Raw genomic sequence first — 97,933 nt, forward strand, 5'->3', positions numbered from 1 at the left:
GTTGGGTTAGATACAACAATTATACCAGAAAGAGGGGGGTCATTGCTTTTTTTGTTAAAAGTAGCTACAATCCTTGCAATAGCAGGGTTTTAAATAAATAAAACAAAGATAGTGTTTACACTATCATATCGAAAGGGGAGATTCTTATATGAAAAATTGTATTGTCGCGCAATCAGGAGGTCCAACTGCCGTAATAAATGCTAGTGCTATAGGAGTACTAGATGCAAATATTAGTTCTAAATATTATGATAATGTTTATGCTGGCATAAACGGAATACAAGGTATTTTAAACAAACATATTGTAAACCTATCCAAACTTACCCATGATGAGGTTAAAGGTTTAAAATATACACCTTCATCTGGTCTTGGTTCTTGCAGATATAAATTAAAACCATCTGAAGAAAATGCTCAGGAGTATATAAAACTATTTGAAATATTAGAAGAATATGAAATTAAGACTTTCTTCTATATCGGAGGTAATGATTCTCAAGATACTGTTCATAAATTTAGTGTTTACGCAAAACAACATAATAAAGATGTAAAATTCATTGGTATTCCTAAAACTATAGATAATGATTTACCAATTATGGATCATACACCCGGCTTTGGTAGTGCAGCAAAATTAATTGCTACATCTGTTCTTGAAAACTTCCTAGACGCAAGCGTGTATCCTGCTAAAGGAGTCTTCATCCTTGAAACAATGGGTCGTGATACTGGATGGCTCGCAGCTAGTGCTTGCGTTGCAACAATAAACGGCAAACCTGCTGCTGATTTTATATATCTTCCAGAAGTAGCTTTTGACACTGAGAAATTTTTAAAAGATGTAAAGAAAAAACTTACAGAGAAAAACCATGTTTTCGTAGTAGTATCTGAAGGTATCAGAACTAAAGAAGGTAAATTCCTAGGGGAACTAGAAGGTACAGGTCTTGATAAATTTGGACACGCTCAACTTGGTGGTGTTTGTTCCAACCTTAAAAATTTAATTTTATCTACTGACACTGCTCAGAAAGTAAGAGTTTTAGAACTTTCTACCATTCAACGTTGCTCTATGCACTGTGCATCCCAAACAGATATTGATGAGGCATATGAAGTAGGTAAAGCTGCTGCCGATTACTCAATTGATGGAATAAGCGGATACATGATAGGTATAAAAAGACTATCGAATTTGCCTTATAAATCTGAGCCTTTTGCACTTGAAGCTGTAAAGGTTGCAAATAACATTAAATACTTCCCTAAAGAATGGATTAATGCGCAAGGTAATAATGTTACTAAACAGGCATACGAATACACTCTACCATTAATAATTGGTGAGCCAAAAATAGAAATAGAAAATGGTCTTCCAAAATATACATTTTTAGAGGAATCATTTGAGTTATAGGTCAGAAATTTAAATATAGCCAAATAATGCACAGTGTTCTACGAATTTTTTTCGTAGAGCACTGTGCATTCAATATTAAGACAATGGATTTTCATTACCATATTTAAAATAAATTAATGAATTCAAAAATCTTTGGTATTTACTAATTTCAGAGCTAACTTCACGTCCTCTAAATACTACAATTGATATAACTTCCCATAAAAATACCCAACCACCTATATTAAATCCTTGTTGAATAGTCCCTAAAACTATATTATCACCAATAACTGTACTTAAAAAAACAGAAACTGCTAGCAAACTAAATGAAGATAATAGATATTTGAATAACCTACGATAATTTTCCTTTAAGGTTTTAATTTCTTGATGCAAGTAGAAGGAGTAATAGGTTTTAATACCCCCAATTAAAACTTCTTCACGACTAACATCTTTCTCTTCTTTAGGCAAATAAAAACATATATCTACTCCGTGTTTGGCTGGAATCTCCTCAAAACAATTTTCAAGAAAAATTGCTAAATCCGGATCCATGTCTCTTTTTTTAAAAGGAGCACGATCCCATTCATTAAATATATCAGTATATTTATCTATAGCTACTTGTATAACGTAATTTCCAGTAATACTGTTTTTCTCGTAAATTTTTTGAAGATAATCACTTTTTTTCGGTTTCATGGTTTTTCCCTTCCACTTAGTACTCATGCTCTGCAATACATTTTGCATTTTATCAACCCTTCATAACCAATTCAGTTATGTTTTATTATACAACTCTTAGCCAAAATAGCCAAGTAGCACCATTCTAGATAGTTTACCAATTATTGAATCTATTCATGCTATACTCTAGTTATCGCATACGTCCTCATGTTTAGACTAACATTTTACAAATATTAGAAATAGAATCCTTTTTATTCCTAATATTAAATCATCTCCTTGGTCGCTGAAATGTCGTTAAAAGCTGTAGAAGGTACCTAAATACCAATTTAAAATTTTTTCTCCCCAAATCATCATAATAAATGTCGCCGTTATAATAGATGGACCAAAAGGCATTTCTGATCTACCATTTTTCTTTTTAAATTTTAATAAATAAATGCCAATAATTCCACCAATCATAAAAGAAAAGAACACCATAGCAAATGTTAATTTAAATCCTAAAAACAGGCCGCAAAGCCCACAAATTTCTACATCTCCCCAACCCATACCTTCTGTTTTAAGAATAAGTTTTGACATTAAAATAATAAAAGTTATAATACCTGCGCCTAATAATCCACCATACAAGTAGGTTACCACTGGTTCTCCTATGTAAAAATTAGCTCCTAAGAGCACAAAACCCATAGCAATTGCAACCCATGTCGTAGTTGTGTATACCTCCATAGTATCATAATCTATCATAGCTATAACTATTAAAAATGGTATAAGAACCAAAAATCGTAGAAGGTAAATACCTATTCCATATTGAAAATAAGTTAATAAAAAAAGTATACCTGTCATTAGTTCCACCAGTGTATATCTACTAGATATTTTTTCACCACAGTTTCTACATTTCCCTCTTAAAATAACCCAGCTAAGCACTGGAATAAGATCATAATGTTTAATATCGTTACCACAAGAAGTGCAATGAGACGAAGGATATACTATATTCTCCCCTCTTGGAATTCTATATATGCATACATTTAAAAAGCTACCTATTAATAGTCCAAAAATAAAAATATATATAACAAAGATAAATTGCACGGTTAAATCCCCCCTTAAACTTTCTTTCTACTTAGATATAATAGAGCATTGTTTATATATATTAAAGTTGTTTTATATAAACTGTAACTCTATTGTATTTATTTCCATTATTACTTTAACATATTTAGGGGAATTATAATATCAAAAATATTTATAAACTTTGGATAAACGAATAAATAAGATTACTAAATTACATATTATTCGGGTGGATAGGTCCCACTCTGTGTAGGGTACAAAACATAATCTACTCCTACGGCATCCGCACCAGTGTGAACATAAACCTCAACATTGTCACTACTATCAATTTTAACATAAAACTCACCGCTACTAACCGCCTTAACGGAAGGAGTCACCTGAATATACGATTTTATTTCGTCTCCCACAGAATGTCCATTGGCATAAGTTGATTTGGTTATACCCTCTTTATAAATAAGTGTATTTGTTGTATCTCCAATAACTCTTGCACTGGCAATATCAGCCTTTATTTTAGCATCCTTTTGTATTCCGCTAAACTTAGGCACCGCAATTGCTGTTAAAATCCCAATAATCGAAATAACAATTATAAGCTCGATCAGAGTAAACCCCTTTTTTTTCATACTTTTTAACATGTTTTGTTTTAAAATTTTTTTTGAAATAGTCGCCATAAAAATACTCCTCCTTAAGCTATTTAAAATTTATATATCTCAATTATTGCCAAGAAAGAGTGTTTCTTATTCAATATATTTCTATTATTGCTTTACAAAGAGTTTTATAAAATCAAATTTCTTATAATCAAATAACCCTCTAGATGTAATTTTAACTTCAGGTATTACAGGAAGCGACATAAACGATAAACTAATAAAAGGATCATATTCTTCACGTACGCCAAACCCCCTAGCAATTCGACTCAGCCTATTTAGATGCTCTGCAACTAAATACGGCGATTCAAATGTCATTATTCCTGCAATAGGTAAACTGAGCTGCGCTATAACCTTTCCGCCAGACACCATAGCTATTCCTCCACCAATAGAAACAAGCGTATTAACCGCTACCTCCATATCATTATCATTGTCCCCAACTACTATGACATTATGAGAATCATGGGCAATTGTTTGTGCTATTGAGCAATGCTTTAATCCTAATCCTTCTATAAATCCGACAAAATATTTACCTGTATTATGATGTCTTTCAATTACCGCTATTTTTAATATATCTTTTTCTACCATCCTCTTTATATATCCAAGCTTGCTTTCTATTTTCCTATGCACTAATTTAGTTTCAAGGGAACTCGGAATTAATTTTATTACATTTACAATTGAGGCTTTACTTTCAATCTTAAAAATTTTACTATCAATAAAATCCATATGCATAGAAGATTTAACATTTATTCTAACTTGTTTTTTATCAGGTACTTCTTTATATTCTTTACCATCTTTAATAACTTTTATTATATTTAGTGCCTTTAAGCTTTCAAATAATACTAAATCTGCTTTATATCCTGGGGCTATAGCTCCTCTATCCTTTAAATCATAACATTTAGCTGCATTATGTGACGCCATTATATATGCTTTTATAGGATTAAGTCCTTGTTTTATAGAAATCCTGATACAGTTATCTATAGATCCAATATCGAGTAAATCATCTATATGCTTATCATCAGTGCAAAATAAAAATCTTGTGAAATTACGATTATTAACAGCTGGAAGTAGGGCCTTTAGATTTCTTGCAGCAGATCCCTCTCTGAGCATTACGTACATTCCTCTGCTAACTTTTAGTAATGCCTCCTTTACAGTGGTACTTTCATGATCAGTTTTTATCCCACAGCTTAAGCATGCGTTAAGCTCCTTCGGTGATATATTAGAGCAGTGACCATCAATATGCATATTTCTTGCCACATCTATTTTTTTTAATATACTCTCATCATTATTTACAACTGCAGGCACATCCATTACTTCGCCAAGACCTAAAACTTTACCATTATTAATTAATTCTTCTAAATCCTCAGCTTTAAGCACATATCCACTGTCCTCAAATTTTGTAGCTGGAACACAAGATGGTAACATGAAATATATATCTATTGGCGCTTCCTTACTATTATCTATCATTAAATTAACGCCATTCATTCCGCAAACGTTCGCGATTTCATGTGGATCAGCTATTACTGTAGTTACACCTTTTTTAATTACTATTTCTCCAAATCGTTCGGGCATAATCATGGATGATTCTATGTGTACATGTGCATCAATGAAGCCCGGGGTCACATATAGATTCGAGCAATCTATTTGAACCACCCCCGTGTACTGTCCAATTCCTATAATAGTATCTCCAGTTATTGCAATATCCCCTTTATCTATACTCTCTGTAAACACATTTATAAAATTTGCATTCTTTAGAACCAAATCCGCCTTAATTCTACCCATAGCCGAATCAATGTTTTTTTTAGCCTGCTCCATATACTTCCCACCTCATTTTTAAATAATATCATTATATTAAATTATTATGTCTACACTAAATTGTTATCCTTATATTAAATTATTACATAATGCGCTTTAGTATTCCTTTTTGATAAGTTAATTATAAATTTTTTAACGACATTTCAGCTCCGAAGGAGATGATTTAACAAATAAAAAAAACACAGCTATTGCTGTGTTATATTTTCCTCTGTTTTTAAACCTATTCTATTGTACCAATCAACATAAATATAGAATAAACTAACAACATCCTGTTGATTATATAGAAGTATTTTTTCTTTTTTCTCTGGAGGCATTCTATTTATATAATCATTATCTTTTACTATTTTACCAAAGGTTTTAGCTAGATTAGATCCACTTATTACTTCACTTTCGCGGTCAATTTCAAATATCTTTTCTAAAGCTTTAAGACCAATACATTTACCCTCAGATTTTTCATAACATTTTTGTAAATCTATTTCTTCAAAATACCCCTCTAATATGAAATCAATTTTATGGGCTTTTAATAAATAGTTTATAACTGTAAAATCATTATTCCCTGAAAATGTAATAATATATTTCTTATTATATTTCATTTTCATTTCTTCAAAATAATCTTTAGCTAAAGATAATATTTGTATTGCATCTTTTTTATTTTCTGCCATATATTGAGTAACCTTTATTTCATTAGTTATTTCGTCATAATAGCAACACCCAAAAACTCCAATACATATGGGCTTCTTATAAATATAATGCTCTAAATCAAAAAATAATGCATCTTTAAATATTTGTTTATTTCCATTTATGTCATATGAACCGTCCGTTGAAATTTCCCCTACTTTAACACTACTAAATTTTGTAATCACAATATCACTCTTTCCTACTAAGTTTTCTAAAAATAAAACACATTAATTTGAAAATTTATACTTATCTAATTTAAAACACTGATATACATATGTTATCACATTTCTACTATTATTTGAAAGCATTTTGATAAATTTAATAAATTATCCGTTTGTTTTATATTGACACTAATAAATAACCATGTTAAAATGATATTGAGAATTATTTTCATTGAGGAGTGATTGTTATAAGCATTTATGATTTAAAGCCAGGAGACAAAGCATTTATTCATTCAGTTTGCGGCGATGATAAGTTTGCAAAAAGATTACTCGCATTAGGTTTCATTGAAGGCACTGAAGTTAAATTAGTAGCTGCAGCCCCTCTAGGCGACCCTCTAATTGTAAATTTACGTGGTTTTAATTTAGCTATTAGAAAAAATGACGCTAAAAACATATATATTAAAAAATCATACTTATAGTCTGAGAACATAACAAGGAGGTCTTAAATGATTACTGCTGCTTTACTAGGTAATCCTAATGTTGGTAAAACAACTCTATTTAACGCACTAACGGGTTCTAACCAATACGTAGGTAATTGGGCTGGAGTAACAGTAGAAAAAAAAGAAGGTTTTATTGATAATGAAATTAAAATTGTTGATTTACCTGGCATTTATGCTATGGACACTTATTCAAACGAAGAAAAAGTTTCCAAAGAATTCCTAGAAACCGGAAAAGTTGATGTAATTATAAACATTGTTGATGCGTCAAGCCTTGATAGGAATTTATACCTTACAACTCAATTAAAACAATTTAATAAACCTATAATTTTGGTACTCAACATGGTGGACGTAGCAATATTTAAAGGAATAGATATTAATTTCAACCTTTTAGCCGAAAAATTAGGCGTAACCATAATACCTATAATAGCTTCAAAAGGTAAAGGTATTTCTGATGTTCACAATTGCCTCCTAAAAAAAGATTACATAACTTCTTCTTTAAATACTTTAAAGTTTAAAGATGAAAAAGAAACTTATGCATACATTGAAGACTTATTAAAATCTTGCATTAATAAAAAAGTAACTAATAAAACCACTGTTTCCGAGAAAATAGATAAAATCGTTCTTAATAAAATAATTGCATACCCGCTATTTTTTATAAGTTTATTTATAATATTTATGTTTACATTTAATTGGGTTGGACAACCTTTAGCTGATATACTAGATAGTTTACTTAATGATTATTTTGTTCCATTTTTAACTGATTTACTTGCAAGCAACAGCGTTTGGTTTTCTTCACTACTAATCGATGGTATCATAGGCGGAGTTGGTTCCGTAATAGTTTTTTTACCAGTTATCCTTGCACTATTTTTAGGTATTTCATTTTTAGAAGACAGTGGATACATGGCAAGAGCTGCTTTTATAATGGATAAACTAATGAGAAAAATGGGTTTATCAGGTAAAGCTTTTATACCCCTAATTGTTGGTTTCGGTTGCTCTGTTCCTGCAATAATGTCTGCTAGAACTCTAGAGAGTGATAAAGACAGGAAATTAACAGCACTTTTAGTGCCACTTATGTCTTGTAATGCTAGGCTTCCAGTTTATGCATTATTTGCATCAGTATTTTTCCCAGGCAACGAAACGGTCATGGTATTTTCATTATATTTAATGGGAATTGGTTTAGCTTTTGGAATTGGTCTTTTATTTAAAAATACCTTGTTTAAAAAGAATGAAGAACCTTTTATTATAGAATTACCTGAATATAAATTACCACAACCAATAGTTTTATTAAAACATACTTGGGATAAAGGAAAAGGATTTTTGAAGAAAGCTGGTACTATAATATTCTCAATTTCCGTAATAGTATGGTTTTTATCAAATTTTAATACTTCAGGTATGGTTGATATAAATATTAGTTTTTTAGCTAGTATTGGTAGATTTATAAACCCAATATTTATTCCACTTGGATTTGCTACATGGCAGAATTCAGTAGCCCTATTAACTGGCCTTATGGCTAAGGAAGTTGTTGTTGGTACAATGGGCGTTATATATAGTGGAAATTTGCAACATGCTTTATCTAACTATTTCTCTCCATTATCTGCTTACAGTTTTTTAGTTTTTGTATTATTATACACTCCTTGTGTATCAGTAATCGCTACTATGAAAAAAGAATATGGAAATAAAATGGCGATTTTTTCTGTATCCTATCAGTTAATATTAGCCTGGGTAGTTTCTTTTATAATATTTAATGTAGGTAGTCTTTTCATAGGGTAAAAAAATATAATTAGTATAAACTATAAAGAGGTGATGCTAGCATGGAATTTATTATAGTTGGTGTGATTGTTATTGCTGCAGGATATATTTTGTACACCAATATAAAAAAGCGAGCAAAAGGTGATTGCGGTTGTGGAACTGGCTGTAAAGGCTGTACTCATGAATGTGATACAACGCACCAAGATAAAATTAAATAAAAAGTAGCATCAAGATATATAAATATACCTTGATGCTACTTTTTTATATGTTAACTATACGCTAGTTTACTTTTATAAAACAACTTTATAATAGTTGACTATTAATTCTTTTTAATGGTTCATTTGTGTTCCTATTATTTTTCATAAGAGCTTTTTGTTTTTTAGCTAATTTTTCTTTTCTCTTAAGATCTAAATCATTTTGAATAATATTCATCACATTAAATATTTTAGGTAAATTAACAACATCTTCATAATTATGAAGCATAAGAATTTCCTTTAATTTTTCATCATGTTTTTCAAGATATTCATTATAAAGTTCAACCCATATAGCTCCGTTTATCTCATCTTTTCTATTGATGCCAATAAACTGCTCTACACTTTTTAGACTACAATTTTTAATTCCCATTTTTTTATGAAAAGGTCTTATAAACTTATACAAATCTATATGTTCCCTAGGCATTCTAAACCCAAGATCATATCTATACATCTTTCTAATTATGAAAGGTTCATCAAAGGCAGTGCCATTATATGAACACCATGTTTTAAACCTAGCCATAGTTTTTTTTAGTTCTTTCAAAATACTCTCTTCTTCGCTTGGCGATTCTGCAAAATATTGAACAATTTTGAATTCATCTTTGTTTATGTAATACCCTAAAGATATTAATACTATTTTATCATATTCCAAATCAAAACCTGTAGCTTCAATGTCTAAATATGCAATAGCGTCCATCTTAAATTTACTAAAAATCTCTCTGGGCATGACAACCTTAATTTGATATTCTTTGATATACATAGTTCCCCCTAATCTATAAAAAAAGAAAAGCATACATTACGTAGCAAATGTGTTTCTTTTTGCAACGTAATCTTAAACAAGTTTTACATTTTTCTATAATACAATAATACATTAAAACCCGCGTTATTGCAAATCGAACAATAACACGGCTCTATGTAAATATTGGGTGTACTCTACATTCTATCTACAACTTCTATTCCTATAAGGTTTAATGCGTTCTTAATTACTTGACATGTTGCTTCTACCATTTTAATTTTAGCTTGTTTATTAGATTCATCTTCCAAATTAGCTATATTGTGTTGATTATAGAATTTATTAAAAGCCTTAGCTACTTCAATAACATACCTTGTAACCATAGATGGCTCTAATTTATCAATGGCGTACAATATTGAGTTTTGGAAACCTTCTAACTGCTTTACAAGCTCAAATTCTTCTTTAGAACTTAATTTATTATAATCTAGTACTACATGATTTGTAGATTTATCACTATTTTCTGCAACTTTTCTTAATATACTTTTTGCTCTTGCATAAGTATATTGAACATAAGGACCTGTTTCTCCATCAAAACTAAGCATTTCTTCCCAATTGAAAACAATATCTCTTTCTCTATGATTTTTCAAATAAGTGAATATAATAGCACCTATTCCTACTTTTTTAGCTACATCTTCCTTATTTTCTAAATCAGGATTTTTCTCGTTTATTATTTCAAGAGTTTTAGCAACTGCTTGATTTAATAACTCATCAAGGAATATAACATCGCCTTTTCTTGTAGATAATTTTTTATCTGCAAATCTTACTGTTCCAAAAGCTACATGTTTACAATCATCTGCCCACTCGTTACCCATAAGTTTTAAAGTAGTAAATACTTGATTAAAATGAAGAGATTGATCTTTTCCAACTACATAAATGTTTTTATAAAAATCATAAGTTTTCTTTCTGTAAGTAGCTGCTGCTAAATCACGAGTTGCATAAATTGTAGCTCCATCTGATTTTTTGATTATGCAAGGTGGCATATTGTATTCATCAAGCATTACAACCTTAGCTCCATTACTCTCAACAAGTAATCCCTTTTTCTCTATATCTTGAATTACATCATCCATCTTGTCACAGTAAAAACTTTCTCCAGCATAAGAATCAAATTTAACATTTAATGTATCATAAAGTTTTTTAAATTCTACAAGACTTAAATCTCTAAATTTAGTCCAAAGTCTAACTTCCTCAGCTGACCCATCTTCTAAATTTTTAAAGTAGATTTTCGCTTGTTCGTTAAGTGTTGGGTCAATATCAGCCTCATCATGAAATTTAACATAAATTCTTAATAATTCTTTTATAGGTTCTTTAGCTAGTGCTTCCTCATCTACCCAGTTTTTATAAGCATATATAAGCTTGCCAAATTGCGTTCCCCAGTCTCCAAGATGATTAATACCAGTACAATTATACCCTTCAAAAGAAAGTATCTTATATAGTGAGCTACCTATAACTGTAGTAAATAAATGACCTACATGAAATGGTTTTGCTATATTAGGTGATGAATATTCTACTACAATATTCTTACCTTCACCGATTTTTGATGAACCATAAGAATCTCCTTCTTCTAATATTTTTTCTACTGTATCTTTAATAAAAACTCCCTTATCTAAGAAAAAATTTAAGTAAGGTCCGAAACACTCTATTTTTTCAAAGCCATCTTTTTCAATCTTTTCTTTTAAATCGCTCGCTATCATATTAGGTGCTTTTTTCATAATTTTTGATAACTGGAAACACGGAAAAGCAAACTCTCCCATCTCAGGTTTTGGTGGTATTTCAATTAGGCTCTCTATAGTTTCTATGTCTAAATCCACCAATTGTTTAATCCTCTGTGCAACTATTTTTTTATAATCCATAAAAATTCCCTCCTGTGTCCGTTTGGGGTAGTTAACAATTATTAATTGTTAGCCCTCCTGTGGGCGTTTGGGGTAAAACAATCATTAATTGTTCCCCACTACTTTGCATTATTTTATAATATAACAAAAACCCGTCTCTAATTAAAGAGACGGGTTATATTTCCGCGGTACCACTCTAGTTGACTATAAAGTCCACTCATTATTTTAACGCTAGTTAGCGGCGTGCCCTATAAGAGTCAGAAATTTTCTTCTAACCAGTTGAGGCAGCTTCTCCAAGGTTCTTTTCCTAAAATTAATATAACATTAATTTTGTTAAATGATCCGTCATTTAACTTCCTATATCCTATAAGGCTTACACTCTATCCTTACTCGCTTTAAGATTAATAAGAAAGTACTGTCCTTTTCACAGAATTTATTCATTATACATTCACTCTATAATACACTAAATTATATCATCACTTACAGATATTTGTCAAATTTATTAATTTTTAAAATTCACAATTGAAAAATGTTATTTATCTTTAATAACTTCCTTGAATTTTCCCAAATCACTTATAGGCTGTTTACAATTATAATTTTCACAAATATAAGCAGTTGCTATTCCATTCAATGCTTTCTGTGCTTTTAACTCGGGATTAATAGAATTTAATGTCTCTTCACCAGTATTTATTACAACTGTGGCAAAAGGGAGATAATTACTATTAATTTCTTTAATCATAGCTTTGGTATCATTATTCTCCTTTTCCCCTACAATAATAATATCCTTTCCTGTGACATTGCTATATAATAAAGCCGTCATAAAATAAGCATGGGCACTTTCTATAGTTTTAACCTTTGAAGCAAAAGCTTTAAATTGACTATATGCCTCTTTATCAAGTTCACTATTAGCACTGAGCCTTGCAAGCCTAAGCATATTTAAAGTAGCTACTGAATTACCTGAAGGCATTGCACCATCATATATATCTTTTGGCCTAACAATTAGCTGTTCACCGTCAATTCCATATAAAAATAATCCACCTTTCTTTTCATCTTTAAACACGTTAATCATATTAATATTAAGCTCTAAAGCTTTACTTAAATACTTCACGTTAAATGTAGCTTCATATAATTCAATTAAAGCATGAATCGTGAATGCATAATCATCCAAATACCCTAGATGGGCTACATTACCATCTCTGTATCTAGCCATTAGTCTTCCTTTATCATTAATCATATTTGTTAAGATAAAGTCCATAGCTTTTTGTGCTTCATCTATATAATGGCTGTCACTAAAAACTCTTCCACCATATGCTAGTGCTGCAATCATAAGCCCATTCCAGGAGGTTAATATCTTATCATCCTTATATGGATGAATTCTCTTTTCTCTGTAATCAAATAATTTTTGTCTCATTTTTTCTAACTCGCGCTCTAAATCTTTGTCTACCATAGATCTACTATTTTTACCGATGAGATTTGGAATGTTTCTCCCTTCGAAATTACCAATATTCGTTATATCATAATGTTCACAATAAATCTTATAAGACTTTTCACCTAATACTGAGGCAACCTCTTCTGTCGTTAATAAATAAAACTTACCCTCGATGCCTTCACTATCTGCATCCTCTGCGGAGTAAAAAGCCCCCTCACTGGATGTCATATCCCTTAATATATAAGTGAAGATCTTTTGTGCAACTTCCTTGTAGAATGTTTTACCTGTAGCTTCAAAAGCCTCAATATATACAGATGCTAATAACGAATTATCATACAACATTTTCTCGAAGTGAGGTACTAGCCATTTTTGATCTGTGGAATACCTTGAGAATCCAAATCCAATATGATCAAAAATCCCACCCGCGTACATTGCCTCTAAAGTTTTTTCAACCATCTCTAATGCGTAAGGTTCATTATAATTTTTCCAATATCTTAATAAAAATTGCAAGTTATGAGGTGATGGAAACTTAGGAGATTTTCCGAAACCGCCATAATCCTCATCGAACACATTCTTAAAGCTATTATAGGCATTATGTATCTCATCCACGCCAAGTTCTTCGCCTAACTCTACAGAATTACTTTTGGTATCCATGCTCTTTATATGTGCTACTATTTTTTCACTTGATTGTAAAATATTTTCTCTTTCTTCAATCCATTGCTGACCTAACGAACTAAGTACATCCATTATCCCTGGCGTGCCACGTCTGCTTTCTTTAGGAAAATAAGTACCTGCATAAAACGGCTTCTTATCTGGAGTCATAAAAATAGTTAAAGGCCATCCACCACTCCCCGTTAAAGCTTGACATACAGTCATATAAATACTATCTACATCAGGGCGTTCTTCCCTATCTACCTTTATCGCAACAAAATATTTATTTAGAATAGCTGCTACCTCTTCATCTTCAAATGATTCTTTTTCCATTACATGACACCAATGACACGTAGAATAGCCGATTGAAAGAAAGATTGGTTTATCTTCTGATTTTGCCTTTGCAAAGGCTTCTTCTCCCCATGGATTCCAATTAACTGGATTATATGCATGTTGCAGAAGGTATGGAGACTTTTCATTAATTAGTTTGTTAGGTTTTCTGTTTTCTTTAATAGTATCGGGATTAGTCATAGCTACAACAACTCCTTATAAATATGTATTAACAATATTATACCCAAGGTAACTACTTTAAGTCTCTAAATATAAACAGTAAGTATATAAGATTTATAAAAGAATATTACATATAAATTTTCTTATCAAGTAACTTTTGTACTCTAAAATAGTTTTTGTTGCACCGCAGTTACCAATTTGGAATTAGCTGTTTTATCCTCAATAGTATCCATTAGTTCATTTGCAATATTTAAGCTTGTAAGTCTCATGATATTTTCATCTTCATTTTTGTAACTTAAAAAGTTGATATTTCCATACCAAACTGTTTTTTGCTAACAAAATATCGTTACTAAATACGGTTAAAAAATTATCATTATTATATATTGAATTTATTGTCTCCAAAGGTGTGCTATCGCTTTTAGCAGAATAACCTATTTGAGCATAACCACTTAAACTATAAGATTTCCAAGTCCGCCTTTTGGCATAGTATCCTGATTAGGAAATAATCTATCATATGATTTGAATTTACTTTCATTTTTATTTCAATAAGAAATTAAGATTTTATTATTTGCATAACAAAGTGTCCATGCTCAGGCCTTAACTAATAAAATTGAACTATACAATTATGAAATTATGAGAATTTAAAGCAGCTAATCAGAGTGAATATTTCACCTTAATTAGCCGTTAAAACTTTTTCCATTTTATTCTCAATCTCTATGTCTTTATTTAGGCAATCAACCAATAAAATTTTAACATCTAAGCTGCTATTTTCTTTACATATTCAAAATCAGAAAAAGAACTACAGTCTCCTGTTCCGAAAATAAAAGGATAGTCAACGGACTGAAGATAGCTGTTAACCCGCATATAACCAGCATTGTCTACTGTAATCCCTGAATCCTTATACATTGGATTTGCCGCTGGACCTGAAGCCCATACTAAAAAATCATAATTTAACTGTTTTCCAGACTCCATAGCGATATTATTTTCTAGGCCTTTGATATTTTATGCTCAGATAAAACATTAATTTTATCTTTCTTAAGTTTTTTTATAATTTTTTTCCTGACATTTTCATGATAACCTTTTAATATTAAATTTCCTCTATGCACTAAAGTTATTTTTATATTTCTCTTCAATTTGCTTGACAATGCTTTTAACGCAAATGTAATTTCAATTCCTGCAGCTCCTGCACCTACTATTACAACATTTCTACCATCAAATGTCTGATTCACAAAATCTGTTCTCATTTTAAATAGGTTTTCTAATGGCTTGACTCTCAATGCGTATTCCGTAACCCCCTCAATACTTTTCCCTACCATTTCAGATCCTGCATCCAAAGAAAGCATATCAAAAGATACTATTTCATGATTTTCAAGTTTAACACATTTATTTTGTGCGTCAATTTCAGTTATCCTTCCCTCGATATATTTCAATTATGTAAGTACTTAATGCTTAAAATTGAATAGATCACATGATTGGCATAGAAAGGACTTATAATGATTGTAGCATCATTTCCTTCAATTTTATAAATAAGTTGTTGAGCTTGAAAATTATGCCTATATTCTAATTTTTTTAAATTAGAATTGTTAAAATATACTAAATTATGTTACTTCTTATTAACAAAGCAAAAATTCAACTTAATATGTTGTATAGTAAAACAAGAGTAATTTTTTATTTTAAAGAAAAAAATTATAGGAGGAAGTTTAATGGTTACATTTAAAAAAATGTGGAATGATGTACTATTACTTTTATCTAATGATGAATATGTAGATATAGATATTTTGGAAAAATTCAATTTTGGATTTACAGTTAAAGATAACGATAATATAATTTTCAATACAAAAAATGACTTTTCAATTTTTTGGTGTAACTTATTATATTATAATGAATTATCTTTAAATCAGGTTTTAGGTAATAATAAATTATCCTTAAATAAGATTTTAGGTGATGATAAATTAAAACCAAAATATATTTACACTATTATAAAACACTTACCATATATATCAGATAGTTCTGGAGTAATTAAGTTAATACAGTAGTTTTTCTGAATGTTGTTATATAATTTATTATCTCAAAGGTACATTTTGTAATAAGTAATATTGTATGAAGTAATCTAATGGGAAGAGATTCAATTTTTAATAAACTTTACACACATTTTACAGTAAGGTATGGAAAATTATGTTGAAATTAAATAAATAATTGTTGAGGTGTAACCCAATCAGCATTTTTTGGTATTAAATTTAAAAAATGTGATATTAATGTATTAAAGAATTTTATACATTAGAATAATGGAGGTAAATAATTGTGCGCAAACTTGATAAAACAGAAAAGAGTTGGGTATTCTACGACTGGGGTAATTCCGCTTATAGCCTTGTGATTACATCGACAATATTGCCACTATATTTTAAATCTGCTTTTATAAACTCTGGAGGCGCATCCTCCTTATCCACAGCTTATTGGGGATATGCGAACTCTATAGGAACCCTTATAGTTGCACTGCTTGCTCCTATTTTAGGGACATTAGCTGATTATAAAGGATATAAGAAGAAGTTTTTTAATGTATTCTTCCTTCTAGGCATTGTTACAACTGCTTTGCTAGCCTTTGTGCCAACTCAATTTTGGTTAATCCTACTCATTGTCTATGTATTGACCTCGATAGGCTTTTCAGGTAGTTGCATTTTCTATGATGCCTTCCTAGTGGATGTTACAACAAAAGATCGGATGGATTACGTATCTAGTATGGGTTTTGCTTTCGGATATATTGGGAGTACTATACCTTTTATCTTATGCATGGCTATAGTTATGCTGGCTCAATTTCATATTATACCTTTATCAGTAACTACCGCTTCACAAATGGCTTTTGTTATAACAGCAATATGGTGGGGTGTATTCACCTTACCCCTAATGCGCAAGGTAAATCAGAATTATGGAATAGAAATAGAGAAAACCCCTGTAAAAAACAGCTTTATAAGACTTTCAACAACCTTTAAGAATATTCAAAAGCACAAACCTATCTTCTTATTTTTACTTGCTTATTTTTTTTATATTGACGGTGTAAATACCATTATAACCATGGCAACATCTTATGGTGCAGATTTAGGAATAAGCTCCACTAACTTACTTCTCATACTTCTTGTGACACAATTTGTGGCCTTCCCATGTGCTATAATATTTGGGAAATTAGCTCAAAAATATACTGGGAAAAGAATGCTACTAATAGGAGTGCTTATTTATATTGGAATTTGCATATATGCCTTCTTTATAAAAACCACTTTCGACTTTTGGGTTTTAGCAATGTTAGTAGGTACTTCTCAAGGTGGTATACAGGCAATAAGTAGATCATACTTTGCAAAATTAATACCCCAAAAAAACTTCAATGAATTTTTCGGATTTTATAATATATTTGGAAAATTTGCTGCTATTATAGGTCCCTTTTTAGTAGGAATAGTAACACAACTAACGGGAAAAACTAACCTTGGTGTATTAAGTATAATAATTCTTTTTGTAATTGGTGGTCTTGTATTACTAAAGGTACCAAATGACCCTATGATAATTACACAGGTTGTAGACAATTAATATGTTAGCTCGTCATGGTAATGCCTTTTCAAAAGTTCGCTTCAGAAATCGTGTAATTTTAGTGAAGTAGGTGGAAACGTGTTAATATTAGAAAGCAATAAATTGGCTCCTGGGATGTTAGTTAGTGAGACAGTATACTCTGAATTTGGCGACAAAGTATTGTTAACTAAAGGCAATAAGCTAACCTCTAAATTAATAGAATCATTAATAAAGAGAGGAGTAACACATGTTACAGTAACTGAAAGATATACTCTTGATGTTGACCCTATTGATGTAGTACGAACTGAAATAAAAAATATATTAGAAAAGGAAATTATAAGACTTGCTCGTAATATTGGAGATAACCTTTCAAAAGATGAAATATTATTAAAAATATGTCTCAAATCATAAAAATATGAATGAAGCTGAAAACACTCTTTTTAAGGAACATGCTTTATATGGATATTACTTTGCAAAAGATGCTGGCTTATCAGAAGGAATAGCTAAATTGATATTAAACCATCATGAAAGGTGGAATGGATCTGGGTTTCCTAAAGGAATTTCAGGTGAGAGAATTCCGTTGGGTGCAAGAATTATTGCAGTATGTGAGAGCTATAATAAGCTAATAGTTTATGAAAATAACCCAGAGTACTTGGCTATAGAGTATCTTTATGGAAGCGGCAATTATTTGTTTGATGCAAATGTAGTGAATGCCATGACCAATAACCTTGCAGTTTATCCATTAGGATCTATTGTAAGAATTTCAACAGGTGAAGTTGGAATTGTAGTGAATGTAAGACAAAATATAGGCCCTAGACCAATAATTGCATTACACTATAATAAAGTAAACAAGCCGTTAACAAAGACGAAATATATTAATTTATCACAAAAATACTGTTTTTATAATAGAAGTACTTAAATTATTATAAAAATGCTTTTAAACATATCATATACTCTGCTGAATAAGACGAAAAAATAGTAATTCGATAATACCCTAATATAATATAGATACCACGATCATTACAGGTGTTACAAAGCATTTTGATACCATTATAATATATATTTTATTATACCTTATTAATAATTTATATTTAATTAAGTAGCTTATAATTAAATTCTTAAATAAAGCTGTAGTTTTTTGAAATAAGAATAAAACAGAAAATTGTAGTAGTTGCAACTAATTGTCCAGCTAGTTCATCATTTGATTTAACCTTTTCCAAATTAGCTTATGCAGTGGTTAACCTATTTTGCTTCAAATTCTTTAAACCTTTCACTAAGTAAATTTTTAAGGTTCGTTATTATTTATATAAATAATTTTTATTATATTTAAATCCTTATATCCTTCTTACGATTATATTCTATGACTAAAATTAAGGATACTATTAGCTCAATGAGAAACACTACACTTACTTTCCAGTTTAAATTTAGCTGCAATGCTCCATTATTACCAGTATATAAAGCTAATCCAATACAATCATTAAACCATGCATGACTTATTACACAAAGAAATATGTTCTTTGTATATTTATAAAGAGTTGTATAGCTGACAGTTAAAACCATTCCAGATAATAAATATAATACAAATGGGAATCCACTTTGCACTGTACCTTTCATTAGCCATAATGGTAAATGCCATATGCTCCATATAACTCCCACAATAAGAACAGAGGGTAAATAATTAAATACCTTTTCTAATTTAGGTTGAAGAATTCCTCGCCAACCCAGTTCCTCAAGTCCTCCTAAAGGTATAATAAGTGGTAAATTAATAAATAGATTGAGCATTGAAATAGGCTTCTTAATTTCAAAGGCGAACCAAATCATAAAGAAACGCCAAATGAAATATAATCCAAATATCAACCAACTTTTTATATTTATTTTACTACCAAAAACGAATTTAACAAAGGACCTTTCATCAAACTCTTCATTAAACTGTCGATAAATAATATAAGAACTAATGGCTGGTCCCAAACCTCCAATTATGTAAGGTATCCAACTTAAGGATTCACCATACCAAAGAACATTAAAATAATTATTTCCTATTATAATAATTGACCAACACGCCCATGTTATAGAAAAAGTGTAAAGTAGAAAAAGTCCAATTAGCTTTAGCGATTGCTTCTGTTTTTTCATATTTTCATCCTCCCTTAACTCTATGACGGTTTCTCATATTTATCTAATTTTTTCTACCTATTTTTTAGCAAGTATGTCATCCACAACGTTTTACGCAAACTGTTTCCTATACACTGAAAAAGAAGCCTTCCAGCTTCTAATTGTCAATAGTATGATAACTTAGTTTTGCGAAATAAATGATACTTATAACTTAATTACTTTATTATTTTTTATAAATTTTTAATGCATCAAAAGTATTGTTTTCTTGGAATATAAATGTAGCTCCATAACCATCCCTTCCTATTACATTCTCATTGCCTTCTTTAAGTACAATGTTATTATTCTCATCGGTATACCCTAACTTAAAATCATCTAATAAAATTAATAATTTCTGTTTATCTGTCATCTTCTACACCCCTCGTACAATTATAATATATATTCTATTATACCTTATTGATAATTGATATTCAATTAAGTAGCTTACAATTAAATGCTTAAATAAATCTATAGCTTTTTAAAATAAGAATAAAGCAGAAAATTGTAAATGATGATAAAATTGTAGTAGTTGCAACTAATTGTCCAGCTAGTTCATCATTTGATTTCACATTTTGTGCCATGACATAGCTTGCTACCGCTATTGGTGATGCAAATATGGAAAGCAAAACTCCAAGTTCAAACTGTCTGAACCCAATCAAAATCGCTGATAAAATAATAATTCCGGGTATAATAATTAACTTAAATATGGAAACCCAAGCAATATATTTAATGTTTTTTAGAGCATCACCAACAACAAAATCTCCTCCCAATATTATAAGTGCAAAAGGAGTTGCTATCTTTGAAATGTCTAAAACAGTTTTTTCAATGACATTGGGAAGTTTTATCCCTGTAGCTGCCATTATTATTCCTATAACGCAAGAAATAATTAACGGGTTTTTAACTACATCCATAAGAGTTTTTTGTATTGACCTTGGTTCATTGTTTCCTTTGTTTGCATATTCTGCCAGAACTACAACAGCTAAAAAATTATATAGTGGAACTACAAAGACAGCAAGCATAGAAGTTATTCCCATATCGGCTTGTCCAAATAAATTCATACACACCGGCACTCCAAACAATATATAATTGCTCCTGAAAAGTGCCTGGATAAGCACGCCTCTATTTCTATTTTGCTTTTCAATTCTTGGAATAATTAAGGTTAGTAAAATAAAGGTTATTAGAATAGAAGATACTACAAAAAGAATAAGTCTTAGATTAAAAGTGCTTTGTATATCGCCTAAATAAATATTATTAAACAGCATCAAGGGTAAAAAAAGCTTAAAAATTAATTTATTTGCTGTTTTAAAAAAGCTCTCATCACAAACCTTGAAATGTTTTAGTCCCCACCCCACACCCATCATTATTAGAAGTGGTAAAACTACGTTAAGTGAAAAAATAAAATTTTGCATCTTTACTCCCTTTTGAAATTATTTTATGCTAATGATTATCTTATCTATGTTATTATTAGAATAAACAATTGCTTCAACTACTAAATAACATTTCATATTTTTCTTGATTTCTAAGTTATTATATCATAAAACTTACAAAATAAATAAAAATGGATATTGACAATGTTAATAATTTTTGTTATTATTTAAAAAACAAAATATATGTAATTTAAAGTTTTATAGGGTTCCGCAGTTTTAAATTAATAACTGGTCTGGTCCAAGATAAAACGCACAGTTTAGCTGTGTTCACGGAAGGATAAAAGCCTGGGAGATATTCAATAATATCGTCCTTGGCTTTTTTATTTTGAATATTATTAAGAGGGTATTTATGTAAATATAAAATATACTACTTTTAAAAAAGACAAACGATTTATTAAGTATTAATTGGCATTTAAAGTTTTCAATACGATGAGGAGTGATAATTATGAAATGGTTGTTTTTAGTTATAGCAGGGATTTTTGAAGTGTTTTGGGCTATAGGTTTGAAATATTCACAAGGCTTCGCAAAACCTATATGGAGTGTATTTACTGTATTCGGAATGATAGCAAGTTTCTATTTTCTATCATTAGCCTTGAAAAGCCTTCCATTAGGAACTGCATATGCAATTTGGACAGGAATTGGTACGGTTGGTACTGTAATTTTAGGAATAGTATTATTCAAAGAACCTATGGATGCAATGCGATTAATTTGTATTGGATTTATAATAATAGGAATTGTGGGATTGAAAATTGTATCCCCTAATTAAATCATCTACTGATAGATAGTGATAAAGTAACACTGGCAACAAGTCTTGCCGTCCTGAAAGAAGTCCAGCAAAGTCATTTCACTTAGTCCCTCAGGTAATGGCATTATTGCAGCTAGCGTATGAGTAGGAGACCTCCAATAATTATACTAACTTTAAGCGGAACACCAAGTCAACTTCTTCATGTATTCTAATTAATTGACCCGCTTTTTCTAAATGGAGAATACATTCTTCCAAACTATGATACATTCTTTTTCACACTTCATTTTTTATAATATTCATGCCATTTAAATAAGCTGATCAAAATAGTTTAACATCGCCTCATCTAGTTCATAGAATTTTCAATTCAAATTCCTTATTGCAACAGGGACATTTAACTGTATGCTTACCCCTCCTTTTCGGCAAACGAAGTACTTTCTTACAATATGGGCATTTACGAAAACGATGTGTTTTAATTTCTTTAATTTTACGAATTTCCAAAGACCCTTTTGCACGAGCAGGTTTCCAAATCTTCATAAACTTCTCATTTTCCAAACGCCTTTTGTAAATATTTCGAGATAATGTTCTGAAAATAATAACAATCAGAAAAACATACATTAAAATGCTAATAATAGCAGACTTGATAAAAACATTAGCAACTATCAAAACAAAATATGCTACAATCAACGCATTGTACAGTTGATCTATACCATATCTCCCATACATAAACTGTGCTACCTTACTTTTAAACTTTCCCATTTTACTCACTCCTCTTCTTAATACTTTAGGCCTTAGCACCCACAAAACATTTTCGCAAAACAAATACCTAAACATATCTTATTTAAACTAATTGTCGGCGTGCCGTAGTCCTGGCTCCGCTGCTGATAGACACGACCACCGCTTTGTATTTGGTTTAATATCCTTTGATATTCAAAATTATCCGGCTCCATTTGTACTGCTGTTTTTGCGTGATTTAATGATGTTATTTGGTTGCCCAAACCTGAATTTACAAGTGCACTGTAATAGTACCACTGTGCACTCCTACTTGTGATACTTTCCAGTACATTAAGTGCCTCATCATAATATCCTGCATTCAAATAGCTATTTACCGAATCGAACTCGGAATATTCACGTTTTTGCTGCTGACCTCCACCAAAAGGTCCAAAGTCTCCAAAAGGATTGAACCCATCAAATGGATTATCTCGTCCATAAGAACTGTTTCCATTGCCGTATGGATTTTGGTTACTGTTTCCTCCTCCATTACTATTTGGGTTAGTTTTTCCATTTTTTATCTGTTCATAAGCAGCATTAATTTCGCCCATTTTTTTTGTGGTATCTTCACCACCTTGATTCAAGTCTGGATGGTATTTTTTTGCAAGTTTTCTATAAGCTTTAGTAATTTCTTCCTTGGAATCAGTTGAAGAAACACCAAGAACTTCATAAGGATCTGATATCATTATTTGTGTTCCTCCTTTGTCTTCTTTTTTTCTGCTTCATACTTTGTCCAAACACCCGAATAAAGGATATTTTCAATCAGTTCTTTATCTTCATTAATAGGAAGCTGTTTATAATTTTCAATGCAGTCAGCCAAAAGCAGATTTAAAATATCATAGAAATCTGCAGATGATGACATAAAGAGCGGATTATAGTGCTCATTTTTTATATCAGACTTTAAATCCACACAAGCATCCATTATATAAATGAACTTACCTAGCGATGCTCCAAATGTTCGTAATTTCTTCGCGTATTCATCTTCCCTTAAAACGAAAATTTCACCCATTAGTTTTCCAAAGCAATTTGCTGGAATATCTGGATTCAATTCTCCTGATTTTTCAATTTTACAAAGCTCATCAAGACACTTGCTAATTGCAGTACATTGATTTGGATATTGTGTTTCAATGCGATTACATTCCCGCTTAAACAGTTTTGCCGCGCTAATTGACAGTATCTTTCTATCATCTTGCCAATCGTCAATCAACTTGTAATAGGCAAGTATAACATTCATGTCAGCAGCATAACTTGTGATTTCATTATACCAATATTCGTGTGGCTTCAAAGGATGAATGATGCACCGCTCAGTTAGCACTTCTATCTCAGTCTTATAAAGTGCAGAAAGAAACAAGACAAGAAAAGTCATATCATAAGTAAGGGTGAAACGGCTTATTATTCCGTGACGGGTTCCCAGCGACTTACATAACCCACAATAGCATGCTTTATATTGCTTATTCTCTTCCAGTGTTAACTTATCCGCATTTACCACAACATATCCAAACATACTATTCACCCGCCTTATTTATATTCTTAACCTGCAACTGTTACTTTTCATTTTCTTCATTTTCTTGAATATCTTCATTATTTTCATTACTATTTGTAGTATCTGAAATATCATCATGCGTAACTTTTTGCTCCATTGTTTCTAACACCTTAGATAACTCATTGCAATCCTCAACCATCTGTGACTTATCTTTACCCTTTAATGATTTTTTGGTAGATTTAATAGCATCTTTTAGCACAACACTGTCACTTTTATCAAGCTTTTTCATAACTTTCACTGCTTGATAAATGAGCTGTTCCCCATGATCCTTTATGTTAACTTCTTCTTTGTTTTTTGCGTCGTCTGCAGCGAACTTCTCTGAATCACGAATAGCTTGATCAATTTCCTGCTGGCTAAGGTTTGACGAAGAAGTAATATTAATGTTTTGTTCTTTGCCAGTTCCCAAGTCTTTTGCAGATACATTGACAATGCCATTTGCATCAATACTGAATGTTACCTCAATCTGTGGAACACCTCTTGGCGCACGACGAATACCACTTAGTTTAAATTTACCTAATGTTTTATTGTGAGACGCCATTTCACGTTCACCCTGCAAAACATGAATCTCCACAGATGTTTGAAAACTGCCGGATGTAGTGAAAATTTGACTCTTTTTTATTGGAAGCGTTGTGTTACGGTCAATAATTTTAGAAAAAACTCTTCCCATAGTTTCAATTCCTAGTGAAAGCGGTGTTACATCCAAAAGCAACAAGCCTTTCACTACACCTACAAGAACTCCAGCCTGAAGTGCAGCACCCATTGCAACACATTCATCAGGATTAATACCCTTAAATGGCTCTTTTCCTATGAATTTTTTTACTGCCTCATGTACCGCAGGAATACGACTGGATCCTCCCACAAGTAAAACCTTGCTGATATCAGAACTACTAAGACCAGAATCCAGCATTGCCTGTTTCACTGGCTGTATTGTAGCATCCACAAGCTGAGCTGTGAGTTCATCAAACTTTGCCCTTGTCAATGTAATATTCATATGTAATGGACCTGACTTCCCTGAAGTAATAAATGGAAGATTTACCACAGTTGATGTTACACCACTGAGTTCAATTTTTGCTATTTCTGCAGCTTCTTTAACGCGTTGCATCGCAGTAGCATCCTTTGTAAGATTAATGTGATTTTCCCTCTTAAATTCATGTGCAAGATAATCAACTACGCATTTGTCAAAATCATCACCGCCTAGGCGATTATTTCCTGCTGTAGCCATCACTTCAATAACTCCATTGTTGATGTCGAGAATGGACACATCAAATGTTCCTCCTCCTAAATCGTACACCATAACCTTTTGTGGTGTTTCTTTATCTACACCGTAAGCAACCGCAGCAGCAGTTGGCTCGTTAATTATTCGCTGTACATTTAACCCTGAAATCTTTCCCGCATCTTTGGTTGCTTGCCTTTGTGCATCAGTAAAGTATGCAGGTACGGTAATCACGGCGTCACTTACAATTTCGCCCAGATAACTTTCTGCATCTGTTTTCAGTTTTTGTAAAATCATTGCGGAAAGTTCTTGTGGTGAATATTTCTTACCATCAATATTAACTCTGTAGTCACTTCCCATTTCACGTTTAATGGAACTTATTGTACGTTCATGATTGGTAACTATCTGATGCTTTGCAGGCTCACCTATCAAACGTTCACCTGTTTTAGAAAATGCAACTATGGATGGAGTTGTACGGCCACCCTCTGCATTATGAATTATAACGGCCTCCCCGCCTTCCATTACAGACACACATGAATTTGTTGTACCTAAATCAATACCTATTACTTTAGACATAATATTATCTCCTTTATATAAAAAAATATTCCTTTCTCATTGCTTATGTTTTCTCTAATTTTTATATTAATTAGTAACTTTAAAATAATGTAATTCACTTCCTATTATATCAGAGACGAACCCAACAATACATGTTTCAATATGTTTCTTTTATAATAAACTCTTCTTAAACTCTTTTCTTATACTAGAAAGCAAATTGGCATCTGTAATAACATCGTACCCAGTGCAGGCAAGCGCAGCTGCACCTATAAGTAAAGCATCATGTGCCTCACTTGTTATTGTTGCTTTGGCCATTTCCACTGTATGTAGGTTTAATTTGGGATTTCCTATTCCAATCAATGGATGAATTGCTGGTACAACGTAACTTACATTTCCCATATCTAGTGATCCAATATTTTCTGATGGATTTATATCGGATATCCCACACATTCTCAAGTTTTCATTAAATGCCTCTGATAAATTATTATTAGTATTCATATCATCAAAAGATGGTTCAAATAATCTTATTTCCACACTCGCCCCAGTCATAAGTGCAGCCCCACGCGCAATATTTTTCACCTTTTGAATTATTTCCTTGAGATAGGATTTTTTCTGCGCCCTTACATAAAATTTTGCAACAGCTTTTTCTGGTACTATATTGGGAGCTACACCACCTTCACATATAATCCCATGTATTTTTACATCTGAAGTAACATGTTGTCTCAATGCATTTATCCCATTAAACATTAATATTACTGCGTCAAGCGCATTAATTCCATTTTCAGGACTGTTTGCTGCATGACTCGCCTTACCTGCAAAATTAAATTCAAGTGCTTCTAGCGCCAATGATTGACCACTTTCGCAAGTTTTACCATAAGGATGCATCATCATAGCAACATCAACATTATCAAATACTCCTTGCGACGCCATTCCAACTTTCGCACCACATGTTTCCTCTGCCGGAGTTCCATATACCTCTATTTTGCCACCAACTCGCCCTATTACTTTACTTAAGGCAACCGCTGCTCCAGCGCTAATTGTTCCTATCATATCATGCCCACACCCATGCCCTATTACGGGTAATGAATCATATTCACATAAAAATGCAATAGTTGGACCTTTTATGTTACTATCATATACAGCTTTGAACGCAGTTTCGATATTTGCTATGTTAATATCTACTTTAAAAGAATGTTCAGCAAGAAAAGATGTTAATTTATCAACAGCCTTAAATTCCTCACTACCCAATTCAGGGTTGTAATATATGTAATCATTAATTTCCCATAGTTTTTCTTTTATGTTTTCAATTTCATCCATTATTTTATTTTTCATCTTGTTATACCCCTTCTTTATTCACTTATTAAGCAACTTTAATAAAATATAATAATTATACATCTCTTAGTGCTTTTTATCAAATATTAACTGAGTAAAATGTGGCAGACAAAGCATCTCTGCTTTATCTGCCACATTCAATTTATTTTATAATATATACTCTTGCTTCATAAGGTCTTAACATTATGCTATCAAGATTATGAGGATCTCCATTTGTAAAGCCTGCATTTTCTGATGAATCCCATTGCATTGGAGTTCTTGCATTATCCCTTCCTACTATAATTTAAAAATGAGAGGTTTTAGTCCGAGTTCGATTTTACCATCAATAACTTCTATATTACTATCGTCTATTAAGTTCTTATAGTTTCCATCCTTAATATCCAAGCAATAATCTCCAGACTTTCTTTCAACATTAAATATTCCAATAAGTTCTTCTTGATTCAACTCATATCTAGCCTCAATTACGCCTATTTTTCTAGAACTCATAATTTCATAATATCCATACGCAAAAATATCATCTTTCTTTATATAAATAAGTTTTTTTATAAACTGTGCATATTCTTTATCCTTATCCCAGTTTACTAAATCCCTGTCAAAAAGATTTGGGATGTTATTATCCTTTGCTTCCTGACCAGCATATATAAGCGCCGTGCCTTTTTCGAAAAACATAAATGCAGTCCAATTCTTCAAATCAGTATCTTCTTTTAAATATGAAGTTATTCTTTGGGTGTCATGATTTTCTAAAAATCTAAGCTTTACATAATTACTTGCATATATATATTCCTGATGACGTTTTAGTTCTAGCAAATATTCTAACTCTCTTTCTCCATTAAGATATTGTGCAAAGAACTTATAAGTATCGTAATCATAAGTAATATCAAAAGCCTTAAATACTTCACTATCAGAATGAGCTAGTATGTTCTTTTTTCTTAGCTCTTTCATAAAATATGGGTCAATGCTTTCTGCAAGCCAAATAACGTCTTCCTTTATACTTAAAATCTCTTTTCTAGCCCTTATCCAAAATTCTATAGGAATTAAAGGGGCAACATCGCACCTAAAGCCATCTACGCCAAGAGAAATCCAATATTTTAGAGCATCTATTTGATAATCCCATAAATTTTTGTTATCGTAATCTAAATCAATTATATCTGTCCAATCCCCTACTTTACCACCAATAGACCCATTCTCTTTTCTGTAAAAATACTCAGGATGAGTTTCAAAGAGTTCTGACTTATGCGAAGTGTGATTATAAACAACATCAATAATGACCTTCATACCTCTTTTATGTGTTTCTTTAATAAGTTCTTCAAACTCTTCTAGTGTTCCGTACTCTGGATTAACTTTTCTATAATCTTCAATAGAATAAGGACATCCCAAACTTCCCTTTTTATTAACTTGTCCAATTGGATGTATTGGTAATAGCCAAATTATATCAACGCCTAAATCAGCTATCCTATCTAAATCCTTTGTTACCCCTTGGAAATTACCATCTTCAGTGTGATTGCGTACAAAAACAGAATATATTGTGCTATTTCTTAACTTTAGATTTGTATCCTTTGCCATATTAAGCAACTCCTTTAAATATCTATTTTAGGGCTAACTCTACTATTTTTTTTTCAAGAAAAATTTAGTTAGTTTTATAGTTTTATTATTACACCTGATTTTGCTGGGATTTCAATTGTAACCATTCCTCTAACTGGAATATGTGTTTTATTTTCTATTAAATCTAAACAGATTCTATTTACTTTTATATTTATAGATTCAGATTTATCTCCATTATTAATATAACCTTCTATAGTTTCATCCTTTAATTTTCTTCTAAAACCATAAATATTATCTTGTCCATCAACTAGAACCGTGACAAAATTGCCTTGAGTAAAGACCTTATTAGCTTTCCTTATGGAAATTAACTTCTTATAGTATTGCTTTAATGTTTTATTTTGTTTATCAACATTCCAAACCATTCCTCTTCGGCAATCAGGATCATCTGCCCCAGTCATGCCTATTTCATCTCCGTAGTAGATCATTGGTATTCCTGTGAACGTAAGTTGTATAAAAGCTGCTAGCTTTAATCTGTCTACATCTTCCTTTGCAACATTTAAGAAACGAGCAGTATCGTGACTACCTATCAAGTTCCACAATACGTTATGAGCTGGAATCTTATACATTCCTCTTATGGATTCTATTCGTTCTCCAAATTCTTTAGCATTAATTTTATTAAAAGCAACAAAATCTTTTACTGCACTAGTAAATACATAATTCATTACTGAATCAAACTCATCACCTTGAAGCCAAGAGCTTGATTCATACCAAACTTCTCCTACTATTAATACATCAGGTTTAACATTTTTAACTGCTTGTCTGAATTCTCTCCAAAAATGATGATCTACTTCATCGGCTACATCTAAGCGCCAGCCATCAATATCTGCTTCCCTAATCCAATATGTGGCAACATCTATAAGATATTTTTTTGTTGCCTCGTTATTAGTCATGAGTTTTGGCATATAACCACCATAAGCAAAAGTGCCATAATCAGGAACGTTTTTTATTTCTACTGGAAATTTTCTAATATCAAACCAATCCTTATACACAGATTTTTCGCCATTTTCCCGTACATCTACAAATGGTAAAAACTCAACGCCTGAGTGATTAAATACAGCATCCAAGATTACTCTTATATTTCTCTTGTGAGCACTATTAACAAGTTCTTTTAAAGTTTCCAAAGTTCCAAACTGAGGATCTATTTCAAAGTAATCAAAGGTGTTGTACTTATGATTTGATCCTGCAGTAAAAATAGGAGTCATATAAATAGTATTTACTCCTAAGTCTTCAATATAATCCAATTTATCAATTATACCACTTAAATCTCCTCCTAGCATAATCTCACGATCAACTTTAGAATTCCATGGCTTTACATTTTGCGGATCAATAGTCTTATCGCCATTGTAGAATCTATCTGGAAATATCTGATATACTATTGATTCATTTGCCCACTGCGGTACAATAAAAATATCTTTTTCTGACATTACTGGGAAATTAAAAAATTCTGACCCCTCATCAGGCTTATCAGTGGAAAATAGATAATTCCCATAATATAATCTTTCCTTATCATCTACTAGTTCAAAATAATAATTAACACTTATATAATCATGTTCAATTATCCCCTCAAAATAGTCAAACAAATTGTCACTTGCTACCTTACTCATTTTAGCTGTATTAGTTTCTTTACTTGTAGAATACTTATATTTATCTAAGTATATTAAATTTATATCCTTTATGTCATTTTTTTTAGTTCTTATCTTAATAAGTAAATCCCTATTTGATAATGGATAAGCATAATCCGAATAAACCTTGTGATAAATCGCTTGTTTTAACATAAAATCTTCCTCTCTTTTTGCCCTTCTAACGTTCTTAAGTGATATAAAATATATGAGCTGGAATTGTGTAAACAATAATTCCAGCTCATATAATTTGAAAATATTCAGGATATTATTTTGCTATGTCTGCGATTTCAGTCAAAATTTTGTCTCCGCCTTGATCATTCCATTTTTTAGCGAAATCATCAAATGTACTGATTGGAGCTACTCCCATAATAATTTTCGAAAAAGTTTCTTTCTCCATCTTTTGTAGATTAGCCCATTTAGATGACATTGTATCTGTTTGACCATAATATAAACTATATACTTCTTTAATATTTTTTTCAGTAGTGAGTGGTTTGTCTCCAACCATAATCGATACGAGTCTAGGAAGATTGTTCTTTACAAGCTCCGACTTTAGATCCCAATTGTTAATAGAATAATCATCAAGTGGTTCTTTTTTAAGTTTCTTGATTGCTTCCATATCACCTTTTAGAAGTTTGTGAGTGCTAAAATCAACATCTTCGATTTTAGTTTCACCCTTCATGTATTTATCAATAATATTATAAGATGACTCAAGCTCATCTACATTGTCAAATACAGAGAAGAGCGGATATGAACCTCCAGTACCAGAATCTTTACTAAGACCAGATTCTATCCATTTACTTTCGTCCCTTAGAAGCAGATTAATAATTTTTACAGCAGCTTCAGGATATTTATAATCTTTGTTTACAACTAAAAATGCAGTAGCAGGAGCTGCCATGTGTGCATAATAATTACCATCCTCAGCTACTGGTGATGCATATGCCTGCCAATCTGGAGCAGGGGTCTTAGTATAAGCATCACTTAGAGTATATCCAGTCCACCAAGGGCCAAAGAAAATACCTGTTTTGTTATCAAGAACTGGTTGTAAGCTATCATCACGCATAAACATTTCTTTATCAATCAGACCACTTTTATACATATCAGCTATTTCTTGTAATGCTTGTTTTGTTTCAGGTTGTGTAGAACCGTATACAACTTTCCCACTATCATCTTTTAACCAATACCCTGGGAATGATTGTTTAGCACTGAAAATAGGATCTAGTCCAAACTGATTGCCATCTGTAGCTGTAAGGTTATTAGTTTTTGCTGGTCCAGCTATTCCTATTGTATCTTTTTTACCATTACCATCTGGATCCTTCTCTACAAAAGCTTTGGCAACCTTTTGCAAATCTTCAAGAGTCTTAGGTACTTCAAGTCCTACTTTAGTTAGCCAATCTTTACGAACCCACATTTCATTAAACCCGTTTGCTTTGGGATTAGTTGCAGGAATAGCCATAACTTTACTATCTACTTCCACTAACTTTTTAATAGTATCTCCGCCGCTCTTATAAAAGTTCTTTAGCAAATCACTACCAGAGTTATTAAGTGCACTAGTCATATCTGCAACCTGTCCAAATTTAACCATAGATTTAAAAGGTGTCATTCCTACAATAGCCGCATCTGGAATATTGTTTGCAGCAATTGCTAAACTAAGTTTCTGGTCAAAGTCACCTGGAGCTGAAACCCAATCAAATTTTACGTCAATATTAAATTGCTTTTTGATTTCATCAATATAGCCATTTTTTTCAATAGATTCACCCGCGTCAAACTTTACGTTGGGATCCAAACTTCGAACAAGATGAATTGTAACCGGCTCAGTATACCTTCCAAAAGGATCAAGTTCTGCTTTACTGCTACTACTAGCTGTAGCTGTAGCTGGAGTAGTCGCAGCACCTTTTGGTGTTTTTTGGGCACAACCTGATGAAATGGTAATGAGCATAGTAACCGTCATAATTAAAGATAACATTTTTGTTGATTTCATGAATTTTCCCCCTTCATTATTAGACAATTTGTTGAATAGGAATGTAAATCCTACTTATTAAAAATTTGTTTATATTTCAATTACTTTCTAGAAGCAATTAAAACTTCAATTAGTTATTCTACGATTTACTCTTTTACAGCTCCCAGAGTAATACCAGTTATAAAGTATCTCTGCAGGAATGGGTAAATCATAAGAACAGGAACCATAGCAATGAATATTTTAGCTGCATTTAAGGATTTATTATTAAGTTGCGTTGTAAGCTTTATCTGCTCAGTGTTCATAGAAGATAAGTCTAAACTTACAACTAACTGTTGTATATAAGTTTGTAGTGGATAGCTTGACTGCTTATTGCTCAGTACCAACCCCTGAAAGAATTCATTCCAATGTCCTACGATTGTAAATAGCGTAACTGTTGCAATTACAGGACCTGAAAGTGGCATATAAATTTGAATGAAAGTACGCCATGGACCAGCCCCATCTACATATGCCGCTTCTTCCATAGATTGAGATATATTTCTAAAAAAGTTTATAACTAAGATTACATTAAATACTGGAAGGCTGCCCGCAAGCACTAGTCCCCATATTGAATCCATTAAACCATAACTACGCATTGTGAGATACCAAGGTATCGTACCACCATTAAAAAGCATACAGAATATTAATACCCACATGTAAGCATTACGATGAGGTAACTGCTTAGATGTCTTTGACAAAGGGTATGCCATTAGTAATGTTGCTCCTACTCCTACTATTGTCCCCAGAAAAACTCTTTTTATTGATGTCCAAAATGACAAGAAAAATGCTGGTTCAGCAATTATTTTAGTATAAGAGAGTAAATTGAAACCTACAGGCCAGAAAGCAACTGTACCCGCATTTACCGCCGCCTTTCCGCTGACGGATATCATAAGTATGTACCAAATAGGTACCAGGCACAAAAGTGTAATTAAAACTAACAGTACTAAGTTTGCAACATTAAATATCTTAGCACCTAAAGAATTATTTTCAATCAAAACAATCCACCCCCATTAAAATATTTTATATCCAGTATATTTATCTGCCATTACATAACTGAAAATTATAAGAACAAAACTTACAACTGATTTTAAAAGACCAACTGCAGTAGCAAGACTAAATTGTAAGTTTACAAGGCCGGCACGATATACCCAAGTATCAATAATATCTCCTGTAGAATAAACTAACGGATTATACAAATTAAATATCTGATCAAATCCAGCGTTAAGAATACTTCCAAGAGAAAGAATTCCAAGAAGTACAATAGTTACTCTAATACCTGGAAGAGTAACATGTAAAAGCCTGCTTAGACGCCCAGCTCCATCAATTGCTGCTGCTTCATGAAGTGATGGGTTAATTCCTGTTAAAGCCGCAAGATAGATAACCGCATTATATCCGAAACCTTTCCAGACATCTGTACCTACAACCAACTGTCTAAACAAATCAGGACGTCCAAAGAATAATATTGGATCAACACCGAATATACCGAGAAATCCATTAACGGGACCACTTGCACTAAATATATTAAGGACTATACTTGCAAGAATAACCCAAGATAAAAAGTAAGGCAAATATACTATTGTCTGTATAGGTCTTACCAGTTTTTTAAATGTAAGCTCATTAAGTAATAAAGCAAAAATTAATGGTATAAAAAGGTTTCCAATTAATTTAAATAGAGCAATGATAACTGTATTCATAAATACCTGTCTCACATCATCCATTTTAAACATGTAACTAAAATTCTCAAGCCCTATCCAACTGGACTTAAAAATCCCCATAACTGGATTAAAATCTTGAAATGCCATAATGATACCAAACATTGGAACAATACTAAATAAAATTAACCAAATATAACCAGGTGCCATCATTATCCAATAGTGCTTTATAAATTTTTTATTATACATCTTAACAAAATCACCCCTTCCATGCTAATTGTTTCTAGGAAATAATAAAAATTTCTTGTTATCAAATTTAATATAAGTTGTCGAATTAAATCATTTTGAAATATTTTCATAATGCCTAAATTTGTAAGTATAACTCAATAAATTGTAACATCTATCAATTGCCATTGGATAAACTGTGATATTTAACAATGTTTTCGTTTACAACCAAAGTATAACATAGAATATAATTCATCATATATAGATAGATGTTCTTGAATAACTACCTTTTTGTGATAAAATTTAATATAATGTTAACATTTTATATTAAAGTAGCACAAATGTTTTTAATTTACAGAACATTGAACACGTTTACACGACTTTTGTTATAATATTAATTTTATAGGCAATAAAAAACTGTGAGAAGATTATGTTTTTACACATTCCTTCACACAGTTTTTTTATCATTTCTATGTTAGTCTGCTATGTTGTTTTCTATATTCACCAGGTGTCATTCCCGTAAGTTCTGAGAATACCCTTATAAAATAACTAACGTCCTCATATCCTATATCCAGTGCAATATCTGCAAGGTTAACATCTTTTATAACTAATAAAGTTTTAGCTTTCCTAATGCGCTCCCTGCGCACAAACTCCTTAAACGCCATTCCAGTATATTTTTTAAAATTGATAGAAAAGTAGCTACGACTTAGATTTATGCTACTTGCAATTTCCTCCGCCTGAAGTTGGGCCCCCAAATTCTCATCTATATAAACTACTACCTTCATTATAGAAAGTGGCATCTTATCAAGATTAGCTTCGCTGGCTGCCACTCTTCTAAGTTCCTCCCTAAAAGATGTTATCCATTTGAAAAAATCATCAACATTTTTATACTCTGGAACATCTTTATGAACTTTGCTAATATTTTCTTCCGCACGACTAGTTAAGTGAAGCAAAACCTGCGCTACTCTCCAAATTGAGATATCTATTTTTTTTGTGCTGGCACATAGTTCTTCAAAAAGAACATCGTCATAAAGCCAATGCATCTCATTCCATTTTTTTATAAGAGACTGCCACTCTTTTTCTTCAAAATCACGTTTCACCTGGCTTTTTTCTGAATCAGCTTTAGAAATATTTTTTTTATCATCATCATTTTCTATATTTTTTTTCAGCATATTCTCTTCAACTTTTTGGCTAATTCGTTTAAGCAGTTTATCACAGTCTGTACTTTCCATCTGTAATTTAGAAATATAATCTATTGCGCCTATACGAAGAGCAGATTGTACATAATGAAAATCTTCGTGGAATGTCATTACGACGTAAAGAAGCTTTGGATAAAGCTCCTTACATTTTTTCATTAAAGATATACCATCGATAACCGGCATATCCAAATCTACAAACAATAAGTCCACTGATGAATGCTCCAAAAATTCAAGCGCTTTTTCACCGTTTTGAGCCTCGCCCATAACAATCATATTATATTTTTTCCAAGGCATCATTGAAATAATCCCCTGACGCCCCATACGGTCATCATCTACGACTAATACGCTATGCATTTTAGTGTCCCCCCATTTTTAAATCTTTCTTATAAAAATTCTACATTGATATAAAGAATTAATTCCGATTTATTGGTAAAAGTAAAGTGATTATTGTTCCTTTAGTTAACTCACTCTCTATTGTAATTATCGCTTTATCTCCATAAAATGATTCCAGCATTGACCTCACGTAACGCAATCCAATTCCATTAGTCTTACTAACATTGCCAGGATTTTTCTTAAAAGGCTCTTGGAGTTTTTCAAGTTCCTCACTTGTAAGACCTTTACCATTATCCTTAATAGTAATGATGATACCATTTTGCTTTTGATCGTGAGACACCTTAATCCAGAGACATCCGGGTTCTCCTAGACCGTGACGAATAGCATTTTCTGCAATAGGTTGCACAATCATCCGTGCTGTTGGCGTATCCAAATAGTCCCCCTCTTCTACTTCTACTTCTGCCTCAAAGTCATAACGCATCTTTTGTAGTCTAAGATAAGACTGGAGCATCTTAATCTCCGTCCGAACTGTAGCCTCTTTATCACTTTTCCCCAGACTGTACGCCAAAATATAATTGAGTTCCATAGTGAAAATCTCAATTTCAGTCTGATTATGCATTTTTGCAAGCCAGTGAATTGAATGAAGTGTATTCATCAAAAAATGTGGATTAATCTGGTAATATATTTTTTCTATTTCAAGTTTGTATTTTTCTTGAGTTACACTTTCTGCATCAATCAAAAGTGTTTGTATTTGTTTTTTCATTGTATTGAACTGATTAAAAAGCTCATCATACTCTATTGCTCCTGTTTGAACAGAAACCTCATTTAAATCACCCTGACCCAGTTTCTTCATTTCTTTTGAAAATATAGAAAGTGGTGTATAAATTAAACGAGATAAAAGAATAAAAGAAACTCCAAACAGCAACATAGCCAAAGCTAATATTCCTATAACATTTCGTACCCATGTGTAAAATTCACTGTTGTAGTCCATAGAAGGCAATAGCAATACGTTTGCAAACCCTGTATCAGAAGTTAGCCGTACACCTATATACTTACCCGATTTCCCAAAGTAACTACTACCTACCTCTTCTTCATCTTCCATCTGAAAATTCTTACCTACAGTAAAATCTTCTGAACTAGAATACTGAATCTGCTTGCTAGCATCTAACTGCAAAAGAACATAATTCATCTTTTGAACCTTGGAAATGGTATCGATAATATCTTTAGCCTCAAGTCTAGACTCAATATAAATAGTAAGTTCCCTTTCATCCTGAATTTTAATTTTACGAGAAATAGATAAAACTTGCCAAGTTCCAAGGCCCATAGTATTGGATAGATGCAAGCTATGATAATAAATACTTCCATTTTTCTTCAATATCCTATTTCCTTGGGGTGAAGTGCCTTCATAAGTAAAGAAGCCATTAAAATATTTCTTCCCACTTAGGGGATCATAATATGTTCTACAAATAATATTGTTGTTAGCAAAGGTAATAGTAACTAACTCATCTGAGATTTGTTGTCCAATACTGTATATGTCATATTTAGATTTAGCCTCGAAATAATTTTCTAGCAATGATCCCACCGTTCCCTCAGGGGACATCTGTTGCGAAATCTGAATCATATTCATATAATTTTGTTTCATTTTTTCAGTAAGCTGTTCTAAATTTGACACCATTGAAGTCTTCAATTTATTTTTTTCAATTGAATGGATAGTCTGATAAGAAACCAAAATCAATAACAATAAACTTACAGTAGTTTCAATAATTACAATAAAAATAAGTCTCTGATGTACAGTCTTAAATTTAAAAAATCCAGGTAAAAAACTTATACGATTACATTTCATACTATCGCTCCTATAAAAACTTGAATAAAATTGCCAGCTAATTAATCCCATAACCTTACATTCATTTTATAATTTGATAATAGCACAATTACATATATGGGTCAACTTGAAGATAAAATGAAAGAATCTCCATCATATGGAGATTCTTCCTCTTACTCATTTAATCATCTCCTGCGGAGCTGAAATATCGTTATTTTAAATATATCTCTCTACTACATATTTTATAATTGAATTTCATTTGCCTCAATAGTTATACCATTAATCTCTTTTAACAACAGCTTTTCTAACAAACAAATATACAAAACTCATTGTTATTACAAACAAACATATAAATGTTAATACAGACATATAAGAGTTCTTTGAGCTTATCCCAAATATATTATCAAAAAAAATCACTGTTTTTTCTCCAAAGTTAGGATTTGTAAAAACCACCCTTCCATAGATAGTCATAATGGCTATAGGGGTTAATGATACTAAAATCTTCATTGTTTTATTACAATTGTAAAATATCATTGTTATTAATAGCCCTACTCCAAACGCTGCAATATAAAAAGAAAATAAAAAGGTTACTGTCCCGAATAGTGTTTTTATGTCATTACTTTGTACCCACAGTTCAAATCTTGTATTATAATTAAAAGATCCACTATATGCCATATCGTACATTGTGGGACTAATTGAGAATAAATTATGCACTCTATTTATTATTATATCCAGTACAGACATAACAAGTCCTATAGGTATAATAGATATTACTACACCTTTAAAATAATCTACTCTAGGAATGTTATTGGCTTGGCTAAAATAAAAATTTTCTTTAAAAAAGTTTAGACCTAACACAAATAAAAATATTATAGACGCTGATTCCAATCCAGATGACTGAACGTCTCCATTAGAAATGCCGCTTAATAACTCAATACCTATTGTTACACTTATCAGTATAGAGTAAAAAATTATTATTGATTTAATGCTGCTTTTAACATTATATTTAGCAAGCTTATAACTCATCATCACTTTATCCTCCCGTCACTAGTCAAATAAATAAATAGTTTTTGTAGTTCAACCTTTGAAACTTCTAAATCTAGTTTTTTCTGCTGGTTCTTTTCCAAGGATCCATTTTCTCCTATTATAACAGCTGATTTAAAGGTCGCCATTTCATCTACACTTATGCAATTTTTATCTTTAATATAATCATCTATATTTTTATTTAATCCAGAAACACAGTAGCACCCCATTAATAATTCTTCTACACTTTCATCTTTAATTAATTTCCCATCCTTAATAATAAGAACCCTCTCTATTAATTGTGCAACTTCTTCTATAATATGGGTAGATAGTACAATAGTCTTAGGATTTTCTATATAACTTTCCATTAGTTCTTTATAAAACAGTTCTCTATGATTAGCATCTAGTCCTAGAACTGGTTCGTCAAAAATTAATATTTCAGCACCTGATGCCATTGTATTTATAATTTTACATATGGAGGAATAGCCTGTTGAAAGTTCTTTTATTTTTTTATTAATATTTAATTCGAACTTTTTAGAAAGTTCTAATGCATATTTCATATCAAAATTCGAATAAAACTCCTTAGTCCAATTAAAAAGATCTTTGACTTTCATAGACTGCGGATATAAGTCTTGCTCTTCCATAAAATAGATTTTTCCCAGACAACTTTTATCGTCATGCAAGTTCTTATCGTCTATACAAATAGTCCCCTTATCTAAAAAAATTCTATTGTTTATAATATTTAAAAGAGTTGTTTTTCCTGCTCCATTTCTTCCTAGTAACCCATATATTTTATTTTCTTCTATATTTAATGTGATATTATCTAAAGCAAAAGTATCCCCATATTTTTTACTTGCATTTGAAACCTTTATTGCGCCCATATTAAATCCCTCCATCTATCATTTTAATAATATCCTTACTTGAGATATCTAACTTTTTAGCTTCTTCTATTAAGACTACAATATAATTGTTGTAAAAATTTTCTTTTCTTTTTTTTGTTAACATTTCTTTACTCCCAGTTACAACAAACATACCAACACCCCTTTTTTTATATATAATTCCTTCATCTACAAGTAAATTAAATCCTTTTGCTACTGTAGCAGGATTTATTTTATACTTAACTGAAATTTCTGTTGTAGATGGAATAACAGTTTCTTCCTCAAATACTCCCTTAAGAACATTGTTCTCAATATCTTTAGCAATCTGCATATATATAGGCAACTCATTATTAAAATCTAATTTCATATTATCACCTCTTTGCTTAATTGGTTAATTACTTATGTAACTAACTATACAACCTAATGATTTCCTTGTCAATAGAAAATTAGTTTATTTTAATATATAAAAATTAATGCAGTAATTATTTACGCAGATTTCACAGCATTTACTTATATCCAAAAATAAAATGCCCAAGTATTATGCAATTCATAATACTTGGGCATTTTCACATTTTAATTTAATTATTTCTTATATTTAAGCTATTTCTATTTTTACTACGTCATAACCAACTACATCAATAGCTGCCTTTATAACCTCATCAGTTATATCTTCACTAAAAAGCGCTGTTGCAAGCTTTTTATCAAGACTTACCTCAACATCTTTTGCTCCAATTTCTTTTAACGCCTCGCTAACATGGTTTACACAATGCTGACAACTCATTCCTTCTATAGTCATTTTCTTTTTCATTTTTATTTCTCCCCTCGATTTGTATTTTTCATTTAAATCTATAATTCTATCTTAATGGCTTAAAGCCTTTTAAGCGTAATGCATTTGTTAAAACAGAAACTGAACTAAAGCTCATTGCAAGTGCTGCAATAATAGGATTCAAAAGTGGACCTCCAAATATGTGTAACACTCCCATTGCAACTGGAATTCCTAATATATTGTAACCAAATGCCCAAGATAAATTCTGCTTTATATTTGTTATAGTTTTCTTACTAAGCTCTAGTGCTGTAGGTACGTCCATTAAGTCACTTCTCATAAGCACAATATCTGCTGATTCCATAGCAACGTCTGTACCAGATCCTATGGCAATGCCGATATCAGCCTGAGCAAGTGCTGGAGCATCATTAATTCCATCTCCAACCATAGCAACTTTTTTCCCTTCAGCTTGTAGTTTTTTAACTTCACTCGCTTTATCCTCTGGTAGAACTTCGGCTAGTATTCTATCAATACCAACTTGCTTAGCTATCGCTGCAGCAGTCCTTTTATTATCACCAGTTATCATAGCAACTTCTATTCCCATACTATGAAGTCTTTCTATTGCTTTTTTGCTATTTTCCTTAACTGTATCAGCAACTGCAATGATTCCAGTTAACTTATTTTCTATTGCAATATACATTGGAGTTTTTCCTTCTTCTGCAAGTCTGTTTGAAACATCTTCTAATTCATCCAGTGAAATTTCACTCTCTATCATAAGTTTTCTGTTTCCTAGTATTATTTTATTCCCATCTATACTAACCTCTATTCCATAACCAGGTATAGCTTTAAATTTATCTACTTTCTTAAATTCCAATAATTTTTCTTGGGCGTCCTTAACTATAGCCTCACCTAATGGATGCTCTGATCCTTTTTCTGCCGAGGCTGCTATTTGAAGTAAGAATTCCTGGTCGGTACCATCTATTGTAACTATATCAGTTACCTTTGGTTTTCCCTGCGTAAGAGTTCCAGTCTTATCAAACACTATAGTTTGAATTTTATGTGCAGTTTCAAGCGCTGTACCACTTTTTATAAGTACTCCATACTCCGCACCTTTACCTGTTCCAACCATTATCGCTGTTGGAGTTGCTAGGCCAAGAGCACAAGGACATGCTATTACAAGCACCGAAATGAATATTGTTAATGAAAACACTCCCGTTTCTCCAGATATATACCAAGCCAGTGATGAAACTAGAGCAAGGCCTATAACTACAGGTACAAAGTAGCCCGATATAATATCTGCCATTGCGGCTATTGGAGCCTTTGATCCTTGAGCATTCTCAACTAAGGTTATTATTTGAGATAGCGCAGTATCTTTACCAACTTTAGTTGCTTTAAACTTAATAGCTCCATTTTTATTTATACTTGCACCAATTATATTGCTACCAATGCTTTTTTCTACTGGCATACTCTCACCTGTAAGCATTGATTCATCTACAGATGTAGTTCCCTCTACAACCTCACCGTCTACAGGCATTTTTGCGCCGGGCTTAACTATTACTATATCTCCAACTTCAACTTCATCAATTGGAATTTCTATTTCTTTATTATCTCTAACTATTGTAGCAGTTTTTGGAGCAAGGCCCATAAGTTTTTTAATCGCCTCAGAGGTTTTTCCTTTTGTTACTGATTCCAAATACTTGCCAAGAGTTATAAGTGTAAGAATTACACCTGCCGATTCAAAATACATTTCGTAATTCATATCTCCCATAATCGTTATTTCATAAACAGCAAATAAACTATACAAAACTGCTGCAGAAGTTCCTATGGATATAAGAGAATCCATATTTGGACTTAATCTAAATAACGATTTGAAGCCAACTATATAATATTTTCTACCTGTATATATTATTGGTATAACAAGCAGTAATTGTAGAATTGCATAAATCTCCATATGCATCATTGGATTAATAACTTGAGGAAGTTCTACTACCATAGGCACCATTGCAACTAATAATAACGGTACACCAAAAATCGCAGATATTAAAAACCTATTCCATAAAGCTTTTATTTGTTTTTCTTTTTTTTCTTTATCAACGTCTACATTGCTTTCATCCTCTATTGCTTTATATCCTGCTTTTTCAATTGCTTTCTTTATATCTGCTGTCCTTACTAATGAAGGTTCAAAAGAAATAGTTAATTTTTCAGTGGCAAAGTTAACATTTGATTCAACTACACCCTTAAGTTTCCTAGTTGTTCTTTCTATATTCTTAGCGCAAGCAGAACAAGTCATTCCCTCTAGCTTTAAGGTTTTATTAGTTGTTTGTACTAATAGTTTGTACCCCGCTTTCTCCACCGCACTTTGTATATCTTCTAATTTAATTTTTGACTCATCATAATTTATATTTAATTTCTCACTAGCAAAGTTTACACTTGCATCCTCCACTCCTGGCAATTTTTTTGAAACTCTTTCTACAGCCTTAGCGCAAGCAGAACAAGTCATTCCCTCTATTTTAAGTATTTTATTTTCCATGTTACACTCCTCCCTATTATTTATTGCCAATTAATTTAGCAAGTAATTCTACTATTTCATCAACCTTTTCCTCGCCTGTATTATTTATAAATGCATCTTTTACGCAATGATTGAGATGTTGCTTTAATATCAACATATTTGCTTTTTTAAGTAGGGATTGCGCTGCAATTATTTGATTTGATACATCAATGCAATATCTATCATCCTCCATCATCTTGATTATCCCATCAATCTGTCCTTTTGATGTTTTAAGTGATTGAATTGCTTTCAATTGATCTTTATTCATTTGGCTTCTACCTCCCTTATATTATAAGGTATAAAATTTTAAATTTATTCCCTACCCAGTAGGGGGGTGTATATTTTATAAAAAAACATTAATCAAATAATATTTTTTTTAATCTATAACTATATACTAACATATTTATATGTGTTTTTTATGAAGAAACTATATTTATTAATATTATAAACTGTTCTTGGCAATTTTATGCTGAATTTTCTAAAAAAGGCTGTACCCATACATATTTAGTCCCTTAACAATCATATATATTCTTCATATTTTCCTCACAATTGAAGTTTATACTATAATTATATCAAATTAAATTTCTCACTAGCGTATACTATAAATAATACTTTAAAATACAGGAGTGAAAATATGAATAATAAAACGAGAATTTTAGTTGTTGATGACGAGCAGAAAATTTTAGATGTAATTAAAGCTTATTTAATAAAGGAAGGTTTCGATGTTTTAACCGCATCAGATGGTCAAGAAGCTTTGAATATATTTAAAAATGAACAAATTCATTTAATTATATTAGATTTATTGCTTCCCAAAATTTCTGGTGAGAAGGTATGTAACAAAATTAGAGCTACATCATCAGTACCAATTATTATGCTTACAGCAAAAACTGAGGAAGACAATAAAATAGAAGGTCTCGCTATTGGAGCGGATGATTATATAACAAAACCCTTTAGCAATAGAGAACTTGTTGGTAGAGTTAAAGCAATCATTAGAAGAACTTATAGAGATATTAACCCACTTGCCCAGCTATTAATTATAAATAATGGTGATCTTGAAATAAATATTGAAAAAATGATTGTAAAAAAACAAGGTAGCCCCATATCTCTGACTTCTAATGAATTTAAAGTTCTAATTGCTTTGCTAACTAATCCTGGGCAAATATTCTCAAGGGAACAATTAGTAAATAAAGCTTTTGGAATAGATTATGATGGTTTTGATAGAACTATTGATACTCATATTAAAAACATTAGGCAGAAAATTGAAGACGACCATAAAAAGCCACAATATATTGTTTCAGTATACGGAATGGGTTATAAATTCAATGGTTAATAGTTCTTGTATCTTAACTCAAATGAAAATATGGGGTGAATGAAATGAAATTGTCTTTATCAAAAAAATTATCCTTAGGGTTTCTTCTTACTGCCATTGTATCTATTCTCATTGCAGTGTTAATTTCAAATTCTATGATTGGTAAAAAATTTAACAATTATTTAATTGATGAGCATAAAAATAAAGTAGATAAAATTGCAACTACAATAGATGGCTTATACAACCTGAAAACAGGCTTTTCATCTACTGGAAAAGAGGAAATACTAAGATATGCTAATGCAGAAAAATTATATATTGAAGTAAAAGATTCAACTGGGATTACTGTCTTTACCTCAGGCAACTTAAATTCAGGTAATAATAATATGATGGGTTCAATGATGAATTCAATGATGAATAATTTTTCTTCAATAAAGCCCGGTCAATACACCGAAGATAGTTACCCATTAAGCAAAAATAATAAAAAAATTGGGACCATAGTCTTTGGGTATTACGGTACCTCTTTTTTAAATGCAGGAGCACTAACTTTTAAACAAACCTTGAATCACTCCTTTTTTCTTTCTGGTTTTATAGCTTTAATATTTGGGTTAATCGTAAGCATTTTTCTTTCAAAGCAAATATCCTCACCTTTAACAAAAATCACTGAAACCGCTAATAGAATTAGAAATGGAGATTTAGAAGTTAGATCTCATGTTACATCTAAAACCAAAGAAATAGATGATTTGAAAGATTCAATAAACTATCTCGCACGAACCTTGCAAGAACAAGAGCTTCTTAGAAAAAGATTGACGTCAGACATGGCTCATGAGCTTAGGACACCTCTTACTAATTTAAAATCACATATAGAAGCATTACTAGATAAGGTTTGGGAACCTACAGAAAAAGTACTAACAAGTTTTTATGAAGAAATAGAACGTTTAATAAAATTAGTTGAAGGACTTAGCAATATAGCTAAACTTGAACAAACAAACCTAAACTTAAATAAATCTAGGTTTAACTTATCCTTAGAACTTGAAAAAATAATAACTTCTTTTCAACCTCAATATAGCAATTCATCTTTGCAAATATACTCAAAATTACCATCAAATGTAGAAGTATTAATGGATAAAGACAAAATAAAACAAGTAATATATAATTTGCTTTCAAATTCACTTAAATATTCAAAAGCAGGTGGAGAAGTTACATTAACTCTAAATTCTGATGTTAATAACATAACTATCCAATTAAAAGACAATGGAATTGGAATATCCCAAAAAGATTTGCCATTCATATTTGAAAGATTTTACCGGAGCGATGAATCCCGCGATAAAAATACTGGAGGTACTGGTATTGGTTTGACTATTGTAAAAGCTATAGTTGAATGTCATAATGGTACAATTAAGGTAAAAAGCAAATTGGGTTACGGAAGTACTTTTGTGCTTACATTTCCTAAAGCTATAACTAAAGCCAGTTGACTAAGTCATCTGGCTTTAGTGTTCTAACCCCTCCGATATTGGTTTATCGAAGGGGTTGTTGTTAATGGTGTTAATATGTGTAGTTTAAAAATTAACATTAAATATATTGGGCAATATCCAATTATAAATCAAATGAGTTACAACAAAAACAAAACCACCGAATAATGCGCCTACTACACATCCATTGATACGAATTGCATGAAGATTATTCCCAGCCTTCTGATTTATAAAATCATTTAAAGATTCATCATTCATGTTATTCAATACTTGTTTCACTATATAACCTACATTTTGATACTTAGATCCAATAAATCTAAATACAGACTCCTTAATTAATCCATCTATATTTTTTTTGTGAGCATCGTCAGTTTTTAAATCATTCCAGCTATTACCCAACTGAATTTTTATCACATTAACAATAGATACTATATCTTGCATGTTCAATATGTTTATTTCAAATTTATTACACTTCTCTATTGGATTATTAGACAAATAAAGTTCTTTATCAGTAATGATTTTTAAAACTTCTTTAATTATTTCATTAAAATAATCCTTAAGCGAAATTTCTTTAATTATTTCCATTTTCCATTCTTCTATATCACCTTTAGCTTTATCATCTAAATTAACTTTTTTGAATATCTGTTTAATTTGCTTTATTATTTCAAGTCGTACTATATCATCTTCATTTTTTAAATTTAAAAGAAGTTTATTGCTTTGCTTTAGTATTGATATTGTAATATCTGAAGTACTTATTGCCTTTACAGATTTTAAAATACCAATGATTTTTTCCATAACAAGACTATTAGCTTCTTTCTTTAAAACATCATTAACAATTTTTTGTAATATCTTCTTTGTACCATCACGATTTACATATTCAATTACACTATCTATTATAATATTAAATACCTCTTTGAATTCATCACTTTCAAGTCCATATGAAATACCTTTATCTAAATAAACCGATACATCTATTATTCCAATTTTTTGTTTAATATGTTTCTCTAAAAATTCAGCAAATTCTAGTGAATCCACACTATCTATTTTTTCTATAAAGTAGTCTACTAATTTTTCATATAAATCACTTCTTGTACTTACATTCTTTTCAACAAAACCAATTAACCTATCCGTTATATTAATTTCTTCAATTTTACTCCTCAACACTTTTTCACTTAGCAACTCATTTTGTACCATATTGGCTAAAGAATCTACTATAATCTCTCTATTCTTAGATATTATAGCAGTGTGTGAAGCAACTATAGGTATTTTGCCAACCAAAAATGGTTCTTTAAATAACGCAGTTATAGCAAACCAATCCGCAATTGAACCAACTAGTGCTGCTTCAATAACAAAACTTAAAAATTCAACCCATGCACTATTTCTAAAATTAATTTTTATAAAAGTGATTATAATAACTAATATTGTTAAACCAACAATTGATAAATCCGCTATTTTCTTATTTCTCATTACTATACTCCTATACTATACTTGATAATAAATATCAAAATACCTACTATACCACCAACCAGAGAACCATTAATTCGAATAAGCTGTAAGTCATTCCCAACATTTGATTCTATTAACTCAATTAGCATATTATCTGAATATTTACTAATATTTTCTTTAACTATTATGCCGATATTTTTATGCTTATCATCTATTAGTTTATATAACATATCTTTAATCAATACATCTACTCTTCTTTGAGTATCCCTATTGTCTTCTAGATTGTTTATTAAGTTATCTATAATAATAAAAGGCTTATTGTATAAATCTTCATTTTTAAGTATTTTATTACTTGTACTTTCAATAATCGTATTAATGTATTCTTGGGTGTTAACATTTTCTAAAAGCTCCAACTTCCAATTTTCAATTTTCAACTCAAAATTACTATTATTTTTAAACTCTTCTAGCTTATCATAAATCCACAGCTTAAACATTAACCTATCTTTATTGTTTTTGTTTTTCATATTACTTAGAAATTTTTTAATTTTCTCTTGAAAACCAATTGCTAAATTATTATTACTACCCTTAAATTTATCAATGATTTTTTTTCTTCTACTTTCCCCTTCATAAGAAGACCTTGTTTCCATTATAAATTTTATAAGTATATTTTTAAAAGCATATGTTTGAGAAAACGATATTAATTCATCTAAAATAAAATTATAAAGTCTATCCGTGTGCTCATTTCTTATAGAAATCTCTATAATTGAAACAATCAGCTTATGCAAATCAGTTTTTTTAAAAATATTTATTGTTAAATTAGAAATATTTTTTTCAATTTCGTTATTATCAATTTTATTAACATTATCTTCAATCATTAATCTAAATACGTTTTTTATACCTTCAATTTCATTATTATCCTTTACTAATTCAACAACGAGTTTTGAGACATCATATTTACTAAGTATTTTCTTTAAAGTCTCCTTAGACAATAATTCTTCACTTACCATATTAGATAACCCATCAAAAATTTTCTGTTTATTTCTAGGAATTGTCTTTTTTAATAATTTATTAATACCCCACCAGTCAGCAAAACCACCAATCATAGAAGCACAACTTCCGCTATACACAAGGCCTCCTATAAATGTTTTATGAAATGGATAACTAACAAAATAAATACTTGAAGCTAATATTAAAATTGATGTTGCTTTATAACGATTCACTTTGATAAACCTACTTTCATTAGATCATTTATTATTAGTGTTCTTGTTATTTATATAATTTAGAATACCACAAATAATTTGGAATACCAAATTTTAAAATATAATTCCAGCATTAAATTATCTCCAGCGGAGCTGAAATATTAATCTTAATATCAACTTAATACTCAGTTAACATAGCCATGATATTATTTATATATAAAGAAGGGAGAGTGAACTAAATGAAAAATAAGAAAGCCTTTATAATTAGCAAAGAAGTAATCGATGAATGTCTTGCTGATTCTATAGAAAAATCAAGCAAATAAAGAACAAGTCTAACATTAAAAATGAAAGACTTGTTCTTTATTTATCTTTAACTTTATTATTTCTCTCTATAATCCTTTCATCATCTATTCAACGTCATTTCCATTGAATTTCTTATACTATATATTGAGCTGACTTACCCATTTCATCAATATACTTTATTACCGATTTGTTTGTTTTTAAATCTATAAACAAATTACAATACTTATCATCTTTTTGCCAGCAAAGTTTAATTTCATCCTTTTGAGAATCCATAACTTTAAATTCTCCATTGAAAGCTGGATATTCATTTCTAAATCTTATAAGTGTTAATAGCCTCTGAACAACTTCTTGCTTAAGTGATTGTTCTATTTCTTCCAAGCTGAAATTGTGACGATTAATTTCACGACCTTCACCTGTTTTCTTAACATTTTCAACATCATTTTTTCCTGCCAAAAGACCAACGTAATATACTTGCGGTATTCCTGGTGCAAAAAACTGAATAGCTCTTGCTGCGAGATATGCATCATCTTCACAGTTTAAAACGGAATAATAAGAACATCTTATCTGATGAACATCAAATCCATCTGGAGCCTTATGCTCATCTGACATAATAAGACTAAGGTTTGAACCTCTTTGTAAACATACATCCACTAGTTTTTTAGCTTCCTTAGTATCTATAAGATCATCCATATCTGGTTTCACTGGAATCCCGTCATGGCAGTCAAGCATTGTAAACTGATTGCTAGGGCGATTTTTCAGATATTCACAAAGCTTCTCACTTGACTTATTAACTAGAGTATCAAGAATGGTGTATGGCAGAATAAAATCGTATATCCAGCATCCGTGATCTGCAAGTCTGTTTTGAATTGTATAATGTGCATGCAGTTCAGGAAGTAATTCAATTCCTAATGACTTTGCAAGTTCTAGTATCCAGTCAAGAAAATCATATATCTCTGGTTCCACGAAAAAACAACTTGTTCCAAGTTTTTTAATAACATATCCAACCGCATCCAATCGAACAATTTTAACATTTTGTTTACTGAAGTTTACGAGAAAATCAGTAATTAACTGTTTAATTTTTTCTGATTTAATGTCCAGGTCAATCTGCTCAGATGGTTCTGTTTTACCGAATGTTGTCCATACTTTTTCTTTCTCACCAGTTTCTTCTATAGTAAAAGTTGAATAGGGTGCTTTTCTACGAAGAAACATCTTTGCAATGTCTTGTGCAACTGGCGTGCCATCTTCCCAAACCTTGTCTAATGTTATAAATAAATCAGCATATTCTGATTTTCGGCCCTTCTTCAAAAAATCCTGAAAGTATACAGACTTTTGGGAAATATGATTTACCATAAGATCCACTAAGATGTCGAAATTTTTTCCAATAGCCCTGATATCTTCCCAGGTACCAAATTGAGGTTCTATTTCTAAATAAGTTAATGGCGCAAATCCCCTGTCACCTGATGACGGAAAAGGAGGAAGAATATGAATTCCTCCTTTAAAAATATCTGAAAAATATTTCAAAAGAAGATTATTTAAGGTTTTTAAATCTCCTCCCAAGGAATCTGGATAAGTAATTAACTGCACTTGGTTTTTTACTGCCATAATTTAATCACTCCTTCTAAAGTTTTATTATTACGCAAAAAAATCACATTATTTAACGATAATTACATCATATTCTTTGGTGATAATAAAGTCAGCTAGTTGAATATGACCAGCGATGATTTTATGTTCAGTTTCCAGAATATTTTCTATAAATGAATCGTTTACTTCATTTCCTCTATTTCTTTTTTTCCTGTGCTCCAATGTATCGAGCCTGCTTCTTGCTATGAATACTTTGGTATCAACATTTTTAAGTAATGAAGTATATGTTCCCTCAGCGATAACAACCTTAATACCTTCTAGACTTATTACCTGCTCTTCTACCGTGTTTGCATTATAATCAATTAAAGGCTTAGTTATTTCTGTTTTTCCACTGATTGCATCTTTCAAATTATTTTCTAGAACATTAAAGTTAACTTCTTTATGTGGTCCTAACCATTCAGGATCTTGTCTTCTCTTTTCATCATTTGACTTTGGCGGTAAATAAAAATAATCATCCTGACCTAATAAAACAGATTCTATTCCGTACTTTTTGAGTTCATCAACTATTGCCTTCCCAGTTTCTGATTTACCACTTCCAGATTCACCTGAAACCGTAATGTTATACCTTGTTGCTTTATTCTTTATTTTTTCAATAATTTCTGGAACTATTATGCTAGCTGCTTTAGTGTGATGTTCCTCTAATACAATAATGTCACCTTTCATGTAAGAGCCTCCTTAAAATTTAAAATATGTAAACCGTTTAATATATTTATACTACATCCTTTTCGCTAACATGTCAACCACTTGACATGTTATTATTAGTAATATTATAGTTATTACCTAACAGTTATGGTAACGGTTTACTAGCAATATAAAAAACATTCTAAATCATTGGATTTAGAATGTTTTAATGTTAAGTAATATATATATTAATGTTTTTATGTAGTTCTACGTTCAATAAGCTCTATAGGCAGTATATTTTCATGATTAACTTTTTTATCATCTATCTGGTTAATCAAAATTTCTACTACAAGTTTTGCTATTTCTCTAATTGGTTGTCTTATTGTAGTAAGAGCTGGCACAATTAATGAAGCTATATTAATATCATCATAGCCAACTATTTTTAAATCACCAGGTATGGATTTCTCTAAAACACTAGCTACTTTCACAATGCAGGTAGCTATCATATCACTACTAGCAAATATCCCATCTATGGCTGGATGTTCTTCAAATAATTTGTAAATAAGACTTTCATATTCTTCTGTATCGAAACTATTTATACTTGTTTCAATTACTACATAGGGCATGCTATTCTCATTTGCAACATCCACAAAAGCTTCATATCTTCTATTAGCAGAAGTATTCAAATTTAGTGGACCACTTATATGCGCAAGGTTTTTGCAACCTTTTTCTATAAGCAGTTTTGTGGCAAGAACACCTCCATTATAATTATCAGAAGCAACATAAGGTATATTCTCTGATAAAAATCTATCAATAGCTACTATAGGCAACCTAAGGTTCAGGTACTCAGAAACCTCTAACGTATGACTTCCCATAATAATTCCATCAACCTGATTTCCTTTTAGCATATCTATATAATCTTGTTCTTTCTTACTTTCATTATTAGCATTACATAATAGTATCTTATATCCATTCTTATAGGCATAATATTCAATATCGTTTGTAAGCTCAGCAAAAAAAGGATGTGCTACACTAGGAATTATAAATCCTATTAAATTGGACTTTCTTCTAAAAAGAGCTCTGGCTAATTCATTAGGCTGATAATCAAGCTCTTTCATGGCCTTGTATACATTTTTTCTTGTTTTCTCACTGATATATCCCCTATTATTTAGTACTCTTGAAACTGTAGTAACTGTGACCCCTGATCTTTTGGCCACATCTTTTATATTTGCCATAGTAACACCCTTTTCATGAAAATTCATAATAAATTATTGTATATACTATTATAAACATAATTTGAATAAAAGCAAATATATAAAAATAGTTGACTTCGCCCCATTATCTCATTATAATTATTTAAAATAATAATATTAAAATAGAGCTAATGTCAATATTATATATACGGAGGAAATTAGAATGAAAGATAAGATTAAAATTATTAGTTCCATGTTTATCTTTGGAAGCATAGGAATTTTTGTAAGGAATATAAACCTACCCTCAATTGAAATCGCTTTTCTAAGAGCCATAATAGGTAGTTCATTTCTACTTTTTGCTGGTTTTATAATGAAACAAAAAATGTCTATTAAATTAGTGAAGGCAAATATATTAATTCTCACGCTATCTGGTGTTGCTATAGGCTTTAACTGGATTCTTTTATTTCAAGCATACAAATACACCACTATCTCAAACTCAACTTTAAGCTACTACTTTGCGCCTATATTTGTACTAATGCTAGCACCTATAATTCTTAAAGAGAGACTGACAATGATAAAAATTATATGTGTTATAGTTGCTATGTCAGGATTATTTTTAATTGTCAGTACAGGAAGCACTAATATAACAGTCTCTTACAATCATATAATCGGAATAATATATGGACTTAGCGCTGCTGTTTTATATGCTAGTATAATTTTAATGAATAAATTTATTAAAAATTTATCTGGTTTTGAATCAACTCTTATTCAACTGTCAATTGCAGCGATTGTACTTTTACCTCTCATTATTTATAGGGGTAATATTCATGTAAGTGAAATAAGTTCTACAGCATGGATCTTTATATTAATAGTAGGTATCCTTCACACAGGAATTGCTTACCTGATGTATTTTTCTTCAATAAATCAGCTAAAGGGACAATCCATAGCAATTTTAAGCTATATCGACCCAATATCCGCGGTAATTTTAGCATCTGTTTTTTTAGGCGAATCTATAACCATAATGAAAGTAATTGGAGGACTACTTATCCTAGGTTCTACATTTATAAGTGAGATATTAGAAGCTAAATTTACAAATCATCCAATTGAATTATGATTCTTATTTATATTCCATTGAAAAAATACGCAAATAAAAACAAGTCTAACATTCGCAATGTAAGGCTTGTTTTTTTACCCCTAACTTAGAAATATTACTTCCTTGCAGTTCTTGCATACTAAAATCAAAGTATCATCGTCACACCTTTTAAATTCATACTTTTCAATTGACTTATCAGTCTTTATATCTTCTACATTACCACATTTACAAAGTAATTTCATCTTGCTCCCCCTAATAAGTTAATGTTTTCCTTATTATATCATAAATTGTAAACAATTACCATAGGCGTATTTAATTTGGAGGGAGTTATAAATTACGAAAATTATACACATTTAGTACGCATTATAGGTATCTCAGATATTTCCTGAGTATATGCGTAAATGCCATTAAGTCCATACTTAACGTTGCATTCAAAAACTACCAATAAATGTATGTATCGGACCAAATATATTCATTGGTTACTAATATCAATACTTCACTTACTGTAGTTCCTGTTTTAATTCTTCTCTTTAATTCAGTATATTAACTTGCTATCTTATTGTTTTTCCCAAGTCACAGTTACCTTAGTGGGACATAAAGTTACCCACTTTATTACCATAGAGGTATTTAATTTGGAGTGACTTATAATTTTGCAATTAAAACACTATATAAAATACTCCAAACAACATGGGAAACATCTATAATTCCATAAAATATTAATAACCCATTAATCATAATATTTGATTGATACAATTGTTTCTCTGTAGCTTTTTTCATTCTTTGGTATACGGCCATTAACAAAACTAACGGGATTACTATCTTAATTATTATACTAAATAAATACCTTTTGTTTACTAACGGTGCCATGAAAGCATTCACTTCTAAAAACATCCCTGTGTTGACAAGATAAATTGTAAATAAGATATCTGTTATATTTAACATGTACAATGCAATTAATTTTTTTGCTATAAAATCCAAATCTTTTGTTTTTAATATAGAAAGGATAAAAGACATGGTCATCACCTCTATTAGAAGTATTGCCCATGTCTGTTTGTTTTAAAACTAGCTCTCAATATATTAACTCACTATCTTACTGTTTTTCCCAAGTCACAGTTACCTTAGTGGGTCACTTAGTGGGTCACTTATGACCCACTTCGCTTATATAATCCTATTCCAAATTCACTTAACTAAAATAAATCTGGTAAGTCCTCAACTTTAATTTTACAATGGCTTTCTAAGCTATTCCCAATTTTTACACTATTAGTTAATTCCTTTAATGAAACTCCATTTACAGTTCCTTTGTAGGCAATTATAAAATGAGTAATACCATTTTCTATATCAGGCATAGTAATCTCATAAACACCTACAATCTTACTTGGAACTGATATATTAGAAATAAAAATCGTCTGTCCTTCTCCTACTATTTTATACAACTTAAAATCTGAAACTGTATATCCTGCATCAGTCTTAAGTTTAATTTTAGAATTTTTCATTGAAGTTGTAAAATCTACACCAAAGCTTCCACTAAAACCTTCTGCAATTTCATACTCTGATTTTATTTCATTAAATGCTCCATTTATGAACATTCCATGTTTTATAATAGCAGTTTTATCTATATTATTCACTGTTGCAATAGCAGTTCCTTTGTTTCCTGTTTTATCTGAAAACTCAAATATATATTCACCATTTTCTGTAAACTCTTTAGTTGCTAACCCATTATTATTAGTTATAGTTACATCGGGTTCATCAAATATTACTGTTGCAATCACATTTTTATTTATTATTACCGCAGGGTTATAACTTTCAGTCTCAGTTGTAATTGGATCTATAGCATAACTAACTGTACCTATTGGAGGTAAGTTATCTCCTGGAGATGCTGAACCAATATTTCCTGATATTTCTCTAGCTTTCACTAAGAAATTTTTACCTTGAAATTTATCTGGTATTTGTATATCGCTTAATTTACTCACGAGATTCGTTGAAACTATTATTTTTTCATCAGCTGTGATTTTTTTATCTAAATTCAAATCACACTCTAACCATATTAAATTCACCTTTTCAGAAGTGATTTTAGCATTATCCGAATAAAACTTTGCTTCTATTTTCTTATTACTGTAACTATAATTTGAAACAATAATAGGTGGTGATACATCTACAATTTCATTTAATGACATTTTAGTAGTGTTACCATTTTCATTCGTTATTTCTACATCTATTGTATTTTGACCTATCAAATCCACATTTAATGATTCATATTCACCTTCGCCTGTATTTTGATTTGTAACTATTTGTTTAGTATTCACTTTAATTGAATTAATTGTAGCGTTTGGCTCAGCTGAAAAAATTACATTACCTGGTCTTATATTATTTTTCTGTTCTACATCTGGTAATTCAACACTTGACACTGCAACTAGTGAAACTGTCTCAGTTACAGTTTTGCTATTTGAATCTGTAGCTTTTATATATAGGCTGGTGTTTCCAGTTATATCACTTTTATTAAAATCGTGTGTTAAGCTTTGGTCAGTGGTTAATGCTAATGCATTTGTACTTTCCCACAATTTCGTCTGAATACCACCTCTAACACTACCTTCTTCTAATTTATTAATTTTATTATTCGAAACAGTCTTAGATGTAACTGTCAATGTATATACCTCTGATTGTCCAGCCTTTGGAACCAATGTAGCAACAATATCTGGTGGCGTTGTTGCTGAAATACCGATATTTGTTTCTGGAAAATACTTTTTAGTCTGCTCCTTATTTATATCTTTATAGGTTATAAACGAAGATTGCTTTTGTCCTAATTTATAATTCCCCGCTGCAGTACTGTATAAGTTGCCAATTGAAAAAGAAGGATCTGATATAGGCTTATATACTTTTCCTGTAGGATCCAACTTATAGCTAATACTATTTAAAACTCCAGTTACTTTCTGACCTGAAACAGAAAAACCAGCTGGCATACTTTCTTGGTCAAGATTTATCCCTGTTGGGAAGGTTTCTTCAAATTTCACATCACTTATAGTGAAATCACTTTCAATTTGACCAGCAATACTTGTATATACACTGTCCATATCTGCTTGGGATAAAGCTGTTTTATATTCTCCTCCCGCACGCCCTGCAATTTGTGAAAGCTTACTGACATCTGCACCCTTACTAAATGCAATCATAATCGGTTTAACATTTAAAGTTGTATCATTTTTTATTGTATCCGATAAATTATATGCATAGTTCAATGCCATTTGATTATAATCACTATCGCCTGGGTTTACAACATATCGAACACTACTTGTATTCTGATCCATTTTATATTCATAATTAGTTATACTTCTAAAATATTTATCAAACTTTACATCTTCACCATATACATATCCTTCATAATTTTTATTATTACCTTTTTTATAGTCAAAATTATAATTATTAACTGTAGACACTGTTGGCACTCCATCGGTCAATAAAATAACATATTTTTTCCTACCTGTATTCTCTTGGTTTTTTAATAACCCATATGCAGCTATTAGACCGTCGCCTATATTTGTTCCTCCATCAGTATTTAAAACACTAGGATCAGCTATCTTGTTAATCAAATAGTTACGTTGAGTATTGTTTCCCAAATTTCCGAAAACTAACGAAGCCCCATCTAATTTAATAACATCTGCTTTTGTACTAAATTTTACTAAGGCTATATTAATGTTACTATTTCCATTAAATTTATTTATAAAAGTGTTGGCTGTATCTCTTACTACTTGAATCTTAGTTTTATTCCTACTGTTAGGTAATATTTCATCCATACTTCCCGAGTTATCTATTACCAGTACAATATCACTTCCCTTTTCATAAGAAGAATCAATGTCCTCTACAGGAATATCTTGAGGCTGTATGTTATATGCTAGATTAAATTTATCATTTACTTTAATGTTAGTTTTATCAACAGTCCTTCCAAGATTAATTGAAGCTGTTGGATTTGCAATAGTCACATTTACTGGAGTAAATAATTGCTTTGCGTCTGTATTATCAAAATCCTTATAAGTAATAAAAGAATTACTTATCCCACTGGCATCCTTACTTAAAGGGAACACCCCCATTTTGGTTGCTTTTACTTTTATTTGAAAATTTACAGGATCAGATGTATAGTTATTTGTGCCTGTAATGATTTTATAAGGTATATTAGCTAGATCCCCTGTTATTGTTTGTCCTAAAACCGTAAATCCTGCTGGAACTTCCTTTATTTCGATTCCTGGTGGTAAGGTTTCTTGAAATTTTATTGAATTAACAGGCAATTCGTTTTGTATTTGGTTTGCTAATTGAGTATAAACAGTGTCAATATCAGTGGCAGTTTGTGCAAATGAACAAGTACCTTTTGCTTTAGCTGCTATTTCTTTAAGAGTATTAGTTCCATAATCACTTAAAGTACATCCAATCATAAAAGAATTAATATTAGACGTACTTCCAGATATCAATGTAGCTATAGAATCTGCATAGTCTAAACCTCTTGTTTCATCATTTGAATTATTTGTATCGTACCCTGATTCAATATTTGATGTTATTATGTTAGTCTTATTATTAGTATAACTATAAAAAGTTGGTTCTCCATCCGTAAGTAGTACAATGTATTTTTTTGCATTAATATCAGGTGACTCCTTTAGCATATAATACGCTAATCTTAAACCGTCACCTGTATTAGTACCTCCATGTGCAGTAAACTCATTTATACTAGTCTTAAGCGTAGGGAAAGAATTCTTGTCTACAAGTCCACTCTTTTTTTTAGCACTGCTTTCATATTGAACTAATCCTATTTTCACTTTGCTATCTGTATTAAACTTATCAATAAATCTATTGGCAGCTGCCTTAGCTACCTTTAGTCTACTATCGTTACCTTGCAAACCAGTATCCATACTCCCTGATGCATCTATAACTAATGCAATTTCTTTACTCTGTGTACTTGGAACTACAGTGACAATTCCTGGCTTAATATTATAATTCAAAGTAATTTCGTCATTCACTTTCGCATTTGTAATATTAGTTGTTTTGGTTAGTGTAATAGGTGCTTTAACTATCGTTCCAGCATCTGCGCTACTTCTAAATGCAAAAACTTGAGTTAGAATGAATATAATTAAAATTACGAAACATATTACCTTTTTTTCACTTCTCTTACTTTTATCTTTATTCATTGTATACCCTCCATTTATAACAATTTGTTTTTATACACTCTCTTATAGTCTAATTTTTATTTCTAAAATAAATATTATTAGTAATATTATATGTAGTTTTTTCATCCGCACCTATAAGTTCAATTTCAATAACAATTCCTGAACACTCTGCAAAAGTCTTCGAATCTATTGGAGTAATATTAATATAACTAACGTCACTGCATACAGTTTTTTCTGCTAGTCCTGGAGGAGTGTAGTAAAGAGTCTTATCAACAACTCTATATCTATAAGAGTATTCCTGTGCAGGATCAGAATTTCCAACTAAAAAAGTTATTTCTCCTAAGTTTTGTGCCACAGGAACACTACTTAAGTCTATACTATTTAATGAGAAAATACCTGAAGCCTCCATAGCACTCTTAGAAAAAGAATCCATTGACTGTTGCATATCCATCTGAAGCTTTGATTTTATTGCTGTGCTATTTAAAGCCTTTTGATGTATAAAAAAGAACTGAAAAAATGTAGCTGTAAACATAGCTCCTATTGCTAACGCTAGTATTAGTTCTAGTACTGTTAACCCCTTTGTTTTTTTTCTTACCCTATACATAGGCATCACCTCTAGTTTTACATCTTAATTACTGACTCTCCAATTGCTTAATTTAACGACTTCATCAGTTGTAATATTTGTACTATTAGAACTTTTACCAACTGTTGTAGCTACATCAACAGTTTGAGTTCCTATTTCAGAACTTAACTTAAACGCTTTAGAATAAGTATTGGTATAATTTATTGCTATGGTCTTTAACACATAATTGTCATCGTACGTAAGTGTTTTCGTGCCATCATTTAAAGTTATTACGTTTCCACCAGCAATTATGGTTCCTGAAAAATTTATTGTTCCCGATAAAGTAACATTTCCTGACGTTATAATAATACCATGAGGATCTCCATTCATTGTACTTAAATTAACAACTTCATCCTTAACAGGATCTGGTACATAAGTCGAGTTGTTCCCAAGTAAAACAACATTTTTGCTTTTAGTTCTGACTTCCACCTCACTATTAGCATTATCAATCACATTACTGTCATCAACGCCATCTAAAGTTACCTGTGGCAATTTCGCATTTTTATCAAATACAGTCTTGTTTACTATTCCCTGTAAATAATCAACATCCAATGCTTCTGTCTTAACTCCCATTTCATACACTACTCTTGCAAAATCATTTTGTTTAGAACTGATTACGTTTGTTTTACTAATATCAAATGATTTTGACAAAGTACTCCCGTCGGATATAGCTACGCCAACACTATATATAAGGTTTTTAATAAAAATCCCACTTTTATTAAATGCCATAAGATTTAAAGTATCTACTTTTCTAAAATATTCTGCTTTATCTTTAGCCTTTAACACTTCATTAGTACCCTTAAAATTATTTACTATCTGTAAAGGGGAGTTGTAAGCAAAATCAACTTTATTTTCATCATATAATGTTCCTATAGACTTAGGTATAGGAACTGTATACACTCTATAATTACCCTTAATCGCCACTGACTCTCCTGTTTGATAAGGAGTAGAAGTATTTATATAGGCTGTTCCATTTATTATTGCATCTCCTAATTTTATCCAAGATCCATCTGGTGTTCCAATATCATTAGTGTTTACTATAATGCCACTAGAAGAATTATAATCTTCATCAACCGTTCTTACTTTATCAATAGCATTAATTCCATAATATTTATCTATATCTATATGAGATTTCGTTGCATTTAAGGATAAATCATTGCTGGTATAAACCATACCTTTGCTGACACTTGTGTTCTTTACATTTAAATCACAATTTGAAGTATCAGTATCAATTAAACTATTACTTTTGCCAATGTATACATTGCCTGCATAAACATTGCTATCTACATTAACAGTTTTGTTCTGACCACTTATATTAAAACTATTTGATGTCACAACATCACCATTAAAATTAGCTGTTATTGACTGAGTATCATCTGACCCTATAGAAATACCACCATTATACTTTGTATAAACCTTCTCCATAGCAACTACAGGGGGGGTACCCTTAACAAATACGTTTCCATTCACTGTTAAGTTAGAATTTATATGCATATCTCCATCAATAGAAATTGCATTTTTCCAAACAGGATTAATTGAGATTACTTGCTTTACAGAACTAAATACATATGACCCTTTATAACCATGTATACTTAAGATAATATTTGCTGTTACGTTTTTTTTATTTGATGTTTGACCATTCGTTGGGTTAGTAGAAAAATGTGAAGTAATATTGAGCTTCCATTGATTAGGATTTAATGGATAGGAATCTGAATTTAATTCTACAGCAATAATAGGTTGATTAGCGTCTGCACTATCATAAATAGATAATGTATTTCCCTCTAAATCTTTACATGTGCCATCCTTAAGATAATCATTAGGAGAAGTTATATTGTCTAACTTATTTTCCAAAATATATGCCGATATGCTCTTTTTATAAGAGTCTTTAAATATATCATCTAACTTTGTTTTTAATGCATCTCCAGTTAATGTTCCATCAGAATCTTTCATATAATCGTCTACAACTTTATTACCCTTTTGTGTTGCTTGAGAAGTAACCTTTTTCATAATGCCATAAACTGCATTCACACCTGAATCCGAAGCATAAAGGCTTTGTATTTTTTTACTTGCAGTTATTCTTGCATTATAATCAGACACAGTAAGTGATAGTATCGATAAACCTGAAATAGAAAGTACCGCAAATATAAGCAACACTGCAATTAATGAAGAACCCCTCTTCTTTTTTAGACTCATATCTCTCCCCCTATATCCCTATACTTACTGAAGTTTTTGTACTATACACTCTTACTTTATTAGGACTTTCACCTTTGTAAATCTCCACACTTATATCGTAAATTCCATTAGAATCGCTTGGTAAATCATCATATAGTATAATATTTCCTTTTGAATTCGTGTATTTATTTATATTGCTATTGTTTTCGTTTTTTAAGATATATACTGATAATAGATTTGTTGCATTGTTTTCTGACTGTATTTCATGAGGACCATAATCATCAGAATAACTTATTTGAATATTATTAATAAGACCATCCTTAGATATATCCTTTGGTTTATATGTACCTAAATTTTTATTTGTAGTATTATCCTTAAGTTCTATGGTGTTATTATTATTATTGCATATTTTCAAATCGCTGGAAAAAGTGTATGTGCTCTCTCCAGTAATATTTGCTAAACTAGTAGTTCCTGTTACTTTAATAGAATGAGTATCCATTATAATACTAAGATCATAATCAACATCAATATTTGCTGTTGATTCACTCTCATATGCTAGTTTCCTTTCAAATGTTACAGTAGCCTCAAGCCCATTTCCAACATCTGAACTTGAAACTAAATAACTTCTATCATGTCCAGGAGCAGGAACCGGATTGTCAAGAAACTTTAATTTATATTCCTTGTCAGTTTGGATACTAACAATACCTGGCTTGGTAGTGTTATTAGATCTTATCTTTTCTATAATCTGTTGTGCAACCGATACTGCATACTGCTTATTTTCTCCTTTTTTATTGTTTACTATAGAAGATATAATCATCATACTTAGAGGTATAGTAACAATACTAAATATTGCCATACTTATGAGGACTTCAATTAAAGTAGTACCTTTTTTCTTATTATATAACCTCCTCATAATTTAAGCCCCCTATTGATTCTTGATATTAACTGCACTTCCCTCACCTTTAACTGAAACCCTTGGTTTAACACCGTCATCATTAGATACATAAATGTTTACTACTCTTGAAGTTTTATTTATTACACTTATATTTACTCCTACATTGTCTGTATCAGAAAGTCTTTTATTTGAGAATATCACAGCGGATATATCTTTACTAGATGGTGTGAATTCTACACCATTGCCACTATATTGCTGTGGATATGAACTGCTTCCAATTTTATACTTATAGTGAAATTTTCCACCAGCCTCAACAAAAACCATCTCTACAGCCGCAGCACTATTTTCATCAGCATAAACGTAAGATTTTCTCTGTGTATCATTGTAATTACCTAACATAATTGCCGGTAAATCCGAATTTACAGATCTTACAGACATTGCAAAGTCTTTAATATCTTCTTTGGGTTTACTAGCATCCTCAATAGTTGTACTCACAGTATTATTCTTTGTACCAAGACTAACAAATGGGTTCTTCTTGCCATAAGTATTATTGTAATCCCACTTGAAATAATCAACATCCATACCAGCGAATTTAGGCACTGAATAAAACTCTAAATTTGCTGTTCCACTGAGTTCCCCTGTACTACTTCCATTTAATGCTAAATTAGATAGTATTATTTTTTTACTGTTATTTTCTATGTTTTTAATCAGTCCGATAATGTTGTCATAAGAACCTTTAAATGATAATGATGCTTGCGTATATTCAGTACTACCTTTTATCTCTTTTTTATAATTACTTACAGTTGTTTTATCACCGTCATCAGTTCCAGAAATAAGCATGGTATTATATTGATCTACAATAGTTTGCAAAGGTTTTGACGTATCATCAGATGTGCTAGTCGTTCCACTTGTAGTTGTTTTATTTTGAGTATCTGCCGCCTTGATAGCTGTAAAAGTAAAAGCGCCTTCTACATTAGATTTTTTTAATAAAGCATCTAATTCTATTATTAATCTCCCTTGCTGAATAGCAGGATAAATACTACTAGTTTTCTCTTGTATCTCCGAATTAAGAATCTTTACGTCTTTTTCTCTTTTAGTCGATGTTGAAATACTTAGTTTAATGTCTTGAAGCTCATCATCATATTTCTTTTCCTCAACTTTTAAGGCTTGAATTTTTATATTTTCTTTTACGTGTATAAATTTATAATACCCACCTACTACTAGCAATGTGAGTAAAATAATTATTAAAGTTTTTTCAGATCTACTCATTTTCATTTAACATCAACACCCTTTAACATGCATTTAACCAAAAATCCATAACCTTTTGTCGACTCTCCACTAATTCCACTTACATCTGCACTTGTAATAATATCAAGTTTCAATAGATTTCTCTCCATCTCTGCTATACTTACTCTATTGGAGGCTGTACATTGAATATCAACTAAACCAGAAGTCATTGAAATCGAAGTAATTGCTACTTCCTGAGGTAATGTAGCAAATAAAGTTTTCATAATGTCACTGCTGCCCATTTCCTTACTTGTTATACTATTAATTGTAGCAGTAACCCCTTGATTGTATTTATTAAACAATTCATATTTTTTCAATGTTAAATTAGCCTTTTTATACTGCTCTTGCAAAGCAGGATTATTTATTTCTACTTTCAATTTTTGTATTTTATTATTTAATATTATTTTATTTGCAAAAAACCATACTGTAGTACCTACTACATAAACAAATATTAATACAGCAAGTATATATAAATAAATATTTGTTTTTTTAGATTCATTATTAGATTCTATATATGGTAGAAAAAAGTTTAAATCCTTCATTTAATTCACCTGCCTAAAATCTTATTATAGCCCCAATTGCATTTAGATAAAGATCTATATCTTCGCTATTTACATCTTTGTTAAATACCACGTTATTCAACTTATCAATATGTTTCACAGGAATGCTAAATTTAGCTTCCATATATTCTTCAAGTCCTTTAAGTCTAGAGCTTCCACCATGTATAAATATTTTGCTTATATTATTACCAATTTTTTTATTCTTGAAGAATTGAATGATACGTCCAAGTTCTTCTAACCATTCTTCTACATCTGACCTAATTAACCTTGTCATTTCGCTCTTTTTATAGTTCATAAGGTCACATTGCTCCATTTTTCCAGTTTCCGCATTGATGACACTCATATTAAATGACTTAGCAATGTTTATGTCAATTTGTTTTCCACCAGATTTTATTATTCTAGCAAACTCTAGATTGTGATTAGTATATATATTAGCTTCAAGAGACTCCGCTCCCATATCAATCACGGCTATAGTTTCCTGAGAATTATTTTCATTTTCACTGTTTATATCTCCATGTGATATTAATTTCTTTATAGTATTATAATTAACATCCAAGGCATTAGGTTTTAACTTTGCTGTCTTTAATATTTCCATATAATTTTTCGCCAATTTATTAGGATAAATAACTGCTAAAATTCTTAACTTATCCAAACCCTCCACAATAATTTTTTCTAGGATACTAAATTGTACAATAAAGTCATCCATATTAATAGGCAAGTAATGTTGAAGCTCAAATTTGACTAAAGTTTCTAATTCATCTTCATTAGCAACTGGAACAATTATCTCTCTGTTTATTATAGTTGTACTATTTCCTGTAACATTAGCACTTTTAACTTTAATATTGTTATTAATTAAATATGTTTCAATATCTTTAGGCAAAACTGTTAGGTTTTTAAGACTATCCTCACTTGAATCATTAACAGAAGATTTAAACATAAATGCTTTCTCGATAATTATTTTACTTTTAGTACACTTTCCAACTACAACCTTAATGTTTTGGGTACCTATGTCCAGTGAAATAACTTTCTTATTTAAAAGAGGTTTCCTTGGTTTTAAATCAATAGATACTTTTTTTTGTTTTTTTAATGAAGATAGATCCGATGTTAGTAGTTTTTTTATGTCTAGATTTTTTAGTTTTTCCATGGGAATCACCTCTTATTTGCAATATTAGCAAGTATAAAACAATTAAAATTATTTTATACTTGCTTGAAGATTTAAACTTTATTCAATGGTACTAACTAAAACATTTCCGCTATCATCTATATCTATTTTATAACTTCCAGCAACTGTTGTTGTAGGTGCTTGATAAACGCCTAGATTATTAGCCATGGTTTTCCCTTGAGGGGCTTTTACATCTTTAAATGCAGTTGTTAGTGCATTAACCTCTTTAGTCTGTATATCTGTCTGCGATTCTAACTCAACACCATCTGTAGTCACACTTAACACCCCTGTTGATGAAAATGCAACGGTGAAATATTTTGTACCTGTTGCAATTGTTTCATCAGATACAAGCATTAATGCAGTTCTCTTAATAGTTTCACAACTTGCTGTATCAGCCTTAACCTTCGAATTTTCCCTAACCGCCGTAAAATTCGGTATAGCAATAGCTGCTATAATTGCCATAATTGCTAAAACTATGATAAGTTCTATAAGTGTAAATGCCTTTTTCTTTTTCATGATTATTGTGTTCATTTTTATTCCCCCTAATTTTTTTTTATTATTTTACCGATTGCCATTATAGCACTCGATTAACAATCAATTAATCATCTTCTTCGAAGCTGTTCATCACCTGCGGTGTTGTTATTAAGACTTCAAAAGGTGATTTATACTACCATTAAAATTTTATATTTTGTATAACTCGAATCCTGCTTATAAATGTTGGAAACTTTCCTTTTGAAATGTCGTTAATTAACTGTACTATACATACTAAACATAGGTTGCACTATACCTAACATCATAACTCCAATTAATAAACCCATAATTACAATCATTAAAGGTTCTAATAATGAAGTGAAAGTTTGAATCTGTGCTTCTAATTCCTCATCATAAAAATCTGCAGTTTTGCTAAGTATATCATCTAGAGAACCAGACTCTTCACCAATAGTAATCATAGATATTAACATTGGTGGGAACAATTTAGTTTGCTTTATTGACTCCGCAAGTCCATTACCTTTAATAACATCATCCCTGGCTTTTATTAATTTACTTTGCACTATTCTATTTCCTACAACCTCAGAGACGATATTTAATCCCTCTACTAAAGATACTCCACTAAAGAGAACTGTAGACAATGTTCTTGTAAATCTAGATATAATTATTTTTTCGTTAAGTCCTTTTAAAATCGGCAGCTTAAGCCTTAATTTATGAGATAGCAGTATGCCACCTTCGCTTTTTAGAAAAAATCTAATTCCAAAAATAACTAAAGCTAATATAAGTAGAATTAAAGCAAAGTTGTGTGTGAGTCCTGCGCTCATTGCAAGCATTATTTTAGTGGATGTTGGAAGCACTACCCCGCTACTTGCAAACATAGTAACAAATATAGGCATTACAGTAGTAAGTATTACGACACCTGCAAGCACTGCAACTGTTGCTATTACAGCAGGATATATCATAGCTCCACTAATTTTGTGATTAATCTTATTTTCTTTTTCAAAATGATTGCACATTCTTAACATAATGGTATCAAGATTACCTGTAACTTCCCCTGCTGCTACCATGCTAATTAGTAAATCCGGAAATATTTTTTTTTGCATCCCCATAGCCTCTGAAAGCGTTGCACCTTTTCTTACCTCATCATGAACTTTACCTAAGGCTTCTCTGAGTTTTTTGCTTGCCATTTGCTCAGACAATACCTCTAAGCAATTATTTATTGTGGCTCCTGCATTGAGCATAGTGTAAAACTGGCGGCAAAATATTGATATATCTTTAGTTTTTACTTTTTCAAGAAAACTGAAATCAACTTTTATACCTTCTGGCACCTCTTCTACTAAAAGCGGATAATAATTATTAAGACTAATCATCTCCATAACCCCATCTTTGCTTTTAGCCTCATAAGTTCCTTCTAATCTTTCCCCCTTCTCATTCATTGCCTTATACTTATAATTAGGCATATATATTTACCACCTCCCTTCAATTTTATTATTAAAGATATGCAATCTTTACAAGTTCTTCAACAGTAGTTACTCCCTTAAGTACTAATTCCTTACACGCTTGTCCTAGAGTTTTCATTCCATTTTTCATTGATATCTCTCTTAATACTTCTGTATTATTCGAGCTAATTATAGCGTCTTTATGCTCCCTTGTTATTTCCATTATTTCATAAACCCCAGTTCGTCCTATGTATCCTGTATCTTTACAAAATCCACAGCCTTTTCCTTTATATAAAATAAGCTCTTCTTCCTGTACTATCCCTAGAATCTTTTTTTCATAGCGAGAAGCTTCATAACTGGTTTTGCACTCAGGACAAACTTTCTTTACTAGCCTCTGAGCAACTACACCACAGATAGAAGTAGCCGCAAGGTAAGGTTCTATCCCCATATCTATAAGCCTTAATATAGAAGACGGTGCATCATTAGTATGTAGTGTGCTAAGCACTAGATGTCCTGTAATTGCTGCCCTTACAGCTATCTCTGCTGTTTCTGCATCTCTGACTTCGCCTATCATAATTATATCTGGATCTTGTCTTAATATAGACCTAAGTCCACTTGAAAATGTAAGTCCAGCTTTTGTATTAACATTAACTTGATTTATACCATTCAGCATATATTCAACAGGATCCTCAACTGTAATAATATTTTTATCATTACTATTAAGTTCACTGAGAATAGTATATAAAGTAGTAGATTTACCACTCCCCGTAGGTCCTGTAACTAGCATTATTCCATGGGGACTTCCAATAATGTTTTTTAACTGTTTAAGTTCGTATTCACTCATTTCAAGTCTATCAATACCAATTTTATGATTAGCTCTATTGAGCACTCTCATTACAATTTTTTCACCGTATACAGTTGGAAGAATAGAAACTCTCACATCTACTGTTTTGTCTTCCATTGTCATTATTATTCTTCCATCTTGAGGTGTTCTTTTTTCTGCAATGTTTAAGTTTGCAAGTATTTTTATCCTTGCAACCAAAGCACTTAATGTATCCACCCCAAGAGTTGATATTTGCTGAAGTTGTCCATCTATTCTAAATCTAATTCTCACGTTTTTTTCAAAAGGTTCTATATGAATATCACTTGCCCTAGCCTCGATAGCATTTTTAATTAAGTAATCTACCATTTTAACTACCGGTGCATTTTTTATATCGTCTATAGAAGTTATCTCTTGTAGAACTTGTGATTTATTATCCTTTGCCTTTTCCTTAGATAATTCCGCCGCTGCTTTTGAAACTTGTTCATCAGAGTAACACCTATCAATAGCCTTCTTTATTTCATCTTTTAAAGCTACATAGGTTTCAACTTCAAACCCTGAAGCTATTGAAACATCATCAATTGCATATATGTTAAGAGGATCCCACATTGCAATTTTTATCCTATTTTCATTAAACCCAAAAGGGATTAAATCATGTTTTTCGCAAACATTTTGAGGTACTGCTTTAATAGCCATCTTGTCTATATTAACAGATTCCAATTTAACTCTAGTTATTCCTGTTTGTTCCTCAATTGCGCTTATTATATCTTCTGGAGTTACAATTCCATCATCTACTAAAAGTTCACCTAGTTTCTTCCCTAAAGTCTTCTGCCTATTTAAAGAGTTTTGTAATTGTCTTATTGTAATTTTTCTTGACTGCACTAACAGATCTCCAAGTCGTCTTTTTATTTTCTTTTCCATATAAACACCTCATCATGAGATTTAATAGTATTTATTTCATCTGCAGTTAAAATATTGTCTGCTATAAGTTGACATACAACTACTTTATTAAAAATTAATTTGTTTCAAATTTTTTTCTTGTTTTGAACAAGAATATCTCCTAATCTCTTTTTATTTTGAAGACGTATATTGTTCACTCCTAACCCTATTTTAATTATACTAATTCTACCATTAATAACCTTATATATTAATATAATTTGATTATATATTATTTATTAATTCTATGCAATAGTCTATCTATATATTATGAACTTTTTTTAAATATTATGAAGAACCATAATTATAATTGTTTGCAAATGGCTTATCAACTAAGTCTATAGACCTTTCATGATAATTTAAAATAATACATATTGTTTACAAATGGTAACGTTTCAGAATTTAAAACTTTAATTTCAATCAAAATTCGATTAAATTATGGTTATCTTTAGATAGTATTAATATTTTATATCCCAACTAAAAATAACTAGTATCATTGGATAAAATATAACTTTATCTACCCCACGATACTAGTTACTATTTAATTGTAATATTCATGATAATATCATCACAACTTACTACTGCCTTGATATATTTATAAGTATATTTTCTAAATCATACTTCATAGAAATATGTGTATTAACTAAATAATTAAAATAAATAAAAGAAATTAAGTCAATTCACGTAGTTTCATCTGTAGCTCTTCATAACTAATTATCCCAAATTCATATTGTTTCTTAACATTTCTTATAGATTGAAAATTATTTCTTCTCTTGGTATATTCCTGAAGCTTTAAATCATATTCTTCTTTTGATATTATCTCCATTTCTTGAGCCTCATCAAGGGTTTCTTTTTGACGTTTAAATTCATTCTCAAATCTCTCTTTTTCTCGAGAAATTGCTTGCTCCTTTAATTTTTTTTCTATTTGTATTAATTGTGATTCAAGTTTATTTTTTCTTTCAATTTTAGCCTCTACAAGTTTAAGTAGATCTTTAACACCACTCTCTGGTGCCTCTTCTGTTTTTGAAACATATTCAACATACTTTTTCCCTATTTGCCTATATAACTCATTAAGTTCCTCGTTAATCGTTATAAGTTCGGTCTTAATATTATTTGTCTTTGTATTATCTTGAGATGAAATAACAGCAGTGTTAAAAACATCGGTTGCAGCCCTACTTAAAGATTCTATTGTTAAATTCATTAACTCATCAATAAATCCCATTTTCATTCCTCCTCGCATATTACAATTTTTTAAACTTTCTTCCTCTATAATCAATATAGTTAATAATAAGAAATTTGTGCAATTAAATTATCATTAACCAATTAAAATTTACAAAACTATGAACTATAACAAAATCATATAATTTTTATATTCTGTAGTGAAAAACGGATACGAGAGGGAACATTGTTATGGCACAAAGTAAGAGGAAATGACCAAGTGTCATTTCCTCTTACTTTGACTCAAATCTTAAAATACATGCTATTTCAATATTCTCCTTATAAGTTTCGTTCTGTTCCCATAAGGAGGAAAAATCAGCTTTATATCTAAGGAAGTACTTTTCTTTAATATACTTTTTCTGTGTGAGAAGGTTTCAAAACTATCTCTACCATGATATGAACCCATACCAGAATTCCCGACTCCACCAAAAGGCATATTTGAACTTGTAACGTGAGATATGGTGTCATTCACGCAGCCACCTCCAAAGGAAATTCTGCCCAGGATTGCTGCTTCAACGCTTTTATCTTGTGTGAAAACATATAGCGATAATGGCTTTGGTCTATCATTTATTATTTCAATAACTTCTTCTAGGTCTTCATATTCAAGTATTGGCATAATTGGTCCGAATATCTCATCTAACATAACTGCATCCTGCCAATTCACGTTATCAATAATTGTTGGTTCAATATACAAAGTACCTTCATTTGAATCTCCACCATATATAATTTTGGTCCTATCCTTTTGAATTATTGTAGTTAATCTGTCAAATTGCCTCTTGTCAACAATTCTACCATAATCACTACTTTTAGAAGCATCCTTACCATAAAAACTTACTACCGCGCTTTTTAACTTTTCTATGAAACTTTCTTTTATATCTTTATGTACAAATATATAATCAGGAGCTATACATGTTTGTCCTGCATTTATAAGTTTGCCCCACAATATTCTTTTAGCTGCTATTTCTAGATTAGCGGTTTTATCCACTATTACTGGACTTTTTCCACCAAGTTCAAGAGTTACAGGCACCAAATTTTCAGCAGCTGCTTTCATCACTATTCTACCAACCGGTACGCTACCTGTGAAAAAAATATAGTCAAAGGGTAAATTTATAAGAGCTGAAGTAACTTCTCTTTCTCCTTCAATAACCCGTACATATTTTTCGTCAAAAGTCTCCTCAATCATTTTTTTTACCAGAGCAGCAACAGTTGGCGTGCTTTCAGAAGGTTTTAATACTGCACAATTTCCAGCAGCTATAGCCCCTATCAAAGGTTCAATTAAAAGCTGAAATGGATAATTAAAAGGACCTATAATAAGAACTGTTCCATAGGGTTCATACATAATGTATCCCTTTGATGGGAACTGATGTAGAGGAGCTCTCACCTTTTTAGTCTTAGCCCAGTTCTTTGAATGTTTAATAAAATTACCTATACTATCCAAAACAAAACCAATTTCAGTTCCATAAGCTTCAAATTCACTTTTACCTAGATCCCTGTACAACGCGTTTATTATCTCTTTCTCATATTTTTTTATTACGCTTTTTAGCTTTTTAAGTGCAGATATTCTGTGTTCTATATCCCTTGTTTCACCAGTAAAAAAGAACTTATTATTTTCTTTAAGCATACATCGAGCTTCTTTTGGGTCAATTATATCCATATTAAAATCTCCCTTTTGTGATTATGAATTGCCAACTTCACTTTTAACACTTATATTTATGTTTATATTATATTAATTCAACATAAACCTTTATTTTCCTTCATCACCAGTGAAGATATTAAAATCAAACATCATCTACAGCAAAGTATCTTTCCTTAATATATTCTATAATTATTTATAATCAAGTTAACCAAAAATGAAGCTCTGAAATTACTCCAGAGCTTCATTAAATATTTTTAATTTATATTAAAATGTCTTTTTTAGTGAATACTACATGAGCTATTACATAACAAACTATAGAAGTTACTATCAAAGTCCCTATTCCGAATGTTGTGGTTGCATTTGGGTTATTATATCTCATTGCAACCTCACCCATTAGAACTGGCCCTACAGATCCATAAGTTGTAAACATATATTGTGCTACCTTTTTAAGTGCTGGCATTTCAACGAGTATTGTAAGAGCAACTACACTAACTATGCCCAGACTTACAGAAACCATACTACTCTTTACTATGGATGATAACATAAATCCAACTGATACACATGTTATTATAAATAATGTCTGCATTAAGAACATTCTAATTGCAAAGTTCGCAGTTGTCATTATATACGATGATCCAGCTACTGCTATCAAAGGATGTCCACCATAAATACTCTGAGTCAAATCCCATTTATAAATTGTTCCAGTTATGACTGGGTAGTTTGCATTTCCAAATCCAAATATCAAACCCATTATCACAAATGATAAAATTTCTACAACTAATATTAATATTGTTGCCACTCCAGCCACCGCAATAAACTTAGAAGCTAGTACTTTAGCTCTTGAAACAGGTTGCGTAAGTAATATCTTCATTGTAGGTGGTGTAAATTCACCAGAAACCATGTCCCCAGTAAACACCATTACCCCAACAGCTATAAATATAGTTCCGAGAACCAAAAATAGTGTTTGAATAAAACTAAATGCACTAAGTACGCCTTCCTCTTCAGGTTTTATATTATTATCATATAAGTATTTATCCTTTTGTAATTCTAATTTCATTCTATCTTTCTGATCGGTTGGAAGTTCTAAACTAGTATCACCTATAGTTTTTTGTGACTCATCTATCTTTTCTTTTAACTGAGTCTTCCAATCAACAGTTTTCCCACTGACCTCCAGTTTTATATTGGCAAGCTCTTGCTCCATACTAACAATTTCTTGTTTGCTATATTTATTATTTTCCGCTGTCATATTAGGATCTTCTAATTCCTGTTTGCGCTGCTTTATAGATTCTTCTAAATTTGTCTGTCTAAATTCTGGACTAGACCATTGCTTTCTATTTACCTCATCCCTATAAATGCCATATCCAATAGCAGCTGTTAATAATATAAACGCTGCAAATACAATAATTGTCTTCTTCCTCATCATAAGCTTTTTTATCTCATTTGCAATAAGTGTAAACATCATCATTCCCTCATTCCCCCTTCAACAAGCTCCATATACCTTTGCTCAAGCCCCTTATATTTCTTATAAATTTCTGTTACCCTGATTTTGTTTTCCGAAAGTGAAAAAATCAATCCTGGAGTTGAATCCTCGTCAAGCTCTACAACTAGGGCTTCCCCATCTCTATGGCTTCCATGTACATAAGTTAAAGTTTTAAGTGTCTCCTCGCATTTTTCAATATCCTTTGTAACAATTACTATAGTGTCCTTATCTTGTTTAATATCTCCACCAGTTATACTTTCTATCGCCTTTATTAATCCACCATTTATAAAAGCAACGGTATCACAGAGTTGCTGAACTTCACTTAACATGTGAGATGATATGAATACTGCTGTTTTTAACTCCTTAGCAGCATGTTTAACTATATCTCTAAAATCCATTATTCCTGTAGGATCAAGCCCATTTGTCGGCTCATCCAAAATAAGTAGTTTAGGTTTTGAAATTAGAGCAGCTGCAAGACCTAATCTCTGCTTCATCCCTAGGGAATACTTTTTCACCTTATCATCTATTCTATCCTTTAAATTTACAAGTCCAATTACTTCTTCTACATCTTCTTTAGAAATTTTTCTTATGGCTGCAATCTGCATTAAGTTTTGTCTTCCAGTCAAATATGTATATAATTCTGGATTTTCAACTACTGCTCCAATACAACTTAAGGCTTTTTCTCTAGCTCTACCTATCTCATGCCCCATAATTGTTATTGTCCCTTTGTTTGCAGCTATTAAACCTACCATCATTCTAATAGTAGTTGTTTTACCAGCTCCGTTAGGTCCTAAAAAACCAAAAATTTCTCCTTCTTTTACTGAAAAAGTAATACCTTTTATAATTTCTCTTTTACCAAGTCGCTTGTACACATCTTTTACCTCTAATACATTCACTGTATGACCCCCTATTTCTCCTTGTTATAATATATAAAACAAGTTAATATTATACTATATTTCTACAAACTTCAATAACCTCTTTATAGATCTATTTTAAAGTAGATGTCTCTACTTTCCATAAACAATGTATAAACAAAGTATAAACTCTATTAAATCATCTCCTGCGGAGCTGAAATATTAACTACATTTTTAAAGAACAATATTATTATTCCATTTTCCAGACCTCATATATATTATACACATTACAAGTGATGCGAATGTTGCAAGAGGTGCCGCAAATCCAATTTCATATAACGTGATGCCCGCTACTTTACTTAAAGCAAACGACAAAGGAATACGAATGGTAAATGTAGCTATAAAACTGTGGATCATTGGAAATAATGAATTACCACAACCACTAAAAAACGAATTCATACAAAATACAAAACATACCAAAATGCAATCAATGCTATATGATTTCAAATACAATGCTGCTGTTTCTATAACCATTCTATCCGTTGAAAACAAAGATGTAAGCGATGTTGGATTCCATTGTACATAGGCATAAAATGTTGTTCCAATTACTAAAGAACATCCAATACCTATGTATAAGCATTGTTTTGCCCTTTCCTGTTTTCTTGCCCCCATATTCTGAGCTGTCATTGCTGCAATTGCACTGGCAAATGCAATTGTTGGAAGCATTGCAAATATAATTATTTTTTCTACAACACCTACGGATGCAGATGCAACAAGTCCCATCTTATTAATAACTGCCGTTATTATTATAAATGAAACATTAATTAGCCCATCCTGTAATGCAATTGGCAATCCTAGTTTAATTATTTTTTTTGCCTTTCTTGGTATGATTCTTATATGATTACGGTTAAATTCAAAATTAAATCCCTTCTTTTTAATAAACAAAACTCCAAGTATGAAGCTGATAGCTTGTGATGATACAGTAGCAATTGCAGCTCCTGGCGCTCCCATATGCAAATAGTACACTAAAACTAAATCTACAATTATATTTATTACACAAGCAACTGCAATAAAAAATAATGGTGCTTTTGAATTACCTAAACCCCTTAGAATGCCACTTAATGCATTATAACCTATAATAAATGGGATACCACAAGACGCTATAAAAATATATTGTTTTGTATATTCGACTGCCTGAATTGGTGTATTCATTAGATTTGTAATAGTACCAGTCATAAGTACCATAATTACAGACAAAATAGCAGCCATTATGGCAAATATACAAATTATAGTTCCTATTGCCTCTGCGATATCTTTATGTTTTTTCGCGCCCAAATAGTGACCAATTAAAATGGTCCCTCCCGTTGTTAATCCAAGTATAACCCCTGTAATTGTCTGCATAATTTGGCTCCCGGTTGCAACCGCCGAAACTTGCGCTGAACTTGAAAATTGACCAACAACTAGCAAATCCGCTGCACCATAGAGCGCTTGTAGCAAACTTGCTAATAAAAACGGTAATGAAAATTTTAATAATGTGGGGACAACCTTCCCCTCTGTTAAAACACCATGTTTTGCCATAATATATAGACCTCCTTAAAACAAAAAATACTGCATAAGACAGTTGATCTTACGCAACCATCTTATCCAGCATATAATTATGTATATACCCTCCGATGAAACCAATATTACCTATTCTTTAATTTTATAAAAATAACTTCATTACACTTCTTACAAACTGCTACTATAGTCCCATCATCACAGTTTTTAAATTCAAAGTTTACTGTTTTACTATCTGTTGTTAGATCTTCTATGTTTCCGCATTTACAAATTAATTTCATTGCTGGCCTTCCTCTCAATATTAAAAAAACGTTTATATTGTATTTCTATTTTATTATAGATGCTTCTTTAATTGTTTACAATGGGTTTTTATTTTTTAAAACTCATTAATAAAAAATTTTTTCCTACTTTTTCACTCCATGCTTTTTTCATTCTCCAATCTAACACATCCACTAGTATTATAATAAAATTATATCATATTTATGTTGAATTCACGTGAATCATTAAAAAAAATTAAAATATTAATCTCTCTATCAAAAAATTATAACAGCCAATTTATATAAATTCTATAAATTGACTGTTATGCAAACCCTAATTCATCTCTTAAATCTGTGATAAAGCACCTTCCCTTCTCTTGCAGTTGTTTAAATTACACTAAATTAAATTGATCCAATCTCTTTCACTTTTCATAATTAAAACAAGCCAAATATCATTTTCTAAATCTAAATATTAAATATTAAATCTTAAATCTTAAATCTTTCTAACTACCTAACTTCTTAAATCAAAAATTGTTCTTTTAATCTATATTAATGAATTAGGATTTGCAAGAAGAGTATGTATCTTCTTCTTATTTATATAATAACACAGCAAACAATTCATGTAAAGGTTTTTTCTTAATATTCAGACAATATATTTTTATTTTTTTATTCTATAGAAAACAGTTTTCAGGAAATAATTTGGATAACCTTTTTATAGTTGAGAGATAATGTTTCTAACAAATATTTTCATGCGCAAAAAAAGTATATATTACGTATAATGCATTGAAGTAAGCTTTAGAACTTCTTATTTTATTTTTAATTGATATGCGTTAAGAAAAATATATGTTTGAGCGTAGCGAGTTTATATTTTTTAGCAGATCAATTAAAAATAAAATTAGTAGTTCTTAGCGAAGCGAATGTATTAGTAGTAATATATACTTTTTTTCTTTTTATTTTAATTCAATGCTGTTTTTCACGTTAACTGTGAAGGCTTCACCTTTTTTCATCAATATATGACCTGAACTGTAAGGACTTCCTTCTACGGTTATATAAACTCTATCTACACCATAATATGACCCAAGTGTATTAGTAATGCATTGTAATATCATGCCTTCATACCCTGACCCTGCATTCATTTCACTAACAAACTCTTTTGTAAAATCAACATAAACCATATTATCATTGTTTAAATAAAGACTTTTTATTTTAGCATTTTGGCTAAGCACCTTTCCTAAATTTTCATTTCCCTTAGGTAGATCTTTAAATGCTTTTTCTAAAATACTCTTTGTTATATCATTAGTATTAAATGAAAGCTCCTTATTTACGAAATATAGCTTATCCTCAACCACATTTGGATAATAAAATTTTACTGTTTGAGTAATTTTAGCGTTTTTCTCTATTTTACTTAAGGTAGTGGAAACCTCCATGTCTTTTGCAACATATAACGATTTAACTAACCCAACATTTGGTGCATAATAGTCTAAATTCTTACTATCTTTATTTTGAGTTGTAACTTCAATGGTTTTATATTTACCTGAAGGTGTGGTTATATTAACATCTACATTTGAAATAGTTCGTTTTATATTATCTGCTATAGTCCACGTAGTTCCTTTTACTAATGGTTCTTTTAACATTACTTCTGCTTTACTACTAGGCTTCCCAGTTAAATCTTCTCTATAATAAAATTCAGGTCTAGAAAATATCTTAGAAAGCTGACCATTTTTATTTTCAAGCACTTCACCCATTACAGTTCCACCATTACTAGATCTTAGTTGAACACGATTTCCAGTTAAATAATCTACTGAAACGTCCTTAGCTGCATATTCATTACCTTTACCCTCATATACATATTTCGTATTTTCTTTATATGAAAAATAGTCCTTAATAGTTGGTAATACCTTACCTACCTGTGAATCTGTATTTTCCACAATTGGGGTAGTTACCTTGGGAACTGGAGTAGTCACCTTTGGAACTTCATTTTGATCACCAGGCTTAACAACATTTTTACCTGCGCAACTGCTGAGAAGTACAACTGAAAAAATGAGGCTAGTAATTAATAACATCTTTTTCATTCTTTTATCTCCTCTATGCTTATTTTAATATAATTATACCTCTTATAATTCCTATTTCCAATATCATTTATACATATTTAACCCTATTTGAACAACAAAAGAGTTGAAACATTTTTGTCCCAACTCTTTTGACTTATTTTACATAAAAAACAATAGATTCATATGGTCTTAAAGTTAATTTTTTTATATTATTAATTGTATCTTTATAATTAGATAACAAAATGGTTGATTGCCCATAGATTGATAACTCTTGTGGCAAATTAAAATCTATTTCACTCCCATAAAAATTATTAATAACTAAAAGATTCTCATTTTTCCATGAACGAATATAAGCAAATATTTGAGAATGACCTTTTAAAATAATTTTAAAATCGCCATAAGCAATTACATCATACTTTTTTCTAAGTTCTATAAGCTTTTTGTAGTGGTAGAAAATAGAATCTTCATCCTTGAGAGCTCTTTTTGCATTTATTTCTTTGTAATTGTTAGTTATTGATATATGCGGTGAACCGGTTGTAAATCCAGCATTTTTCTCATCATTCCATTGAACTGGAGTCCTAGCATTATCTCTTGATTTTGATTGCAATATCTTAATTATTTCCTTTTCATCTGTGCCCTTCTCTTTTAAAATATTATAGTAATTTATCGATTCCACATCTTTATATAACTCAATTTTATCAAAGTATGAATTTGTCATACCCAGTTCTTCTCCTTGATAAATATAAGGTGTACCCCTTAACATATGAATTGTTGTTGCTAGCATTTTTGCAGATTGTGCGTGGTATTTTTTATCATCTCCAAAACGAGACACAATGCGTGGCTGATCATGATTGCACCAGAATACTGCGTTCCATCCATTACCTTCATTAATTCCGACTTGCCAATCATTAAGAATTTGTTTTAACTGTATGAAATCAAAATCCATTAAACTCCATTTATCACCATTTTTATAATCAACTTTAAGATGATGAAAATTAAATACCATTGATAATTCCTTTTCCTCTTGGCTAGAATATTTACAACAATTTTCTATAGTTGTAGACGACATTTCCCCAACTGTAATTATATCTTCACATTTTCCAAAAGTTTGTCTATTAAGTTCTTTCAAATATTCATGAATTTTAGAACCATCTGTATAAAAACGGCGACCATCGCCAGTGAAATCATCTTCATATTTATCAGGTTTTGAAATTAAATTAATTACATCAAAACGAAATCCTTTAACGCCTTTTCCGATCCAAAAGTTTACCACATCAAATACTTCTTGTTTTAGCTCCTCGTTTTTCCAATTAAGGTCTGCTTGAGTTTTATCAAACAAATGCAAATAATATTCATCAAATTCTTTAGCATATTCCCAAGCGGAACCACCAAACTTCGAAACCCAATTTGTTGGTTTATCACCATTTTTAGGTTCTTTGAATATGTAGTAATTCTTATACTTTTCATCACCATTCATAGCCTTTTTAAACCACTTATGCTCTGTAGACGTATGATTAAAAACCATATCTAGCATAACATCAATTCCTAATTTTTTAGCTTCTACCACCATTTCCTCAAAATCATCCATTGTTCCAAACATATTATCTATACTACAATAATCTGAAACATCATACCCATTATCTACTTGTGGAGAATTATAAAATGGAGTCAACCATATATAATCTGCTCCTAATTCTTTTAAATAATTTAATTTCTGAGTAACACCTTTTAAGTCTCCAATTCCATCGCCGTCAGAATCTTTAAATGATTTAGGATATATTTGATAAACTACACTTTTTTTAAAATCTTTCATACCCTACTCTCCTTTAAATTAATGCACATAAAAGGATTAATATTTAACACTCCTTTATGTGCATTATATTTTTAAATCTATTATTTATTATTGATTTTTTACCTAATCCTCTGTTGCAAATTTTGCTGCAAATTTTGTTTTAGAAAGTACAATAGTTAATACAAATGGAATCACAATTGCTACAACCATTGCTACTGAATAAATTAACATAAATTTTGGTTTAATAGATAATATTCCTGGAATTCCACCAACACCAATAGAATTTGCCATGACACCTGATGCTACTGATATTACACCTGCAATTGCTGATCCTATCATCGCTGCAAGGAATGGATATACATATTTCAAATTAATACCAAACATAGCAGGTTCTGTTACTCCAAGATAACATGAAATAGCTGCTGGAATTGATACCTGTTCTTCTTCAGGTTTTGTCTTTCTATTTATACGTATCATTGCCATAACTGCAGAACCTTGAGCTATATTTGATAAAGCGATCATTGGCCATAAATTCGTTCCGCCAAATTCCGCCATAAGTTGTAAATCAATAGCATTTGTCATATGATGAAGTCCCGTAATTACAAGCGGTGCATAAAAGAATCCAAACACTGCTGCGAATAACCACCCAAAAGCGGAAGTTAAACCAGTGTACACAGCACTTGATATAGCAGAACCTATTACCCATCCTATTGGTCCTAAAATAGTATGTGCTATTATTACTGTTGGTACTAATGCGAAGAACGGCACTAATATCATAGATAGATACTCTGGAACAATTTTACGTACATTCTTCTCAAGTAATGCTAAAACAAATCCTGCCATAATTGCGGGGATAACTTGTGCTTGATAACCTATCATCTGAATATGGAAGGATCCAAAATCCCAATATGGAATCTTATCCGCAGCAGTCTTTGCTACATCATACGCATTTAATAATTGAGGGGACACTAGAGTAAGACCTAATACAATTCCTAGTATTTGAGTTGTTCCCATCTTTTTAGAAATAGACCAAGTTATTCCTACAGGTAAATAGAAAAATATAGCTTCACCAATTAACCACAAGAAAGAATGAACTCCAGCCCAAAATGGATACATTTGAGTTATTGTTTTAGTTCCGTCTTCAAGTAATTTTATATCTCCTATTACGTTACGAAAACCTAATATCAAACCTCCAACTACAAGTGCTGGTATAAGTGGCGTGAATATTTCTGCTAAATTCGCAAGCATTCTTTGAATAAAATTCATATTTCCTTTTGCTGCAACCTTTGCTGTATCTTTGCTAACTCCATCTACACCTGAAACGATTACAAATTCATTATAAAAATCTGGTACTTCATTTCCTATAATAACCTGAAATTGCCCTGCCTGTGCAAAGGTTCCCTTTACAGATTTAATACTTTTAATTTTCTTAGTATCTGCTTTTTTATCATCCTTTAATACAAATCTCATACGGGTTGCGCAATGGGATACTGCTACGATATTTTCTTTCCCACCAATGTATTCCAGCAATTGTTTTGAATCTTCTGTAAATTTACTCATCTAAACTCCCCCTTAAATATAATTTTTTACAACTTATATATACCAGTTCTTCATATCTTCTTTTTATCTTGTCTATACAAGTTTGTTTCTATATCTTTATAGTAACTTATATAGACAAGTTAGTCAATAGTTTTTGAAAAATAATGTAAACGATCTTCAATTTGTTTTAAATTAAACAAAAAAAATCGCCTTAACGGCGACGAGCAAAATTTGAAAATATAAAACGATCAGGACGATGACGGGATTCTGTATACTCAAACTGAGTTCCATCACCTAAATGAACATAATTTTTAACAACCACAACAAAATCATAAAATTTCATATCTAAATATAATTTATCTCTAGCCGTAGCAGTTTCAACTTGAATAATTCTATTTGCAAAACCTATTTTTATATTTAGGTTTTCTTCAATATATTCATAAATAGATTGCTCTCCAATTTCTCTTGTTAATCCTTTTACTACATCCTTTAAGAAATAGTTAATATCAAAAATTATTCTCTCATTATCTAAACTACGTACTCTATATAATTTATAAACTTCCTTTCCTATAGCCAAACTGGTTTTTTTGTTTATTACTTCATCGATTACAATTTCTTCAAATTTAGGAACAAAAGTAACAAACTCCTTTTTACTTATTTGACTAGCTTCCTTAAAACTAACAAGGCCACCAACAGAAAAGGTAATAAAATTGTTTTCTAAAACATAAACCCCTTTTCCATGAAGGCTATTTACAAGTCCTTCCTCAGCAAGCATCTCTAAAGCTTTTCTAACAGTACCACGACTTACAGAGTACTCTTTGCAAAATCCATTTTCTGATGGAAGTTTTTCTCCTGACTTATAAATTCCACTAACAATATTATTTTTTATATTATCATATATATCTGTATATAACTTTTTCATTTTAATCCTCCATGACGCAAACTCTTTACGACCATTATTATAACATAAAAACGCCTTAGAGTTTATTTCCCAAACATCACGAGTAGCACTAAACAACTAATGTTTTTTATAAGTTTATGATAGATCTAATTTTTTATCTATTAGATAGGATGTGCTCATAAATAATCCAACAAAGATAATAATATCTAATATACTTTTAGCAATATTAATATTATATTCCCCACCTGAAACCGTAAAATCCGAATTAATTATAACTTCATTAGTGTTAATTGATAATTTACTCAGATCAAAATTTTGAGGTAATAAGGTTGTAATTTTAGTTGACAACCAGCCTAAAGCTATTGTTAATATTACAAAAATTATAAAAGAACCAATTTTCCCTAATTTCTTACCTTTTAACCCTACTTTACCCATTACCATGCAAAAGTATATCATAGTTAATCCATAAATAACAAAACATATATAATTAAATATATTATATATAATCAAACCAGGATTAATATTTTTTAGCATATTCGATAAAATCGATGATAGTTGCTCTGTTACATTTAAATATAACATCAAAGATGACACGCCTGCAACAATTGATATTTGAATTAATGCAGTTATAATCCTTGAACTTAATATTGATACTCCTGATTGTGGAAGCGTAAATAATAAATAACCTGAGTCTTCATATAGATATTTGCTCATAATACTTAATGAAGATGTAAATATTACAGTTATTGCTACAAAAATTAATATTGAAGATAATACAGGTACCGCAATTTCCCATGAGCCTTTTTTTGTCATAAGAAACAGATTAGCAATTATAACTATTGCGCAAATACCAATTATTTTCAAGAAATTTGCTCTTAATTCATATTTTATTAGCTTAAACATTACTTAAATACCTCCCTATACAATTCATCAATTGACATTTTTCTTTCCATTCTTAACTGCTCTGCATTACCCTTAAGCACAATTTCTCCAGCAGATATAAATGCTACATCATCAAAAATCCGTTCTATATCATTTACAAGATGAGTGGTAATTATCATAGAACTATCTGCGCTAAAGTTGCTAACTATGGCATTCAATATTTTTTCTCTAGCAGTAGGGTCTACTCCACCAAGTGGCTCATCAAGTATATAAAGCTTTGCATGTCTTGAAAGTACCAATGTAAGTTTTAACTTTTCCTTCATCCCCTTTGATAGGCTTTTAACATGGCTATCTAACTCTAAATCCATAAAGGTAAGTAGCTGCTTTGCCTTATTTTCATCAAAATCAGTGTAAAAGTCCTTAAAATATTTCACTGCATCTTTTACCTTCATCCACTTTAAAAGATATTCATTATCTGGTAGATATGAAACTATAGACTTAGTATATACGCCTGGTTTTTGACCATCTATTAGTATTTCTCCTTTTGATGGATGCAAAATACCAGCTGCTATTTTTAAGAATGTAGTTTTTCCACTACCATTCGGTCCTAGAAGTCCTACAATTTTTCCAGTCTCTATCTCAAGATCTACCCCTATCAAAGCTTTTTTGTTTAAGTATGACTTACATATTTTATTTGATATTAATATATTATCCATTCTCTTTTACCCCCAAAGTTTCCTTAGAAACAGATTTGATTATTTCATTATCTGAAAACCCTAAACTTTTCATTCTGAGTATAAATGAATCTATAACTTCCTTTGCCATTTCCCTTTTCAAATCATTTACCATATCTTTTTCCTCCCCCACAAATGTTCCAAGCCCCCTTTGTATATAAACAATTCCAAGCCTTTCAAGCTCCTGATAAGATCTTTGAATTGTATTTGGATTTACATTAAATTTTAATGCCATTTCTCTTACTGATGGTAATTTATCCTTTGATTTTAGCTTTCCTATAACAATGTTCATTTTTATAATGTCAATAATTTGTAAATATATCGGCGACCTGTCATTGAATTCTTTTTTCATTATTCTATCTCCTTTCCAAGCATATCAATGTCCTAGTGAACTATCTTAATAGTACACTAAGGCATTAATGATGTCAATATAAATTTATTATCTTATTATATGGTGAATAAATGTTATAATGAATTTTGTTCTTACTTTAACTATTTAATAAGTCTATTAATTTTGTATTTATATCTACTTCCATTTTTTTATATATTATTTTTTTCTTCTAATGTTTGTTTTCTTTGTGCTATAGACATATTACACAATGCTCTTTATTTGCACTCCATATCCATTTACTTACAAATAAAAAAGTTATCTTACAATGTTGTAAGATAACTAGAATTACATTTAATTATATTTAATTTTATTTATTGAGAGATGTGAATAGAATTCTAAAAACTGTCTATAATTTAAATGTACTAATGTTTCTCTAAGAACAAATGACATTGGTAAAAAATACTGCATAGGGTTCCCCCCAAATGCAGTATTTTTATGTATTTTTACTACTAATGATTTGTGTATTCTTAGTGGTTATAATATACTGTATCTAAACAATATTATTTAAAAAAGAATATTATTTAAATAGAGTATATAAAGAAGGGAAGTGACCGCTTTAGTGGGGTTAGAAATTGTAGTGTTCTTGCGCACTAAGGAGAACATATGAAGATAGTAGATGTAATATCTCAAATTAATAAAATAGGTAACGATACTAAAGACAAAATTGCACCTTTTCAAGTTTTAAAAACATTTAAAAGTGGAAGATCTGAAGCAGGTGTATTTATGGTTGAATACGGTATCGCTAATAAAGTAGGTATTTTAAAAGTAACAAAAAATAATGATGCAAAGGTATTTCAAAAAGCTTATGCGCTAGCATCAGAAAATAATATGCAGAAATATATTGCAAAACTCATATCCAGCTATAAAATCGTTGATAAAAACAAGGCTATATTATATGTTAACTTATATGACTTAGCCGGTGATGACATCTATAATAGTGAGACATTTTTAGATAAAGTGCTAAATGAAGATGAACTAAAGGACAGTATAATATCTTCAATAACTAAATTTTTATTTACTTGGAACAAAAAACATGTTAAAAAGTATATTTCTCCAATGGAAATAGTTAAAAATGAACTTTCATATAGATATATGGATAGTAAATATGTACAGGCCTTCGAATCAATAGGCATAGACAAAAATATAAAGTGGATTTCTTTAGATGGAACGGACATGTTGCTACCTAATCCATATTATTATTTTAACGATGAAAATGTTTGGGATGATTTAACTGTAACTTGTCTTACTGGATACGCACATGGTGATTTTCAAGGTGATAATATCATTATCACCGAGGATAAACCTGTTATAATTGACTTTTGTGACCTTATAGAAAATTGTAATGTTTTCCACGATCTTAGGTATATTGAATCTATAACCCTTGGTGATTGCTTAGAAATTGAAAAAGAATCAGATAGAGAGCTATGGAGTAAGGTATGTAATTGCTTAAGTTTTGGGATAACTGACATAGATTTGCCTCAAGGACGAGGTATGAGTCTAGTAAGGCAGCTTATGTCAAAACTTAGACAAAATGTTAAGCTAATTGTATCTGATAGTCGTAATAGTTTATATAACCCTTCATTTCATCTAGCAGGAACAGCTTGTGGATTGATTAATATGAGAAAATATGCAAGTGTTAATAAGAAAAAAGCAGCATTTATATATGCAGCCTTTAATCTTAAAATGTTTCTTAAAGATGAAGCCGTTAATATGTATGATCCTAAATTAGACTCATGTATAGTCTTTAATTGGGAGAATCAAAAAATAGTAAATAGCCTAGTTATACTTCAACCAACTAATTAATATAAGTCATCTCATAATAAATTATCTAGGAGCTACCTCCTAGATAATTTTTTCATATCACTCTCCTACCAATCTTTCTGATTTTATTTCTTATTGTAGTTTACGTGTAATAACTCATGAGCTCTATCCTTTAAAATTCCAGAATATAACGAATTCATCAATGGATTGTCATCTGTACGATTTATGCTATTCATTTTATCTGCTTGATATAATCCTTGGCCACGTTTAGCTTTCCCTTCTGCTTTTACAAATGGTTGACCTGCTCCACTTACACATCCACCGGGACATGCCATAACTTCTACGAAATCATACTGGACTTCACCAGATTTTATCTTTTTTATAACGTCATCTGCATTTTTGAGTCCACTTACTATAGCAAATTTTATTTCGCGTTCATTTACCTTAATACTGGTTTCTTTAACGCCGTTCATGCCTCGAACTCCATCAAAAGAAAGAGCACGTAATATAGAAACAGGCTTATCCGATAAAACTTTACGTATAACAGCTTCAGTAACACCACCAGTTACTCCAAATATAACTCCAGCTCCACTACTAATCTCAAATGGCATATCCAGTGCCTCAGGTTCGAGTTCTGAGAACGCAATTCCTGATTCTTTTATCATATTAATAAGTTCTTGCGTGGTTACTACATAATCTACGTTAGGAATACCATCCGTTTTTAGTTCCTCCCTAGTTGCTTCAAACTTTTTAGCAGAGCAAGGCATAATTGCTACGCTCACAAGTTTTTTATCATCAGTTTTATAATGCTGCTTTATTATAGAAGCAAACATTTCCATAGGTGATCTACAAGTGGAAACATTTTTCATTAGATCTGGATAAGTATTTTCAACATACCTTACCCAAGCAGGACAGCAAGACGAAAATAGAGGTAATTTTTCATTATCTTCAAGTTTTGAAACAAATTCATTTGTTTCCTCTATAACTGTAAGATCTGCGCCTACTGATGTATCAAACACCTTATCAAATCCCATTCTCCTGAGAGCTGTTACTATTTTACCCATTGCATTTTCACCATTATGCTGTCCTAATTCCTTGCTTATTGCGACTCTTACTGCAGGAGCAATTTGAACTACAACCTGCGTATTCTTATCACCAAGCTCTTCCCAAAGCTTATCTGTAGAACTCTTTACTACAATAGCCCCAGTTGGGCATACTGCAGCGCACTGACCACAACCAACACAGTTAGATTCTCCTATAGGTTCATTAAACGCCGTTGACACAGTCATTTTAGATCCCCTACCAACAAAATCAATTGCTCCAACGTTTTGTACTTCGTCGCACACTCTCACACAATCACCACATAAAATACATTTGCTTGGATTTCTCACAATGCATACAGATGAATTATCTAATTCTCGTGTTTTTGCAGTATTTTCATATCTTACATTCTTTATTCCAAAACGTTTTGCAAGCTCTTGTAGCTTACAACGAGTATTTTTTACACAGGATGTACAATCGCTGCAATGATTTGCAAGTAATAACTCAAGAATATTTTTTCTATACTTTCTAAGCCTTGGAGTATTTGTATATATAACCATACCAGCTTTGGGAGGAGTAGAACATGCAGCTTCCATGCCTCCATATTTGTTTTCAACCATACACATACGGCAAGCACCATAAACTGAAAGCTCAGAATAAAAGCATAATGTAGGCAATACAATACCAACACTTCTTACTAATTCAAGAATGTTTTTTTCATCCTTTATTTCAACAGGAATATCGTCTATAACCATAAACTGTTTATTCATTCTATTGCACCTCCTTTATAGCTTTAAATGCACAGGCATCAATACAACTACCACATCGTATGCATTTATCATCATCAATTGTAAAGGATGCTTTAATTTTGCCTGAGATTGCTCCAACTGGGCAAATTTTTGAACATTTTGAGCATCCCTTACAAAATTTTGTATCAATATATATTGTCTTAAGCTTCTGACATGTTTTAGATGGACATTTTTTATTAACAATATGAGCTTCATACTCATCACGGAAATTTTTAATAGTACTGACAACTGGTAATGAAGCTGTTTTTCCAAGTCCACATAATGCTGTTGATGTTATAGTATCTGCAAGTTCTAAGAGCATATCTATGTCTTCAAGTTTTCCTTTTCCAACAACTATTCCTTCAAGGATTTCAAGCATTCTTTTAGTCCCTTCGCGACAAGGAACACATTTACCACAAGACTCATTTTTTGTAAAGCTCATAAAGAATCTTGCAATCTCAACCATACAGGTATCCTCATCCATAACTACAAGGCCACCAGAACCTATCATTGCACCCGCTTTTTTAAGTGAATCAAAATCTAGTGGCAAATCAAGATTTTGCGTTATAAGACAGCCACCAGATGGACCACCTATTTGTACAGCCTTAAACTTTTTACCGTTTTTTATTCCCCCACCAATATCATATATTATTTCTCTTAGAGTTGTACCCATTGGTACCTCGATGAGTCCTGTGTTTTCAATGTTCCCTGTTAGTGCAAACGCTTTTGTACCAGGACTATTTGTAGGTCCAATTGATTTATACCATTCTGCCCCTTTATTGATTATTACAGGCACATTAGCAAAAGTTTCAACATTATTTAGAACTGTTGGCATGCCAAAAAGTCCTTGCTTAACAGTTCTTGGAGGTTTAACTCTTGGCATTCCTCTTTTTCCTTCGATGGAAGCTGTTAATGCACTTCCCTCTCCACATACAAACGCACCTGCACCTTTATTAATTTGAATATCAAAACTAAAGCTTGTCCCAAGAATATTATCACCAATAATTCCATATTCTTTTGCTTGTTTAATGGCATTTGAAAGTCTGCTTACAGCAAGAGGGTATTCTGCGCGAACATAAATATACCCTTTTTGAGCACCACATGCGGCAGCAGCAATCATAATTCCCTCAAGTACTCTATGAGGATCTCCCTCCATTAAACTTCTATCCATGAATGCTCCCGGGTCACCTTCGTCACCATTGCATACAATATATCTTATCTTTTCCTTTTGACTCGCTACCTGGCTCCATTTACTACCAGTAGGAAATCCACCGCCTCCACGACCTCTTAGATTTGACTGCGTTATTTCATTAATAATATCACTAGAACTCATTTCAAATATTGCTTTTTCAAGTGCAGAATATCCACCTAAGGCTATATATTCCTCTATTGAAGTTGCATCAATATGACCACAATGTTCAAGGGCAACTCTAGTTTGTTTTTTATAAAAAGTAATTTCTTCCTGTTTCCTAAATATTTCTCCATTTTTAGTATAAGCAAGTCTTTCAACGCATTCATCTTTAACTATTGTTTTATCTACGATTTCCTCGCAATCCTCAACCTTTACTTTTAAATATAAATATCCAGATGGTTCTATTCGTACAAGAGGTCCCATTTCACAAAATCCATGACATCCACTTTTTTTAATTCCAACAGTTTCATCATGTGGTTCTTTCTCAAGGCTAACCTCGCAATTTATACCCTTTTCCTTCATAATTCTTATTAACTCATCATATACCTCTAAAGATCCACCTGCAATGCACCCAGTACCAGCGCATATAAGAATTCTTTTTATTTCTTTTTCAAAACTATTTTTATATGTATTTCTTATATTAATTAAATCATTTCTATTATGAAGCATATTATTTTTCCTCCTTAAGAGTTTTTAAAAGCTCCATTGCTTTTTCTGGAGTCATTGCACCATGTACTTTCTCATTAATAGTCATAGCAGGTGCAAGTCCACAAACGCCTAGACATGATACAGTTTCTAAAGTAAACATTAAATCATCTGTTGTAGTTTTAGTTTCCGAAAGTCTTAAATTGTTTCTTAACTTTTCTAATATAGGAATAGATTTTCTAACGTGACATGCAGTTCCATCGCATATTTTTATTATAAACTTACCTTTAGGTTCTAAGGAAAAGTTTTCATAAAAAGTTGCCACACTATATATTTTTGCCCTACTCATACCAAGTTTTTCTGAAAGATATGAGAATACCTCCTTAGGTAAATACCTATAACACTCCTGAGTATCTTGCAATATTGCAATAATATTACTAGATTTAAATTCATTATTTTCTAATATAGTATCCAGATTACTGTAATCAAATGTTGTACTCATTTTTCTCCTCCTTTTAGCTCTAAGATATTGATATATTTTTAACAATAACCCGTTGAAAACGTTTATTGTAACCTCCTCATTTTGTATTTACTTAATTGTAGTTATAATAAATTCATTTGTCAATAACCTTTAAATCATTATTATGGTTTGAGATAAAAATATCAAACTTTACACCTACCATTAGCTTTAAAACTAGTTAACTTTTCTAAATATAACATTATTTGATTTAATAAAAGTGCAAGACCAGCCGACATTATCGTTCCCCATAATATTTTAGGAAGGTAATTCATCCTGAGTCCATCAAATAAAATTACTCCTAGTCCACCAGCATTTATTACCGAGGCAATAGTAGCTATTCCTATAGTTGTTATAGTAGCAATTCTTACTCCCCCAATTATTATGGGAAGAGCTAAAGGTAATTGTATTTTTAAAAATAGTTCAAAAGAATTAAACCCCATACCTACTCCAGCCTCAATGATTGCTGGATCTATAGCGCCAAACGCTGCAAATATATTTCTAACTAATATATACTGGTTATAGATTACTAAAACGAAAATTGCTGTCCCTTTTCCAAGCCCTAATATAGGTATTAATAAAGCAAACAAGGCTAGACTAGGAATTGAATAAATAACTCCAAACGCGGATAACACTATCATAGATAAAACTTTTGACCTTAAAATTAAAAGGGCTACAACTGTAGCAATCACAAGAGATATTGATATGCTTACAGCAACAATTTGAAGGTGCTGTAGCATTAACATTATCATACTATCATAATTTTTAAGTAAATATTTTATCATGTTGCTAGCCCCCTGTATTCACTTATTATATTTTTAGTTGCTTAAGTGTTATCATTCCAACTACTTCATGATTATCTTTCTCAACAATTAAATAATCAATGTCTCCAGTTATAAAATATGTTAGTAAATTTTGCAAATCAATATTTTCATTAACCCTAATGTCACTATCCTTTGCAGCCCCCTCAAAAGAAATCATAACGTCCCTTGCACGTACAAATTTAAGTTTTTGCAAAATATCATCTGTTGAAACTAGTTGTCTAACAAAATCATTAGCTGGGTTAAATATTATGTTTCGAGGAGTATCAAACTGTTGCACTTCACCCTTATCCATTATAATTACTTTCTCTCCTAATTTAAATGCTTCACTTACATCATGGGTAACAAAAATTATTGTCTTATTTAGTTTCTTTTGAATTTTTAGAATTTCCTCTTGAAGATTTAACCTAGTTATTGCATCTAATGCTCCAAATGGTTCATCCATTAGCATTATTTCAGGATCAGCAGCCATAGCCCTTGCTATACCAACTCTTTGCTGCTGACCTCCTGACAATTGCCTTGGGTATCTTTTTTTATAATCTTTAGATGGAATTTTCATAAGCTCAAGCAGCGTTTCGACTCTTAAAGTTATATCTTTTTTATTCCACTTTAAAATATTTGGAACAGTTGCGATATTTTCCGCAACTGTCATATGGGGGAATAACCCCACCTGCTGAATAACATATCCAATTTTTTGTCTATGTTTTTCTGCAGGGAGCTTTTTTATATTTTCACCGAAAAATAATATTTCCCCTGAACTTGATTCGTGAATTCTATTAATCATTTTAAGGAAAGTAGTTTTACCCGAACCTGAAGTTCCAAGAATTGTTGTAAAACTACCTTCTTCTATGCTAGCACTTACATCACTTACAGCATATTGCTCAGATCCGGGAAATTTTTTACTTACTTTTACAAATTCAATCGCTATCCTTTTCAAAAGCTAAACCTCCCTTTTTTATATACATCCCTATTACCTATTTTGCAAGTTCAGTGTCAAAGAAGTTTTTAGCTACCTGCATATATTCTTCTTTGTCTATATCCACCTGAGCATTTAACTTAATTATAGTTTTATTATCAATTTTCTTTGTAACCTTATTTAAAATATCTCCTATTTCAGGATTTGCGTGAAGAAGATCTTGTTTAATAACTGGTGCTATGTTATATGGTGGCCATACATGTTTATCATCTTCAAGAATCATAAATTCATCTTTACTTAATTGCCCCTCTGTTGTATATGCAACTGTAACATCCGCTTTATCATTGTGAAGTACATCATATTTAAGTCCGTTGTCATATATTTTGTCATCTTTAAAATTAAAATCACCATAAGTTTTTATAAGGGCCGGAAGACCATCGGATCTTTCATTAAATTCCCCTTGAGATGCAAATCTTATATTCGCCGCATTTTTTTGAAGGTCACTTATAGTGTGGATATTATATTGATTTGAGGCCTTTTTAGCAATTACAAGTCCCTGTCCATCATTCGCTAAAGATGGCTCTAGCCAAATTAATTTAAATTTTTCTTTATATTTTGCACTAACCTCGTCATATACTTCTTTTGAATCAAACATCGGCTCTTGCTTTAATATAGAAAGTAGTCCTGTACCAGTATATTCTGGGTAAAAATCTATGTCTCCATTTATAAGAGCTGTATGCACTACAGCGCTACTAAGATTAAATTTCCTATCAACTGTGTAACCTTCCTTTTCTAAAGCAATTGCATAAAGTTCAGACAAAATTAAAGATTCAGTAAAATCCTTAGAGCCAACTTTTATTGTAGGTTTAGTTTTAACCGCGGCTGCTTTTGAATCCGTTGATGTAGTGTTTTTTTTAGAGCATCCAGTTAGTACCGAAAGCGCGACTAAAGTCGTTAATACAGAAACTATAACTGATGTTTTTAATTTTTTATTCATTACTATTCACTCTCCTAATATGGTATTTTTAATCTCTTTGATATTTTGTAATTTTTTGCTGAAAGATAAATAATAATATCTCAGCTATAACTGAAAGCAGTGCAACTGACGCTCCCCCTATAATTAATATTCTAAAATCATTCATAACAATGCCGGTGAATATAAAATCTCCAAGACCTCCAGCGCCTATATAGGACGCTAAAGTCGCGCTAGCAATTACTTCAACCGCCGAAGTTCTAACCCCTGTAATAATAAGAGGCAGGGCTAACGGAATTTCAATCTTAAGAAGCATTTTTCTATAATCCATTCCCATTCCCTTTGCGCTCTCAAGAATGGAAATATCAATATTCTTTATCCCTAAATAAGTATTTATAAGTATAGGCGGAAGTGCTAAAATAACAAGCGCTATAAGTGCTGGAAGAAATCCAGTTCCAAGTATCGGCATAGCTAACACTAAGATAGCAAGACTTGGTATAACTCTGAAAAAATTAATTAAATTCATAATAGGTTGAGATGCCTTAGCATATTTAGCACATAAAATCCCTAGTGGCACAGCTATTATAATACTTATTAAAATTGCCGCACCGCTAATACAACTATGGATTATTACTGCTTCATAGTATTTATCAATATGACCTAATAGATAGTCCATAATTTGTGTAAACATCAACATCTATCCTTTCTAAAAATAATTTTCTATAATAGATTTTCATTACAATAATTACAATCTATATAAACTTATTTATTCAAAAAACGTAAAAATATAACCGTACATATTATTGTATGATTATATTTTGAAAGTCATAACACTTCTTCAAAAAAATAATAGCAAGTAATTTATATAAACATATAAATTGCTTGCTAAATATTTCATTATTTTCTACTCCACTTTTTCTATTGCCGTGCAACTATCCCGCTTTATAAGTTTTGTTGGTATAACAATCTTTTTGGCTATTAATCTTTGCTGCTTTAGCTTTTCAATAACTAAATCTACAGCAGTTTCCCCCATAAATTCCGTGTGTATTTTAATAGTAGTGAGTGCTGGCACTATAAATTGAGATGTTATATTATCATTGTATGATACAACACTTATATCACCTGGTATTGTAAGTCCTGCCTCGCTTATAGCTTTATATGCGCCTATTGCCATAGAATCATTAGCTATTATATACGCTGTAACGTCATTTTTATTAGCTAGAACCATTTTCATAAGCTCATATCCACTTTGTGGTGTAAACATGCCTATGTACAAATTAGCCTCATTATATAATCCTCTAGAAATCATTTCTTCTTTATAAGTTCTTTCACGTCTATCAGCAAAAACCTCCTTGCCTTCGTTAATATATTCCTTACCACTAATAAATCCGATGTTTTTATGACCTAACTCCTCTAAGTAATCTATAATATTTATAGTTGCGTACTTTAAATCACTTACTACAGAATCATAAAATTCACTTTCTGGAGAGGAATCAACAAACACTATGTGCTCTGATACTGTTTTTAGTTTTTCTACTTCCTTGCTTCCAAATTTACCAATGGCTATAACTCCATCTACATTTTTTATACTTATTGTAGAAAGTGGTGATAATTTTACCACTTCTATATTTTTATTAGCACATTTTTTCTCTATAGCTATTCTTATAGATAAATAATATGGGTCTAATACTTCTTCTTTTTCAGTATACCAATTTGCTATCGCTAGCTTATAAACACTTTTTTTACTATTTCTTTCCTTCTTTTTTACATAATTTAAACTTTCCGCCATTTCGAATATTCTTTGTTTTGTGGCATCTGTTACATTTAATGTTTCATCAAAATTTAAAACCCTAGACACAGTAGCAATCGATACCGCTGACGCGATTGCTATATCCTTTATTGTTACCATAATCTTCACACTCGCCCTTTTGATTTTTATAAACTATTTATAAATTTATTAAATGCTTTTATCCCATTTTCGTCAGTTTTAAATACACCAGAATGTTCTAATACCTCTAAAAATACTATCCCTATTTCTTTTCTTAATATTTCATCTACATTTGTTTGATTTATATCTGAATATTTCTGGGCTAATAATAATGTCCAATCTTTATGTTTTTTTAACTTAGCGTTATTATCTAGTTCATCAATTTTGCTTTTATCTAATAAGTAATAACTAAGTTCCTTTATTTCTGTTTTAAGTCTTGCTGGCAAAACAGCAAGTCCCATAACCTCAATAAGACCAATGTTTTCTTTCTTTATATGATGTAATTCTTTATGAGGATGGAAAATCCCATCCGGATGCTTCTCTGATGTTCTATTATTTCTTAGAACTAAATCTAACTCATAAGCGTCCCCTCTTCTTCTAGCTATAGGAGTTATTGTGTTATGAGGAGTATCATCCGTAAATGCTATTACATTAGCGCTCTCATCAGAATACTTCTTCCAAGCATTTAGAATATAATCTGCTAAATTAATAAGAGTTTCTTTATTATTACCATTTATTCTAACAACACTCATAGGCCATTTAACCCTACCAAGAGTTATTCCCTCAAAACCATCCACCTTAAATTCTTCTAAGGTTTTTGCCTTTGCCATTGCAAACTCATATTTACCGCCCTGAAAATGATCATGACTTAGTATGGAGCCTCCAACTATTGGAAGGTCAGCATTAGATCCTATAATATAATGTGGAAACTTCTGCGTAAAATCTAATAGTCTTTTAAACGTATCTTTACATATTTTCATTGGCACGTGCTGACCATTAAGTACTATACAATGTTCGTTATAATAGACATATGGAGAATATTGCAAAAACCAATTATCCTTATTTAATTCAACAGGTATAATTCTGTGATTGCCCCTAGCTGGATAATTTACTCTACCTGCATAACCCTCATTTTCTTTGCAAAGCAAACATGTTGGATAAGAACTTGTTTTTAAATTCTTAGCCATTGCAATTGCCTTAGGATCCTTTTCAGGTTTAGATAAATTAATAGTAATATCAATATCACCATACTTAGTATGGGATTTCCACTTTAAATCCTTTTGTACCCTATCCCATCTTATATAGTTTGAATTAATACACAAATTATAATAATAATCAGTTGCTTTACTAGGATCTTGTGCGTATAGTCTTTCAAATTCACTTATTATTTCTGATGGTCTTCCTATTAAACAAGCCATTATTTTAGTATCAAACAAATCTCTAGAAACTATTCCATTGTCATCTATTCTTTTATTATCATAAGCCCAGTCAATTATATTATCTAAAGCTGGTTGCAATGCATATTCTTTATCTTCTACTATAATACTTGAAATTTCATTTAAAGATAAGACTTCGAGCATTCTATTTTTTGTATATATCAGATCCTCTGATTTTATTAAATTCTTTTGTTTTGCATAATAAAGTAGCTTTTGTACCTCTATAGAAATATTAACTTCCATATTATAACCTCCCTTTGGGTTAATTATCATTTTCAATGCTGTTATAGTTTTCTTGCACCGTCACCTATTTGTGCTACATAAAATTCTGCCTCGTGTCCTATTTTGTTTTTATACTCTTCTCCAACGTTTTTAATAAACTCTTCTACAAATTCATCCCTTACAATACTAACGCTGCATCCACCAAAACCTGCTCCAGTCATTCTTGAACCAATAACCCCTGGCATTCTCCATGCAATCTCAACCAAAGTATCAAGTTCTATTCCTGTAACTTCATAATCATCTTTTAGTGACACATGTGATGCATTCATAAGCTTTCCAAATAGCTCTATATCTTTATTTTCAAGCGCTTTAACAGCCTTTAAAGTTCTTTGGTTTTCATAAATAGCATGTTTTGCACGTCGTGCGTTTACTTCATTTTTTATAAGATGTCTATTTTTCTCAAACTCTCCTTCATTTATTTCACAAAGAGAATTTATATTAAGTTCTACTTGCAAATCTTTAAGCGCGACTTCACACTCAGATCTTCTTTCATTATATTTAGAATCAGCAAGTCCACGTCTTTTATTCGTATTTGCTATGACTATAGATGCTCCGTCAAGTTTAATACTTGAGTATTGATATTTTAATGTGTTTGTATCCAAAAGTATTGCATTATCTTTTTTACCCATACCTATAGCAAATTGATCCATAATACCACAGTTCACACCTACAAATTCATTTTCTGCCTGCTGACTCCGTTTAACAATGTCAATCATGCTTATATCAAAATTATATAAATCTGCTAGAACAACACCTGTAAGTACCTCTATAGATGCAGATGAAGATAATCCTGCTCCATTTGGAATATTACCATAAAACAATATATCAAATCCACTATCTATTTTCATACCATTTTTATCAAAAGCCCAAATTACTCCCTTAGGATAATTTGCCCAATCATTTTCTTTGTTATATTTTATCTCATCTATATTTATTTCCATTATTCCTAAATCTTCAAAATTTTGAGAATAAAATCTTATCTTTTTATCATTCCTCTTTTTCGTTAATGCATAGGTTCCAAAAGTTAATGCACACGGGAAAACATTACCCCCATTATAATCTGTATGTTCTCCTATTAAATTAACTCTACCCGGAGCAAAAAAAACCTTTTCTTCATCTTCATCATAAACTTTTTTAAACATATTTTTTAACTTGTTAATCATATTTTGAACCCCCTATTATATTGATTTTTATAATTCTTATAATGTATAGGTTATCATAACTTTAGTAAAACTTCAATGTTTTTAGTAAATGTTTTTATTTTTTATTATCTGCTAATGAAAATAAATATATTACTATTATAATAAAAATATTTTTTAAAACTTTTAAAATTTTTTCTATAAAAATAAATCACCATAATAGCTTAACATCTAAGCAATTATGGTGATTTATTTATATTATCCTAATATTTGTTTTAAATCCTCTTCTGGTGTGCTTATTGGTTTAATATCAAAATTGTCAACTAAGAATTGTAATACATTTGGACTTAGGAAAGCTGGCAAAGTTGGTCCTAAGTAAATTCCTTTTACACCAAGTGAAAGTAATGCCAACAAATCTGCAACAGCCTTTTGTTCGTACCAAGTTAAAACTATTGCAAGTGGTAGATCATTAATACCACATTTAAATGCATCAGCAAGCGCTAAAGCTATTTTAACAGCCGAATATGCATCGTTACATT

General features: G+C 31.0%; 84 protein-coding genes, 3 pseudogenes and 1 riboswitch. Of the genes and pseudogenes, 13 read left to right on the forward strand and 74 right to left on the reverse strand.

Features of this window, described 5'->3' with window-relative positions; translation table 11 throughout:
* Window positions 1-148 precede the first annotated feature (148 nt).
* Window positions 149-1,378: a 6-phosphofructokinase gene (locus ACREVX_RS14710; RefSeq protein WP_431544973.1), complete on the forward strand. Its 1,230-nt coding sequence runs from the start codon at window positions 149-151 to the stop codon at window positions 1,376-1,378.
* A 75-nt stretch (window positions 1,379-1,453) separates the two neighbouring features.
* Here ACREVX_RS14710 and ACREVX_RS14715 read toward each other — a convergent pair whose 3' ends face one another.
* From ACREVX_RS14715 to ACREVX_RS14735, 5 genes are all read right to left on the reverse strand, one after another.
* Window positions 1,454-2,044, reverse strand: coding sequence for a hypothetical protein (locus ACREVX_RS14715; protein ID WP_431544974.1), 591 nt, complete (start codon window positions 2,042-2,044; stop codon window positions 1,454-1,456).
* Window positions 2,045-2,317: 273 nt separating this feature from the next.
* Entirely contained in the window at window positions 2,318-3,100 is a 783-nt protein-coding gene (locus ACREVX_RS14720) for a prepilin peptidase (RefSeq protein WP_431544975.1), read from the reverse strand.
* A gap of 197 nt (window positions 3,101-3,297) precedes the next feature.
* Entirely contained in the window at window positions 3,298-3,744 is a 447-nt protein-coding gene (locus ACREVX_RS14725) for a prepilin-type N-terminal cleavage/methylation domain-containing protein (protein WP_431544976.1), read from the reverse strand.
* Between the two features lie 84 nt (window positions 3,745-3,828).
* Entirely contained in the window at window positions 3,829-5,532 is a 1,704-nt protein-coding gene (gene ade, locus ACREVX_RS14730; protein WP_431544977.1) for an adenine deaminase, read from the reverse strand.
* Window positions 5,533-5,717: 185 nt separating this feature from the next.
* Window positions 5,718-6,395 carry a ribonuclease H-like domain-containing protein gene (locus ACREVX_RS14735; protein WP_431544978.1) on the reverse strand — a complete coding sequence of 226 codons (678 nt, stop codon included), beginning with the start codon at window positions 6,393-6,395 and terminating at the stop codon, window positions 5,718-5,720.
* A 224-nt stretch (window positions 6,396-6,619) separates the two neighbouring features.
* Here ACREVX_RS14735 and ACREVX_RS14740 point away from each other — a divergent pair, with 224 nt between their 5' ends.
* From ACREVX_RS14740 to ACREVX_RS14750, 3 genes are read left to right on the forward strand one after another with little or no spacing between them, the layout of a single operon-like run.
* Window positions 6,620-6,850: a FeoA family protein gene (locus ACREVX_RS14740; protein ID WP_431545056.1), complete on the forward strand. Its 231-nt coding sequence runs from the start codon at window positions 6,620-6,622 to the stop codon at window positions 6,848-6,850.
* A 27-nt stretch (window positions 6,851-6,877) separates the two neighbouring features.
* On the forward strand, window positions 6,878-8,641 hold the full coding sequence (feoB, locus tag ACREVX_RS14745) for a ferrous iron transport protein B (protein WP_431544979.1): 1,764 nt from the start codon (window positions 6,878-6,880) through the stop codon (window positions 8,639-8,641).
* Window positions 8,642-8,682: 41 nt separating this feature from the next.
* On the forward strand, window positions 8,683-8,838 hold the full coding sequence (locus ACREVX_RS14750; protein ID WP_431544980.1) for a FeoB-associated Cys-rich membrane protein: 156 nt from the start codon (window positions 8,683-8,685) through the stop codon (window positions 8,836-8,838).
* Between the two features lie 85 nt (window positions 8,839-8,923).
* Here the strand turns inward: ACREVX_RS14750 and ACREVX_RS14755 are convergent, their stop codons facing one another.
* The 6 genes and pseudogenes from ACREVX_RS14755 to ACREVX_RS14780 all read right to left on the reverse strand — a co-directional run bounded on the left by ACREVX_RS14755 (window position 8,924) and on the right by ACREVX_RS14780 (window position 15,513).
* Complete coding sequence (locus tag ACREVX_RS14755) at window positions 8,924-9,631, reverse strand: ribonuclease H-like domain-containing protein (RefSeq protein ID WP_431544981.1); 708 nt, start codon at window positions 9,629-9,631, stop codon at window positions 8,924-8,926.
* 173 nt (window positions 9,632-9,804) lie between these two features.
* Window positions 9,805-11,514 carry an arginine--tRNA ligase gene (argS, locus tag ACREVX_RS14760; RefSeq protein ID WP_431544982.1) on the reverse strand — a complete coding sequence of 570 codons (1,710 nt, stop codon included), beginning with the start codon at window positions 11,512-11,514 and terminating at the stop codon, window positions 9,805-9,807.
* Between the two features lie 511 nt (window positions 11,515-12,025).
* Entirely contained in the window at window positions 12,026-14,104 is a 2,079-nt protein-coding gene (locus ACREVX_RS14765; RefSeq protein ID WP_431544983.1) for a thioredoxin domain-containing protein, read from the reverse strand.
* Between the two features lie 428 nt (window positions 14,105-14,532).
* Window positions 14,533-14,610: pseudogene (locus ACREVX_RS14770) on the reverse strand (TOTE conflict system archaeo-eukaryotic primase domain-containing protein); the annotation flags it as partial.
* Between the two features lie 229 nt (window positions 14,611-14,839).
* Window positions 14,840-15,055, reverse strand: a complete 216-nt coding sequence (locus ACREVX_RS14775) for an FAD-dependent oxidoreductase (protein ID WP_431544984.1) — start codon at window positions 15,053-15,055, stop codon at window positions 14,840-14,842.
* A gap of 14 nt (window positions 15,056-15,069) precedes the next feature.
* On the reverse strand, window positions 15,070-15,513 hold the full coding sequence (locus tag ACREVX_RS14780; RefSeq protein WP_431544985.1) for an FAD-dependent oxidoreductase: 444 nt from the start codon (window positions 15,511-15,513) through the stop codon (window positions 15,070-15,072).
* A 273-nt stretch (window positions 15,514-15,786) separates the two neighbouring features.
* On the opposite strand from ACREVX_RS14780, the gene ACREVX_RS14785 reads away from it, so the two are divergent.
* The 4 genes from ACREVX_RS14785 to ACREVX_RS14800 all read left to right on the forward strand — a co-directional run bounded on the left by ACREVX_RS14785 (window position 15,787) and on the right by ACREVX_RS14800 (window position 18,554).
* Window positions 15,787-16,119, forward strand: a complete 333-nt coding sequence (locus tag ACREVX_RS14785) for a hypothetical protein (protein WP_431544986.1) — start codon at window positions 15,787-15,789, stop codon at window positions 16,117-16,119.
* Window positions 16,120-16,384: 265 nt separating this feature from the next.
* Entirely contained in the window at window positions 16,385-17,656 is a 1,272-nt protein-coding gene (locus ACREVX_RS14790; RefSeq protein WP_431544987.1) for an MFS transporter, read from the forward strand.
* Window positions 17,657-17,770: 114 nt separating this feature from the next.
* Window positions 17,771-18,046, forward strand: coding sequence for a hypothetical protein (locus tag ACREVX_RS14795; RefSeq protein ID WP_431544988.1), 276 nt, complete (start codon window positions 17,771-17,773; stop codon window positions 18,044-18,046).
* Between the two features lie 4 nt (window positions 18,047-18,050).
* On the forward strand, window positions 18,051-18,554 hold the full coding sequence (locus tag ACREVX_RS14800; protein ID WP_431544989.1) for an HD-GYP domain-containing protein: 504 nt from the start codon (window positions 18,051-18,053) through the stop codon (window positions 18,552-18,554).
* A 407-nt stretch (window positions 18,555-18,961) separates the two neighbouring features.
* Here ACREVX_RS14800 and ACREVX_RS14805 read toward each other — a convergent pair whose 3' ends face one another.
* The 3 genes from ACREVX_RS14805 to ACREVX_RS14815 all read right to left on the reverse strand — a co-directional run bounded on the left by ACREVX_RS14805 (window position 18,962) and on the right by ACREVX_RS14815 (window position 21,189).
* Complete coding sequence (locus ACREVX_RS14805) at window positions 18,962-19,765, reverse strand: CPBP family intramembrane glutamic endopeptidase (RefSeq protein WP_431544990.1); 804 nt, start codon at window positions 19,763-19,765, stop codon at window positions 18,962-18,964.
* A gap of 202 nt (window positions 19,766-19,967) precedes the next feature.
* On the reverse strand, window positions 19,968-20,150 hold the full coding sequence (locus ACREVX_RS14810; protein ID WP_431544991.1) for a hypothetical protein: 183 nt from the start codon (window positions 20,148-20,150) through the stop codon (window positions 19,968-19,970).
* Window positions 20,151-20,238: 88 nt separating this feature from the next.
* Window positions 20,239-21,189 carry an AEC family transporter gene (locus tag ACREVX_RS14815; RefSeq protein ID WP_431544992.1) on the reverse strand — a complete coding sequence of 317 codons (951 nt, stop codon included), beginning with the start codon at window positions 21,187-21,189 and terminating at the stop codon, window positions 20,239-20,241.
* Window positions 21,190-21,396: 207 nt separating this feature from the next.
* A riboswitch (guanidine-I (ykkC/yxkD leader) is annotated at window positions 21,397-21,501 on the forward strand.
* 151 nt (window positions 21,502-21,652) lie between these two features.
* On the opposite strand from ACREVX_RS14815, the gene sugE reads away from it, so the two are divergent.
* Window positions 21,653-21,973 (forward strand): quaternary ammonium compound efflux SMR transporter SugE, encoded by a 321-nt coding sequence (sugE, locus tag ACREVX_RS14820; protein ID WP_431544993.1) that lies wholly within the window; start codon window positions 21,653-21,655, stop codon window positions 21,971-21,973.
* Window positions 21,974-22,300: 327 nt separating this feature from the next.
* Here sugE and ACREVX_RS14825 read toward each other — a convergent pair whose 3' ends face one another.
* From ACREVX_RS14825 to ACREVX_RS14910, 19 genes and pseudogenes are all read right to left on the reverse strand, one after another.
* Window positions 22,301-22,708 carry a hypothetical protein gene (locus ACREVX_RS14825; protein ID WP_431544994.1) on the reverse strand — a complete coding sequence of 136 codons (408 nt, stop codon included), beginning with the start codon at window positions 22,706-22,708 and terminating at the stop codon, window positions 22,301-22,303.
* Window positions 22,709-22,740: 32 nt separating this feature from the next.
* A complete protein-coding gene (locus ACREVX_RS14830) occupies window positions 22,741-23,406 on the reverse strand; it encodes a J domain-containing protein (RefSeq protein WP_431544995.1) in 666 nt (221 codons plus the stop codon).
* A complete protein-coding gene (locus tag ACREVX_RS14835) occupies window positions 23,406-24,224 on the reverse strand; it encodes a DUF5685 family protein (protein WP_431544996.1) in 819 nt (272 codons plus the stop codon). The genes ACREVX_RS14830 and ACREVX_RS14835 overlap by 1 nt, the downstream gene beginning before the upstream one ends.
* Before the next feature lie 40 nt (window positions 24,225-24,264).
* Complete coding sequence (gene dnaK / locus ACREVX_RS14840; RefSeq protein ID WP_431544997.1) at window positions 24,265-26,052, reverse strand: molecular chaperone DnaK; 1,788 nt, start codon at window positions 26,050-26,052, stop codon at window positions 24,265-24,267.
* A 150-nt stretch (window positions 26,053-26,202) separates the two neighbouring features.
* Window positions 26,203-27,363 (reverse strand): M20 family metallopeptidase, encoded by a 1,161-nt coding sequence (locus ACREVX_RS14845; protein ID WP_431544998.1) that lies wholly within the window; start codon window positions 27,361-27,363, stop codon window positions 26,203-26,205.
* A gap of 202 nt (window positions 27,364-27,565) precedes the next feature.
* Window positions 27,566-27,637, reverse strand: a pseudogene (locus ACREVX_RS17005) (alpha-amylase family glycosyl hydrolase); the annotation flags it as partial.
* A 2-nt stretch (window positions 27,638-27,639) separates the two neighbouring features.
* Window positions 27,640-28,926, reverse strand: a complete 1,287-nt coding sequence (locus tag ACREVX_RS14850; RefSeq protein WP_431544999.1) for an alpha-amylase family glycosyl hydrolase — start codon at window positions 28,924-28,926, stop codon at window positions 27,640-27,642.
* Between the two features lie 74 nt (window positions 28,927-29,000).
* Window positions 29,001-30,740: a glycoside hydrolase family 13 protein gene (locus ACREVX_RS14855; RefSeq protein ID WP_431545000.1), complete on the reverse strand. Its 1,740-nt coding sequence runs from the start codon at window positions 30,738-30,740 to the stop codon at window positions 29,001-29,003.
* A gap of 112 nt (window positions 30,741-30,852) precedes the next feature.
* Window positions 30,853-32,565, reverse strand: coding sequence for a type 2 periplasmic-binding domain-containing protein (locus tag ACREVX_RS14860; protein WP_431545001.1), 1,713 nt, complete (start codon window positions 32,563-32,565; stop codon window positions 30,853-30,855).
* Window positions 32,566-32,690: 125 nt separating this feature from the next.
* A complete protein-coding gene (locus ACREVX_RS14865; RefSeq protein WP_431545002.1) occupies window positions 32,691-33,575 on the reverse strand; it encodes a carbohydrate ABC transporter permease in 885 nt (294 codons plus the stop codon).
* A gap of 15 nt (window positions 33,576-33,590) precedes the next feature.
* Entirely contained in the window at window positions 33,591-34,481 is an 891-nt protein-coding gene (locus tag ACREVX_RS14870; protein WP_431545003.1) for an ABC transporter permease, read from the reverse strand.
* Between the two features lie 446 nt (window positions 34,482-34,927).
* On the reverse strand, window positions 34,928-36,010 hold the full coding sequence (locus ACREVX_RS14875; protein ID WP_431545004.1) for a response regulator transcription factor: 1,083 nt from the start codon (window positions 36,008-36,010) through the stop codon (window positions 34,928-34,930).
* Window positions 36,011-36,068: 58 nt separating this feature from the next.
* Entirely contained in the window at window positions 36,069-37,832 is a 1,764-nt protein-coding gene (locus tag ACREVX_RS14880) for a sensor histidine kinase (RefSeq protein ID WP_431545005.1), read from the reverse strand.
* 258 nt (window positions 37,833-38,090) lie between these two features.
* Window positions 38,091-38,840, reverse strand: coding sequence for a hypothetical protein (locus ACREVX_RS14885; RefSeq protein WP_431545006.1), 750 nt, complete (start codon window positions 38,838-38,840; stop codon window positions 38,091-38,093).
* Window positions 38,840-39,715, reverse strand: coding sequence for an ATP-binding cassette domain-containing protein (locus ACREVX_RS14890; RefSeq protein ID WP_431545007.1), 876 nt, complete (start codon window positions 39,713-39,715; stop codon window positions 38,840-38,842). The genes ACREVX_RS14885 and ACREVX_RS14890 overlap by 1 nt, the downstream gene beginning before the upstream one ends.
* A gap of 1 nt (window position 39,716) precedes the next feature.
* Window positions 39,717-40,079, reverse strand: a complete 363-nt coding sequence (locus tag ACREVX_RS14895) for a GntR family transcriptional regulator (RefSeq protein ID WP_431545008.1) — start codon at window positions 40,077-40,079, stop codon at window positions 39,717-39,719.
* A gap of 228 nt (window positions 40,080-40,307) precedes the next feature.
* On the reverse strand, window positions 40,308-40,520 hold the full coding sequence (locus ACREVX_RS14900) for a heavy-metal-associated domain-containing protein (RefSeq protein ID WP_431545009.1): 213 nt from the start codon (window positions 40,518-40,520) through the stop codon (window positions 40,308-40,310).
* A gap of 46 nt (window positions 40,521-40,566) precedes the next feature.
* Window positions 40,567-43,005 carry a heavy metal translocating P-type ATPase gene (locus ACREVX_RS14905; RefSeq protein WP_431545010.1) on the reverse strand — a complete coding sequence of 813 codons (2,439 nt, stop codon included), beginning with the start codon at window positions 43,003-43,005 and terminating at the stop codon, window positions 40,567-40,569.
* 16 nt (window positions 43,006-43,021) lie between these two features.
* Window positions 43,022-43,291: a metal-sensing transcriptional repressor gene (locus ACREVX_RS14910; protein ID WP_431545011.1), complete on the reverse strand. Its 270-nt coding sequence runs from the start codon at window positions 43,289-43,291 to the stop codon at window positions 43,022-43,024.
* A 366-nt stretch (window positions 43,292-43,657) separates the two neighbouring features.
* Here ACREVX_RS14910 and ACREVX_RS14915 point away from each other — a divergent pair, with 366 nt between their 5' ends.
* On the forward strand, window positions 43,658-44,353 hold the full coding sequence (locus ACREVX_RS14915; protein ID WP_431545012.1) for a response regulator transcription factor: 696 nt from the start codon (window positions 43,658-43,660) through the stop codon (window positions 44,351-44,353).
* A 44-nt stretch (window positions 44,354-44,397) separates the two neighbouring features.
* Complete coding sequence (locus ACREVX_RS14920) at window positions 44,398-45,804, forward strand: HAMP domain-containing sensor histidine kinase (protein ID WP_431545013.1); 1,407 nt, start codon at window positions 44,398-44,400, stop codon at window positions 45,802-45,804.
* Between the two features lie 84 nt (window positions 45,805-45,888).
* On the opposite strand, the gene ACREVX_RS14925 is transcribed toward ACREVX_RS14920, so the two are convergent.
* From ACREVX_RS14925 to ACREVX_RS14945, 5 genes are all read right to left on the reverse strand, one after another.
* The gene (locus ACREVX_RS14925) at window positions 45,889-47,268 is read right to left on the reverse strand and encodes a DUF445 family protein (RefSeq protein WP_431545014.1); all 1,380 of its coding nucleotides are present in this window, start codon (window positions 47,266-47,268) and stop codon (window positions 45,889-45,891) included.
* 2 nt (window positions 47,269-47,270) lie between these two features.
* Entirely contained in the window at window positions 47,271-48,467 is a 1,197-nt protein-coding gene (locus tag ACREVX_RS14930) for a DUF445 family protein (protein WP_431545015.1), read from the reverse strand.
* Window positions 48,468-48,881: 414 nt separating this feature from the next.
* Window positions 48,882-50,351: a sucrose phosphorylase gene (gene gtfA, locus ACREVX_RS14935; protein ID WP_431545016.1), complete on the reverse strand. Its 1,470-nt coding sequence runs from the start codon at window positions 50,349-50,351 to the stop codon at window positions 48,882-48,884.
* 48 nt (window positions 50,352-50,399) lie between these two features.
* A complete protein-coding gene (locus ACREVX_RS14940) occupies window positions 50,400-51,053 on the reverse strand; it encodes a hypothetical protein (protein WP_431545017.1) in 654 nt (217 codons plus the stop codon).
* Between the two features lie 215 nt (window positions 51,054-51,268).
* A complete protein-coding gene (locus ACREVX_RS14945; protein ID WP_431545018.1) occupies window positions 51,269-52,246 on the reverse strand; it encodes a LacI family DNA-binding transcriptional regulator in 978 nt (325 codons plus the stop codon).
* 181 nt (window positions 52,247-52,427) lie between these two features.
* Here ACREVX_RS14945 and ACREVX_RS14950 point away from each other — a divergent pair, with 181 nt between their 5' ends.
* Window positions 52,428-53,318 carry a DMT family transporter gene (locus ACREVX_RS14950; RefSeq protein ID WP_431545019.1) on the forward strand — a complete coding sequence of 297 codons (891 nt, stop codon included), beginning with the start codon at window positions 52,428-52,430 and terminating at the stop codon, window positions 53,316-53,318.
* Window positions 53,319-53,398: 80 nt separating this feature from the next.
* On the opposite strand, the gene ACREVX_RS14955 is transcribed toward ACREVX_RS14950, so the two are convergent.
* From ACREVX_RS14955 to ACREVX_RS15075, 25 genes are all read right to left on the reverse strand, one after another.
* A complete protein-coding gene (locus ACREVX_RS14955) occupies window positions 53,399-53,539 on the reverse strand; it encodes a hypothetical protein (protein ID WP_431545020.1) in 141 nt (46 codons plus the stop codon).
* 400 nt (window positions 53,540-53,939) lie between these two features.
* The gene (locus tag ACREVX_RS14960) at window positions 53,940-54,311 is read right to left on the reverse strand and encodes a DUF5658 family protein (protein ID WP_431545021.1); all 372 of its coding nucleotides are present in this window, start codon (window positions 54,309-54,311) and stop codon (window positions 53,940-53,942) included.
* 173 nt (window positions 54,312-54,484) lie between these two features.
* Complete coding sequence (locus ACREVX_RS14965; RefSeq protein WP_431545022.1) at window positions 54,485-58,462, reverse strand: VWA domain-containing protein; 3,978 nt, start codon at window positions 58,460-58,462, stop codon at window positions 54,485-54,487.
* A gap of 49 nt (window positions 58,463-58,511) precedes the next feature.
* Window positions 58,512-59,045 carry a PulJ/GspJ family protein gene (locus ACREVX_RS14970; protein ID WP_431545023.1) on the reverse strand — a complete coding sequence of 178 codons (534 nt, stop codon included), beginning with the start codon at window positions 59,043-59,045 and terminating at the stop codon, window positions 58,512-58,514.
* A 24-nt stretch (window positions 59,046-59,069) separates the two neighbouring features.
* Window positions 59,070-61,256, reverse strand: coding sequence for an autotransporter outer membrane beta-barrel domain-containing protein (locus tag ACREVX_RS14975; RefSeq protein WP_431545024.1), 2,187 nt, complete (start codon window positions 61,254-61,256; stop codon window positions 59,070-59,072).
* A 10-nt stretch (window positions 61,257-61,266) separates the two neighbouring features.
* Window positions 61,267-62,148, reverse strand: a complete 882-nt coding sequence (locus tag ACREVX_RS14980) for a type IV pilus modification PilV family protein (protein ID WP_431545025.1) — start codon at window positions 62,146-62,148, stop codon at window positions 61,267-61,269.
* A 12-nt stretch (window positions 62,149-62,160) separates the two neighbouring features.
* The gene (locus ACREVX_RS14985; protein ID WP_431545026.1) at window positions 62,161-63,405 is read right to left on the reverse strand and encodes a hypothetical protein; all 1,245 of its coding nucleotides are present in this window, start codon (window positions 63,403-63,405) and stop codon (window positions 62,161-62,163) included.
* On the reverse strand, window positions 63,402-63,959 hold the full coding sequence (locus ACREVX_RS14990) for a PilN domain-containing protein (protein ID WP_431545027.1): 558 nt from the start codon (window positions 63,957-63,959) through the stop codon (window positions 63,402-63,404). Before ACREVX_RS14990 ends, ACREVX_RS14985 begins: the two co-directional genes overlap by 4 nt.
* Before the next feature lie 13 nt (window positions 63,960-63,972).
* The gene (pilM, locus tag ACREVX_RS14995; protein ID WP_431545028.1) at window positions 63,973-65,121 is read right to left on the reverse strand and encodes a pilus assembly protein PilM; all 1,149 of its coding nucleotides are present in this window, start codon (window positions 65,119-65,121) and stop codon (window positions 63,973-63,975) included.
* 78 nt (window positions 65,122-65,199) lie between these two features.
* Complete coding sequence (locus tag ACREVX_RS15000; protein ID WP_431545029.1) at window positions 65,200-65,670, reverse strand: prepilin-type N-terminal cleavage/methylation domain-containing protein; 471 nt, start codon at window positions 65,668-65,670, stop codon at window positions 65,200-65,202.
* A gap of 212 nt (window positions 65,671-65,882) precedes the next feature.
* Window positions 65,883-67,088 (reverse strand): type II secretion system F family protein, encoded by a 1,206-nt coding sequence (locus ACREVX_RS15005; RefSeq protein ID WP_431545030.1) that lies wholly within the window; start codon window positions 67,086-67,088, stop codon window positions 65,883-65,885.
* Window positions 67,089-67,119: 31 nt separating this feature from the next.
* Entirely contained in the window at window positions 67,120-68,808 is a 1,689-nt protein-coding gene (locus tag ACREVX_RS15010) for a GspE/PulE family protein (RefSeq protein WP_431545031.1), read from the reverse strand.
* A gap of 685 nt (window positions 68,809-69,493) precedes the next feature.
* Window positions 69,494-70,045: a hypothetical protein gene (locus ACREVX_RS15015; protein ID WP_431545032.1), complete on the reverse strand. Its 552-nt coding sequence runs from the start codon at window positions 70,043-70,045 to the stop codon at window positions 69,494-69,496.
* 258 nt (window positions 70,046-70,303) lie between these two features.
* Window positions 70,304-71,695, reverse strand: coding sequence for an aldehyde dehydrogenase (locus ACREVX_RS15020; RefSeq protein WP_431545033.1), 1,392 nt, complete (start codon window positions 71,693-71,695; stop codon window positions 70,304-70,306).
* A 241-nt stretch (window positions 71,696-71,936) separates the two neighbouring features.
* Window positions 71,937-73,142, reverse strand: coding sequence for a DUF2705 family protein (locus ACREVX_RS15025; RefSeq protein ID WP_431545034.1), 1,206 nt, complete (start codon window positions 73,140-73,142; stop codon window positions 71,937-71,939).
* The gene (locus tag ACREVX_RS15030; RefSeq protein WP_431545035.1) at window positions 73,139-74,053 is read right to left on the reverse strand and encodes an ABC transporter ATP-binding protein; all 915 of its coding nucleotides are present in this window, start codon (window positions 74,051-74,053) and stop codon (window positions 73,139-73,141) included. The genes ACREVX_RS15025 and ACREVX_RS15030 overlap by 4 nt, the downstream gene beginning before the upstream one ends.
* A gap of 192 nt (window positions 74,054-74,245) precedes the next feature.
* On the reverse strand, window positions 74,246-75,589 hold the full coding sequence (locus tag ACREVX_RS15035) for an MATE family efflux transporter (RefSeq protein WP_431545036.1): 1,344 nt from the start codon (window positions 75,587-75,589) through the stop codon (window positions 74,246-74,248).
* Window positions 75,590-75,696: 107 nt separating this feature from the next.
* Entirely contained in the window at window positions 75,697-75,849 is a 153-nt protein-coding gene (locus ACREVX_RS15040) for a hypothetical protein (protein WP_431545037.1), read from the reverse strand.
* Window positions 75,850-76,775: 926 nt separating this feature from the next.
* Window positions 76,776-77,897, reverse strand: a complete 1,122-nt coding sequence (locus tag ACREVX_RS15045; RefSeq protein WP_431545038.1) for a GerMN domain-containing protein — start codon at window positions 77,895-77,897, stop codon at window positions 76,776-76,778.
* Between the two features lie 133 nt (window positions 77,898-78,030).
* Entirely contained in the window at window positions 78,031-79,689 is a 1,659-nt protein-coding gene (gene treC, locus ACREVX_RS15050; protein ID WP_431545039.1) for an alpha,alpha-phosphotrehalase, read from the reverse strand.
* A 102-nt stretch (window positions 79,690-79,791) separates the two neighbouring features.
* Window positions 79,792-81,228, reverse strand: a complete 1,437-nt coding sequence (treP, locus tag ACREVX_RS15055; protein WP_431545040.1) for a PTS system trehalose-specific EIIBC component — start codon at window positions 81,226-81,228, stop codon at window positions 79,792-79,794.
* A 190-nt stretch (window positions 81,229-81,418) separates the two neighbouring features.
* Window positions 81,419-82,129 carry a trehalose operon repressor gene (gene treR / locus ACREVX_RS15060; protein ID WP_431545041.1) on the reverse strand — a complete coding sequence of 237 codons (711 nt, stop codon included), beginning with the start codon at window positions 82,127-82,129 and terminating at the stop codon, window positions 81,419-81,421.
* Between the two features lie 114 nt (window positions 82,130-82,243).
* Complete coding sequence (locus ACREVX_RS15065; RefSeq protein WP_431545042.1) at window positions 82,244-83,011, reverse strand: hypothetical protein; 768 nt, start codon at window positions 83,009-83,011, stop codon at window positions 82,244-82,246.
* Window positions 83,011-83,706 carry an ABC transporter ATP-binding protein gene (locus ACREVX_RS15070; RefSeq protein ID WP_431545043.1) on the reverse strand — a complete coding sequence of 232 codons (696 nt, stop codon included), beginning with the start codon at window positions 83,704-83,706 and terminating at the stop codon, window positions 83,011-83,013. Before ACREVX_RS15070 ends, ACREVX_RS15065 begins: the two co-directional genes overlap by 1 nt.
* A complete protein-coding gene (locus ACREVX_RS15075) occupies window positions 83,699-84,076 on the reverse strand; it encodes a GntR family transcriptional regulator (RefSeq protein WP_431545044.1) in 378 nt (125 codons plus the stop codon). The genes ACREVX_RS15070 and ACREVX_RS15075 overlap by 8 nt, the downstream gene beginning before the upstream one ends.
* Window positions 84,077-84,718: 642 nt before the next feature.
* On the opposite strand from ACREVX_RS15075, the gene ACREVX_RS15080 reads away from it, so the two are divergent.
* A complete protein-coding gene (locus ACREVX_RS15080) occupies window positions 84,719-85,918 on the forward strand; it encodes a hypothetical protein (RefSeq protein WP_431545045.1) in 1,200 nt (399 codons plus the stop codon).
* 83 nt (window positions 85,919-86,001) lie between these two features.
* Here the strand turns inward: ACREVX_RS15080 and ACREVX_RS15085 are convergent, their stop codons facing one another.
* From ACREVX_RS15085 to ACREVX_RS15135, 11 genes and pseudogenes are all read right to left on the reverse strand, one after another.
* Window positions 86,002-87,687 carry a [FeFe] hydrogenase, group A gene (locus ACREVX_RS15085; RefSeq protein WP_431545046.1) on the reverse strand — a complete coding sequence of 562 codons (1,686 nt, stop codon included), beginning with the start codon at window positions 87,685-87,687 and terminating at the stop codon, window positions 86,002-86,004.
* 1 nt (window position 87,688) lies between these two features.
* Window positions 87,689-89,566, reverse strand: a complete 1,878-nt coding sequence (nuoF, locus tag ACREVX_RS15090) for an NADH-quinone oxidoreductase subunit NuoF (protein WP_431545047.1) — start codon at window positions 89,564-89,566, stop codon at window positions 87,689-87,691.
* Between the two features lies 1 nt (window position 89,567).
* Entirely contained in the window at window positions 89,568-90,044 is a 477-nt protein-coding gene (locus ACREVX_RS15095) for a complex I 24 kDa subunit family protein (RefSeq protein WP_431545048.1), read from the reverse strand.
* Between the two features lie 161 nt (window positions 90,045-90,205).
* Window positions 90,206-90,844: an ABC transporter permease gene (locus tag ACREVX_RS15100; protein WP_431545049.1), complete on the reverse strand. Its 639-nt coding sequence runs from the start codon at window positions 90,842-90,844 to the stop codon at window positions 90,206-90,208.
* A gap of 25 nt (window positions 90,845-90,869) precedes the next feature.
* Window positions 90,870-91,817: an ABC transporter ATP-binding protein gene (locus ACREVX_RS15105; RefSeq protein ID WP_431545050.1), complete on the reverse strand. Its 948-nt coding sequence runs from the start codon at window positions 91,815-91,817 to the stop codon at window positions 90,870-90,872.
* A 37-nt stretch (window positions 91,818-91,854) separates the two neighbouring features.
* Window positions 91,855-92,793, reverse strand: coding sequence for a glycine betaine ABC transporter substrate-binding protein (locus ACREVX_RS15110; protein ID WP_431545051.1), 939 nt, complete (start codon window positions 92,791-92,793; stop codon window positions 91,855-91,857).
* Window positions 92,794-92,821: 28 nt separating this feature from the next.
* A complete protein-coding gene (locus ACREVX_RS15115) occupies window positions 92,822-93,445 on the reverse strand; it encodes an ABC transporter permease (RefSeq protein WP_431545052.1) in 624 nt (207 codons plus the stop codon).
* 228 nt (window positions 93,446-93,673) lie between these two features.
* Window positions 93,674-94,678: a LacI family DNA-binding transcriptional regulator gene (locus ACREVX_RS15120; RefSeq protein WP_431545053.1), complete on the reverse strand. Its 1,005-nt coding sequence runs from the start codon at window positions 94,676-94,678 to the stop codon at window positions 93,674-93,676.
* 26 nt (window positions 94,679-94,704) lie between these two features.
* Window positions 94,705-96,216 carry a UDP-glucose--hexose-1-phosphate uridylyltransferase gene (gene galT / locus ACREVX_RS15125; RefSeq protein ID WP_431545054.1) on the reverse strand — a complete coding sequence of 504 codons (1,512 nt, stop codon included), beginning with the start codon at window positions 96,214-96,216 and terminating at the stop codon, window positions 94,705-94,707.
* Window positions 96,217-96,257: 41 nt separating this feature from the next.
* The gene (locus ACREVX_RS15130; protein WP_431545055.1) at window positions 96,258-97,418 is read right to left on the reverse strand and encodes a galactokinase; all 1,161 of its coding nucleotides are present in this window, start codon (window positions 97,416-97,418) and stop codon (window positions 96,258-96,260) included.
* Between the two features lie 234 nt (window positions 97,419-97,652).
* Window positions 97,653-97,933 (reverse strand): annotated as a pseudogene (locus tag ACREVX_RS15135) (hydroxylamine reductase); the annotation flags it as partial.

It is taken from the genome of Clostridium sp. (assembly GCF_050717545.1).
Classification (GTDB): Bacteria; Bacillota; Clostridia; order Clostridiales; family Clostridiaceae; genus Clostridium_AD.

Excerpts from the sequence above, each read along its gene's own strand:
- ACREVX_RS14980 (WP_431545025.1), bottom strand. The coding sequence starts at position 62,148 with ATGAGGAGGTTATATAATAAGAAAAAAGGTACTACTTTAATTGAAGTC.
- ACREVX_RS14715 (WP_431544974.1), bottom strand. The coding sequence starts at position 2,044 with ATGAAACCGAAAAAAAGTGATTATCTTCAAAAAATTTACGAGAAAAAC.
- ACREVX_RS14825 (WP_431544994.1), bottom strand. The coding sequence starts at position 22,708 with ATGGGAAAGTTTAAAAGTAAGGTAGCACAGTTTATGTATGGGAGATAT.
- treC (WP_431545039.1), bottom strand. The coding sequence starts at position 79,689 with ATGAAAGATTTTAAAAAAAGTGTAGTTTATCAAATATATCCTAAATCA.
- nuoF (WP_431545047.1), bottom strand. The coding sequence starts at position 89,566 with ATGCTTCATAATAGAAATGATTTAATTAATATAAGAAATACATATAAA.
- ACREVX_RS14870 (WP_431545003.1), bottom strand. The coding sequence starts at position 34,481 with ATGTATAATAAAAAATTTATAAAGCACTATTGGATAATGATGGCACCT.
- galT (WP_431545054.1), bottom strand. The coding sequence starts at position 96,216 with ATGGAAGTTAATATTTCTATAGAGGTACAAAAGCTACTTTATTATGCA.
- ACREVX_RS15070 (WP_431545043.1), bottom strand. The coding sequence starts at position 83,706 with ATGGATAATATATTAATATCAAATAAAATATGTAAGTCATACTTAAAC.
- ACREVX_RS14845 (WP_431544998.1), bottom strand. The coding sequence starts at position 27,363 with ATGAAAAATAAAATAATGGATGAAATTGAAAACATAAAAGAAAAACTA.
- ACREVX_RS14900 (WP_431545009.1), bottom strand. The coding sequence starts at position 40,520 with ATGAAAAAGAAAATGACTATAGAAGGAATGAGTTGTCAGCATTGTGTA.
- ACREVX_RS15000 (WP_431545029.1), bottom strand. The coding sequence starts at position 65,670 with ATGAACACAATAATCATGAAAAAGAAAAAGGCATTTACACTTATAGAA.
- ACREVX_RS15130 (WP_431545055.1), bottom strand. The coding sequence starts at position 97,418 with ATGATTAACAAGTTAAAAAATATGTTTAAAAAAGTTTATGATGAAGAT.
- dnaK (WP_431544997.1), bottom strand. The coding sequence starts at position 26,052 with ATGTCTAAAGTAATAGGTATTGATTTAGGTACAACAAATTCATGTGTG.
- feoB (WP_431544979.1), top strand. The coding sequence starts at position 6,878 with ATGATTACTGCTGCTTTACTAGGTAATCCTAATGTTGGTAAAACAACT.
- ACREVX_RS15035 (WP_431545036.1), bottom strand. The coding sequence starts at position 75,589 with ATGGCAAAACATGGTGTTTTAACAGAGGGGAAGGTTGTCCCCACATTA.
- ACREVX_RS14850 (WP_431544999.1), bottom strand. The coding sequence starts at position 28,926 with ATGGCAAAGGATACAAATCTAAAGTTAAGAAATAGCACAATATATTCT.
- ACREVX_RS14890 (WP_431545007.1), bottom strand. The coding sequence starts at position 39,715 with ATGGGCGCAATAAAGGTTTCAAATGCAAGTAAAAAATATGGGGATACT.
- ACREVX_RS15020 (WP_431545033.1), bottom strand. The coding sequence starts at position 71,695 with ATGGATATAATTGACCCAAAAGAAGCTCGATGTATGCTTAAAGAAAAT.
- ACREVX_RS14785 (WP_431544986.1), top strand. The coding sequence starts at position 15,787 with ATGGTTACATTTAAAAAAATGTGGAATGATGTACTATTACTTTTATCT.
- ACREVX_RS14755 (WP_431544981.1), bottom strand. The coding sequence starts at position 9,631 with ATGTATATCAAAGAATATCAAATTAAGGTTGTCATGCCCAGAGAGATT.
- ACREVX_RS14925 (WP_431545014.1), bottom strand. The coding sequence starts at position 47,268 with ATGAGAAATAAGAAAATAGCGGATTTATCAATTGTTGGTTTAACAATA.
- ACREVX_RS14965 (WP_431545022.1), bottom strand. The coding sequence starts at position 58,462 with ATGAATAAAGATAAAAGTAAGAGAAGTGAAAAAAAGGTAATATGTTTC.
- ACREVX_RS15115 (WP_431545052.1), bottom strand. The coding sequence starts at position 93,445 with ATGGACTATCTATTAGGTCATATTGATAAATACTATGAAGCAGTAATA.
- ACREVX_RS15025 (WP_431545034.1), bottom strand. The coding sequence starts at position 73,142 with ATGATGATGTTTACACTTATTGCAAATGAGATAAAAAAGCTTATGATG.
- ACREVX_RS14915 (WP_431545012.1), top strand. The coding sequence starts at position 43,658 with ATGAATAATAAAACGAGAATTTTAGTTGTTGATGACGAGCAGAAAATT.
- ACREVX_RS15005 (WP_431545030.1), bottom strand. The coding sequence starts at position 67,088 with ATGCCTAATTATAAGTATAAGGCAATGAATGAGAAGGGGGAAAGATTA.
- ade (WP_431544977.1), bottom strand. The coding sequence starts at position 5,532 with ATGGAGCAGGCTAAAAAAAACATTGATTCGGCTATGGGTAGAATTAAG.
- ACREVX_RS14950 (WP_431545019.1), top strand. The coding sequence starts at position 52,428 with ATGAAAGATAAGATTAAAATTATTAGTTCCATGTTTATCTTTGGAAGC.
- treP (WP_431545040.1), bottom strand. The coding sequence starts at position 81,228 with ATGAGTAAATTTACAGAAGATTCAAAACAATTGCTGGAATACATTGGT.
- ACREVX_RS14775 (WP_431544984.1), bottom strand. The coding sequence starts at position 15,055 with ATGGAGTCTGGAAAACAGTTAAATTATGATTTTTTAGTATGGGCTTCA.
- ACREVX_RS14860 (WP_431545001.1), bottom strand. The coding sequence starts at position 32,565 with ATGAAATCAACAAAAATGTTATCTTTAATTATGACGGTTACTATGCTC.
- ACREVX_RS14920 (WP_431545013.1), top strand. The coding sequence starts at position 44,398 with ATGAAATTGTCTTTATCAAAAAAATTATCCTTAGGGTTTCTTCTTACT.
- ACREVX_RS15080 (WP_431545045.1), top strand. The coding sequence starts at position 84,719 with ATGAAGATAGTAGATGTAATATCTCAAATTAATAAAATAGGTAACGAT.
- ACREVX_RS14880 (WP_431545005.1), bottom strand. The coding sequence starts at position 37,832 with ATGAAATGTAATCGTATAAGTTTTTTACCTGGATTTTTTAAATTTAAG.
- ACREVX_RS15075 (WP_431545044.1), bottom strand. The coding sequence starts at position 84,076 with ATGAAAAAAGAATTCAATGACAGGTCGCCGATATATTTACAAATTATT.
- ACREVX_RS14910 (WP_431545011.1), bottom strand. The coding sequence starts at position 43,291 with ATGAATAAAGATCAATTGAAAGCAATTCAATCACTTAAAACATCAAAA.
- ACREVX_RS14765 (WP_431544983.1), bottom strand. The coding sequence starts at position 14,104 with ATGACTAATCCCGATACTATTAAAGAAAACAGAAAACCTAACAAACTA.
- ACREVX_RS14875 (WP_431545004.1), bottom strand. The coding sequence starts at position 36,010 with ATGCATAGCGTATTAGTCGTAGATGATGACCGTATGGGGCGTCAGGGG.
- ACREVX_RS14990 (WP_431545027.1), bottom strand. The coding sequence starts at position 63,959 with ATGAAGGATTTAAACTTTTTTCTACCATATATAGAATCTAATAATGAA.
- ACREVX_RS15110 (WP_431545051.1), bottom strand. The coding sequence starts at position 92,793 with ATGAATAAAAAATTAAAAACATCAGTTATAGTTTCTGTATTAACGACT.
- ACREVX_RS14835 (WP_431544996.1), bottom strand. The coding sequence starts at position 24,224 with ATGTTTGGATATGTTGTGGTAAATGCGGATAAGTTAACACTGGAAGAG.
- ACREVX_RS14855 (WP_431545000.1), bottom strand. The coding sequence starts at position 30,740 with ATGTTAAAACAAGCGATTTATCACAAGGTTTATTCGGATTATGCTTAT.
- ACREVX_RS14940 (WP_431545017.1), bottom strand. The coding sequence starts at position 51,053 with ATGAAAGGTGACATTATTGTATTAGAGGAACATCACACTAAAGCAGCT.
- ACREVX_RS14810 (WP_431544991.1), bottom strand. The coding sequence starts at position 20,150 with ATGACAGATAAACAGAAATTATTAATTTTATTAGATGATTTTAAGTTA.
- ACREVX_RS15010 (WP_431545031.1), bottom strand. The coding sequence starts at position 68,808 with ATGGAAAAGAAAATAAAAAGACGACTTGGAGATCTGTTAGTGCAGTCA.
- ACREVX_RS15085 (WP_431545046.1), bottom strand. The coding sequence starts at position 87,687 with ATGAATAAACAGTTTATGGTTATAGACGATATTCCTGTTGAAATAAAG.
- ACREVX_RS14830 (WP_431544995.1), bottom strand. The coding sequence starts at position 23,406 with ATGATATCAGATCCTTATGAAGTTCTTGGTGTTTCTTCAACTGATTCC.
- ACREVX_RS14945 (WP_431545018.1), bottom strand. The coding sequence starts at position 52,246 with ATGGCAAATATAAAAGATGTGGCCAAAAGATCAGGGGTCACAGTTACT.
- ACREVX_RS14985 (WP_431545026.1), bottom strand. The coding sequence starts at position 63,405 with ATGAAAATGAGTAGATCTGAAAAAACTTTAATAATTATTTTACTCACA.
- ACREVX_RS14895 (WP_431545008.1), bottom strand. The coding sequence starts at position 40,079 with ATGAAATTAGATTTTAATAATGAGTTGCCTATATATATGCAGATTGCT.
- ACREVX_RS14955 (WP_431545020.1), bottom strand. The coding sequence starts at position 53,539 with ATGAAATTACTTTGTAAATGTGGTAATGTAGAAGATATAAAGACTGAT.
- ACREVX_RS14750 (WP_431544980.1), top strand. The coding sequence starts at position 8,683 with ATGGAATTTATTATAGTTGGTGTGATTGTTATTGCTGCAGGATATATT.
- ACREVX_RS14970 (WP_431545023.1), bottom strand. The coding sequence starts at position 59,045 with ATGTATAGGGTAAGAAAAAAAACAAAGGGGTTAACAGTACTAGAACTA.
- ACREVX_RS14905 (WP_431545010.1), bottom strand. The coding sequence starts at position 43,005 with ATGGAAAATAAAATACTTAAAATAGAGGGAATGACTTGTTCTGCTTGC.
- ACREVX_RS15065 (WP_431545042.1), bottom strand. The coding sequence starts at position 83,011 with ATGTTTAAGCTAATAAAATATGAATTAAGAGCAAATTTCTTGAAAATA.
- gtfA (WP_431545016.1), bottom strand. The coding sequence starts at position 50,351 with ATGGCAGTAAAAAACCAAGTGCAGTTAATTACTTATCCAGATTCCTTG.
- argS (WP_431544982.1), bottom strand. The coding sequence starts at position 11,514 with ATGGATTATAAAAAAATAGTTGCACAGAGGATTAAACAATTGGTGGAT.
- ACREVX_RS15120 (WP_431545053.1), bottom strand. The coding sequence starts at position 94,678 with ATGGTAACAATAAAGGATATAGCAATCGCGTCAGCGGTATCGATTGCT.
- ACREVX_RS15015 (WP_431545032.1), bottom strand. The coding sequence starts at position 70,045 with ATGGGATTTATTGATGAGTTAATGAATTTAACAATAGAATCTTTAAGT.
- ACREVX_RS14795 (WP_431544988.1), top strand. The coding sequence starts at position 17,771 with ATGTTAGTTAGTGAGACAGTATACTCTGAATTTGGCGACAAAGTATTG.
- treR (WP_431545041.1), bottom strand. The coding sequence starts at position 82,129 with ATGAAAAAGTTATATACAGATATATATGATAATATAAAAAATAATATT.
- ACREVX_RS14960 (WP_431545021.1), bottom strand. The coding sequence starts at position 54,311 with ATGTCTTTTATCCTTTCTATATTAAAAACAAAAGATTTGGATTTTATA.
- ACREVX_RS15045 (WP_431545038.1), bottom strand. The coding sequence starts at position 77,897 with ATGAAAAAGATGTTATTAATTACTAGCCTCATTTTTTCAGTTGTACTT.
- ACREVX_RS14885 (WP_431545006.1), bottom strand. The coding sequence starts at position 38,840 with ATGATGAGTTATAAGCTTGCTAAATATAATGTTAAAAGCAGCATTAAA.
- ACREVX_RS14975 (WP_431545024.1), bottom strand. The coding sequence starts at position 61,256 with ATGAGTCTAAAAAAGAAGAGGGGTTCTTCATTAATTGCAGTGTTGCTT.
- ACREVX_RS15100 (WP_431545049.1), bottom strand. The coding sequence starts at position 90,844 with ATGATAAAATATTTACTTAAAAATTATGATAGTATGATAATGTTAATG.
- ACREVX_RS15095 (WP_431545048.1), bottom strand. The coding sequence starts at position 90,044 with ATGAGTACAACATTTGATTACAGTAATCTGGATACTATATTAGAAAAT.
- sugE (WP_431544993.1), top strand. The coding sequence starts at position 21,653 with ATGAAATGGTTGTTTTTAGTTATAGCAGGGATTTTTGAAGTGTTTTGG.
- ACREVX_RS14815 (WP_431544992.1), bottom strand. The coding sequence starts at position 21,189 with ATGCAAAATTTTATTTTTTCACTTAACGTAGTTTTACCACTTCTAATA.
- ACREVX_RS14725 (WP_431544976.1), bottom strand. The coding sequence starts at position 3,744 with ATGGCGACTATTTCAAAAAAAATTTTAAAACAAAACATGTTAAAAAGT.
- ACREVX_RS14710 (WP_431544973.1), top strand. The coding sequence starts at position 149 with ATGAAAAATTGTATTGTCGCGCAATCAGGAGGTCCAACTGCCGTAATA.
- ACREVX_RS14805 (WP_431544990.1), bottom strand. The coding sequence starts at position 19,765 with ATGAAAAAACAGAAGCAATCGCTAAAGCTAATTGGACTTTTTCTACTT.
- ACREVX_RS15040 (WP_431545037.1), bottom strand. The coding sequence starts at position 75,849 with ATGAAATTAATTTGTAAATGCGGAAACATAGAAGATCTAACAACAGAT.
- ACREVX_RS14800 (WP_431544989.1), top strand. The coding sequence starts at position 18,051 with ATGAATGAAGCTGAAAACACTCTTTTTAAGGAACATGCTTTATATGGA.
- pilM (WP_431545028.1), bottom strand. The coding sequence starts at position 65,121 with ATGGAAAAACTAAAAAATCTAGACATAAAAAAACTACTAACATCGGAT.